Raw genomic sequence first — 91,108 nt, 5'->3', positions numbered from 1 at the left:
ATACTCAGCCACTCCAAGTCTAGAATGATTGCCTTTAAAAAACTGGCTTTATGGTACAACAAGATAGAAGAGGCAGGTTTTAAATCATTTAACACAATAGCAAGGACTATCCAAAATAACTACGAAACGATATTAAATTACTTTGATAATAAATCCACAAACGCATCAGCAGAATCTTTTAATGCTAAAATCAAAGCCTTCAGGTCTCAATTTAGAGGGGTTAGAAACGTAAAATTCTTCCTGTTCAGGCTATCAAAGATATATGGCTAAATCCTCCCCAACTTTTACGCTTGATCCAAAACTATCCTGTATGGTGCCCTATCTGGTGCCCTATTTTAGTTTTTAACTTTAGTGCACCAGTCATACCTGATGAATTTGATCTAAAGTACTGAGGAACAATCTAAAAACAACCAAAATGTTTTATCAAAAGATTGAGAAATGAAAAGTAACCAAACCCTAAAAATCCTATTTTGGCACCGTAAATCTAAGGCAGATTCCAAGGGCTTCGCCCCTATTATCTGTAGGATCTCCATAGATGGAAAAGATGCAGAATTTTCTACCTCACAAAAAGTACATATATCTGAATGGAACATTAATAGTAAAAAAGTTATAGGATCTAGCCATTCAAAAAAAATAAATTCAGCTCTCAATCACATTGAGAGTTCATTGGAAATTAATTTTACGGTACTAAAAACCAGATTCGATAATGTAACACCAATAATGCTGAAAAATGTGTTTCAGAACTTCCCAATGGAAAACGATAAGAACGAATTGGAGCAAGAAACCCCTCAATTATTAGAATTAACTAATATACACATCAACGATTTTGCAGAACTCGTAGAAAAAAAATTACGTTCTAAAGAGACTTTAAAACAATGGAAGGCCACCAAGAAGAAAATAGTTGAGTTTTTAAAATTTGAATTTAAAGCTAATGATATTGAACTAGCAGCTATTGAGTATTCGTTTGCACAGAAATTTTATAAGTTCCTTGCCGTCAAAAGAGTTCCCACGCTAAAAGACCCGGCTGCAATGAAACAGATCAAAAATTTGAAGCAGATATTGAATATAGCAGAGGCTAACCTATGGATTGCAAAGAATCCAATTCAAAAATTCAAATGCGGGTCGGAAGACCCAGAGATAAATCCTCTTGAAATTTTTGAGGTGGAAAGGCTGTGGCGGAAGAACATTAGCGTTGAACGTATAGCTAAAGTCAGGGATGCATTCATATTCCAGTGCTTCACCGGATTTGCTTATCAGGATATCTACAACCTTAGCAAGGATCACATCGTTTATGTTGGGCCGCAAAACGAACCTTGGTTGGTGAAAGAGCGTGGAAAAACCAAGGTCACAGAAATGGTGCCCATACTTCCAATTGTCGCTGAGCTAATTGAGAAATATAAGAATGACAAGTATTGTAAAGTCTACAACAGACTAATCCCTGTCAACAGTAATTTTAGATACAATACCTATCTTAAAGAACTATCCGATATATGTAATATTGGCAAACCGCTAAATAGTCATCTTGCCCGTCACCCATTTGCAGATATGATGCTCAACGTTCTGATTTTTCCGTTAGAGGACGTAAGCAAGATGTTAGGGCATAAGAACATTCGCACTACCCAAAGGTATGCTAGAGTAAAGAAAAGCAGGATTGGCAAAAAGATGAACGAAGCGAGAAGTATATTGTTTGATGATAATGGAGAACTCAAAATGTCTTTAAGATAGACAGGCCATAATCAGAAGAAAAATTGTTCTAATCGTTAAATCTTCTCTTGTTGTTTACGGAGCTTATAATTAATGACTCAATAAAAAAATTGATTAGAAATGAGAGTTGTGTCAAGATGATTTTAGGTCGATCATCTTGACTAAAACTCAATGATTTCTCTATTTGTCAATCTTCAATTTAACCGGCCTTCTCAATTGAGAGAATGTCAAAGATCCCATTTTCCACTTACCATTTTCCTTTATATAAACCTCCGTTACCATAAATGGATTAACTACTTCATTGCCGCCTACAACCGCGACAAGATCTATATCATTTAGAAGAATTGCAGTATTACCAAAAATATTTACTGATGCCGTATATATTTCGGCTTTTTTATACCTGATCGAACCACTTTTTATCACATCTAATTCTCTTTGTTTACCCCAAGTACCGCCCATGTGTACAAAAACCGACCTGTCTACAAATAGGTTGTTCAACGTATCCACTTTTTTATCAGACATCCATAACCACTTGGCTTTAGAAAGATCTAAAACCTCTTGTTCGGCCTTGGTTGGTACTTGTGCTGAAACTGGCGTTTGAGCGGAGCAGAAATTAACTGCGGCAAAAATAAGTGATAAGCTAAAAAATATAGTTTTCATGTTTTTTATGTTTAAGTATTTATGATAGTTATTTAATTCAAGTGACTACATCTTAATATTTATAGAACCCATTTATCCAGAAATCTGTTAAAATCTTCTCGAAACTGTTCACTCACAGTAATCGTTGTCGATCCAATTTGGACACTTGTTTTTGTTGCAGACCTAATAGCTGAAGTTGAAACGATGAAAGAACGGTGCAGTCTTAGAAACTTATCAGTTGGTAATTTTTCCTGGAGCCTTTTTAAGCTAGTTAATGTTAGCAAGGGCTTTTCGGTAGTACTGAGATATACTTTCACATAATCCTTTAATCCTTCAATATATAAAATATCACTCATGTCAACTTTTACCAATTGATGCTCTACTTTGAGATAAATATAAGCGCTTTTGTACTGCAAAGGCATCGTTTCATTGTTAGTAGCCTTCAAGCTAGATTCATACATTGTAAAATAGGATTTTGCCTTCTCTGCCGCCTTAGAAAACGCAACAAAATTAAACGGCTTAACTAGATAATCCAATGCATCAACTTTATATCCTTCTAATGCATATTGGTCATAAGCAGTTGTAAAGATAATCCGCAGATTTTTCTTTCTATCGGACTGTTCTATAATCTTGGCCAATTCTAACCCTGTAAGATCAGCCATATTTATATCTAAAAAAATCAATTGTAATGCAGCGTTTTTGTGAATTTCTTCAAGTGCCGCTAGTGCATTATTAAATCTACCCGCAAGTTGCAGGTAAGGTGTACGCTCTATATAAGATGAGATCATATCAAGCGCAGCCGGCTCATCATCAACAGCAATACAATTAATGTTCATCTATATTTAAAGTTAAGGTTACTACAAATTCTTTGGCAAAATCATCCTTTTCGGTGATTAATTCGTATTTGCCTGGGTACATTAGATCAAGCCTACGTTTGGTATTTAGTATACCTATCCCACTTTCTTCATCAAGCTGTTTAGAAAGACCAACAAAAAGCGAATTACGAACACCAAACACTAATTTTTTATCCTTTTCAAATAGTTCTATATATACATAACTTGGATGAACTGCACTAATGCCATGCTTAAAGGCATTTTCTACAAATGGCAAAAACAGCATTGGGGCAATGGGTAAATCTCTAAATCCGGTTTGCTTCTCAAAAATTACCTGAACATCTGGTGCTATACGAACTTTCATCAATGCAATATAATCTTCTATAAACTCTACTTCTTTTGAAAGCAAGGTCTTTTCGTTTTGGGTCTCATAAAGCACATAGCGCATCATGTGCGATAATGAATAAATAGAGCTTTTAGCAGATGGTATATTGGTATCCATCAACGCATAAATGGTATGTAGCGTATTGAAGAAAAAATGAGGATTAATCTGGGCTTTCAAAAATGCCAATTCCGCACCTACTCTTTCTTTTTCAGAAACTTCAAATGCAAGCTGATTTTTCTGCAGCTTTTTAGCTACTGATGACACATAACTTAACCCTAACATAATAGCCGATAAAACAGTAATCCAAGTTTTGGTCCAATGATTATTAGGTCGGTAAGTAAAGTCAGGTTTAGAAAAATGCTTGATATAGGCTTCATCCAAACCTATTAAATCGCCAAAATATAAATTGATAACAACCGCTAACCACACTATAAACACTAAAACGGCAAGGTAAGCAACGCCCCAATATTTGTTGGCCAGCTTAGGGTAGAAGAACAAAAGATTTGCAAAATAAAGCCCCGCAAAAGTTAAGTTTTCCAAAACTTGCTTCATGTAATATTGAGAAGGCATCCCCCCCTTGCTCAGTTGATAAAATAACCATACTGCAAGTGCTAGCATAGCTACAAAATCAATAGAGAATATTGCCTTAAAAATCCGCATTCTTCTGTCCATTCATTTCACCATTGGTTTTGGTGTTATTGCAAAATAGTTCTTGTAAATGGTAGTAATATTACTAATAGACCAGCTAGCGAAAGTAATAGATGAATTCCTCAATATTATCTATTGAAAGAAAAGGATAAATTCCGTTCATCTGTCGAGTTTTTCCGCCAATCTATCTATTTGTAAATGCATTCAATAAAATAATAAGTAATTTAATTTTTTATTGAATGAACAACTGCCCGTATTATAAAGGTAAAATTGAAATTAATTGCAGGATAATTTGGTATATATATTACTGCTTATCCTACCAATATTACTGACATTACTCGAACAGTAATATTGGTAGGCAATTAAGGGATATAGGTAACAATCCTATTGTTTTGTGGCCTATCTTTGAAAAGTGGAGTTAACTTTTGTTTATCTTAAACAAGCAATCTATAATGAAAGAAATCACCGACATACTCAATGCCTATTATTATGCCCAAAAACAGGGTAAAAAGGCAGCGCTTGCAACTGTGGTTAAAGTAGATGGCTCATCTTACCGCCGACCTGGTGCAAGAATGCTAGTTACCGATGATGGATTACTAACTGGAGCTATAAGTGGTGGTTGTTTAGAAGGCGATGCATTGAAAAAAGCCCTTTCGGCCATACATCAGCAAGAGAATAGACTGGTAATGTACGATACTACAGATGAAGATGATGCGAAATTTGGTGTGCAGTTAGGCTGTAATGGAATTGTGCATATTCTTTTCGAACCGATTGATGGTTTAGATGAAAATAATCCAATCAAAATATTGGAATCAATAAACGGAGAAAGGGAGAATGCGGTAATTGTAACCCTATTTTCTTTACAATCTAAAACCCAACTTGGAACAAGATCTATCATAAAAAGTGAAAATCAATTTGGTAATCTTCCTACATCAATAGCTTTAGAAACTTTAGCTGATGCGCAGCAAGTATTGGCTAATGAGAAATCCGAACTTAAGAACTATAAGATTGAAAACGAGCTGGTCGATGGTTTCATAGAATTTGTTAAACCTCCTATTGCTTTGATTATTGCTGGAGCTGGAAACGATGCACAACCATTGGCAACCATTGCGCATTTATTGGGATGGCAAGTAACCATTGCGGATGGCAGACCAACTCATGCTACGCTTCAAAGGTTTCCAAATGCCAAAATTTTAGTTACAAAACCTGCGCAGATATTACCTCAGCTTAGTATGGATACACAAACAGCGGTAGTTTTGATGACCCATAACTACAACTACGATACCGAACTTTTGGGATTACTCCTGCAAACTGATGTACCATATATTGGCGCTCTGGGGCCGAAAAAAAAGCTAGTAAGAATGTTGGATGAGCTTGAAATGAATACTGAAACTAATCGCTCTCGTGTTTATGGTCCAGTGGGACTGGATATTGGGGCAGAAACGGCAGAAGAAATTGCAATTTCAATTATCGCCGAAATTAAGTCTTCTTTAAGCGGAGCAACAGCATCATCACTAAAAGAGAAAAAACAGGCTATTCATTCCCAAACAAAATCTATATCATGAAAACAGGAATAATGATATTGGCAGCTGGTAATTCTAGCAGATTGGGAAAACCCAAACAACTACTTGTTTTTGAAGGAAATACACTTTTAGAGAAAACCATAGCCGCAGCAGAACAAACTTCATTCACCCCTGTTGTTTTGGTTTTGGGTGCTTACGCTGATGAAATTCTTGCATCAATTAAAGAACTGAACATCAATTATATCATTAACGATAGTTGGCAGGATGGCATGTCAGCTAGTATTAAAGTAGGCCTTAAAAAAATGATTAACCTCGAACCCGAAATAGAAAACGTAATTATAGCTGTTGCTGATCAACCATTTGTTACTGCTGATATTTTTAACTCATTGCATGAGCAGCAGCTTAAAACAGGTAAAAATATCATTGCCAGTAGTTATGCCGAAACCATAGGCACGCCAGCATTGTTCAATACGCAGTATTTTGATGAACTGATTCTCCTAGAAGGTGGTTCTGGTGCGAAACACTTGATGACCAAACATATAAACGATGTAGCAACAATCCAATTTACATTAGGAAACATCGACATTGATACCGAAACAGATTATAAAAACTTAACCGAGCCACAATGATAGCAGATTCTTTTGGACGCGTACATGATTACCTGAGGATATCGCTAACCGATAACTGTAACTTCCGATGCTTTTATTGCATGCCCGAAGAAGACTATGATTTTACCCCAGCCTCTCGTTTAATGCAGCCTGATGAGATTTTAACGCTGGCGAAAATATTTGTTGAACAGGGCGTAAAAAAAATTAGACTTACCGGTGGTGAGCCTCTGGTACGAAAAGATGCAGCAGAAATTATCGCTGAACTTGGTAAATTACCTGTAGAGCTTGTGATTACCACCAATGGAACAAGGATCGCCGAAATGTTGCCAACGTTGATTGCAGCTGGAATAAAGAGCATCAATATTAGCTTGGATACACTGCAGCCAGAAAAGTTCTTTATGATTACCAGACGGGATCTTTTTCATCAGGTGCGTAGCAATATCGAACTCCTGTTACAAAATAAGATCACCGTAAAAATAAACATGGTGGTAATGAAAGGTTTAAATGATAACGAAATTAAAGACTTTATCGAGTGGACTAAACATAATCCCGTACAAATCCGTTTTATTGAGTTTATGCCATTTAGTGGCAACAAATGGACCAGTAACAAATTATTTTCCTTAGATGAGATCTTAGCAACTGTAGAAGAAGATTTTACCGTACTTCCGGTGAAGGCGGCACCTCATGACACTGCCAAAAGTTTCATGATACCAGGCCATGAAGGTTCTTTTGCCATCATCAGTACCATGACTGCCCCATTTTGCAGCACCTGTAACCGAATGCGTCTTACTGCCGATGGTAAATTAAAAAACTGTTTGTTCAGCGACGGCGAAACCGACCTGCTTACGGCCCTGAGAAATAAGGAAGAAATACTTCCCCTCATCAAGGCTTCTATTTGGAGCAAGAAAAAAGAATTGGGCGGTCAGCTGGGTAAACATTTTGAAACTTTGGATGCAGATAGTATTGTTAACAGAAGTATGATTACCATTGGAGGATAAGCGATTTATGATTTCTGTAAATGAAGCAAAAGAATTAATTACCAAACATGTTAGCCCACTTGCTGCAATTAGGGTAAACCTCAATCAAGCTTTTGGTCTTGTTTTGTCAGAAGATATCAATGCCACCTGTGATATTCCAGCTTTTAGGCAATCATCAATGGATGGTTACGCAATAAAATTTGAAGAAGAAATAACTGAATTTACTATCGTTGGGGAAATGGCTGCCGGATCTGCAAATGAAACCGCAATAAACCAAGGCGAAGCTTGCCGCATTTTTACCGGAGCCCCTTTGCCAAAGGGAGCTGATACCGTTGTTATGCAAGAAAAAGTAGCTGTTATCAATGGTAAGCTCATCATCAACGATGCCAATTTAAAAAAAGGATTGAACGCCAGGGAAAAAGGATCAGAAATTAGTTCTGGCAACCTTGCGATGAGCAAAGGCAGCCAACTAACGCCGGCTGCAATTGGTTTTCTTGCAGGCATTGGCATTGATGAAGTAAGTGTAATTCCCCAACCAAAAATAGCTATCATTTTAACGGGCAATGAATTGCAAAAACCCGGTCAGCCATTGGCATTCGGACAGGTTTACGAATCAAATTCCTATGCATTAAAAGCTGCCTTAAAACAGATTGGAATTGAACATATCGAAATTTTTGAAGCTAAGGATGAACTAGAAATCTTAACCGAAACTTTGGAACTTGCGCTACATAAAAGCGATGTGGTATTGTTAACCGGTGGTGTTAGTGTGGGCGATTATGATTTTGTAATTAAAGCTGCTGAAAGATGTGGTGTACAACAAATCTTCCATAAGGTAAAACAGAAGCCTGGAAAGCCCCTGTATTTCGGAAAAAAGGAAAAGCAATTGATTTTTGGCCTGCCGGGAAATCCTTCATCAGTATTGAGCTGTTTTTATAATTATGTATTACTTGCCGTTGCATTTCTTACCAATAATGCAAACAAAGTGCTACAAACCAATGCAATTTTAGAAAGCGATTACCAAAAACCTACAGGCCTTACCCATTTTTTAAAAGGATTATATACAGATGGCTCAGTCAAGCCCTTGGGAGCACAAGAATCCTATAAACTTAGCTCTTTTGCACAGGCAAATTGCCTCATCCTTTTAGAAGAAGATAGATCGGTGTTTAAAAAAGGCGAACAGGTAACCGTACTCATATTACCCTAAAATATGCAGACAGAATTTATACTTTTCTTCTCACTCTTATTCATCGTAGCGTTTCTTTATGCATCGGTGGGTCATGGTGGTGCTAGTGGTTATTTGGCCTTAATGGCAATATTTGCCATCTCACCGTTGGTGATGAAACCAACCGCCCTATTGCTCAATCTGTTTGTTTCTTCGGTATCTTTTGCCCAATTCTACAGGGGTGGACATTTTAAATGGAAAACTTTTTGGCCTTTTGTAGTTACGTCTATTCCTGCATCCTTTTTGGGTGGAACAATGGCTATAGAAAGTAACATTTACAAAAAAATATTAGGTGGGCTATTGATCATTCCTGTGGTACGGTTTTTCTTTTTCCCAAATACAGATCCTAAAGACCAGAAAGCCCCTAACATTCCTCTTTCACTATTGATTGGTGCAATTATTGGCCTGCTTTCCGGAATGATTGGCATAGGTGGAGGCATAATTTTATCGCCCATTCTTATCCTCTTAAAATGGACCGACCAGAAACAAACAGCAGCTATTAGTGCAGCTTTTATATTTGTAAATTCGGTAGCTGGTCTTGCAGGTCAGCTTGTTAAGGGCATCAACTTTACTACCGATATGTTCCTTTATGTAGCTATTGCTTTTGTTGGAGGAATTGCCGGCGCCTATTTTGGTTCGCTAAAATTGCCGCAAAATGCTTTGAAATATGTGTTGGCAACCGTACTTGCCCTTGCCAGTTATAAATTGTTATTTACTACCGCATAATATGAAATTTGATCTTAGATATCTTATGCGTAAATTAAGTTTATGGAAATAGAAATAATAAGTTTTGGCAAGATTGCCGAGTTTCTGCAAAACCAAGAGCTTCAATTGGAAGGAATAGTTGATACAGAACAGTTGCGTGAACACCTTGAAAACAAGTTTCCACGTCTTTCATCAATGAAATACAAGCTTGCCGTGAATAAAAAACTGGTGCAGGTAAATACACTAATTAACAACAACGATTCGGTGGCAATTATGCCGCCATTTTCTGGCGGATAATGATGGAAAACGGAAGATACCACAGACAGATCATCCTTAATGGATTTGGAAAGGCAGCACAAGCGAAGCTTTCTGAAGCCAAAGTGCTCGTTATTGGTGCTGGCGGACTAGGCTGCCCTGCCCTTCAATATCTGGCAGCAGCAGGTATTGGCTATCTCGGCATTATAGACGGCGATCACATTGAATTGTCTAATCTTCACAGACAAATATTATATAGCACAGCTGAAATTGGAATGCAAAAATCGGTGGTTGCCGCAAAAAAGCTAACAGAATTGAACCCAGAGATTGAAATCGTTGCGCATCCATTTGATATAGATAAGCAAAACGTACTGGAAATCATTTCTGACTATGATATCGTATTAGATGGAAGTGATAATTTTAAGACCAGATATTTGGTTAACGATGCAACTGCACAGCTAAAAAAACCGCTCATCTTTGCGGCAGTTTCAGGGTTTGAAGGTCAACTGGCTATTTTTAACTTAGCTGATAATAATGGCACTGCTACCAACTATCGAGACCTCTTCCCTATTCCACCATCAGTAGGCGAAATTCCAAATTGTGAAGAAAATGGTGTTTTGGGTGTACTGCCCGGTATTATTGGGACAATGGCAGCGGCAGAGTGTATCAAATTGGTCACGGGAATAGGCAAACCGCTAACAAACACCCTGCTACACTATAACCTACTAACAAATGAGCAATACGCAATAGAAATTTCGCCCGGAACGGATTATACGTTCGATGATCTGAATACATCCCAGCCAAATTTTATGGAAATTGGTGCAGAAGAATTAGATCAATTCATCGCAAATCCATCAGCAATACTTATTGATGTGAGAGAAGTAAACGAAGTTCCACAGCTCAACTCAAAGTTATATCAAAAAATCCCTATGTCGGGTTTTGATACTTATTTGACCACAGAAATTGAACAAAAAAACATCATATTAATTTGCCAACATGGTATCCGTAGCGTAGCAGCTGCCGAAGCATTATTAGACAAATACGGAAATACAAAGAACATTTACAGCCTTAAAGGTGGAATAGTTAAATGGCGCAATTATTTTACAGCACATGAGTGAGAAAAAGATTAAAAACATATTTGTAAATGGCCCGATATCATCTGCATTTATTGCAGAAAGCATTGCCAAACACAGTACAAAAACAGCAATCGGCGGGCATAGCATATTTATGGGACAGGTACGAGCCGATGAAATTGAGGGAAAAACAGTATCAGCTATTGAGTACACGACTTTTGAGGATGCAGCACTTGAAAAAATGCATGAGATTAGGGAAGAAATATTCGAGAAATATCCCTTAAACTGTATGCATGTTCACCATAGTTTGGGCAACATTAAGAACGGGGAAATATGTCTTTTTGTTTTTACCTCATCTGCCCACAGAAAACCAGCAATCGATGCCTGTACAGAAATAGTAGAACGGTTAAAGGCAGAATTGCCAATATGGGGCAAAGAAATATTTGAAGACAATACCCACCAATGGAAAGAAAATAAATAATATGGTTGATATTACACATAAATCGAGTTCTTTACGCATTGCCATTGCCACAGCAACTGTTAGTGTTTCTAAACCAGAAACCATAGCCGCTATTAAACAACGTAAAATACCAAAGGGAGATGTATTTGAATTTGCCCGTGCCGCAGGTTTATTGGGCGTTAAAAAAACCAGTGACCTTATTCCCGATTGCCACCCCCTTCCAATTGAATATACGGCAATCAGTTACGAGATTGAAAACCTAAACGTTATCATTACTGTTGAGGTGCATACCATTTATAAAACAGGTGTAGAAGTTGAAGCAATGCATGGCGCTTCAATTACCGCATTAACAATGTACGATATGCTCAAACCCATCGACAAGGGAGTTGAAATCAGCAGTATTAAACTGCTTAAAAAATCTGGTGGAAAATCAGATTTAAAAAATCTTAAATTCCCAGAAATTAAAGCGGCAGTTATTGTTTGTTCCGATTCGGTAGCATCGGGCGAAGCCCAAGACAGCTCTGGAAAAAGCATCATCTCCAAGTTAGGAACATTTGGGATAGACACGCTAACCTATGAAATTGTAAAGGATGATCTGGAAACGATTAAAGCAAAGGCACTAGAACTTTGCACTAGCAAACATCAACTGATAATTTTTACTGGGGGTACAGGACTTTCGCCAAGGGATGTTACTCCAGAGGCAATTGCACCTCTAATTGAGCGTAAAATTGATGGAATTATGGAAACAGCAAGAAGCTATGGTCAGGAACGTATGCCCTATGCCATGCTTTCGAGGGGAGTTGCCGGTTTTATTGGAGATACCCTGGCACTTACTTTTCCAGGTTCTAAAAAGGGAGCTGAAGAGTATATGGCTGCACTTTTCCCTCAAATATTACATCTATTTGCAATTAATAAAGGACAAAAACATTAATTGGTTTCAATTCTCCATAGATGATAAAGCGGAATTGGTCTATAACTTTAGCTTAACCATCTATTAATAGCAATCAACAAAAATTAATAAACTATCTTGTAGATAGCAAAAGCATACCTGCAAAGAAAATATTCAATTTATCCGATATGGAAAAGACAAATAACAGTAGACGTACCTTCCTAAAATCTTCAGCCCTGCTTGGAGGTGGGTTAATGATCCATTTTACTGGTTTGGCAAATTTTGACATCTCTGAAAGGACTGGAACGCTTGGCACTCCTGCTGAGCTGATCGAACTAAATGGTTATGTTAAGATCATGCCCGATAATACCATCAAAATTATCTGTCCTAATCCAGAGTTTGGCCAGAATGTGATGACTTCGCTACCGATGATTGTAGCCGAGGAGTTAGATGTAGAATGGCAAAAGGTATTGGTTGAGATGGGACCACATGACAGCGTTAAATTAGGCTCCCAGTTTACGGGAGGTAGTAACTCGGTAAGAATGTACTGGAGAATTCTTCGCGAGGCTGGCGCTACTGCACGTTATATGTTGGTACAGGCGGCTGCCCAGACTTGGGGAGTTCCGGCTGAAGAAATAACCACCAAAGCTGGTATGCTTTACCATGAAAAAACTGGAAAAAAAGGAAAATATGGAGATTTTGCTACAAAAGCCGCTGGTGTTACCGTGGCTAAAGGCGTGGTAAAACCTAAGGACATCAAAAACTTTAATATTGTTAGAACCTCAAAAAAGAATGTAGAGGGTACCAAAATCATATCTGGCAAGCCACTTTTTGGTCTGGATTATAAATATGATGGTATGCTGATCGCTATGATTGAACATCCGCCGGGTTTCGGTATGACTGTGGATTCTTTTGATGCTACTGCTGCACTAAAAATGCCAGGCGTGAAAGAGGTTTTTAGGCAAAAAATTTACGAAGATGGATTTGAACAGGGCGGATTTGACGTACGTACTTTTAATGAAGTAGTGGTTGTTGTAGGCAAAACTACTTGGGAGGTAATGAACGCCCGTAAGAAATTGATAGTAAAATGGAAACCTGCAGGCGATACCAAAGATACCATGGGCGGACGAGGTGGTGCAAGAGAAGTTGTTGTGCCGGGAGAATTGGAAAGTAGTGACGCCCAGTACCAAAAAATGCAAGACTTTGCCAGTAAACCAGCACAGTTGTTGAGAAAAGATGGCGATCCTGAAACTGCATTCAAGAATGCTGCACAGGTTATTGAACGCACTTTTACAGCTCCGTTTCTTGCACATAATTGTATGGAACCCATCAATTTCTTTGCACATGTAACCGCAGATAAAGCTTTGCTGGTTGGACCTTTGCAAGCTCCTGGTTGGACAGAACCAACACTCTCTAAAATTTTAAAACTACCTGCTGATAAAATAGAAATACAAATGACCAGAATGGGGGGCGGATTTGGACGAAGGGCTTATGGACATTATTTGGTTGAAGCGGCATTAATTTCTAAGAAAGTAAATGCTCCTGTTAAGTTGATATATTCTAAGGAAGATGATATGACCTACGGAATTTACCGACCAATGTACACCGCAACTTACCGTGCTGCACTGGATGCAGATAAAAAACTGATTGCTTTTCACGTAAAAGGTGGTGGTATTCCAGAGCATCCAATCCATGCCAATAGATTTCCGGCTGGTGCGGTCGATAATTATCTTGCCGAAGGTTGGCAGATCCCCTCTAACATTACAGTTGGAGCATTTAGGGCACCTCGATCAAACTTTAATGCAGCAGCCGAGCAATCATTCCTCGATGAAGTGGCCGAAGCAATGGGTAAAGACCCGATAGAATTTCGCCTGGAACTTTTAAAAAGAGCAAAGGAAAATCCTGTTGGAAAAAACAACGAATATGATGCCGCCCGATACGCTGGTGTATTAGAATTGGTAAGGGATAAATCTGGTTGGAAAAATTCGGGAACTGAGAAATACAGTCGTGGTGTGGCAGCCTATTTTTGCCATAGCTCTTATGCCGCCCATGTGGTAGATATGGTGATTAGAGATGGCGAGCCGTATGTAAAGCAGGTTTTTAGCGCAATTGATTGTGGTATTGTTGTCAATCCAGATGCTGCTTCGAATATGGTGCAGGGTGCTGTGGTTGATGGTATCGGAAATGCACTTTATGGAGGGCTAACGCATAAAAATGGGGTTTCTGAACAGCGAAACTTCCATAACTACCGGATTATCCGTATGCGTGAAGCACCGAAAAAAGTAGAAGTTTTCTTTGTTAAAAATGACATAGACCCTACCGGATTGGGAGAACCGCCTTTCCCACCAGTTTTTGGTGCGGTTGCGAATGCATTGTACAAAGCTTCAGGTCAGCGTTTTTACAAACAACCTTACTCTTTAAAACCAACCGATAAACCAATAGTTTAATAAAAATCGTTCATTCAGCATATTTTAATTATGGCTACTTTAAATATAAATAAGAAAAATTATAACATAGATGCAGATCCAGATACTCCATTATTATGGGTTCTAAGGGATATTATCGGATTAGTTGGCACCAAATACGGCTGCGGAGTTGCGCAGTGCGGAGCCTGTGTTGTGCATTTGAATGGCGAAGCTGTTCGTTCTTGCGTAACCAAACTAAGTCGTGCCGAAGGTAAAAAGGTAGTCACTATCGAAGGACTATCAGAAACAAATTCGCACCCCTTACAAAAAGCTTGGCTAGAGCTTGATGTTTCTCAATGCGGTTATTGCCAAGCTGGTCAAATCATGTCGGCAGCGGTACTGCTCAAAGAAAATAAAAACCCTACAAACGAAGATATTGATGATGCCATGGCAGGAAATATTTGCCGTTGTGGTACGTACCTACGCATTAGAGAAGCTATTCAATTGGCTGCCAAAGATCAAAAAAAGTGAGCTAAGAAATATAGTCTCCTAAATTAAACTCATTTTATGAAACAGCATTTAAAATCCAATAAACTTTTTTCAAATAAGGCCAGAACAGTTACCGTTCTAACTATCTTATTTTCATTTATTATATTAATGGGTTTCAGTTTTGAAAACCACTCATTGGTTACTGTTGCAAAAACCGAAAAGGCTGTAATTGATAGCGTAACCTCGGTAAAAGCATTCCAGCAGGTGTATCGCGTACTGATGAGTCCGCGTTGTATGAATTGTCATCCTGCTGGTGATGTTCCATTGCAGGGCGATGATAGTCATTTACACGCCATGCTACCCAAAAGAGGACTTGACGGTAAAGGTTTAAATGCGATGAAATGTAATAGCTGTCATCAGCCAACCAATACGCCAGGGCTAAATACTCCTCCGGGAGATCCAAACTGGCATTTGCCTCCAGCAAATATGAAAATGGTTTTCCAAGGTAAAACCCCATCTCAATTGGCAAAACAGTTGGTTAATCCAAAAACTAATGGAAATAAAAACATGAAGCAATTAATTGCCCACGCAGATGATGGTCTTGTTTTAGCAGGATGGAACCCAGGCGAAGGTCGCACGCTCCCACCATTAAGCCATGCAGAATTTAAAAAAGCATGGATAGAATGGATTAAAACTGGAGCTGTTGCCCCAAAAGATAAATAGTTCATAAACCAAAGCAATATGGAACAGAACTTAATTAAAAGCTTGCGTTTTATTATCATTACAACGGTATGTGTAGTTCTAGTTTCATGTAGCAAGAAAAAAGAACCTGAGGTTGAACCGCCAGTAGAAGTACCTACCAATCCTCCTGCTTCGACTGGTTCGGTAGAGACCAATCCGGCTAACAGTAATTATCGCCCTGCGTTTACGGGGCAAACTCGTATTGGTAGGGTTACCACAACTACTGCAATCAGTAGAACTATCGTTACTTCATCATTAACAGCTCCTTGGGGCATAGTGGTTATGCCAGATGGTAGATTTTTGGTGAATGAAAAGGCGGGTAGAATGCGTATTGTTACCGCTACTGGAAATGTCGGTTTACCAATTAACGGACTTCCAACGGTAAATTCATGTGGTCAAGGCGGATTATTGGGTTTATGTTTAGATCCTGATTTTAGCACCAACAGAATGGTGTATTGGTCATATTCCGAACTTGGCACTGGTGGCAATGTTTCTGCTGTAGCTAAAGGCAGACTAGCTAATGATGAGCTTTCATTGGCAGGAGTTACCGTAATTTTTAGGGCAAGTCCGAGATATTCAGGTGTTAACCATTACGGTGGTAGGGTAATATTTGATAGAGCAGGTAATTTATTTGCAAGTATTGGCGAACGGGCAGACAATTCAACCAGAATTCAGGCACAATCGGTTACTGCATCTATTGGCAAAGTGGTAAGAATAACTAAAGATGGGTCGGCAGTAACAGGAAATCCTTATTTAAATCAAGCTGGAGCACTACCAGAACTATATTCAATTGGCCATAGAAATCCGCAGGGCCTTGCTATCCACCCAATTACTGGAGAAATTTGGCAAAGTGAGCATGGGCCACGAGGTGGTGATGAAATCAATCGCATACAAGCAGGTGCAAATTACGGCTGGCCGACTATCACCTACGGTTTAGAATATAGCGGACAACCAGTGCTAACGGGCATACAGCAACAAAGCGGAATGACCCAACCAGTTTATTACTGGGATCCCGTGGTATCTCCAAGTGGAATGACTTTTTATAATGGAAATAGAGTTCCCGAATGGCAGAATAACCTATTTATTGGGGCTTTAAGTGGACAACATATTGTTCGCTTAGTAATAACAGACAATGTAGTCACCGGAGAAGAACGTTTATTGGCTAGCGAAGGTCAACGCTTTAGAGATGTAACCCAAGGTGCTGATGGTGCACTTTATGCAATTACCGATCAAGGAAGATTGTATAAGATAGATCGCCAGTAATTAATATCAGTAACAATCAAATCAATTTTAGATATGAACTCCAAAAAAATAATAGTTAATACTTCGAGTTATCTTACATTGGTTATACTCATCATAGTATCATTTTCATCAATCGTAAATGCACAGGTAATACAGGATAGTGTAGCTACTCAACCTAGAAGACAAAGTGGCGGATTTTTTACTGGCGGCAACGCTGCTGTGAGCTGGATATCATCACCTCCAGAAATAAATAGCGGTGTAGCGAAAGTAAGTTTCCCAGCAGGTGTTAGAACTATTTGGCACGCTCATGCAGGTGGGCAAATCATCGTAGTTGTATCTGGTACAGCGTGGTACCAAGAAAAAGGTAAGGCTAAACAAATTATTCTACAAGGTGAAGCTGTTGTTTGTCCACCAAACGTAATGCACTGGCATGGAGCATCTGCAGATGCTCCAATGGTTCATACCGTTGCTACCCCCAATTTAAATAAGGGCGGTGCAACGAGTGGAGATCCCGTAACCGAACAAGAGTATAGGGCTCCGGTAAATTAATTTTATGTTTTTCTACTCCAAATGGAAACATTTTGAGATTTAATTTTTAAGATATTCCTCATCGCTAACATCTTTAATCCATTCTGTTGGGCCTTTTTCTCTCCCAGTAATGGCCACCTGAATAAAATCTTCAGTAGCACTTGCGCCATGCCAATGGGCAATATTTGATGGGCATTTTACAACATCACCCTTCTTCAAAATTTTCTTGGTACTACCCTCCTCTTGGTAATAACCTTCGCCACTTATGGCCAAAATTATCTGTCCTGCCGGATGGGAATGCCACTTAGTTCTGGCTCCAGCTTTAAATGTTACGCTACCAACACTGTTCTGGTTTACACTATCGCCTTCAACCAATGTTTTCAGCCATACATCGCCAGTAAAATTTGTATTGGTAATTTTTTCACCCTTTGCAAAAACTAAATCTGTCTCCGCATTTGATGCATTGGGTTTAGTACCACAACTTGCTATTAACACAGCTAAGGTTAACATTCCAAGTATCGAATAGCTCTTATTCATTTGTTTCATATTAATTATTCTTTTTGGTATTGTAATTTTTAAGCACGTGATTGAGTACATTTTGTGCAGCTGCGCCATGTTTCTCTCCTAAATTTAACTGGATTAGCTTAACAAACTCTTGAAGTTTGGTTTGGGATAGGCCTAAATTTAAGCAGATATTCATGTGAGAAGTTAACATCGGTTCTGCCTCGCCAATGCCAGCAATTACCGAAATAGTTACCAATTCTCGATCAAGAAAACTCAACAAATCACGATCAAATAAATCTGCAAACAGATGTTCTTTTAAAAAAACTTCAATCTCTGGTGCGAATGCTGCATAACCGGTTTTAGGTCCTTTTTCCTTAACACCAGTTAGTTTTTCTAAGTTTTGTTTGCCGCGTTCATATTTACTGGTAGTATCGGTCAATACCGTTGCAACTGGTCCTTGTAAATCGTTTAAGCCTTTTGTTTTTCTATCGGCCACGACTTTCATTAAAGTCTGTAGACCTCTTAAACTTCTAGGAAATCCGGCATAAGCGTACAAATGCATCATTGCCTCTTTTGCTTCATTAACAGAAAGTTTAGCATCAAGAGCAGCATGCATACTGGTTTCTAAATTCTTAAGATCGCCTTTGGCCGCAAAAGCAGAAATTGTGATTAAGCCTTTTTCTTTTGCTGATAAATTTTCTACTGATACTTGCATTTGCTGACCATTTGCCATAAAGCTAAAGCTGATGATAAACAAAAGCATAGCTGATGTGAATATTTTAAATTTCATATTTTTTATTTTAACTGGCCAATTTTCTTTAACCAAGTGGTAATTTCTGTTTGCGACTGCTTAAGTTTATCTCCCTCCATAACAAAAAGAATTCCATCGCGTTCAATTCCTCCTTTTGTAGAAAAACCTTCTAATATTTTACTTTTTGGAGCTAGTGATTTTATGGTTTCAAATGTACTTCCGATACCATAACCAGCATTCGAATTAAATGGAATTAAAGTCTTTCCGCTTAAATCATTGTTCTTTAAGAAACTTTTCATTGGCGGTGGCAATTGCATACCCCAAGTTGGAAAGCCAAAATAAATAATATCATATTTATTAACATCTACTTTTGTAGCAAGAGCTGGAAGATAGCCACTTTCATTTTCTTGAGCTACCTGAGCTACAATAGCCTGATAGTTTTGAGGATATGGATTTTGCAGTTCTAACGCCACCAAATCGCCACCTACATTTTTATGGATAAATTCTGCCAATGTTTTAGTATTATTTGTCCTGGATAGGTAAAGCACTAGAATTTTACTTGATGTTTGCTCAACTGTTTGAGGCTGTGGCTCAACCTGTGCGTTGCTGCAACCCGTAAAAAAACAAAACATTACCGTGGTTAACAGCATAATATAAACATTTATCCTTCTCATTTTTTGTGGTTTTAAAGGTTTTTACCAAAAAAATCTACCAATTTAGCCACCGCTTTGTTAACGTATTCAGGTTTCCAATAGGTTTCAATGTGCGTGGCTCCATCTATCAAAAACAGCTCTTTAGATTTTGCATTTACAGCTTTAGGGAAAGCTTCATCTGTCATATATTTTGTATCGGCTTTGCTTCCGGCCATCATTAGCAGCGGCTGATCAATTAAATCCATGTTTGTAGCGGCATCCCAAGTCATCAAATCCATTAAACTGCTTTTGGTATATAAAAAAGTAGAATTTGGATGGGCATGGGTTCTGTAGTAATATTGGTACCCTTCGCGATAAAGATCGGTAGTAGTTTTGGAAATTTCCTCGTCTGTAATTGTGGCTACACCTGCAAAGCTTATTTTACCACTGGCAGCTGCTAAAGCTCTTGCTGCTGATGCCTCTTTTAAACGAGTTTGTATAGTACCTAGTTGCGAGTTCTGGAAACCGTTTCTTCTAACCTCACCAGAATTGAACATGCTTAATGTGGCAACAGCTTTTAATCTTTTATCAGATTGACTTGCTTTTAGTGTGTAACCACCCCCGCCACAAATTCCAAATACGCCCAATCGGTTTGCTTCTACCCCTGGAAAGTTGGCTATAAAATCGGCCATGCCACGAATATCTTCAGTACGGTAAAATGGCTTATCGGTATGGCGGGGTTCGCCACCGCTTGCGCCTTGAAATGCAGCATCTGCAGCTATTGTAATGTAACCGGCTTCTGCCAAACGTTGTGCATATAAGCCCGCTGTTTGTTCCTTTATACCTCCGTTTGGATGCGCTACTACAATTGCAGGATACTTTTTACCAGCATCGTAATTTGCAGGAGTGTATACATTTGCCGCTATTTCAATTCCATTTAATTTATAGGTAACGGATTGGATATTTACCTTACCTTTTATATTTTGTGTTATCGCATCACCGTAAACTAAGCCAAAGGGATTTGTAACCTTGTTTTGGGCAGAAGCTGTGAAAGTTACAGCCATCGCTATTGCAGTTATTAATAATCTTGTTCTTTTCATTTTATCTGTATTTTGTTAAAAACTCTTCTGCTTTTTTACTTAACAGGATGAAGTTTTATGTTGCTATACAAATGTCGGTAAGCGTATTGGTGTACAGGGTAAACATATTACAGGTATTGCTACCATTATTACCTATCTAGTTTTTTCTCTATTAACCAATCAGCTAAATGAGCCGCAACTTCCATATTATTTAAATCTGAAAATGGAAAATGGGTATTGCCCATAATGCCAACTTCGGGCAGATGTACTACGGTTGCATTGCCGCCATGTTTATTGATTGTCGCTGCCCAAAGCTTAGCCATTTCTAGTCCGGAACGCCAATGATCTGAGTTCCATATTTTCGTTGGCTCTTTGGCGATGTTATCTCCATAATATACCACGATTGGAATTTTGGTAAGCTTCATGAAATCACTTAACTCAATTTCTGCTCCTTTCAATTCACCAAACAATCCCGATGATTTGATTGGTGCGGGAAGCTCGCCTTTTGGGAATACGAAACCGCTATAAGGCTCATAGGCAACAATAGCTTTTACATTTGCATTTTTTATGGCAGTAGACCAGCCTGGCCCACCACCTTGTGAGTGAGTTACCAAAATTCCCTGCCCAATTTTATCAAACAATTTCGATATGGCATCAGCAATAACATTTTGATCAAACGCACCAGTATTAGGCGTCATTTGTCTGTAGAACTGCTCTAGCGAAGCCGCATCTTTTGGAAACTGTACACCCGGAAAATAGTCTGGATAATTACCCAGCCTAAACTGCGTAAACCAAAATTGTTCATCGTAAGTTGTAGCAAGTTCTGCTCCAACTGTTGCTTTTCCGGCTTCGCCACGTCTCGGTTGGTCTAACAAATAGGTAGCATAACCTTTCCTTAAAAAGATATTCTGAAATCCATCACGTCCATCTGGCGTAGTTTCCCAAGTCTTTTTTGATTGCCCAGCACCATGTAAAAATACAAGTGGATATTTTTTGGCATTAACTGGTACTTGATAAAACGCATAAGCATGATCTCCATGTAAGGTTTGTCCGGCTGGTTCCAATGCCTTTTGAACATCAAAATTTCCGGGTTTAACAAGTTTGGTTCCACCTACGGCAAAACTGCCCTGCGTTATAATTTGCATCGGCTCTTTGCCACTCTGTTGACTTCTAACATCACATGCCGATAAAAGCAGTATAGCAGAACTTAATAGTGAACATATTCTAATCATTGTTATACTCCTTATCTGTTACTTTTTTCAACCAAATCGTTTTTCCTTTTTCTGCCGGAGATGTAGCAACATAGGTTACACCCTTTTCCGGAGTTGCACCATGCCAATGCTCAACTCCAGGCATACATTTAATTACCTCGCCAACCTTCACTTTACGTTTAGGCTGACCTTTTTCTTGGTAATAACCTTCTCCATCAGTAATGATCAATATCTGACCTCCCGGATGAACATGCCAATCTAACCTAGCAGCATGGTTAAATATAGCCACAGAAGTACCATAGCTAAATACACTGTCGGCTGGATTAAGCTCAGTAAGCCAAACGTTTCCTGCGTGATGCACATTTGGTGCTTTTTCTCCTTTAGTAAAAATCGCTTTTTCTTGCATTTCTTCTTTGCATGCCGTTAAGACAGCTAACAGACACAATAGGAACAAAAAATTTCTCATAATTTAACTGTTTAAAATTTTACTCAACTACTTAACGACCTATCATTTTCTGGCTTTGTTGGTTGTATCGGTGCCCTTGTACCTCAATTGTTTTTAAGGCCGTATTAATTTCCTGCAATTCATTGGCCGACAATACAACATTAACCGCTCCAAAGTTTTCTTCCAATCGCTGTAGTTTTGTAGTGCCCGGAATTGGAACAATCCATTCTTGCTGTGCCAGCAACCAAGCGAGGGCAATTTGGGCAGGAGTTGCATTTTTTCCTGCTGCAATACTTGTCAAATGATTTACCAACACCTGATTTGCCTTTCTGTTCTCTTCAGAAAAACGTGGAACAGAATTACGGAAATCATTCTCATTGAAACTGGTTTTTTCATCTATTTTTCCCGTCAAAAAGCCTTTTCCCAGTGGACTGAAAGGAACAAAGCCAATACCAAGTTCGGTTAGGGTGGGCAGTATTTGTTGTTCAGGCTCTCTCCACCACAAAGAATACTCACTTTGTACAGCCGATATTGGCTGTTCTGCGTGTGCGGTACGGATAATGTCTGCTCCAGCTTCGGATAAGCCAAAATATTTAACCTTACCTTCATTTATTAAATCTTTTACCGTACCTGCAACTTCTGCTATCGGAACATTCGGGTCTACCCTATGCTGGTAAAACAAATCAATCGCATCAACTTTAAGTCGAGCTAAAGAAGCTTCTGCAACAGCTCTTATGGTTTGCGGGCGACTATCTAATCCTTCAGCTGTTTTAGCATCCTTAAAGCCAAATTTTGTGGCAATAACCACCTTATTTTTATAGGGCAATAAAGCTTCCCCTACAAGTGTTTCATTTGTATAAGGCCCATAAACCTCGGCAGTATCAAAAAACGAAACGCCCATTTCTACAGCTTTTTGAATTAAAGCAACGGCCTCACTTTTATCTGTAGCTGAGCCATAACCAAAACTCAAGCCCATACAGCCCAACCCCATGGCAGATACTTCTAAACCCTGCGTACCTAATTTTCTATTTTCCATAATTAAAATCTATAATTTCCTTTCGCCTAACCATTTAACCATTGCCGGATCGCGATGATCAAAAAAACTACTTTCTTTAGAATCTAAAGCGGTTATCGCATCCATATCTGCAGTACTTAACTCAAAATCAAAAACATCAAAATTTTCTTTCATGCGTTCTTTACGTACAGATTTTGGAATGGCAACGATGCCTCTTTGCGTTAACCATCTTAAAACTACCTGAGAAATCGTTTTTCCATATTGTAAACCAATATTTCGTAAAAGCTCGTTTTCAAAAAGATTATTTTTTCCCTCGGCAAAAGGTCCCCAAGATTGTATTTGTATGTTGTTTTCTTTCAAGAAATCATGTGCTAGCACTTGTTGATGAAAGGGATGGGTTTCGATTTGGTTAACCGCCGGAATAATGTCGTTATGGGTAATCAAATCCATTAATCGATCAGGCTGAAAATTGCTCACCCCAATAGCTTTGATTCTGCCCTCTTTGTAAAGTTTTTCCATAGCTCTCCACTCGCCATAAACATCCCCATAGGGCTGATGGATCAGGTAAAGGTCAAGATAATCTAACTGCAATTTCGCCATTGAGCTTTCAAACGCCTCAATGGTTCCCTCATAACCCTGAGATTGGATCCAAAGTTTTGTAGTGATAAAAAGATCTTCCCGAGCTACGCCACTTTTTTTAATGGCGTTACCAACGGCTTCTTCATTGCCATAAGCTGCAGCGGTGTCAATTAATCTGTAACCAACATCAATAGCATCTAGTACACTTCTTTCACATTCTTGCAGATCAGGCACCTGAAATACGCCAAATCCTAATATTGGCATTTCCAGCCCGTTATTTAATTTAATTTTTTCCATTTTACTTTAAATATTTATGATTACAAAGATCGGCTTGATGTTGAGTGCATTATTATACATATTACCGCTTTTGCTACCAATATTACCTTTGCCGCAATTTTGAGTTACAGATTATGTAGCTTTACCTTAGTAAACAACAAAAGGCATGGAAAAAGTTTTCAATTTTAATACAGTTAGCGAATACAACACCTTCAACAACCACGAAACATTGCACCCGTTGGCCAGTGTAATAGATTTTTCTAAGGCTGAGCCAAGAACCGGTTCTAAAATGAACTTCGAACTTTTTTGTATCTTCTTAAAGGATGTAAAATGTGGTGACCTGAAATATGGCCGTCAGAATTACGATTATCAAGCAGGTACTTTGGTATTTGTCTCTCCTGGGCAAACTATAGATGTAGAGAATAAAGTTGATGTTTACCAACCTGTAGGACATGGCGTTGTTTTCCACCCCGATCTTTTGCGTGGAACCTCTCTTTCTGCAAGCATGGCTGATTATAATTTCTTTAGCTATCATACCAATGAAGCCTTGCATCTTTCGGCAAAAGAAAGGCAACTGGTTTTAGATCTGTTTGATAAAATAAATGCAGAGCTGTACCAATCTGTTGATAAACACAGTAAAAAATTAGTAGCTTCTACCATTGAATTATTGCTTAATCACTGCGAAAGATTTTACGACCGCCAATTCATTACCAGAGATATTGTAAATAAAGGTATACTTGAGCGTTTTGAAGATTTGTTGAACGGTTATTTCAAATCTGAAAAACCTTATTCGATAGGTGCACCAACTGTAGCATATTGTGCCGAAGAACTCCATTTCTCTGCCAATTATTTTGGCGACATGATTAAAAAGGAAACCGGGAAATCTGCACAGGAATTCATCCTGAATAAGATTATAGAAGTTGCGAAAGATAGAATATACGAAAGTGACAAAACTATTAATGAAATTGCTTTTGAACTAGGTTTTAAATATCCTCAGCATTTTACAAGATTATTTAAACAGCGGGTTGGAAAAACGCCTAATGAGTATAGGAGTTTGAATTGACAGTTTCCGCATTATAAAAAATTCACTTTTAAAAACTTATAAAGCACTTAAGGCGCCGACAAAAAATGCCCTCTTCATTAATAAATGGAGTGGGCATTTCTTTTGTCGTTACAGCTTAATTTAAAGCTTCTACACCATTTTGAGCGAAACTAGTGCATAAATCAAATGCGGTTTGACTTTTTTGTAAACCAGTTCCGTACATAATGGTGGGGGTTATCCTAAAAGTGGCCACTTCTTTTTATCCAAAGTAGCCACATATTAAGCTCCAAAGTGGTCAGCTCATTTCGGTCAAAAGTAACCACTCGGCACCAGTCATACCTGATGAATTTGATCTCTCAAATGATTTCTTCACGACTCATTTATTTACTAGTTAATTCACGAGCTAACTCCAAAAGATTAGGATTATCTAATTCAGGTGTAGGTGCAAGTGGAAATAACTGTTGCCCCTTACGGCTGATAAATGCTGCTCTCCAACCAGCCCATAAAGCTCCTGCAATATCCCACCCGTGAGCAGCAATAAGCATACAGTTTTGATTTTCCGTTTTCATCTTTCTTGCTGCCCAATGATATACATCTAAATCAGGCTTGAACTTGCCAAAATCTTCAATACTCACCTGCTCATCAAAAAAGGAGTCTATCTTGGCGTTCTTTAACTGCTGTTGTACTGCATACTTCGATGAATTGGTAAATGAAACCAATTTGTATCCATCATTTTTTAGCAAACTAAGGGATTGCTCTACCTCTGGGTGAGGTTTTAAAGATAAGATAGGTTGGACTGCTTTTTTAGCTTGTTCTTCCGTAAGTATAATATCATTGCTCTTGGCAACCATTAAAAGTGTTGCCACCCCAATAGCGCCAAAATCTCGATATTGATTTGAAACAGAAGTAACCATTGAATACTGAAGCATAGTTGTAAACCACAACGTTGCTAATTCACGCTTACCGCCAAGGATTTCTGCAATTGACAATTTTAGCGGTTCTAAATCCAATAGCGTTTCATTGATATCAAAGAACAATATTTCAGGTTTCACTATTGTTTTTACAGGATTACTTAACGTAGCAAAAGCTAAGTTTGGCAATACCGCACCGGTAGCACCAATTGTGCAAGCATTTCTCAAAAAATTTCTTCTATCTGTTTTCATTAAAGTTTATTTTAAAATATTCTGTGAAGAATGTTTTTGTTTTTAAAGATCTATTTTAAAAAGTTGATGTATTCTGTCAAGGCAAATACATATTCATTAAAAATCTGATCATCATTGTACAACTTGCGTATACCGCGAACACCCTCAAAAGCACAATCAGGTAACTGCGACCGATATTGAAATCACATTTTTCCGAATTCCTCCTGCTCTTTTACCCTTCTCTATCAAAGCCATTAATGCCGCCTTCCATTCTTCAATAATTCTCCGTAATGCAATCTGATAGGCTTTTTGAAAAGTCCAGTTAGCTTGGTGCATTTTATTGATTTTAAGTCCTGGGGTACATAAGTTCCTTTTCTTTAAATTAAAAGAACTTATTTGCCATTAGCAATGATAGCTCTTACCCTGCTTAATGATTCTGCGGTTATGCTTAAATAAGATGCGATATACAAAAGCGGAATTCTTTTGGCAATGCTTGGTTGGGCAGCAATCAGCTCCAGATATCGATCTTTTGCAGGTTTACTTTCTCTAAGGGCAACCCTACGCTGCGATGAAACAATATGAATTTCACGATTATACGTTTCCTGCGCAATAACTCATATTATGCACTTGCAAACAAAAAATCAATACCTTAAATTAGTATTCAATAAATAACCGTTCTTTTAAATATCGCTTGGGCAGGGATAGCCCTATTGTGTTTCATTGATGATCATTCATAGATGAAGTATAGATCAAGTAGGGATCAAGTATAGATGAAGTACTGTAATAGTACTAATCTTGCAAATCACTTCATTGGTCAAAATAGAGCTATGGCACCTCCAAATCTGTTGCGGGCACAAAAAACCTAAAACATGAAAAGAGTATGCATTTATCCGAAAGATGTTAGCTTATTAACAGGGAAAAGTCTAAGGCACGCACAAAAAATATTGCAAGATTTAAAGGTGGCACTTAAAAAATCAAAAAATCAGTTCATAACCATCGAAGAATTTGCAATCTACTCCGGCATCGATAAAGCCACTGTAGAAAAATCTTGTGCATAACACCCTAAAACTTTATCCACAACAAAACCCGCCCTCATCCCCGGGTTTTGTTTTAAAGGCAATTTTTAGAAAGTAAAGAAGATCAATTGCAGATAAAAAACCTTACTTTGAATATTCAAAGTACAGATTATACTACTAAAGAGAACAGTTTGAAATCTACCAACCAGCAGGAGTACTTAAAACTTTTAAATCACTTTTTGTTAATTACACGACCTATAATTAAGGATTTAGAGAGAATAAGATTATTTTCCATATAAAAGGTGAGTCTGGGGTAAAAAAATTAAGTCAAAAAAGACACTTAACTCATTATAATACAATGTTTTAAATAACTAAACATCTTGATTTTAAAAATTAAGTCTAGAATTAGGCTGCTCGGTGCTACTGCAGGTGGAAAGGTCCTAAAAAGAAAAAACCCTAATCGGGCTGAACAGTTTGAAATGGAACAGGGTGGATACTTCACTGAAATACACAGTCTATATCACAGTCATTCTGTAAAACCACTCATAAAACTGATCTCACAGTAAAAATATGTAATAATTTTAAATAACACCAATTAATAAAATCTTATTTCGTGTACGATAACTTATACATAAATTTACTAAAAACTAGGTAAATATTAAATCTATTGTGGTATAATTGTAATAGTATCCTTAACCAATTATAAACCACATTTCTTTTGATATGAAAAAGGCATCATTTAGTTTCATTTTCAGCCTATTTATCATTTTTTCGGCAACAGCCGAAATTAAACTACCAGCATTAGTTAGCAACGGAATGGTACTACAAAGAGACCAAAATATTAAAATTTGGGGTTGGGCAAATGTTGACGAACAAATTACCGTTACTTTTAAAAATAAGAAATACACTACAAAAGCTAATTCACAAAAAGAATGGAGTGTAAATATAGAGCCTCAAAAAGCAGGTGGTCCGTTTAAAATACTCATCAATACTATTGAAATTAATGACTTACTAATTGGCGATGTTTGGTTGTGCTCTGGCCAGTCTAACATGGAAGCGGTAATGAACAGAGCGAACATTAAAGCGCATTATCCGCAAGTAATTGCAAGCAGTAATTATCCAATGATTAGACAGTTTACGGTAAAAAGAGACATGGCTTTTAATCTATTAGCTGATGTAACGAGCGACAAAGGTTGGGTTGCAGTAAATCCTACTACAATTTTAGATTTTTCGGCAGTTGCTTTCTTTTTTGTTAGAGATTTATACGAAAAGTATAAAATACCTATTGGCATTATCAATTCGAGTGTTGGCGGTACGCCTATACAATCGTGGGTAGATAGAGAAGCGATTAAAAATTTACCAGCTTATTACCAAATTGCTCAAAAGCTAAAAGATACAGCAGAGGTTTCACGAATTTTAAAAGCACATCAATTAAAAACTGAAAGTTGGTATAAATCTATTAAAGAAGATGACTTAGGTGTAAACGAAAAATGGTTTTTACAAACGGATAAAGATGGTGCTAATTGGGAAGAAATTGCAAATTTATCAAAATTAGATAAAGCGATTAAGCTCCCAAAATATGGCTCAATTTGGTTCAAAACAACCATTAATATTCCAAAAGAGTTAGCTCTTAAACCTAGTACGCTTTCTTTAGGGATGATGCATACCGAAGATGAAACTTATGTAAATGGCCAAAAAGTAGGTAGCATAAATAGTGGTTATACTGACCGCAATTACCAGTTAAAGGCTGGTCAATTAAAAGAAGGAAAAAATATTATAACCATCAGATTAACAAGCCCAACTACAGGAATTAGCTTTAATGCAAAAAATAACTATCAACTTAAATTCCAAAACGATTCAATTGCTTTAAACAATGCTTGGAAGTATAAATTTGGTATTGAAAAAGAGCTTTTACCTCGAGGTAATGGCTTATCGCAGCATAGCCCAACGGCTTATTATTATGCAATGATAAAACCTATGGCAAACTATGCTATAAAAGGAGTTACATGGTACCAAGGTGAGAGTAATACGCCAAAACCAGAAGAATATGAAGGTTTACTAACCTCATTAATTAAACTTTGGAGAGCCGATTGGCAGCAAACAAATTTACCATTTTTGTATTTACAACTTGCCAACCATTCGCCAAGTGGCACAGAACCAGCAATAAGTAATTGGGCTTTGTTAAGGGAGGCACAGCAGAAAGCTTTAAAAAATCCAAATTCTGCAATGATAGTTACGCATGATATTGGCGAAAAAGACGATATCCATCCGCGTAATAAATTAGACGTTGGCAAAAGATTAGCATTGGCAGCCAGAAAATTAGCTTACCATGAGCGTATTGTTTATTCCGGTCCAACATACAAGTCGATGCAAATTGCTAACAATCAAATTATTGTTTCTTTTAATCATGTTGGCCGTGGATTAAAGTTTATAGGTGAGCAATTAAATATGTTTACCATTTCTGCAGATGGCAAAAATTTTGTTAAAGCCGAGGCTAAAATAGTAGGCAGTAAAGTGGTAGTATGGAGCAAATCTATTGCCAAACCAATAGCAGTTCGCTATGCATGGGCAAATAGTCCAGATGGAGCTAACCTTTACAATATGAACGGCTTACCTGCAGCAAGTTTTAAAAGTAATTAATCATTTAAAATCTTAAAATTTACGAATGAATATTCTAAAAAAATTACCCCTAATTGTATCATTAAGCTTATCCTTAACTACTTACGCTCAAAATTTTAAGGTTAATCAAGATTTAATCTCCACTCCACTTACTGATAGCACAAATTTTTCTTTATTAAACTCACGCCTGGGTAGCCGCTTTAGTTTCTCTTTACTTAATGAAAAACAAAGTATGCAAACTGGCAGCTTAGGTTTTGATATGGATGAGCAAACTGGTTTGCTAATTGGTGTTTATGTTAATGGTAAATTTTACTGTTTTAGAACAACAAAATTACCTAGAAATGCTACTTATTTAAAAAATCAGCAATTAAAATTTGGCCCAACATCTATGCTAATTAGTGGTGAAACTCCCGAAGGTATTAAAGTTGATTTCACATTGATTTCATCCTTCACTCCTTCTAAAGATTTAGATGATATTGAAAACATTAAAACCCAAATTTTTCCAGGTTTTTATATGCAAGTAAACGTCACTAATCAGAGTGCTAAAAGCTTATCAAACTGTAAGCTTAAAATTGCCTTAGCCAAAACACCTGTAAAAGGCTTCAATTTTATGAGTTTAGAACCTATGAAACCAGATAATACCGAACAAACGGTTTTATTTAGAGATAATGCAAGTTTAAATGGCAAATTGGCTTTAGCTGCAATAAAAAATCCTGCAAAAGGCACATTTAACGAAGAAGGTTTTGGAGGTTTGTTTTACGAGTTTAACCTAGCACAAAATGAACAAAAAGACTTTACTCAAATTTATGCAACTTACCATGCCACTACTGTTATTGAGGATAAAAGAGTAAATCTACCTTTAAAGTTTTACTACACCAGCTATTGGAAAAATATCAATGAGGTTTTACAATATGCCAAAGATAATTTTGAGCAAAATATAAACCTCACTCAAAAATTTGAAGACAACTTAATGAATAGTGCTTTAACTGCGCAAGAAAAATGGGTTTTAGCTTTAACTTTTCATACCGATTTGGCCAATACTTTTTTCTTATTGGACGAAAATAAGTTGACTCGTTTTTATGTTTCTGAAGGTAGATTTAAACACCTAAGTACAGTTGATGTTGCCCATGAAACCGAAGTGAGTGCCATTTTTTGCCCTTGGCGTTTAAAATTACAGTTAAGCCAATGGACAAATTACATTGCCAGAGCAGAACTTACAATAACAGCAAATCCCGTACAAAACAAGCCTGCTTACCAACAAGGAATGACTGCTGCAGAATATGGTCCTTATTTATACCATGATGTTGGCGATTTACCTTTTGTAAGCGAAACGGCAAATTACAACTACGGCCCACACATGGCTGTTGAAGAAAATACATCGTTCGTTTTATTACTTTATTATTATTGGAAAATTAGCCACGACGATGCTTTTGTAAAATCGATGTTGGGCACAGTTGATGTTTTACTGCAATCTGTAGCAAATAGAGACACAAATGGCAATGGCATAGCCGATAAAGCTTATGGCTGGACAACTTATGATGCCAATGAGGCTTTAAAATTATCGCCCGACAATACATTTTTAGGCGCCAAACAATTAAGTGCTTATGCCGTAGCTGCCGAAATGTTTAGAGGATTGACAAATAAAGAACAGGCGAAAACTATTGACGCTACTAAAAAAGGTGTTGTTGATGGTGAAGGCGCTGGTTACAAAAATATCGGCATTGCTGTAAATAACGAGTTTTTAAGAAATAAACAAGCGAGATATTTTGAGAAGGAAGCTAATTTAATTTTGGCTACCTTAAAAAAAGCACAAAAAAAATATGGCTTTATTCCTGTTAGTTTAGATGAAAGTTTCCCAAAATGGAACCAGCGATCGGTAGTAATAGGCGAAGGTTTGTTTTTACCTGGTTTGGTGGGTGTTAAATCGCCAATACTAAATGAACTTGCCACTGTTTTAAAGAAAGATTACATACAAACTTATGAAGAAAGCATTACAGACTACGGTATTAAACTAACAACTCAAGAAGGAACAACTTGGTTTAGTAAAACTATAGTAGCCGATATTGTTGCCCAACAATGGTATGGAATTAAACATTCGTCAGCTCCATACATTTACAAATGGAATAAAAATAGTCCTTATGCTTATAATGATGGTTTACTTAAAAAGGATGATGTTTGGATAGGTTATTGGTACCCAAGAGGAATTTCTATGCTTGGTTATTGGATTTTACAAAACCCTATTAAAAATTAGATATTTCAAACTAGACACACCTCCTTTTTAGAGATGTGTCTAGTTAAATAATTGCCGAATATCTCTTTTCCAACAAATTTTTCATAAACAAATTTACATTCCATAAATCGCTCACATCTTTTTGGCTAAAAGGGAATTGTGGCATGTAAGGATAAGGGCCAAACTCACAAGTAATTGTTAAAGTTGTAGCATTTTCAACCAAATGTCTATTAACAATTACATCCCACCATTGTAAATGAAAATCAAGTGCTTCTTTCCACTCTGGTGCAGTTGGATTATTTACCTGCGGTCCGCCAGGATAACCTACCCTACAATGAAAATGAGCAGTCCTTTCAATAGCTAAATTTAAAATCTCTTGCTGATCTTGCAAATAAGATTCGGCTACGCAACACCAATGAGAAAAATCTGCTGTAAGTTGTAAATCAGGATATTTTTGTAAATAACTAGCTGTTGCAGTTGTACAAAAACTAAATTTACCTCGGTGCGTTTCATGATAAATAGCCACACCTACTTCTTCACTAATTTTTGCGGCCAATTCAATCAACCTACTATTCTGCTCAAAACTAAAATAATCTTTACCTGTTTGCGAATTGATAAACAATGGTTTAGCATTTACTAGCGCTTTTAATCTCACTTCATATTGCTGCAAATGTTCTTCAAAATTTGGTGTAGCTGTTTCAAAATGCTGCCCTATCCAACTCAAATCATTAAGTTGTAATTGCTCAAACATCTCTTCCTGCTCTATTTCATCTACAGGCAAATTAGCTTCAACCCCAGCATAACCAGCCTCTTTAGCCTTTAAAGTAAAATCTGCCCAAGATAAATGCCTGTTTCCCCATCTGGGGATAAAAAATTTAATTTTCATTTGTTAGTTAATTTGAACTATGATATTGTAAACGATAAGCTGTTGGCGTTATACCTTTATTTCGTTTAAACATTCTGTTAAAATATGAAGGTGTATTAAATCCAGATTCAAAAGCTACCTCAGCAATAGTAAAATCACCTTTTAACAATAATCCAGCAGCATGGCCTAACCTAATATCATTCATAAAATCTTTAAAGGTTTTGCCAGTTTTTTTCTTAAAATACCTACAAAATGCAGCGGTATTCATGTTACACTTAAATGCAATATCATCTACACTTAAATCACATTTAAAATTATTTAGCACATACTTATAAACAGTGTCTATCTTCTCTATATCGTTACTTTTGTACTGGTGCGCATAACCAATACTACATAAATAACTATGTGATTTAAGCATGGCAATGTGTAACAATATATCAGTTAAAGCTATAATTCTTTGGCCTTGGTTAAGCGCTAAAAAATTAATTAATTTTTGCTGCAAATCATCATTTGGCGTTCCAATATAAATACCTCTTTTAGCATCATTTAACAAATCGAAAATGGGTTTAAGAGATGGGATTTTAAGAAATTCGCTACCCGCATAAGCTTGATTAAACCTAATAATTATAGCCTCTGCTCCTTTTTGAGCTGAATTTTGATAATAATTACTATGGTTACGCCAATAATGAGGTAAACGAGAACCTAGTAAAATAATTTCTCCTGGCTTAAATTCAGAAATATGATCACCTATAAATTTTGTCCCCTCACTTTGCAGTATAAAAGTAATTTCTAATTCCTCATGAAAATGCCAAGGATTAGCAAAATAACCTACTTGCTCTCTACGTGCATCGATATAAGATTTACCAAAAGCTGGTACTTTAAGGTGAATTGCTTTCATTGCACAAAAATTAACAAAAAAATATCACTTATAAACATAAGAGCAAAATTTGTACTATTAATAGCAAAATTTGCCTTAATAGCTCAATCATTTTTATCATAGCTTCGTTTAAACCAAATATTAATAAACCAAGAATGAGCCTTTTTATTCTTTAACCAAACTGCATGAAAATTTCTTACGCATGGAAAATTTGCATACTTCTATTTTTTAGCACCACTATAAACTACTTAGATAGACATGTATTAAGCATTTTAGCACCAGAAATGCAAAAAGTTTATAATTGGAGCGAAATAGATTACAGTTATATTGTAATGGCTTTTCAGATTTCTTACGGTGCAGGCGTGGTTTTAACTGGCAAATTATTAGATAAATTTGGCACAAAGTGGATATTTGCCATAGGAGTTGCTTTATGGAGTGCAGCCGGAATGGCGCATGCATTTGCAAAAGGAGCAATTGGTTTTGGCGTTGCCCGCTTCGGTTTAGGATTAGGAGAATCGGTAAATTTCCCTGCTAGTGTAAAAACTGTGGCCGAATTATTCCCGCCATCGCAAAAAGCATTTGCAACTGGTTTTTTTAACGCTGGCTCTAACATAGGTGCTATAGTTGCCCCGCTACTTATTCCGTTTATTGCCTATAAATTTGGTTGGCAATGGGCTTTTATATTAACTGGTGCATTGGGTTTTATATGGTTGTTTTTTTGGCTTATCACTTACAAAACGCCTGTAAAAGCTATCCAAACTGAGTTAAAAGTATTATCAACTAAAAGTTGGAAACAAGTAGTACTAAGAAAAGAAGTGCTTACCATTTGTTTAGTTAGGTTTATATCAGACCCTACGTGGTGGTTTTTACTGTATTGGTTACCAAAGTTTTTAAACGAAACAAAAGCAGTTAGTACAGGGTCTTTAGGTTGGCCTTTAGTTACTGTGTATGTGCTAGCAGATATTGGAAGTTTAGCAGGCGGATATTACTCTTCTCACTTAATAAAAAAAGGGAAAGGTATTTATGCTGCAAGAAAACAAGCTTTACTACTATGTGCCATTATTGCCTTGGTACTTTGTGGGGTTGGTTTTACTGATAATTTGTGGAATGCCGTAATTTTAATTGGTTTAGGAGCTGCGGCACATTGTGGCTGGACGGCCAATATTTTTGCCACCATAACAGATATTTTCCCATCAGAAGAAGTAGGTACAGTAATGGGTGTAGCAACGCTATCGGCAGTTAGCGGCGGCATTGTACTTTCACTTTTAACTGGTAGAATTTTAACATTAACAGGCGGATATGGTGGCATTTTTATAATGGTTGGCTGCACCTATCTTATTGGATATTTATTACTTACACGTCTAATACCAGAAATAAAAAAACATAAAAACTCATAAAATGGATTATAAAAAATTAAGCACAGCAGAAAAAGCACTTTTTGATAGAGATGGTTATGTATTAATTAAAGGAATGCTACAACCAGAAGAAGTTAAAAAATTATACACCATTGCCATACAAGACCAAGTAATTAGCAGTAAATCTTTTGATAGAGGCGACGCTAACGGATTAAGAACTAAGCTAGCTTTATGGTATTCTTTAGGTGATGATGCTTATAGTTTATTGGCTCGTTCTAAAAGAATTGTAGATGGTGTAAATTTGCTACTTGATGGAGAACCTGCACATTTTCACTCTAAATTAATGCAAAAAGAGCCTAAAGTTGGTGGTGCATGGGAGTGGCATCAAGATTATGGTTATTGGTACAGAGATGGCTTTTTGTATCCACAGATGATTAGCGTTTTAACTGCATTAAGTCCATCAACTAAAGAAAATGGTTGTTTACAAGTGCTTAAAGGCTCTCACTTAGTTGGCAGAATAGAACATGGTTTTAGTGGCGAACAGGTTGGCGCAAACCAAGAGCGAGTTGATGAATTACTAAAAGAATTAGAACTAGTTTATGTTGAAATGGAAGCTGGAGACACTTTATTTTTCCATAGCAATACTTTGCACCGATCTGATGCTAACCTTAGCGATAAACCACGATGGTCTTTAATATCAGCATATAATTTAATCACCAATAAACCATACAAAGGCAATTATCCATCTGCTACAGAAACCATTAATATTGTAGATGATGAGCTAATAGCTCAATCGGCTAATAAAGGTATACAAGAAGATGCAAATTTTTTGATTAAATAATTGTAAAACGCAGATGTTGCTCATACCAAGTTATAGCTGACTTTAATTGCTTTTCGAAAGAAAATAATTGTTTATTTACTTTTATACCAAATTCATAGCGTAGCTTATCGTTACTATTTTACCTTTTATTTAGCTTTTTTTTTATCAGATTTAGTAATACTTTTACAATAGAATTGGATAAGTACAGATGAAGACAAATTTGCAAACTGGGGTAAAGGAAATAGCGAGAAGAGCGAATGTTTCTATTGGTACGGTTGATAGGGTATTGCACAATAGAACAGGAGTTTCAAAAGTGACCAAAAATAAAATTTTGGACATTATGAAAGAATTAGATTACCAGCCGAACATTTTAGCTAGAAGATTAGCTTCAAAAAAAGTATTGCGTTTTGCTAGTTTAATTCCAGCTGTATCTTCAGAAACTAAATTTTGGGATGCGCCAATTAAAGGAATTGAAATGGCAGAAGCAGAGATTAAACAATTTGGGATAGTAATAGACAAATACTTTTACGACCAAAATGATAAACAATCTTTTGTAAAACAGACTAAAAACATTCTTAAAACAGAAGTTGATGGCATATTGGTTGCTCCAATTTTTATCGAAGAGTCACTAGCCTTTTCTAAACTTTGTAACTTAAAAAAAATACCTCAAGTTTTAATTAACTCTGATATTCCTAATGAAACTAGGCTGAGTTATATTGGTCCAGATTTATTTCAAAGTGGGCATTTAAGTGCGCACATGGTTAATTATTTAATTAAAAAAAACGATAAAATACTCATCGTAAATATTTCTAAAGAAATAGATAGCTATCATCACCTTTTAAGAAAAGAAGAAGGTTTTATTTCTTATTTTAAAAATCATGAGAAGAAACCCACAATTATAAAAACAGACATTACACCAAATACTGATTACAAATCGATAGCTGCAAAACTTACCGAGATACTTGCTGAAAATACTGATGTAAAAGCAATTTTTGTTACCAATTCTAGGGTGTTTTCTGTTGCTCAGTTTTTAGAAAAAACAGGTCTACAACATATTTTTTTAGTTGGCTATGATTTTCTTCCAGAAAGTATAACACATTTAAAAAATGGTGTAATCGATTTTCTGATTTGTCAAAAACCACAAGAACAAGCCTATAAGGGTATTATGGCCTTGTATCAAAATGTAGTTTTAAGCGGCGATGTTGAACCTACTTATTACATGCCAATAGATATTATTACGAAAGAAAATTACAAGTCGTATCGTAATTAAACAGTTAAAAAAAGCAAGCCCATTGAGCTTGCTTTTAAAATCATTACTATTTAGTCAATTTTTTGTACCTCAGCAAAGCTTCTAAATAATAGTAATCTGCATAAACAATTGGTGTATTAATCTCAGAATTACCAGGCTTGTGACCAACCGAGTGCTTTAAAATAAAATTATTATTTTCGTTAACATTAGCTGTATATGCTGGTGAAGCTAAACTAGTTAACATTTGTTCGGCAGTAGTAAAATATAAATCTTTATTCTTTTTACTATAACCACTCAACTCTAAAAATGCTGATGCAAAAATTGCTCCTGCAGAAGCGTCTCTTTCTTCATTTGGAAGATTTGGCGCATCAAAATCCCAATAGGGTATTTTGTCTTTTGGTAAATTTGGATGGTTAATAATAAATTTAGCAATCCCTTCTGCTTGGTTTAAATACTTTTTGTTTTTTGTTTCTCTGTACATCATGGTGTAACCATAAACAGCCCAAGCTTGTCCCCTTGCCCATGCAGAAGAATCTGCAGCACCTTGATGTGTTTTCTTTCTGAAAACCTTGGTACCTGGTAAATAACAAACTACATGATAACTGCTATAATCTTTTCTAAAATGATGTTTTATCGTATTATCAGCGTGTGTAATGGCAATATCATACAATTTTTTATCTTTAGCTTGTTTAGCAGCCCAAAATAAAAACTCTAAATTCATCATGTTATCAATAATTACAGGATACTCGCAATCTGCATGTTTATCCCACGATTTAATTAAACCATATTTAGGATTAAACCTTGTTGCTAGCGAATTAGCACCAGTTAACATTGGCTCTATGTAAGCCGTATTTTGTGTAAGTCTATATCCATTACCGTAAGGACAATAGAGCATAAAACCTAAATCGTGTGTGCGTGTATTATGCTTTTCCTTATCTAATGCTGTTGTCCACTTATCTGCAGCAACTTTCCACTTATCTTCCCCAGTAAACTCATACAAATACCACAATGAACCTCCAAAAAAACCACTACACCACCATTCTGATGTTCTATTATCAATTTCGCCATTCTTTTTAGTAGATTGAGGAAACTTGGTTAAATCTGGATGGGTAGCTAACATATTTGTATATTGTTTAGCTGCACTTTCAAAAGCTTTATCAATGTTTATTACTGACTTTTTTTGCGCAAAAGCTATTGATATGACCAATAATAAGCTAAAAAGTATTGTTATTTTTTTCATGTAATGGTATTTATAATGAATTAAATTTTAAACTAACAGTAGAGCCTTTATAATCGCCTTGCGGCAAACTTACTGACAAAGGATCTGTAGTTTTAATTAAGGTAGAATTAAAGTTAATTGTTAAATCAGTTAATTTTTGAGTAGGATCTGACACACTGAATATGGGATTTTGAGTATTTAAATTTTTAATTAACACTACGCAAGGCTGATTTACAGTAATTACAGCACCATTACTTTTTAAAGTACCAGCTTCATAAAATACAACTTGTAACATATTTAAATCTGAGTGCTCAACTGCTTGTATTAGACGTGTATTTGAAACTATTTTAATATTAGAAATAGGCTTACTCTTCATTTCTACTTGGCTGATACCCGGTTTTACGATGTATGCATAAGACTGATTTACGGGATCTAAACCATGGTTAAACCATAATTTAAATACTTTACCTTTTATTGTTGTTACAGATCTATTTGCATTTATTTTAGCCCAACTGCCCTCCTGCTCATTGGTAGTAAGGTTAATATTGCCTCTATTGGGAAAATAATAGCCAACACTATCGTGCCATAGCCATTCTACATTATCATTTGTAAAGCCATTAGTTGCGCTAATTAATTTATCATTAGCAAAAGCCTTTACCTCTCCTTTTAACCAAGCCTGATTAACTGAAGTTGTAATTGGTTCTTTTGCATAACTGTTGATGTCTGTACCTAAACAAACTATTTCATCATCAAAAAAGAACCATGCCTTTTTAGCAGTAACCTCGTTGTAATTTAACGAGTAAACTGTTGTGCCATAAATACCGTCCGAAGTGCCACCTATAAATTCTCCAACACCCCTTTCGCCCCACTCTAATGTCATTTTTTGGTCTACTGGATAATCTCTAGCTGTTATACCGGGTATTTTATCCCATTCCCAAATGGGCATAATGTTAAAATATTCGCTGCCGCTTCTTTGAATATTTGTTGAACCATCTGGCAAAAATTTACCTAATAAATTCTCTTTATTACCATATTCGGTTCTTATTGTTCGCTTTGAAACTGTTCTAACATTAAAACTATATGCCTCACGGTTATGTAATGTATAATCGCTTTTATAAAAATAAGAGTGAGATGGTTTAATTTTATACGTTGCAGATTGATTTTGGGTAATTCGTTCTTCAGCAGCTATCAAATCGGGTAAATTTTGCGGGCTTGCTTCTTTTGCTAAACTTAACAAACTTTGTGTTTCTACTTTTGAGGTAATATTTAGCTTATCTAAAACATCGTTTCTAGAAATACCCCTACCCTCTGTATTAAAATCAATATATCTGCCTCTAATAGTTTTTAAATAGGTGTTAATTAAATAATGATCTAAAATTTTGAGCTTTTCTGCAGGTAGTGCATATCCAGTACCCACTAACCAAGATGCCACCTTATATTCACCTGTTAAAAAAACCTGTCCGTAACTTGCAATTTGTAATTGCGGCCCATGTTGTCTGTAAGAATAATCAGGCTGTAAACCTTCTTTATTTGTTAAAGTAATAGGCATAAAAGCCTGATTAACTGCAAATTTCATTAAATCTTTATCTCTAACAATACATGCTCTGTAAATAATATGTGTAGCCATATCTAATTTATTTGCGCCAATAGCTTTATTTACATCACCTTGTTTCATACTGGTTAATAGCGAATCTTGTAATGATAACGGCAGTATATTCTTACCTTTTAACAAAACCAAAATCTCGCCAATTGCTGTTGGACTAGCAATTTCATTTTGAAACCAATTTTTACTTGAAGGATTTACCTGTAACCAATAACGTAACCCAGTAATTGTTTTAGCAGACAAATTTTTACTTTCGGCATTAGATTCATTGTTTAAACTAATGTATAATGCAAATTGCTTTAATCTTTTTAAATGTACTAATGGTATCCAGTTGGTTTCTGCTGTAAATTTATAATCAATATCTAACCAACTACCATTATTTTGTATAGTATTTTTGTTTTCCAAAACTTCTTTACTAAGATTTGGAATAGTGATATCAGCTTTTAAATAGGCTGTAATATGATCTTCGATGCGTTGAAATTCATCTTGACTAAACGCTGTATTGGCTATTAAAAAAACCACTACAAGCGTAAAATAAAATTTATATAACAACTTTTTGTGCACAATACAGCTATTTGAATTTTGAGTAATTACTTAACAGTAACGTTAGTAGATTTATAAGTATGTAATAATTTCTTTTGATCAATTTGCTCAAAAGTAACTTTTTTAAGCTCAGCTCCTTGTACATCGTCCATTACAATTGGCAACCTGTAATCTTTCTTATCTGCTTTTAGTTTAATATTAGAAAAATTTATATTTTTTGCATGTCTAACATAAATACCCCATGCAGGCACTTCCTTAAACATAGAAAACTCTGGATAACCATCTGGAACTTCTGGTATGCTATCTAACTTATCTAAAGCTACATAAGCTAAAAATTTATTACCTGCTCCAGGGTAAGTAACCTCGAAATTACTAAAAGTTACATTGTTTATATATTGGCCTGGTAAACCAGCTATAATAATTGGAGAAATATTTCTTGGCATATCTTCTATAGGCCCTTCATAATCATAACCTGCATCTGCTTTGCCAAAAGGCACATCTGCAACCACATTTTTAATCGATATTCTATCCATTGTAGATTTTTTACCTACAACTCTTTCTCCTAACCTCAAAAAGATAACATTACCAGTATTTGTACTTTTTAAGCCATCTACAACAATATCTTCTAAAAAGCCACCATCTACACTTTGCAAAGCAATTGCAGAGCGATAAGTATTGTAAACAGTATTATTAATGATTTTTATGTTTCTGAAACCACCTTTGCCAGCAGTACCTAATTTTATACCGTTTGCACTGGTACGTACAATGTTATTTTCAATTAATATGTTGTTACAATAAAATTTCTCGTTGTGAGATTTAAGACAAATCCCATCATCAGCAGCGTCAATGTTGTTGTTGGTTATCACCACGTTATCGCAGTCAACTATATCAATACCATCGCTATTCCAAAAAGCAACGTTGTTAACAGTAATATGATCAATAACCAAGTTTTTGCAACGTTCGTAAGTTTGTAACCAGCAAGCAGAATTTTGAAGAATTACATCCTTTATATTTACATTTGTACAACCAACCCAATAAATTACCATTGGCCTAATTGATTCTCTCGTTCTATCGTATTTCAGGATATCCTCAATTAAACCATCATTTGCATAAGCAATTGAGTTGTTTGCCAAAGCTCTTCCTTGGCCATCAATCATTCCTTTCCCCGTAATCCCTACATTTTCTAAATCTCTAGCATGTATCAATGCTGTGTTTCCAATTCTATCATAGTCAAACGGATTGGTTGAACCCAATAATACAGCTCCTTCCTCTAAATGTAGTGTTACATTAGATTTCATGTGTATTGAACCAGTTAAATATCTACCCACATAAAAAACTAACCTGCCGCCACCATTTTTACTGATATGATCAATAGCGAATTGTATGGAACGGGTATTCATGGTAGCACCATCAGATTTGATATGAAAAAATGAAGCTTTATAATCTTTAGCAAAAACAGCTGTGCTTTGCACTAAAACGAATAGCATCAGCAATATTCTCTTTTTAAATTTCATAATGTATAATTTTAGTTAAAATAAATTTACTGGGCCAACCATACCCAAAGGTTGTAGCGGTTGTTCTTTTCTTTTACTATTATTTGCCCAATATTGTGCAATTGTATTTTCTGTTAAGGATTTCATGTAATTTAACATTACTGTTGTAACCTTAATTTCGATGGCATTATTACCTTTTTTTAGGCTATTACCTAATACAAATGCATTGCGACCATACCATGTAACGCCTATTTGTTTACCATTTACAAAAAGTTCGGCAATGCCAAAAACTTTGCCTAAATCTAAATATTTCAACTTAGCAGGATTTAATACTTGTAAATTATACCTATAGGTAACTGTACCTGCAAAATTGGCAAAATCAGGCATATCTTTTAAATCGCTTAACTGTGTAAATTCTCTATTTTTCACAGTTCCATTCATGTGTTTAAATTCAGTCTTCCATGATAGATTTAGCTTTTGTGCTTGAGGTGTTAACTCTGGTATAGGCTGCCAATCTTGCCCATTTTTTTCGCTATTATATACTATAATTTTCGAATCAGCTGGATACAGTTTAACTTTAAATTGACCGTTTTTTACAGCTAACTTGTATTTTTCTCCAGTTACTGCATCCCAAAGCCAAGCTTGTTTATTAGTGATAATTTCTGGCGAAAATGTAGCATCCAAATCAATACTTTTATGTGCGCTTGAGTTATTAAAAATGAATATTTCTGTATTGTCTGTTTGATATCTTACTTGTGATATAAAAGTATTAGGATTAGCAATTTTAACATAAGGTGTAATGCCGTACTTAGTTTGGATAGCCTGATACCATGCTTTAAAATTAGATTCGGGTTTAGAAATTAGGATAAAGCGCTCAGGATATTGTTTTAATTTACCTATCCATTCATTTACTTCTACATCTTTTTGCTGATGATTAAACCAGCCCAAAGATGTCTCTGGATAGGCCTCAATACAAAAAATACGTCCACCAGCAACTACAAAATCATATAATTTTTTTGCTGTTTGAGGCGAAATACTCTTAACTTCTATTAAAAACAGTGTATGGTATTTCCTTTTTCCATAACTCATCCATCCATTATCAAACGATGCATCGGCTATAACTTGTTCTGAAACATAATCGCAAGCATTTCCATTTTGGTGAATAGATTCCCAAACTAACATTTGGTAAGGTGGCGTAACACGAGAAGGGAATGGTTCCATCTGAGCGCCAAAATCACCCCACATATCGCCAATTGGCGCCATTATAGCAATATCAGCAAAAAAAGTAGCTTGTTGTAGCAAAGCTGATTGTCTGGCTCGGTAAGCTGTATAAAGTTTAAAGTATGGCCAAATAGTATGGTTTTCATTAAAATAACCACCATAAGTTATCCAACCCGGAAAAGCCGCAGCTTTAGGAGAATAATTAAAACCATGAAAAATTGGATGTGTAATACCAGAAATTGTACTTTGATCGCCTGCTATTTTAAATAAAGCTAACGATTCGGCAAAAACCATATCTGTATTGGTTAACTCTTCAGAACTAATTAACTTTTTCCCTTTTAAATGTGCTGCAGATGAGACATATTTGTTAATCATGGTGTTACCTCGGCCCAAATGCCATGGATATTTTGTAAAATCCTTTTCAGAAATTTCTTCTCCAACACCATACTTTAGCCAAGTTTCGCCTTCAGGTATATCCATATCAAAACTTCCCTCCAACGGAAAATGACCTCTTCCATAAGCTTGTGCTCTAGATTTTATTTTGTTATCGCTACACCAATTACTAAAACTAATAGAAAATCTTTCTCTAAAAAGTTCTGCTTTGGTAAGTTCAAAATCGTATCTCATTCTGTTAAGCATCTTTTCCATTTCTGGATTGATTTTAACAGCGTAATTTAAATCGATAGTATTGCCCATCCTACCTGTTCTAAATAATATAAAAGGCAAGTAAGGATAAAGGTCATATCCCCTACGTTTTTTAAACTCAACCATCATATCGCTGGTCCAATTGGCACCTTCCATTTCTAAACTATCAACAAAAAACGAACGAATGTTTGGAGCCAACGGCCCAATTCTGTTTTGAATAGTATCTGTTATTTTGTTGAGGTATTTTTTAACAGCCTTTTCGTTATAATGGTTAAGTACAGGGCCACTACCACCTGTCGTACCCTGAATAACCTTCATAAAACCATCTATTTTTACCAATGCATAAATAGCAAATTTGCCTTGGGGTAATTCAATTTTAACCACACCATCTGCTACTTTATCAGTGATATTTTTAACTTCATCAAAGCTATTTAAAGGATCAGGAACAATGTTTAGTGCTAACATTTCCATTTTACGCCCCATGTATGGACTTAAAGTTGCAGGATCTGCTTCTTTAAAAAGATCAAAAAGTGATATTTCAGTTTTTAATGGCCCTTGTAATTTTTTTACCGCAGTTACCACTACTTGAGCACGTTCATCTCCTTCTAAAAATTCGGCCCCAAAAGGAAATCCTGTACCAGCTAAAAGATCACAAGTTAAGTCTAGTTTTTTTGCTTCATCTAAGGTAAATTTCAATAAATCTATCCATTCATCGCTTAACCACTCAACAGATGGAATACCCATATCATCGGTATCAGAAGGAAAGGAAATCGGATTAATTTCTACTCCACCAATTCCCGCATCCTTTAACAATTTGAGCTCCCTGGCTAATTCAGTTTTTTCTATTTTATTACCATTCCACCACCAACGTACAAAAGGACGATAGTTAGCCGATGGATTTTTAAAATCATCATCAACCAGCTGCATAAAGGTGTTTGCTATAGACTTCGAAAAAGAAGTATTATTTAGCATCATCACGCTTGCAGCTGATAAAATAGTTGTTTTTTGTAAAAAAGATCTTCTTTTCATAAAGCTATTTTAGCAATAACGATTCTGTAATAATTCTTTCATCCATAAATTAATCCTCCATTGTTCGTCACTTAATGAAATATTTCTATTTCCTTTTACCAAATATGGCTCTGGACCAAATTCTGGAGTAATGGTTATTAGCTGTTTATTTTTCTTCATTTGCGCAATCCATTTATCCCAAATTTTTAAGTGAGCCGCAAGAGCATCTGAATAATCATCATTTGCTGGATCCCAAACTTGAGATGACTGTGTACTACCAACTCTAGCATGGATATGTTTTGCATGTGTAATAGCCAGATCTACCGCTTCTTGTTGATCTTCTAAATAACTCTCCGATACGCAAAACCAATGAGAAACATCAAATGTTAATTTTAAATCAGCATGTTTTTTAAGCATTGGTTCAACAGTATGTGCAGCGAAAGTCCATTTATTGCGATGGGTTTCTTGATATATGGGTGTTTGATACTCTAATTCTATTCTATTGCATAGCGATAAGCATGTTTCTATTTTTTTTGTGCTAAAAAACTCTCTTCCTATTTGCGCACTAAAAAACAATGGCGTTTTTACTTCATTTCTAATTTCCATTAGTTGATGTAAATCTAATTCTAGTTGTTTATAGTAAGCTTCGAAACTAACGTATGGCTTAATTACAGCCATAACTATGGAAAAATCTAACTCATATTTAGTTAGTAAATCAAGTACTTCGCTGTAATTACAAGTTTCGCCAAATGGAAACCATTCTATACCAGCGTAACCTGCATCTTTAACCTGCTTTAAATAAACATCCCAAGAAATGGATTCGAAACCCCAACGTGGACACAAAAATTTCATTGAATAATTTAAGATTTATAAATTAGCGGATTTTGTTCATCGTTATTTAGTTCATCGCCAATGGTAAGCGTATTTAAATATTTCTCTGGCAAAATATTTGGCTCCCCATTAAATAAATTCCCATCTGGCATGTAAGCACAAGTCATGGCTCTTCTGTAGCCACTGGTCATGTTTGCACCTGCACCGTGTATAGTTAGCCCATTATGAAAAGAGCAACTTCCTGCTTTCATAGGCGCCGCAACAGAAACTACTTGAGCAAATTGTGGATATGCCTGAAAAATTCCATCCATATTTTTACCAATTCCTTTATTTTCGTAAGTTGTTTCTTTAAACGAAGCGGGAATAAAATATAAACATCCGTTTTCTAAAGTTGCATCATCTAAAGCTACCCAAATAGATAATGCTTTTCTATCAGAAAAAGACCAGAAAGGTGTATCTAAATGCCATGATGTTGGGTTTGCCCAAGGACGTTTAAATAAAGCTTGGTCATGCCATATTCTAATTCCACTTGAACCAGAAAGTTGGGCCGCCATTTTACCAATTCTCTCGTCGAGCATAATTTGCTTCACCTTATCATTTGTTTGCCAAAGGTTAAGTAACTGATCAAAAACTTTAGAAAAATATTCTGAATCTTTATTAATTCCATCATCCATACCCATTTTAGCTTCTTTTCCGGGCATTTTTAATCCATTTCTTTCTTTTACCGCTTCTGTAACTGCTTCACGCCATTGTGTTAACTCTTCTGCAGATAAAAAATCTTCGATTACAATAAAGCCGTTAAATTGGTAGAACTCAAGCTGTTCTTTAGTAAGTTCACATTTCATTTCTTAAGGTATATTTGGTTTGTAATTTTTATACTAATTGCTAAGCTGTACACTACTCAAGTTATCTAAAAATAACACAGCATTTTTATGTTTCCTTAACAGAGTTGATGGAAAGTTATCACTAATTTCTTCATTTATGGTTAGATAAACTGCTTGTGCTTTTTTCTCTGTTGGAACTGTACAGAAAGCAAAGGGAGCTTTTAATAGTGCTGGTAAAGTAAGCGTAAGTGCATGAGTTGGTACTTCATTAATCGTTGCGAAACAACCATCATTAACCTGTTGTGTACGACAAGCTTCGTCTAAATCAACTCGTTTTACAAGGAAAGGATCATTTTCATCAGCTACATGCGGATCGTTAAATGCTAAATGCGTGTTTTCTCCAATACCTAAACACACAATGTCCGTTTCAAATTCGTTCAATAATGCGGTATACCTTAAACACTCTGCTTTATAATCTGCAACATTTCCATCTATATAATTTATGGTATTAAAAGGTGCCAAATCGAATAGTCGTTCTTTTAAAAAATTACCAAATCCCTGTGGTGCATCTGCAGCTAAATTTACATACTCATCCATGTGGAAGGCATTAAGCCTTGCCCAATCGATGTCCTTTTTTAGCAGAGATTCGAAAAAATCATTTTGTGATGGAGCAGCACCAAAAATAATATTTACGAAAGGCTGCGTGCTTAATAACTCATTAATTTGATTACTAACCGCACCGGCAACAGCCTCTCCCATTAGTTTCCTATTTTCGAAAATTTTAACGGTTAATTTATCTTTTATAAATTCTCTCATTTAATTTAATTTTAATTCACAAAATCTGGCGAAGTATACACCACATTTCCATTAATCATTGTGATTTTGATATTGATGTTTTCGTCGAAAATTAATATATCAGCATCTTTACCGGCGGCTAAAGTTCCTTTTGTTGCTTCAATACCCATAATTTTAGCAGGAGTTTTAGACATCATTTTAACTGCCTCTATTAATGAAACATCTGCTATTTGCACCATGGTTCTAACTAGTCTATCTGTTGTAGCCACACTGCCTGCAAAAGAAGATCTATCGGCCATTATGGCCACGCCATTTTCTACAATTACTTTTAAGCCAGTATCTTTATTACCAAGCACACTCTCTCCTTCTGGCATTCCAGCCCCACGCATAGCATCGGTAATTAAAGCTGTTCTTTCAGCACCTTTAATTTTGTAAACTAACTTTAACAATGGCGCAGGTAAATGAATACCATCGGCTATAATTTCTACATCTATTTCATCCATTAATAAAGCGCTTTCAATTACACCTGCATAGCGATAAGTATTACGCCTTGTAACCCCTGACATGGCCGAATAAAGATGTGTTGCTAAACTATATCCGTTTTCTACCGCAACCACAACTTCTTCGTAAATAGCATCGGTATGCGCTATGGAGGCAATTATTCCATTAGATGTTAAATATTTACCCATTTCTACTGCACCTGGAAGTTCTGGAGCCACACTCCAACGTTTAATCACATCACCATGTGCAATAATTTCTTTATATTCTTCTATATCAGGATTTCTGATGTAACGAGGATCTTGTGCGCCGCTTTGGTTTAATGCAAAATATGGTCCTTCTAAATGCAAACCAATAAATTGTGCACCTTTAGTATTGTTAGCATCTGCACTTTTATATAAATCTACAGCTTTTAATAAATCTTCTTTTGCACTGGTAAGTGTGGTAGGTGCCATTGCTGTGGTACCATAAGTGGCGTGTATTTCAGCAATTTTGAGATAAGCCTCTTCTGTGCCATCCATAAAATCATGTCCACCACCACCATGTATATGAATATCAATAAAGCCCGGAGAAACATAATTTCCCTTTGCATCTATTATTTGGTAATCAGAAGTATCAACATCAACTTCACTTATTAATTCTATCTTATTATCAATAATTAAGAGTGTACCATTTTTTATAATATGTGTGGGTGTAATGATATTTCCGTTAATGATTTTTATTTTCTTCATAGGTGTTTTTGGTATTAAAAAGTATTAATCAAAAGCTAGCTCGCCAAAAAACTGAGGCAAATGAAAATCAATTTTTGTCGATTCGATTTTATTCCAGCTGTAAAAATGTGGTTGCGGCAAATCATCGCCACATTTAAAAAAATTTCCAGCTCCTTTTATTTGATGAAAGCTTTCTAACTTATGCGCTTCAAAAACTTCGATGGGTATAATTGCAGTAATTTCCCACATGTATTTTGTGCTTGTGTTTTTTGGAGCAGTATTAATTTTGATGTAAGTTTTTACTTTAGCGATGAGTTTATCTTCTAATAAAACTCTGTTTAATCTCCCCTCTCCAACACCTACTAAACAAATGCCTGTACAATTTAATTCGATGTTGTAATAATGATTTTGCTCGCCAAAACACACAAAAAACTCTACACAGTTATCTTTATGTACCCTACCATTTGTTTGGTGGGTATTCACTTTTATCACATCTTCTTTTACAAAGAATTTTAGAGCAATGGTATCGCCAGTATGTGCAATTACAAAATGAGTTTCGCAATTACTTTCGAATGTTGCCCATAGTTGATTACTTATTAATGATTGAGGGAGTGTATCTAACAATTGACCTACTTCTTCAATTTCAGTATTTCGACTGATAGATTTTATAAATGGTATTCGCATTTTATTGGCAACGCTTGAATTTTATAAATACAAGAGATTGATACTTACCTACCAACCTCTTGTATTGTATTTATTTATTATAACCTGGGTTCTGAGTTAGAACGGCATCTTTATTCAAATCAATTTCACTTTGTGGTAAAGGCCAAAGCTGATGGAAAGCTTGAACCGTTGAAGCTTGAATGAAGTTTAACCTCTTAGCTCTGTCTAGAAGTGTTCCAGTACGTACTAAAGTCATTCTTCGGTTTTCTTCTCCAATTAACTCTCTAACACGTTCATCCAATATAAAATCTAATGTAATATCTGATGCCGAAACTTGAGCTGCATTGGCCCTTGTTCTTAAAACATTAACAGAGGTAGCTGCCTCAGCTAGTTTAGATTGTTTAAACTGTGCTTCAGCTAATAACAGGTAAGTTTCTCCAAAACGCATCATGGTAAGATCTTTATAAGAACTATTTCCAACTGGATCTGCAGCAACATAATGGTTCCATTTAGTAGTGTAAGGAACAATCTTAAATAAGGTATCTGCTGGTGCTGGTACTACTCTTTTTCCTACAGTAGCAGGAAAAGCAGGGTCATTATAGAAAAAATCGCGACGTATATTGTACTTAGAGTTACGCATATCGTTAGTTGAGTATAACTTATTGATTACCCACCAGCTTAAGCGAAGACGTCCAATTCCACGTCCTCCTAAAGAATCAGTAATCAAAAGGTTTCCAACTCTAGGTGAACCTACAGTAGCAGAATAATGAGGTACCCAAACTCTTCTATGTTGATCAAAATTAGGAGTACCACCACCTGGCGTAAGGTATTCCATTTCTTCAACCCAAATAGATTCTGTGTTACCTGATGAGCGACGTTGATTACCTGTTATAAACATATCCGAAAATGGATCACCAGGTAAATTTTTATTAACGCCAAATCTTGTTTTAACCAAAACTAATTTCTGACTATTAATTACAGCCATACATTGTGCCTCTGCAAGGTCATTCTTACCTTGCCTTAAATAAGCTTCTGCTAATAATTGGTTAGCTGCCTGTTTATTTATTCTACTTGACTGTGATACTGCATCAATATTAGGAAGGTTAGCCGCAGCAAAAATTAGGTCATCGTTGATTAAGGTATTTAAACTTTCCAACGTAGCCCTCGTATAGTCTGTTTTTGCTGAATTTACGGGTTTGTCTATCAATGGAACAGCACCATACAAAGTAACTAAGAAATTATAAGCATAAGCTCTATAAAATTTAGCCTCAGCTGTATACAAGTTTCTTTCAGCAGTAGTTAATACAGCACTTTCATCGGCTGCTCCTACTATAATTGCATTAGCATTTGCGATTACTTTATAAGCCCATGTCCAATAGTAAGAAACGGCTAGCGCTTGAGGATTAAGTAATGTATAATTTTCAAAAGGAACTGATTCTGGTCCATTTTGTCCATTTATAGCTACATCTGTACCTACTTGCATCACATTCAATAATGACTGCCCCGGGTTCTGCGTTGTATACTGCTCACGAACAGCTAACATTAGTCCTGCAATTCCGGCCTCTAAACCCGCTTTATTTTTATAACTATTAATAGGCGAAAATGCTGAATCAGAATTTTCGTCTAAGAAAGATTTCTTACATGAAAGAAAACATAATAAAATTGGAGAAATGAGTAATAATAAAATTAATTTTTTCATAATATCTTATTCTAGATTTTAACGTAGTGTAACATTTAAACCAAATACAAAAGTTGAAACCAACGGATATATACCGTAGCTAAGAGGTGAATTTGCCAAACCTGATTGCGTATTACTTACACTTAATTCAGGGTCAAGACCAACCCAATCAGTAAAAGTTGCAATGTTTCTACCACTTACAAAGGCAGTTAAACTACCTAATTTTACTTTATCTAATGCTTTTTGAGTTAAACTATAGCTGAGCGTAATATCCTTTATTCTAGTATAATTTTGATCTACAGGATAAGCATATTGCTTAGGATTAGTATAAGTTAAAGATGGCTGCGTATTATTCATATTAGCTGCAGTCCAGTACCCTACTTCTTGCGGAAAACTAACACGACCTCCGTAATTTTGTAAGTTCAATAAAGGGTTGTTTATTTTTGCTCCTTGCGCAGTTTGCACCAAAATACTTAAGCCAAATTCTTTGTACTTGAAGTTATTTATCATACCACCAGTCCATTTTGGCAAACTACTACCTTGATAAACTCTATCAGCTTCGGTGATTTTTTTATCACCATTTATATCTACAAACTTTAAACTTCCTGGTGTAGCCCCTGGATCCACTTGTGATGCGTCTTCACCTACTTGCCAAACTCCAGCTAGTTGATAATCGTAAATGGCATATAGTGGTTTACCAATAAACCATTTGTTTCCAATATCATCCTTCCCATCTCCGTAAAGCGAAACGATCTCATTACGGTTAGATGAGAAGTTGATAGTTGATGACCAAGTAAAATCCTTTTTCTTTATGTTAACCGTGTTTAAGGTAAATTCAATACCCCTATTTTTAACACTACCTAAATTATCAAAAATGCTTCCGAAGCCAGTAATTGTGGGTAACTGGCGCCTTAATAATACATCGTTGGTTTTAGTAAAATAAGTTTCAACTGTACCGCTTATTCTATTGTTTAAAATAGAGAAGTCAATGGCGAAGTTACTTCCAGTTGTACTTTCCCAATTTAGTTCTGCATTACCTAATACACCACTTGTTAATAAAGAACTTGAAACTAAACCAGTTGCAGTAATTCCGTTAAAAATATATTTTGTAACACCTTGCGTACTAATTGTTTGATACACGCCTACCGCTTGGTTACCAGAAGTACCGTAAGAAGCTCTTAACTTGATGTTATCAATTTGTTTAACATTCTTTAAAAAGTTCTCATTAGAAATATTCCAACCCAAAGCTACAGAAGGGAAAGTTCCGTATTTATTCGTTGCAGAACCAAAGGCAGAATAACCATCACGTCTTGCCGTTACGGTAAATAAGTATTTACTATCATAAGAGTAGTTAAAACGAGCCATTTGAGAAACCAAAGCTTCTCTACTGAAAAAAGAACTTGCCGTTACAACAGCTGCTGCACCTATATTATTATATGATACTTCATCATTAATGAAGGTTTTTCCAGTTGTGCTGCTTATAAAATATTTTTTTTCTTGACCACTATATAATGCAGTAACATCTAAATGATGTTTTCCCCAGTTTTTATCGTAGGTTAATATGTTTTCAACTATCCAACTATTGGTTTCAGAATTGCTGATTGCAGCAGTACCTTGATCAGTATCCCCAGTATTAGCACCTCTATACGATGCACCACGAGACGGCAAGAATGAGTAATTAGCATTTAATCTATATTTTAAACCAGGTATAAATTTTGGTTTAATTTCTGCATAAAATATACCGTTAAGATTTTTTTGTCTATTTAAAACATCTGCATTTAAACCCAGAAGTGGGTTTCTCGTATATGTTTCAGAAAGCATTGGAAAAATTGTATAATCGCCATTTGGATCACGTAAACGGCCATAAGGACTCATTTGCATAGCCGATGAATAACTTACTGTTCCTCCGTCTGTATTATTATCTGCAAAAAACAAAGATGTTCCGGCAGTCAACCAATCTGTTATGGTGGCATCTAAGTTTGATCTAAAAGATGCTCTGCCAAACTGGTAACCTTTTAATACCCCTTTTTGCTTTTGATAAGCGCCAGAAACAAAGTATTTGATTTTATCACCACCTCCTGAAATACTTAAGTTATGATCTTGAATAAATCCTTGTTGTGAAATTTCATCTAACCAATTTGTAGTTCTACCAGCAGTATAATTTTCTTGCTCGTAGGCATTAGGAACTGGAATAGCACCAGGTTTTTGGTTCCTCTGTGCTAAAAAATCAGTATACTGCTGCACATATTGTTCTGGACTTAAAGGTGTTAAAGTCTTATTCTGATACTCTGGGCCAGCAAAAGTACTATATCTAATAGTTGGCTTACCTGTTTTACCTCTTTTAGTGGTAATTAAAATTACACCACTCGATCCTCTAGTTCCATATACTGCAACTGCAGATGCGTCTTTAAGTATTTCTATAGATTCTATATCGTTTGGATTGATATCATTTATAGAACCACCAAGATTACTAAAAGGAACGCCATCAATTACCGTTAATGGTGCAGTACTTGCATTAATAGAGTTAACACCTCTAACTTGAACACCAGCAGAACTACCGGGCACAGAAGAAGATTGACTAATTCTCACACCTGCAACAGCCCCTTCCATTGCATGTAACACGTTAGTAACTGGCAATTGAGATAATCTTTCTTTAGGCACAGAAGTTACTGAACCTGTAATATCAGATCTTTTTTGCGTACCGTAGCCTACGATAACAACTTCATTCATTTGATATTTTCGATCATCAACCAGCATGGTTACATTAATTAATGTTTTATTTCCCACACTAATTTCTTGCGAAACATAACCCATGTAAGTAAAAACTAATGTTCCGCCATCTGGACTTGTAATTTGGAATTCGCCATCAGCAGTTGTAGCTACCCGAACATTGGAACCTTTTACACTTACACTTGCACCTGCAAGTGGTTCGCCTAAATCATTCTTAACGGTTCCTTTAACTACCACATCCTTTAAAAAAGAAGCTGTTGTTAATTTGATTGCTTTTATTTCATTAACCATAGACTTCGTAGCAGCATTTAAACTAGAAGCACATATTAATAGCGAAGCACACAAAAAAGCTGGCTTCAACATAAAAATTTTGTAGAGGTTAAGAAATGAAGAATTGGTTAATAGTTGTTTTGTTTTCATTCTTTGGTTAATTTTTTTTAATGATTTGCAGGATTAAAAATCCTGATGTAACATTTGGAGGTTGAATACCACGCCCTAGGCCTGCTTCAACTTTGTTTAGTTTTTTTAACATTCATTCATTTTTGTAGTTTGGTTTATATTTTACTTGGTTAGTTTTTCTATTATTCTTTATTTCTTTTTAAAATTTGGAAGCCACCTTTGGATTAAATGCCCATAGCAAGCATAAAAAACCAAATACAGGTAACACGGAAATAATATCCAGTAAGCAGTTCTTACATTGCTCATATCTGCTACATAGCCATAAATAAGTGGAAAAATAGCACTGCCACACAGTGCCATAATTAATGCAGAGGCACCAACTTTGGTAAAACGACCTAAGTTTTTTAAAGCCACAGGCCATATCCCAGCCCAAACCAATGAATTGGCCAGTCCTAACAACACAATAAACCAAATAGAAATATCAGTAGTGTGCCCTAAAAAGGTATAACTACCACTGCTATAAATAATTAAAAGTGTTAAAGCTGCGCCAAGGATTGTACAAATACGCAACATATTTACTTGAGAAATATATTTAGGAATAAGGATAATCCCTAAACCATAACCAAGTATGGTAGTGAATAAAGTGTAAGAAGGAAAAACTTTAGCTTCCATAATAGGCATGCCCATAGAATTTGCATAAGCAATTATGGTATCAATAGCTATAACTTGGGTACCAACGTGAAAAAATATGGCTAAAACACCTAATATTAAATAAGGAAAATCAAACAGGCTTTTTTTGTCTGCGTTTAGAGATGATAATTCATCATCTTCTTGCTCAGTATCAATTTCGGGTAATGGAGAAAAACGGATTAATATACCTAATAACGTTAGCAACATACCTAAAATGCTATAAGGTAAAATAACACGCCTAATTAATTCATCTAATGCTAATTGCCTTTCTAAATGATTCATCAAAGGGAGTTGTTTTAGCATTTCGTTATCAGCAACCTTAAATATTACCGATGCAAATATTAAAGGTGCTAAAATACCAGCACCCTTATTACATATACCCATGAAACTAATACGTTTGGCTGCTTTCTCGCTAGGGCCCAAAATTGTAATGTATGGGTTGGCGGCTGTTTGTAAAATAGCCAAGCCAGATCCGATGGTAAACAACCCAATCAGAAAAATCTCATAGGTTCTATTTAATGCAGCAGGAATGAATATAAATACCCCAATAGCCATAATCCATAATCCATACATGATACCTTTTTTAAACCCTACCCTTTTCAGCAGATAAGATGATGGTAAAGACATAACGAAATAGGATATATAGAAAGCAAAAGCAACGAGATAAGATTGAAAATTACTTAGCTCACATGCTATTTTAAAATATGGAATTAAAATAGCATTAATCCAGGTAATAAAACCAAATACAAAGAATAATCCTCCTAAAATAAACATGGATATCAATGTTTGTTTAGCAGTAAGTGATTTTACTTGTACAGCTCTATTTGGTGTAGAACTACCTATTTTCTCCATAATTAAAGAGTTAAAAACAATGTAATTTTATTAACGTTTACGTACCCGCAATAAGTATCAAAAAAATGGAGCTTACAATACTCCTCAACAATAAATCATTTATTCTTTAGAAAATAGTTAACGTAGACCGTTCATACATTATTTACGTTAACGTACACGAATATATAAATTTTATTTTCAAATTAACTAATGTTTCTCAAAAAATAATTTAATAATTAGTAATAAAATCCTATTTCTTCATTGAATATAGGATTTAAAACAAGTTAAAGGAACGTCGGTCCTACACTCAAAAAAGTGGTCGAACAACAATTTAACTTAACAGCTCACATTTGTTAAAACAACGCCTGCTTGTTGTTATTAGAGTTATCTGATCCATTGCTACCTTACTGTTAGGGAACTTGCGTTTAAACTCAACTTATCCGAACCCACCATTTAATGCGCTTTTTAAAGAATAGTCATGAACCCCAAGGATATGGCAATTACCTAGGTAAGTAATACTTCTAAAATGTCGATCAACGGATATGTGTTGGCTAACTTGTCTGCTTCGATAGAAAATGGATACTTGGCCCCTATACAGTTGACCTCATTCGAGGTATTGTTATACAGTGGTGAAGTCCATCTGCACAATTACCAGGCTGCTGTTATTTCTCCGAGCATTCAATAGCGGCATACTAGTGCCATTCAGAATGTGTATAGGTCTTTTGTTGAATATGAGCTGAGTGTAAAGAAATTTAAAAGGTGAGTAGAAATCTTTTAAAGCTTAATCGAGCTAGTGATTTTATACAAAGTGTATCGTTTCTAATATTTTACCGACAATCTTCAGGCATTTGAACAGACAAAAAAAAATGCATAACACAAAGAGCGGAACTACTGTTTAAACTATATCCTGATTTGCACAGGGATTACGATAAATTACTTAAAAGCTAAAAAGCCCCTAAATTTGATAATTTAGAGGCTTTTGTATCCAGATGAACTGGAAGTTGTCGGGATGGCAGGATTCGAACCTACGACCTCCTGCTCCCAAAGCAGGCGCGATACCGGGCTACGCTACATCCCGAACTTGGTATCACCTTTATTTATGACCCTTATTTAAAAGTGGAATCAAACTTTTGTCGGGATGGCAGGATTCGAACCTACGACCTCCTGCTCCCAAAGCAGGCGCGATACCGGGCTACGCTACATCCCGAACTTGGTATCACCTTTACCCTTTTTCAAAGGGATTGCAAAGAAACGATTTTTTATTGTAAAAACCACTTAATCGCAATTTAAATTTCAGCGGAGGAAGAGGGATTCGAACCCTCGGTACCGTTGCCAGTACGACAGTTTAGCAAACTGTTCCTTTCGGCCACTCAGGCATCCCTCCGATTTATCAAAAACATCCGTTTTGAGGTTGCAAATATAGCAATTCAACTATGTTTTCAAAAAAAAATTACACAGTTTGTAAATAATCTATTCTTACATGATAGATACTCATCAGCATCGTCTTGAATATCAGCTTTATAGTTTCTAAATCTTTTAACGTCAAATCGCAGTCATCTAATTGATTTTGCTCCAATTTATAGTTAATTATCCTTTCTACCAGATCATCTATGCTTTGAGCATCCGGATTTTTTAGACTTCTTGATGCTGCTTCTACCGAATCTGCCAGCATTAAAACGCCGGTTTCTTTACTAAATGGTATAGGTCCCGGATACCTGAAAATATTCTCATCCACAAATTTTTCGGGCGAATTTTTTAAAAATGACTGATAAAAATAATCTACTCTTGTGTTGCCATGGTGAGTTCTGATAAAATCGATTACCGTTTCTGGTAGTTTATTTTTACGGGTAATCTCTATACCCTTATGAACATGTTTGATAATGATTTGTGCACTTTGCTCATAAGGTAATTTATCATGCGGACTAACGGCTGTATTCTGGTTCTCGATAAAGTATTGTGGATTTTCCATTTTACCGATATCGTGATACAACGCTCCCGCCCTAACCAATAACGAATTTCCGCCAATTTTAAAAATAGCAGCCTCTGCAAGGTTTGCTACTTGTAACGAATGCTGAAACGTTCCTGGCGCCTTAAAAGCTAATTCACGCAGCAATTTGTTGTTGGTATTGGTTAACTCAATTAATGCCACATCAGAGGTTATTCCAAAAACTCTTTCAAAGGCATAAATTAACGGATAGGCCAATAAAGACAATAGCACACTAAAGATAAAAGGCACAAATAACGACCAGTCAATTTGTTTAAAATCTCCTTCTCTCAAGAGCGCTATCCCTACAAAGGAAACAAAATAAGCTGCTAAAATAAATGATGCAGAAATTAAGAGTTGTTCTCTTTTTAAAAGATTTTTAATGCTATAAATGGCCACCATACCTGCCGTAGTTTGATAAAAAACAAACTCAAAACTGTTAGGAACAAAAAATCCAGCAATTAATATCACTAACAAATGCAAATTTAAAGCCAGTCGAGTATCAAATAGTATTCTGATAATAATTGGTACAATACAAAAAGGAATGTAATAAAGACTATTTAAATTCAGTTTTAACGCCCAAGTTAAAGCCAATAGCATTGATGTGATTACAATCAACAATAAAGAGAGCTGTCTGTTATCGGCAAAAATATCCTTCCTAAACAAATACAGAAAAACCATAAGTAAGGTAATAATAAACCCAACCAATAACACCTGCCCGATATAAACTAACTTATTGTCGCCAATATTTTTGGTTTGTGCTTCATAGGCTTCTTTAAACGAAACCAATTTTTGGTAAATCTCATCGTCTACAAAATTACCTTTAGCAACTATAAGTTCGCCTTTTTGCACCATGCCTTTTGTAGTAGAAATGCTATTTACGGTGCTGTTTTTTACTGTTTCTGTTAAAGCTTCATCAAATATTAAATTTGGCTTTAAATGACTTTCTACCAATTCAATTAAAACATCTTTAAACCTTACATCAACAGACTTGAAATTAGTCTTAAAATAATCCAAGGCCTGTGCAGAGGTAAATACGTCTTGCGAATTTGTCCTTGACGAAACATTATCATCTACTAACGAAAAATCATAAAATTTACCATCTTTTTGATGTTTAGCAGTTAAACCAATAATCCCTTTATTATAAATCAACTGAAGCATTTTCACCGCTTCTTTTTTATTCACCTCTTTCTGTGCTTCAGCAAAATTATTCGTCTTCCACCTTACATCCAATTCATTTAAAAAAGCATCAATCTGACCTTGCTTAACATCTTTATTCAATTGGTAAATTGGTAAAACATTATTTAATGCATCAGTTTGATCATTTTTTACCTGCGGGTTGGTTTTTAAAATCGCAAAGCTAAATGGCGAAATCAAGTCTCTGCTTTGCCAAGTCTTACCCTTTTCTATTTCGTACCTAAACCTTGGTTGTTTTGGTAAATAAAGGGTAATCACCAAAACACAAAATACCATCATCACATATTTAATGTTTGAAGAATATTTTCGGTAAAGGACTTTATGTGAATTCTTTTTGATTTTAGCCAAAATAGTACAATTAGATTAACTCAAAATTAAGATTATTTTTCTAACTGTGTAAATTTTGTTTTATACCCAATCTTACATCAAATTCCTTAAGCAAAAATTAAATAGATAGGGGTAATACTTAATAACAGTTTTAATCACCTCAATATTTTCTTATAAAAACTTGATAATCTAAAATATTATTTGTCAATTTATGATATCAAATTAATATCATTATGCAAACAGAAAAAATTATCAAACCACCTTCGGGCTATTTAACGCTATTGGTATCATTAGCTTTATTAGCTGGCGGAATTTACGCTTTAATTAACCAGTATTTTTGGTTAGGCGGCATTACTTTACTTTTAGATTTTGTGCTGGTAATGCCAGGCTTGATTATTGTAAATCCTAATGAATCAAAAGTACTTACACTGTTCGGTAAATACGTTGGTACAGTTAAGTCTGATGGATTTTTCTGGGTTAATCCACTAACTACCAAAAGTAAATTATCGCTGAGAGCTCGTAACCTAAATGGCCAGCAACTAAAAGTAAATGATAAAATGGGTAATCCGATAGAAATTGCTGCTGTAATTGTTTGGCAGGTTAATGAAACAGCTAAAGCCTCTTTTGCCGTAGAAAACTATCTTCAATACGTGAACATACAAAGCGAAGCCGCCGTTAGGCATTTGGCAAACAGTTTCTCTTATGATAATATGGAAGATGAAAGTGCTGAAATTACATTAAAAGATGGTGCAGAAAAAGTGAGTGTACTTTTAGAGCAAGAACTAACCGAGCGTTTATCTAGAGCCGGAGTAGAAGTAATTGAAGCTCGTATTTCTCACTTGGCTTATGCACAAGAAATTGCAAGCGCCATGTTACAACGCCAACAAGCCTCTGCAGTAATTTCTGCCCGCAAATTAATTGTAGAAGGTGCAGTAGGAATGGTAGAAATGGCTTTAGCCAGATTATCTGAAAAAGGAATTGTTGATTTAGATGAAGAACGTAAAGCGGCTATGGTAAGCAATTTACTAGTTGTACTTTGCGGAGATAGAAATGTACAACCAGTAGTAAACACAGGCACCTTATATAATTAATGGAATTTATTGAAAAACAACAACTTAAACTCTGGTGGTTATATATCCTTTTAGGTATAGAAACCATCATTGTTTGTAGCATCATGTTTTTAAGTAAAGATAAACTGACTTGGCAGGAAATAAGAACTGCACATTATTTACCAATTTTTGCCATTTTACTCCCTTACCTCATCGTTTATGTGGTTACCAAAAACTCTTTTACCATTAAAATTGATGTAAATGGCATCAATTACCGCTATTGGCCATTTGCCAGAAATAAATTTTTAGCATGGCAACAAATTGAAAAACTATACATCAGAAAGTTTGATGCATTAGGAGAATATGGCGGTTGGGGATATAGATATAAACTTTGGTTTAAATTCAACGATAAAGCATATATTTTTAATGATGCTAATTTAGGTTTACAAATCGAGCTAAAAGAAAATAGAAAAATATTATTCAGCACATCAAAATTAGCCGAGTTAAAACTTTTTTTGATCAATATGAAGAACACACAAAATATAGGAGCAATAGAATTAGATGTCAGAGAAAGATAAAAAAGCTTTTGTATTAAGGATTAATCCAACTTTGTTAAAAGAATTGGAAGAATTGGCCGCTAATGAATTTAGAAGCACAAATGGCCAGATTGAATATTTACTAAACGAAGCAATTAAGAGTAAAAAAAAGAAAAAAGCCAAAACAGACGAGTAATTTATTATACAAATTATTAGAAAAACAAGGTTCAGTCTTCCATCGCAAAATCAGCCCTGCCCTTTGCTTTTCCCATTCCCTACACCATACCCGTCTGATGGAAATCGCTGTCGGTCAGGTTTATATCACAAAGCAACTGCAAAAAGTCAATTAACTTACATTTGTGCGGTAATTTATGGTCAAATGCCTAAATTGCGCCAACCAAATAGTATAAAAAATATCATATGAGAGATGTAGTAATTGTTGCTGCTGTTAGAACGCCTGTTGGCAGCTTCGGCGGTACTTTATCAGGATTTTCGGCAACACAATTAGGTGGTTTTGCAATTAAAGCCGCTGTAGAAAAAGCCGGAATTGAACCAGAACAAATTCAAGAAGTGTACATGGGCAACGTATTGTCGGCAAACTTAGGGCAAGCGCCCGCCACCCAAGCCGCTAAATTTGCTGGTTTACCAGATGTGCCTTCAACAACAATCAATAAAGTATGTGCATCGGGCACAAAAGCAATTATGTTAGCAGCCCAAAGCATCGCCCTTGGCCAAAATGAAATTGTGGTAGCAGGTGGTATGGAAAGCATGAGTAATGTACCTTACTATTTAGATAAAGCTCGTAACGGATATCGCCTTGGCCACGGACAAATCACCGATGGTTTAGTAAAAGATGGCTTATGGGACGTTTACAACGATTACCACATGGGTTCGGCGGCAGAATTGTGTGCATCAACTTGTAACATTACTCGCGAAGATCAAGATAATTTCGCAGTACAATCCTATCAAAGAGCGCAAGCTGCTCAAACCTCAGGAAAATTTACTGAAGAAATTGTAGCAGTTGAAATTAAAGATCGTAAAGGTGAGATTACGTTGTTTAATCAAGATGAAGAACCGAACGCTGTTAAATTTGACAAAATTCCTGGTTTAAAACCTGTATTTAAAAAAGATGGAACTGTTACGGCTGCAAATGCATCAACCTTAAATGATGGCGCAGCAGCTTTAGTTTTAATGAGTGCAGAAAAAGCAGCTGAATTGGGTATTAAACCATTGGCTAAAATTTTAGCTTACGCTGATGCACAACAAGCGCCAGAATGGTTTACAACTACTCCATCTAAAGCTATTCCGTTAGCATTAAGTAAGGCCAATCTCAAAACTACTGACGTAGATTTCTTTGAAATTAACGAAGCTTTCTCTGTGGTTTCTTTAGCCAACAATCAAGAATTAGGTTTAGATGGTGATAAAGTAAATGTGAACGGCGGCGCTGTGGCAATTGGTCACCCGCTTGGTGCGTCTGGCGCTAGAATTGTAGTTACCTTATTAAGTGTATTAGCTCAAAACAATGGCAAAATTGGCGTGGCTGGTATTTGCAATGGTGGCGGTGGTGCAAGTGCAATAGTTATCGAAAATTTGCGTTAACAAATCACAAATAAAATTTGATGTTTAAGGATTTTAAAACTCATTTATTAATAGGCTTTTTTTTATGCTGTGCGTTTAATAAACTTAACGCACAGCATACCATAAAGTTAGATAACAAACCTGCTTTAGATCTTTACCAAGATTCGCTCAAGGTTTTAAGCGAAGCAACTTTTGCCGCAACAGAAGATAATGATCGGGTGGAGAAAAATGCGCTATTTATCAAAAAATTCATCAATGCTTTAAAAATAAACGGGTCGTTTAATTACGGTTTCGATTCGCTTAAACGAATTTCCATTATCAAATCAACCGATAATGCCTTTCGGATCATCACCTGGTTTTTACCAAACAATGATGGCACTTACCGTTATTATGGCACCATACAAATGGGCATAGCAAATGGAGGTCTAAAACTCTTCCCTTTAACTGATCATACAAATTTTGAAGACCAAAATGCAATAACCACAAATAAAAGCTGGTTTGGTTCTAGATATTACGAAATGATTCCTGTTTTGGTAAATGGCAAACAACCTTATTATATCCTTTTAGGATGGAAAGGAAATACGGCTAAAACTACCAAAAAAGTAATTGATGTTTTATCTTTTGAAAAAGGCGAACCCATTTTTGGTAAAAACATTTTTGAGACTCAAAAGAATGCAGCTTTAAAAAACAGAGTGGTATTTGAATACAATAAACAAAACACCATGACTTTAAAAGTTGATCAAAATGTGAACATGATTGTTTTTGATCACCTTGCTCCTTACGACCCGAAAATGGTGGGTAATTTTGAATACTATGGCTCTGATTTGAGTTTTGATGGCTACCGCTTAACTTGGGGCAAATTAGCTCTTGTAGAAGATGTTGAACTCAAAAATGATCCTTCACCTAACGATGAATTTTATGGTAAACCCGTAAAAGCATCAACAGTTGTTACAAAATCTTATCATTAAGCTATAAATTTTTATTTGTTACTTTCACAACAGGTATATATATTGCGAGTTGAAACTAACACACAGATTATAAACTGAAACTAACTAATGTTTTATGCAAACATCTATTGACACTAGCAACGACTTTTTTAAAGATAAAGTCTTAGGCCATCCTGCAGGCTTATTTGTGCTATTTTTCACAGAAATGTGGGAAAGATTTTCTTATTATGGTATGCGGGCGCTTTTGGTGCTTTTTTTAACCTCTTCTATAATTGGTGATAACCCAGGTTGGGGTTGGCCTAGAGAGCACGCTTTAGCAATTTACGGTTCATATACCGGATTAGCTTATTTAACCCCTATTTTAGGTGGGTACATTGCCGATAGATTTATAGGTTTTAGGTGGGCCGTTATTGTAGGTGCTTTTTTAATGACACTAGGCCACTTATCTATGGCAATGGAGTTTAATCCAGTTTTTATGTACATCGGATTAGGTTTATTGGTTGTAGGTATAGGTTTTTTCAAGCCAAACATGAACTCAATAGTGTCTAAAATGTACGAAAAACATCCAGAGAAAAAAGATGGGGCTTTTACCATTTTTTACATGGGTGTAAACTCTGGAGCTTTTTTAGGAATGTTACTTTGTGGATACATTGGTGAAAGTGAAAATTGGGGATGGAGTTATGGATTTGGTTTGGCAGGTATTTTTATGTTTGTTGGCATGCTTCAATTCTATTTTACTAGAAACATTTTTGGCAACATTGGCCTAAAACCAGAAGCTGGAGGTAATCAAAAAGATGAAAATGAAAGTGTAGATGAAGCAACCAGAAATCCATTTTCAAAGTTTGATATTGCTATTATTGCCATTATCTCTATTATCGGATTAGTTTGGATCATTAACGATCCGCTTTCTAAAATTACCTCAATAAACGTTTTCGACTTTAAAGTAGGAAATTGGGATGGTAGTAATGTGATGATTTTATCAGCTTTAGTCTTATTTATCTTTCTTTTAGTTAAACGAACATCTCAGTATACGCCAGTATTACGAGGAAGGATGATTTCGGTAATTATTTTAGCATTTATAACTATTTTCTTTTGGGCCTCGTTTGAGCAAGCTGGTGGGTCGATGACAATTTTTGCAAAAGATTATACCTTACGAATATTAGAGGGCAATGCAAAAGTGGCTTTTAACATTGGCAACACCTTAATTACGGTTATTCCAATGGTAATTATTACTTATGTATTAATTATGCTTTTTAGACAAACATTTAAAAAGTACGCTTTAGGGAATGTTATTTTAGCAATTGGCTTTGTAATTATTTGGGTTATTGTAATTTATATGCTTAAAAATCAGTATGCTGATGATAAAGCAGAAGTGCCAGCTACTTGGTTTGGCGTACTCAACTCACTATTTATAATATCATGTGCGCCATTGGTTTCAAAAATTTGGGAGAGTAAATATAACCCTTCTGCAACAATGAAAAATGGCTTCGGAATGATTTTACTAGGAATCGGCTTTGCTGCATTAGCTTATGGCTCAAGCGATATCCCTTCGGGTGCTAAGGTTGCCTCTGTAAGCATGATTTGGTTAATTATAGCTTACTTATTTCACACCTTGGGTGAGTTATTCATCTCTCCTGTTGGACTTTCTTATGTTAGTAAATTGGTTCCTGCACGTATGATCGGTATCATGTTTGGCATTTGGTATTTATCAATTGCAATTGGTAATAAAATAGCCGGCACAATGGGAGGTGTAATTGATCAAATTACTGCAGAATACTCGATGACGACTTTCTTCTTAATTTTCACGCTAATTCCAATTGGCTTAGGTTTATTAGTGATGCTGCTAACACCATTAGTTAAAAAATTAATGCACGGCGTTCATTAAAACATATTTTAACAACATTTAACCAAAAGCCCGTAAAGAAATTTTCGGGCTTTTGGTTTTTAATCCCTAATTTTGTTCAATCTAAAATCTAAAATCGTAATTCAAATTGTCAGATAGCTTAGTCATTATCCCAACCTACAACGAAAAAGAAAACATCGAAAAAATAATTCGTAAAGTATTTTCTTTGTCGTACTCATTTGATGTATTAATTATTGATGATGGTTCTCCAGATGGTACTGCAGCAATTGTAAAAAAACTGCAAGTAGAATTTCCTTTTCAGTTACATTTAGAAGAACGCAAAGGAAAATTGGGTTTGGGAACAGCTTACATTCACGGATTTAAATGGGCCTTGGAGCGAGATTTTGAATATATTTTTGAAATGGATGCCGATTTTTCTCACAATCCTGATGATTTAATTAGACTGAGAGGAGCTTGTGTACCAGAGAGTGAATTTGTAAATGGCGGTGCCGATGTTTCCATTGGCTCACGCTATGTTAAAGGTGTAAACGTTGTTAACTGGCCAATGGGTCGAGTTTTAATGTCTTATTTCGCTTCTATGTATGTTCGTTTAATTACTAGAATAAACATTCAAGACGCAACTGCTGGCTTTAAATGTTACCGCAGAAAAGTGTTGGAAACCATACCTATGGAGAAGATTAGATTTGTGGGTTATGCTTTCCAAATAGAAATGAAATTTACGGCAATTAAATACGGTTTTAATGTGGTAGAAGTCCCTATCATTTTTACCGACAGAACAGAAGGAACCTCTAAAATGAGCACCAGAATTTTTAGGGAAGCTTTTTTGGGCGTTATCCAGATGAAAGTAAATAGTTGGTTTAGGAATTATAAAAGATAGGTTTTGCGATTCGTGCTGAATTTATTTCAGCATCTGTTTCCATTTTCTTCATAGATAATCAGACCCTAATCTGTAGCTAAGCGGGAAGCTAAGCAGTAAAATAAATTTAGGGTTACGGTAAAAAAAATGGAATGGTTTCTTTGGTTTTCAGCATTAGTCTTTTTGTCTGTTAGATCGTATCATCAATCCAAAATCTTGTTTTAATGCCATTGCATTTACCAACATCACCAATCTTTTAGTAAGTGTTGGTTCGGTTTTAGCCGTATTTAACCAATTGATAAAATAATTTTGATGTGATTTAGGGAGCGATAAAAAATATTCCAATAAGCCTTCTTCTTGTGCCAAACACACTTCCAAAACTTCAGGCATTTCTATTTTAAAATCAGCATCAAATTCCAACTGAAGTTCAATTACAGCTCCTTCTTCCTTTTTCAAGGCTTTACGTATATTTTTATTCAAAGGAATGATAAATCCATCTTCTTTAATTGGCGTGGCACTAAGTCCGTTAATTGCTAACTCATCAATAAAACCTTTTACGCGAAAACCCCTTCTTGAATTTGGTTTAATTTGATCGGCTATTTCTTGTGAAATATGCACATAACTCCAACCAGTTTTTTCACCGTTAGACTCATATTTTTCTATTTCTGTTTTGAGATAAATCATTTTTTAAATTAGAAAAAAGGATGGAAACATTAAGGCATGAAGAAGGTTGAGTTATTTCCTTAATAATCTTAATTTCTTAATGTTTAAAATTAAAACTCCCCCTCTACCCCCAACCCAAACAAAGCAAAATCATATTTAACAGGATCATTTGCATCAAATTCCATTAAATTTTCAGTTAGTTCTACTGCAGTTAACCAATCGGTTTGTTTACGCTTTATTAAACCTAATAATCTTCCTACCCTATCTACATGCACATCGCAAGGGCAAATTAATGCAGAAGTAGGTATCGTATTCCAAATTCCAAAATCAACACCACAATTATCTTTTCTAACCATCCACCTTAAAAACATATTTAAACGTTTACAAGTAGATTTTTGCAAAGGCGATGAAATATGTTTAAATGTCCTCCTCGGAAAATCCGGTAAGCTAAAAAAGTAACTTCTAAAATGGTTTAAAGCCTTTTCTGCCGTAAAATCATCAGGCTTAAAATCGGTTAAAGCGCAGGGCGATGAACTGACTTCAACATAACTTTCATCATTATATTTTTCAGGTAAATAAGCTGAATTAAATATTTGCTGTTGAGGTAAAAAAGCGGTTTCTAAAGTATCAGATTGGAGATAATGATGTTTAAAGAATGAAACGAAATAAAACAAATCAGTATCGTTAAAAGTACGATGTTTGAAACCTAATAGACCTTTTAAATCATCATCGCTGTGGTTAAGCATAAAGTCATAAGGCTGATTATCCATCCTTAAAAACAACTCATTACATTTATTGATGATGGTTTTACGTTGCCCCCAAGCTAAAATTGCCGCAAAAAATGCAGCAATTTCAATGTCTTGTTTTAATTTGTATTGATGTGGGATACAAATCGGATCATTCGGAATAAAATTAGGCCGATTGTATTGCTCAACTTTAAAATCTAAAAAATCTTTTAATTGATTAAAATCATTTGTGATCCCATTCTCAAATCTCATATCTTACATCTCAATACTAAGAAAGCGCCTGTTCCAAATCTGCTAGCAAATCTTCGATATCCTCAACTCCAACACTTAAACGTAATAAATTATCGGTTACACCTACTTTTTCGCGTTCTTCTTTTGGTATCGAACCATGTGTCATGGTAGTTGGGTGGTTAATTAAAGACTCTACACCTCCTAAAGATTCTGCCAAAGAAAAAACTTTGAAACGAGAGGCAATTCTGAAAGTTTCTTGTAAATCAGCATCCTTTAAAGTGATCGAAACCATCCCACCGAAACCACGCATTTGCTTTTTAGCTATATCATGGTTAGGATGATCTTCAAATCCTGGCCAGTAAATTTTATCGATTTTTGGATGTGTTTTTAAATAATGGGCTACTTTTTCACCATTTTCGCAATGCGCTTTCATTCGCAAATGCAAGGTCTTGATTCCTCTTAAAACCAAAAATGAATCTTGCGGTCCAGGAGTTGCACCACAGGCATTGTAAATGAAGAATAAATCTTTGTACAATTGCTCATCGTTAACTAACAATGCTCCCATAACTACATCAGAGTGACCACCAATATATTTTGTAACCGAATGCATTACAATATCAGCGCCTAAATCTGCAGGGTTTTGTAAATATGGTGAAGCAAAAGTATTATCAACCGCTAAAAGAATTTTGTTCTCTTTCGTTATTTTTGCTACACCTTCAATATCAATAATCCGCATGGTTGGGTTAGTTGGCGTCTCTATCCACACTAATTTGGTATTTTCATTAAGGTAAGGAATGATGTTTTCAGGCTTAGACAAATCTAAGAAATGAAATTTGATGCCATATTTTTGATAAACCTTAGTAAAAATACGATACGAACCTCCATACAAATCGTTACCAGTTATCACTTCATCACCAGGCTTTAATAATCTTAAAACGCAATCTGTTGCCCCCATTCCACTACTAAAAGCCAAGCCGAATTTGCAATTTTCTAATGCTGCCAAACAGTCTTCTAAAGCTTTACGAGTTGGATTTGTACCGCGAGAATATTCATAACCTTTATGCTCTCCCGGCGATTTTTGCCAGTATGTTGAGGTCTGATAAATTGGAGTCATAACAGCTCCTGTTGTTGGATCTGGCTCTTGACCAGCGTGAATTGCTTTTGTTGCGAATTTCATTTTTTAAAAGATTTGAGATGTGAGATTTGAGATATGAGAAGCTAGATGTAAGATAAATTTTATCAACCTTTATTGGTCTCAAATCTCACATCTCACATCTAGTTTAGTTTAATAAGCTCTAGCAAATAATACTCTTTGTGTAGAAGGTTTCCCTGTTACGATACAGGTTCCCTCTTCTTGTTTATTGTTCAAAGGAATACATCTGATTGTTGCCTTAGTTTCTTCTTTAATCCTTTTCTCAGTATCTGCATTACCATCCCAATGAGCTGAAATAAAACCAGTTTTTTGATCCAATAAAGTTTTAAACTCATCGTATGAATTAGCTTCGGTAATGTGGTCTTCTCTAAACTGATGTGCTTTTTTATAGATATTTTCTTGAATTTCGTTTAATAAGTTAGCTACATAAATATCCAAGCCTTCTTGTTGAACGGTAAATTTTTCTCTGGTATCTCTTCTTGCTAACTCAACAGTTCCATTTTCCATATCTCTGCCTCCAATAGCTAAACGAATTGGCACGCCTTTAAGTTCATATTCGGCAAATTTAAATCCTGGTCTTTGACTATCTCTGCTGTCGTATTTTACAGAAATACCCATGCCTTTAAGTTTAAAACTTAACTCATCAACAAATTTGGTAATTTTAGCTAAATCTTCTTCGCCCTTATAAATAGGAACAATAACCACTTGTATTGGCGCCAATTTTGGAGGCAAAACCAAGCCTGCATCATCACTATGCGCCATAATTAAAGCTCCAATTAAACGTGTAGATACGCCCCATGAGGTTGCCCAAACATGTTCTTGTTTACCTTCTTTGCTAGTAAACTTTACATCAAAAGCTTTAGCAAAATTCTGACCTAAAAAATGAGAGGTTCCTGCCTGTAAAGCTTTTCCATCTTGCATTAAAGCCTCAATACAATAGGTATCTAGTGCCCCTGCAAAGCGTTCTGTTGGTGTTTTTTTACCTTTAACAACTGGTACGGCCATCCAATTCTCTGCAAAATCTGCATACACATCTAGCATTCTCTCTGTTTCTTCAATTGCTTCTTGAGCAGTGGCATGGGCGGTATGTCCTTCTTGCCACAAAAATTCGGTCGTACGTAAAAATAGACGTGTTCTCATCTCCCAACGCACCACATTTGCCCACTGGTTAATTAATAGAGGTAAATCACGGTAAGATTCAATCCACCCTCTGTACGTATTCCAAATGATAGTTTCTGATGTTGGTCTAACGATTAATTCTTCGTCTAATTTTGCCGTTTCGTCTACTATAATATTCCCATTTCCATCATTTTTAAGACGATAATGTGTCACTACAGCACATTCGGTGGCAAAACCTTCTACATGAGCAGCTTCTTTAGAAAAATATGACTTTGGAATGAACAAAGGAAAATAGGCATTACTATGACCTGTATCTTTAAATTTTTGATCTAAAACCGCTTGTATCTTCTCCCAAATCGAATATCCATAGGGTTTTATCACCATACAACCTTTTACAGAAGAGTGCTCTGCTAAGTCGGCTTTTATAACAATATCGTTATACCAAGCTGAATAATCATCATTTTTACTTGTAATACCTTTGCTCATAACTATTTGGAACGTTTTTTGTGTTAAATTTCTTGTATTGTAGATTACAAATCTATAAATTTATAGCTACAATTTTTGTTCAACACACAAACAAAACACATATAAAAATGAAACCTAACCAATTATTCACCAGTATGCTTGCGGTAACAGCCTTGTTTGTTGCTTCATGCTCAGCACCAAGAGTGGCTCAAAACACTGCCATTCAGGATGATGTTTACAACACAACTGCTCAGGCTAAAGAATATAAACCAGCCGTTTCTGTTCAAGCTCCACAAGTAGAAAATACAACTGCAGATGGAGAAGTAGATGATTATTACGGTAAATCTGACCCATATTATGATATGGATTATTCTTCGAGAATAGACAGGTTTTACTATGGTAACATGAACAGAGGGTATTTCGACCCATTTTATAATTATTATGGCTACAATTCATTTTATGATCCATTCTGGGGTGGTGGATTTGGCTTAGGCTTTAATCGTTGGGGTTTTAATAATTGGGGCTTTAACAACTTCGGTTTTAACAATTTTGGTTTTTATGGTGGTTGGGGTTATGATCCTTTTTGGGGTTTTAACTCAAACTTTAACAGATTTGGTACTGGCTATTGGGGCGGAGGCTTCGGTGGTTGGGGCGGTGGTTTCGGTGGCGGATTTTACGGCGGTGGAAACAACGTAAATGCTAACTATAGACCAAGACCAGATAGAGGTGGAGAAAACGGTTATAACAGACCTAGACCAGGTAGCGTAAATGGTGTTCCTACAAGATCAAATACTTACGGCAATAACGGTGTAACCAGAAGCAGAGCTGAAAGTTATAATCCTGGTACTAATGGTGGAACAGTTGCAAGACCTAATACAACTGGTAGTAGACCAACTAGAGGTGAAGCTACTGCTAGACCGACTAGAAGTGAAGCTCCTCCAAGACAAGCTCCTTCTTATGCTCCTCAAAGACAAAGCTCTCCTCCTCCAGCTTCATCAGGTGGTGGTGGTGGCTCTAGCAGAGGCGGTGGCGGTAGCTCAGGTGGCGGCGGTGGTGGTGGAAGACCAGGTAGAGGATAATTTCTAAATTAACACACAAACACACATGAAAAAAATTATATCGATGTTAGTGGTAGCTATAGTAGCTACCACAGGCACCACTTACGCTCAATACGCAAATGATGCACTTAGATTTTCGCAAACCAATTATGGTAGCACGGCTCGCTTTAAAGCGATGGGTAATGCTCAAATTGGTGTTGGTGGTGATATGAGTTCACTTGGTGGCAACCCTGCTGGACTTGGCTTATTCACGAAATCAGAATTTAGTTTAACACCAGAATTTAATCAAAGTAGCATCAATGCAAACTATCTAGGTCAAAACTCTACTACAAATAAAAGTCAACTTAACATTAACCAATTAGGTGCGGTTTTTTATACGCCAATGTACAAGCAACGTGGTCAGGATACCAAGAAAGGATTAATTAGTGCAGTTTTTGGAATTGGCTACAATAGAAATAACGATTACCATACCGAGATAAACTACGGTGGAAATAATAATAGCACTTCAATTGCAGATTATTTTGCTGAGATAGCAGGCTCTACCACTCCTAATAATTTAACAGGTGGAAGCTTAGAAAGAATGGCTTATGATAATTATCTAATCAGTTTTGATAATGTGGCTGGTAATTATTTCCCAGAAACCTTTGCAGATGCTAATCAAAGTAATGCGCAACGTAAAAATGAAGTAAGGGCTGGTTCTGTATCAGAATTCAATTTTTCTGCCGCTGCAAATATTTCTAATACCGTTTATATTGGCGGTAGCATTGGATTAGTTGATTTAAGGTATACTTCTGATGCCCAATACGAAGAAGCAGGAAGAGCAAGAGAATACGATGCTAATGGTGATCTAACAGGTGCAAATATTAATTATAAATTATTATTTAATCAAAGTCAAGTTACAAAAGGCTCTGGTGTAAACGGTAAACTTGGTGTAATTGTACGTGCAGCAGAAGGCTTAAGAATTGGCGCTACTTTTCAAACCCCAACTTGGTTTGTTATAGACGATAGCTATACAGAAGGATTAGACAATAGTGGAACAATTAGAGGTACAAGTGATAACGAAACTTACGATTTCACCTACAATTTAAGAACCCCATTGAAAGGTTCACTAGGTGCTAGTTATGTAATTGGCAGCCAAGCTATAATTTCTGCTGATGTTGATTTTATTGATTATGCAAGCACAAGATTGTCTACCAATGGTGGTAATTATGACAGCGATTTAATTAGAACTAATAATGCAGATATTAGAAATAACTTTAAAAGCGCAGTAAACTATAGACTTGGTGGCGAGTATAAAATTAACAACCTAAGTTTAAGAGCCGGTTATGGCGTAAATGGTAGTCCATATAAAACAGATGAAAATGGATTTTTTGATACTCAAATGTATAGTGGTGGTTTAGGTTATAGAGTGAATAATTATTCTATTGACTTAGCTTACCAAAGAGTAGAAACTAATAACACATTTAATCCTTATACGCTAAGTTCTGGTAATGGACCAGTTGCAGATGTTAAAAACACTTTAAACAATGTATTCTTAACTTTTGGATTAAGATTTTAATATAACAGTTATTAACAAAAAACCATTCTGACAAATGTTAGAATGGTTTTTTTGTTATATTCCATTTAAGGATGCTCCGTTTTGCCAAAAACGCTCAATATTTTTCTCTACCTCTTCATCTTTTATCAGCTCTGGAGCATGATGAGGCTTTTTACGAGCATCTATAATTAAAGGTCCCTTACATCCCCAATGTTTATTGGCTGTAAAATCATTTATACCATCAATATCAGCCGCTGGATTGCTCCTAGTAAAAGTTACCCAAACCAAATTATTAATAGTAGCTGCAGTAAAATTTGCATCATCGCAAAATACAATAATTTGTAAGCCAGATAAATTTGCTGCTTTTAAATGTTGTTTCAAGCTTTCTATTTCACTTTTAGCATTTGCAGCGTTAGTATAATTAATACCATCAATGGCAAGCACACCTGGCAATGCAATTTTAAAAGTTCCAAATCCATCAGGTAAAGAAAATTCTTTTGGTAAAATAGTCATCAATTCTCTTCTCTTCTCTCCTACTGCTGCAAAAACTACTTTCGAGCCTGTATTTAATCCATCGCCAGAATAATCTAATGTGTCAATGGTGGTATTGGTATGAAAATGCAAATCTTTACTTAAATCAATTCTTTCCAGCATGTGCTGAAGAAATTCTTGAATATTATTTGTGCTCAGTTTTTCATTGTCTTCCCTAGCAGCAATAAATAAATATTTAGCTAAGCTTAATTGATTTTTACCTAAAATATGGTTGGCAATTGTTAAAATTTCTTGTGGTTTTTTTTCTTTCAAAAAAGGCGTGTACCTTTCGCTACCAATTGCAAACAACAATGGATGTACTCCTGCTGCATCAACTGCATTAACTTCTTTTAAACCTGATATTTCTTGCGGAATAGCTGCACCAGTTATTTCGTGAATTAAAGCGCCAAAACTGGTATCCTCTTGTGGCGGTCGGCCAACTACGGTAAACGACCAAATGGCATCTTTTTTATGATAAACATTGTTCACTTTCATTAACGGAAAGAGATGCGTTAAACTGTAGTAGCCCAAATGATCTCCAAAAGGTCCTTCTGGTTTGTTTTCTTGTGGAAATACTGTTCCTGTAATCACAAAATCTGCATCTGCCGAAATCACAAATCCCTCCTCATCTCTAAAATATCTAAACCTTCGGTTGCCTAATGCACCAGCAAAAGTTAGTTCAGATAATCCTTCTGGTAAAGGCATAACTGCAGCAACAGGATGAGATGGCGGTCCGCCTACAAATATACTTACCTTAAGCGGCTGCCCTTTGGCATTGGCTTTAGTTTGGTGTATGCCTATCCCCCGGTGTAATTGGTAATGAAGTCCGATTTCTTTATCCTGTATATAATCATTACCACCTAGCTGAATTCTGTACATCCCTAAATTGCCATTCATCACTCCAGGTTTGTCAATATCTTCTGTAAAAACTTGTGGCATCGTTACAAACGGACCTCCATCCATTGGCCAATTTACAATGGCCGGTATACTGCTAATGGTTGTTTTTTGAAATGTATTTTTAAATAAGGATTGTTTTAATGGCAATGCCGATAAAGCTGTTAATGCAGAGCCAGCATATTTAAATGGGTTTTTTAAAGCTTTAATCGGATCTGAACGCAGTTCTACCAATTGCTCTACTTTGGCTAAACTGTCTCTAAACATAAATCTCGAGCGCTCTAAAGTACCAAACAAATTAGACACCGCAGGAAACATACTGCCTTTAACGTTTTCAAAAAGCAAAGCAGGTCCTTGGCTTTCATATACCCGCAAATGTATGGCTGCCATTTCTAAATAGGGATCAACTTCTTCTTTAATTCTAACTAAATGACCGTGTTTTTCGAGATCAGAAACGCATTCTGCTAAGCTTTTATAACCCATGAATCAAAGATAGATAATTCGCATTTTAGAAATTGAAAAAAAGCCTTACAATGGTACAATTAAAGATTTAGCTGACAATTGAGCCTTATTAAGCTGATTGATATTCATTTAAAAGCAATGCCTCTTCAAAAATTAAAGTTTGCACCTGCTGTCCCTGCCTGCCGGCAGGCAGGCGTTTTATTTCGCTCAAACCTAAAGGTCGGGGCTACATGTCCACTATCATTAGATCTATAAACAAAAAATAATGCGATTATTTACGTTTTAATAGCCAACCCATCATTTACCAAATCACTATCGGCTATTATAGGTTAGCAAACTTTGAGGGGATTTTATGTGCAGAAGCCATTAAACAATAGCCCTAATTGCAGCGGCATGCTTTTTGTCCTGAGCTTGTCGAAGCATAAAAAAAAATATAGCGGAAAGTAGGACGAACATTGATCATTTTACTGAATTTGCGCTTCAAAAAAATAGCCACATCATTTTATTAAATAATGTGGCTAATACTTGGCTTAATTAAAGCCTATTTTTTACCAGCAAATGAGCGTAACATCCAATTGGTTTTTTCTTTAAACTGCATAAAACGGTTAACCATATCATTGGTGCCATCATCACCAGCCGTGTCAGAAGCCTCTAATAAATCTCGTTCTATTTCAATTAATTTTGCCATATCGGCTAAAACCTCATCAACCATTGCCATATCACTCATGCCAATTGTATTAATTTCTTTGATGGTAGATTCTTTGATATAATCCTCAAATCTGCTATGTGGTGGTTTGCCCAAGGTTAATACTCTTTCTGCAATTTCATCAATTGTAAGCTGTGCATTGGTATATAATTCTTCAAACTTAACATGCAATGTAAAAAAGTTTTGCCCTTTAATATTCCAATGGCAACCTCTTAATTTTTGATAATGGATATGATAATTGGCTAAATAGTCATTTAACATATCAACCACAGGTTTAACTTTTTTCTCGCTTAAGCTTATTTCTTTTGCATCCATGATGTTTATTAATTTTAAGGTTGTTCTAATACACATACAACAATTGGTTGTAGGCAAAAGTTTGCATATTTTTTAAAAAACATACAATACATCAATTGTATTAACGTTTTACAATGGCAATGGCGTAAAAATTAATTTTCGTATAATTGTCGTTCCAAATATTAAAAGAATTTGATGCAAAAAACATATATATTATTTCTATCTGCTCTATTTATTAATTTATCTATTTCTAAAGCTAAAAATGCAATAGATTCAGTTGGGGTTGAAAATAGCAACGGTAAAAAACTAATCTTACATAAGGTTGATGCGAAGGAAACTTACTATTCTATAGCTAAAAGATACAGTGTTAATTACAAGGATGTAATGACTTTTAACGATAGTAAGTTGTTGCAGATTGGTATTATTGTAAAAGTACCTACAAATTTAGCTTTTGCAGGAAATCAGGCTGCTGCAGTTGCAAGTAATGCTAAGCAAACTGAATACACCATAAAGGCAAAAGACAATTTAAATATGCTTGCCGAAAGGTTTGGAACTACGGTAGACGAGATTAAAAGATTAAATAATTTAACTTCTATTAATTTACAAATTGGGCAAGTTTTACTTATACCAAATGGAAGCGAAAATATCTCGCAAACAGTTAATCAGCAAACACCCAAGGTTCCTGTTTATAATGCACCTAAAACTGTTCAAACTACACCAGCTGTTGTGCAAAATGAAAATGCAGCAATTATTGAACATACCATAAAGGCAAAGGAAAATTTAAATCTATTAGCTGAGAAATATGGAACTACGGTAGATGAAATTAAAAGATTAAATGGACTGTCGTCTAACAATTTAAGAATTGGACAGGTTTTAAAGATATCAAATACAAATCAGGTTGCGGTTGAAACTACCCAAACTCCAACGCCAACTCCCATTCAAACAACATTACCAGTAGTTACAAAGCCAATAGTTAAACCTATAGCAGAACAACAAACTGTGGTGCAAAACAATAATGTGGTAGGCTATACGCACAATGTATTGGCAGGAGAAACCATTTATTCTATTGCTAAAAAATATGGATTAACAACCTACCAAATTAAAACAGCTAATAATTTAACAAAAGATGAAGTGGTAGTTGGTCAAAAATTGATCATAAAAGATGCTTCGAGATCAGTTGCTGATTATGGTACTGACGAACCAACAGAAGATGAAAACACCATTAAAGATCCTTCTTTAAGACAACCTGCTAGTAAATACGGGATTACCCAAATTGAAGAAAAAGGAACTGCCGTTTGGATAGCAGACCAAGATTTAGACCCTAACAAAATGTTGGTTTTACACCGTACAGCAACTGTAGGAACCATTATTAAAGTTACCAATCCAATGAGCAATCGATCGGCATTTGCAAAGGTTGTTGGTAAATTTACCGAGAATGAATCAACAAAAGATGTTATCATTGTAATGACAAAAGCAGTAGCAGACGCTGTTGGTGCTTTAGATAAAAGATTTTATTGCAATATAAATTACGGTGCTCAAGAGAATGAACAACAATAAACCGCTAATAATTGGTATCGCAGGTGGTAGCGGTTCTGGTAAAACTTTCTTTTTAAACAGTTTTTTACATCATTTTAAAAATGATGAAGTGACACTTTTATCGCAGGATGATTATTACATACCGGCAGGTGAAATGACACAAGAAGAAAACAAATTGTACAACTTTGATCTTCCATCTACCATTGATGATGAACAATTTTTAATTGACATTAAAAAATTAATTAAAGGTGAAGTTGTTTATAAAAAGGAATACAACTTTAACAATCCTTTAGCAGTAGTAAAAATTTTAGAGATTAATCCTGCTCCAATTATTATTGTAGAAGGGTTATTTATTTTACATTTTGAGCAAATTGCCGAACTATTGGATTTGCGTATATTTATAGAAGCAGAGGAAAATGTTGCATTACAACGCCGTATTAAACGTGATGGAATGGATAGAGGCTATCCTGAGGACGATGTGCTGTACAAATGGCACAACCATGTAGTGCCCGCTTACAAAGAATTTCTGTTACCGTATAGAGAGCAATGCAATAAAATTGTGGTAAATAATGATGATACTCCTGACGATATCATTAGAATCACCGAAGAAATTACAGATGAATTAAAAACTAAATACTGCAAGTAAATATTTTAATTTTTTGTAATTGCTCCTTTTCCAGTAATCCTTACTTCGCCACCTTTTTCTCCTTTAACAACTGAAACACTGCTTATTTCATTTGAATTAAGTTGATCTAACTCTTCTTTAGTAACTTTTTTTCCATCTAAATAAAAACTAACATTTTTATCACTGCTAGGCTCAAATTTAGAACTTACTTTATAAGCTCTAATGATTACTTTATTTTCTTTATCTGCAGTTTTATCAGTTTCTAAAGGTAAATTATTTTGCACCAATAAATTCAAAACTTCATTTCTTCTTTCTACGCTAGCTGTAGTTTTTGAGGTATCTGTTTTTAAAAAGATGATACTCTTTTTTACTATCCCATTTAATTGGCCTGAAGCTTCTGATTGATTTTGTTTAAATGAGAATGTAAATTTCTTATGATGATCTTCACCGGTCTTAAAAGTTAAACTATCTAGCGTTGAGAATACAGATTTCACCATCAAATTAATATTTTTCGAGCTTGAAGAATCAGTACTTTGCTTGATGATTTTTTTTGATTTAACTTTAACTACCTCACGTTTTGGAATTGAAGAATTTATGTCTGCTGCAGTAGTTAATGTATCCAATATATTTACACTAGCTAAAACATTTTTTATTGGTTTAAATTGTGCTGTAATTTCTTCCTTTTTTGCCACTGTAAAGGCCAAAGTACTTAACAATAAGATGGGTAAAACAAGTAAATAACGACTTAAACTAAACTTTGAAGATCGTTTAGCATTCATCATTTTAATTCGCTTTTTTAAATCAGAAAGATTAAAATTATTTACAATTTCTATTGCTGGTACAAGATTGCCTACATCTAACAAACTATATTGATAAGCTTTTTTATCCATGCCTCGTTTCAATATTTTTTCATCAGTTATAAATTCCAAGTTTTCTTTAACCGCTCGTTTCATAAGCCAAATACCCGGATTAAACCAATAAAAAACCACACTCAGCTCTGCTAATATAATATCTAAGGTATGCCACTGCTTTACATGAATTTGTTCATGTGTTAAAATGGTATTCAATTCGTTTTCATTGTGTAATGCAGGATTAATATAAACTGTTTGCCAAAAAGAAAAAGGGCCAACGGCTTCATTTAATATCCTTACCTTAAAATTGGAAATGATACCTGGAGATGATTTGCGATGTATTTTAATGAGGGAAAGAAATTGTATAAAAAGTCTAAAAGCCATAAAAGCCACACCAACATAGAACGAAGCTCCAATCCACTGCCAATATTTAATAATTAAATTTGATGGCATTAAAGATTTAACTTGTTGATTAATCTCTGGAACAAATACAGCTGCTTGCTGATTTTGGTAAAAAAAATCAGTTAGATCTATAAATGGATAGATGGTAGAAAATAAAATACCAAAGACCAAAAATAGGCGATTGATTACATAAAACGTTAATTTTCGAAGGATAAAATAATAGGCTGCAGCAAATAAAATAAGCACTAAATTTATCTTAAGCAGGATGATAAAAAAATGCGGCATAAGATTATTTTTTAGGGTTTTCGATCAAATTGATAATCTCCTTCAATTCATCTGCACTTATTTTATTGTCTTTAGCAAAAAAAGCGACCAATTCCTTATATGAATTTTGGAAATAGTTGTTTACAAAACCTTTCATGAAACGTTTTTTGTAAGCTTCTTCTTTCACTTTTGCGCTATACCTATTCGCATTCGCAAATCTTTCACTTTTAAGAAAACCTTTACGCTCTAAATTTTTTACTGTAGATGCAAGTGTAGTATAAGGTGGTTTAGGTTCTGGCATCACATCCATAAAATCTTTTATAAAACCTGCCCCAACTTGCCAAATAGCCAGCATTGCTTCTTCCTCTTGTAAAGTTAACTTTTCCATTAATTACGAATATATCGTAAATGTACGAATTAACTTTTTAAATAGGGCAATACTTTTTGTTAAGAAATGTTAAGGATTAGTGTACCTATCTTCCACTTCATCAATGGTAGATTTGATTGTTTTTTGCAACTGGCTAACACGATCTAAAACCCACATATCCTCGTCGTAATTTGTTAAAAAAACGATTTTTTTAACTTTAGTTTCATAGTTAAAAATGATTTCGTAGCGTAATGTTTGATCTGTTTTTAAGTTGGCATTTTTATTAGCAATCACATTCGGCAAAGTCCATAAATCTAGTTCATTTGCCTTGCTGTGTATAAAAATGATGTTATTTGCTCTAAGCTTTAATTTTTTTGTAATCAACGAATCTCTATTATCTAAATATTGATAATTGCCTGATGCAGAATTATAAGCATTAACCAAACTATCTCCTAAGCCCCATTTGTACTCAATAGAAACCAATTCTGATGCAGAGAAAGGTCCTTTTTGTTTGTTAATTACAAAATATCCAGCAATGCTGATGATGATAATAACAACTACGGTAGCAATAAAAGAAATATTTTTTTTAATTCGGGATAACATTTGCGATACCTAAGTTGGATTTATTTTAAGTGATGTAGCTTATTTATTCTCTTTTGAACGCTCCTCTAAGTCAACCAATTTTTGCTCAATAACTTTTTGCATTTGAGCAGCAGCACCACGCATTCGTGGGTTACCACTAAAATCAGACAAATAAGTTACTTCTTTAGATTTGGTCTCATAATTAAACTTCATGAAATACCTTAACGCTTTAGATTGCTGAACATCTGCTTCGGTATTGGCTACAATATCAGGTAAATTCCAAAATCCCTGTTCATCAGCATTACTATCTAAAAACTTTTTATCACGCTCGTTTAACATCAGTTTAGTAACAATTAATGAATCGTTTCTATTGTAGTATTTATACTCGCCTGTGGCAGAATTATAAGAGTTTTCTAAATTGCTACCTATGCCCCATTTATATTCTAGCGAGACAAATTCTTTTGCTTTAAAAGGTGCATTACGAATAATTGGCGCATAATAAACGATGGCGTAAATTAAAAATGGAATAATAATGGTTGATGCTAAAAATATTTTTTTTCCTCTACTTGACATGTTAATCTTCTACAAAATTTTGTGCTGCATTATTATCAAATTCTTTCTCCCATTTAGCAATTACAACTGTTGCTAAACAATTACCAATTACATTTACCGATGTTCTGGCCATATCCATTAACTCATCAATACCTAAAATAGCTGCAATGATAAATACTGGCAAACCAAACTGCTCTGCTGTTGCAATTAATACAATTAATGAAGCTCTTGGCACAGCTGCCACACCTTTACTGGTAATCATCAACGTAAAAGCAATAGCCAATTGCTGACCAATACTTAAATCCATACCTGCAGCTTGTGCTACAAAAATAGATGCTAGCGAAAGATATAATGATGTTCCATCTAAATTAAAGCTGTAACCCGTCGGAATTACAAAAGATACAATTTTACGTGGCACACCAAATTTCTCCATGTTGCTCATTGCCTTAGGCAATGCTGCATCAGAACTGGTTGTTGCAAATGCGATAGAAACAGGCTCTTTAACAGCCTTAATGAAGTTTTTAATTGGAATTTTTAAGAAAAGCATAATGGGCACAAATACCAACATTACGAATATGATTAATGCAATGTAAAGCGAACCCAACAACATGAATAGGTTTTTTAAGATATCTATCCCTAAATGCCCAACCGTATAAGCCATTGCAGCACCTACACCAATTGGTGCGAAATACATAATGATATTGGTAAACTTAAACATTACCTCCGACAAACTTTCGGCAAAATCTACGAGTGGCTTTCGCTTCTTTTCCTCAACCATTGCTAAACCAATACCAAAAAGCACAGAAAATACAACGATTTGCAAAACCTTATTTTCGTACATTGATTTAATTACGTTTTCTGGAAACAGTTCGTAAATAAAATTAGTGAACTTATAAATTCCATGTACATTTTCTGGTAGTTTTTCTAAACTAGTATCAACGATTTTTGCTGTAGGCAATTCTTCTTTAGGCATTTGCGTAATATCTACACCAACACCTGCATGAGTAATATTTATTACGGCTAAACCAATAAAAATAGCACAAGATGTTGCACAAAAGAAATAAAGCATAGATTTCCATGCCATTCTGCCCACTTGTTTTAAATCTGAATGACCAGCAATACCATAAACCAAGGTTCCGAAAAGTATTGGACCAACAATGGTTTTTACCAATTTAATAAAACCTTTACTTAGTGGATGTAAAGCAGCAGCCACATTTGGAAAATCTAGCCCAACAAATACACCTAAAATCATACAAATTAATATCCAGGTAGTAAGATTTTTCTTAACCGTAGCATATATGATTAAAACCAAAGCTAATGTCCAGCGCATTGGCATTAAAAAAAGTTCTGAAAGATGAACGATATTAAATTGGTTTAAAACCGTTAATAAGATGGCAATAGTGATGAAAATTAAGGTGATCAGCCCAATTTTGTTTTTTCTCATTTATTTTTTTTTAAGGTATTGAGCTCAAATTAAAAGTTTTTGATGATGCTTTAATGCTAACACATCTTTTAAATTGATAGTGTAAATTTATATTTGGCTTAAATTAAATTTTATAATTTGGAATTTATAAAGCTGAAAAAACAATTTACACACAAAATAAACCATGCGATTTTAAAGTATTTCCCTCTGTTTGACAAAATTAAAGTTTTGAGCGTATCAAGCAAACTTTTATTAATTTTGGTTAACATTTACATGTAACAAATTAACACTATTTTTATCTAATATTTATAAAAACATCATTTAATGGATCTGAAGGATCAACTTTTTAAGGAAATATTTGATAAAAATTCTAAAAAGATTTTCCATTTGTGCTATGGTTACACTGGCGATAAAGATTCTGCTAATGACCTGCTACAAGAAACTTTTTTAAAGGTTTGGCAAAATCTGGATAAGTTTAGAAACAAATCACTCATATCTACTTGGATTTATCGCATTGCTGTAAACACCTGTCTCACTTATTTGCGCTCTGAAAAAAGGCAGGCAAAAGATGAATTAACGGAGAATATTATCGAGAATAAGATTGAAGAATTTTCTGAAAAGAACGAACAAGTAGCACTACTTTACAAATCGATCTCTTTGTTAGAAGAAAATGATCGTTTAATTATAACCATGGTATTAGATGAACTTCCATACAACGAAATAGCAGATATTTCTGGTATTAGCGAAGGAAACTTAAGAGTAAAAATTCATCGTATTAAACAAAAACTGACTGAAATATACAATCAACATGCAAGAATTTGATCAAATAGAAGCACTTTGGGCTAAGCATACGGTTGATGTAAAAATTTCTGCCGATGAAATGCTTAAGCAAGTAAAAAAGGATGTAAATGGTATGCGTACAAGATCTCTTTTAAACCTTGCTGGTATGGCGCTATCAATTGTAGCTATGGCTATGTTATGGATATTTTATGATGTACAAAGTTGGACAACCCATGCTGGTATCAGCATTATCATCGTTTCCATAGCTGTTTACACCATCATTCTTTATAATCAACATCGTCTTATTGCCAAAAACGATTTTACAGCAAATCCGAATGAATTTATTGCAAGCCTAAAACAATATCAATTAAATCGTTTTGCATTATACAATAGGCTTTATTGGTTTTATGCGATTGCACTTTCTTTAGGAATGATATTCTATTTTGTAGAAATTTTGGCTCATTTAGAATTTTGGATGCAAGTATTAGCTATCGTAGTAAGTTTTGGTTGGATGATTTTCTGTTCTACATTAGTAAGAAAAGCAGTAATTAAACGAGACAAAGAGCGAATTGCTTTGCTAATTGAAAAATTTGAACGCATAGGCGGACAGTTGAAATAAAATACAATTATTTGGCACGGCTTTCGTTCTATAAAATTGAATGAAAAACGTTAAGACCTCTACATTAAGCTATTTATTTATACTCGTTAGCTCATTGCTGTTTTCTTTTAAAACACAGCAAGACATAGTTCCTGAACAAGTAGATTGGGAAACTCATTTTTTGGCTAAGCCAGATAGAAGATCTGCTTATGCAGCATTAACGGTAACTAATTGGCATTACAGCTACAATTCCAAAATAAGTGGAAACAATTTGCATATAGATTTTAAGTTTACTGGCGGAGTTGTTCCGGATCAATCTTGGGTTAAACCCGAAAGAATTGCAAATAGAAAAATTAGCAGGCAGCTTTTAAATCACGAGCAAGGTCATGTAAATATCAATTACCTACTTTTAAAAGAAGGAGAAAACCAAGTACGTTTTCAGAGATATACCATTTCAAATTACAAAAGATTAATACAGGCAAATGCTAACAGAGTAAGTAAATATTACAGCGAAATGCAAAGCAGATATGATGTTGAAACCAAACATGGATCTGATTTAGAAGCGCAAGCACGTTGGGATAATTACATACAAGATCAATTAAATAAGTATCAGTAAACAGTTGGTAGTTTAAAATTTTAAGTTATGGTTTAATAAAATTAATTGTTTTTTCAGTTCATGGCTTTACTATATTTAACTCCATCTGCCGAAAATAATAGATAGGAAGTGATTACTGTAAACCACAAATTGTTAACAGACAACTGAAAACTGAAAACTGCTTTATTCTTTATACTTAACCTCGCTTGCCGCAAAACTATTTCCTCTTAAGCTATATTGTAATGTTTTAACCAAAGTGGTTGTTTTTCCACTATCAATTGTTACAATAGGTACTGTACGAAATAAATCGCCATTTTTAATATAAAATTGATCATCTCCTTTATAGCCTTTCTTATTTTCGCTACTTAAACCAGGGAAGCTAATTTTATTAAATCCATTATTTGCGTACTCGTAAACATTGAGGTCATTTGTATTTTTTCTGATTAAGTATTGGATATAAATTTCAGGATTACCATCATTGTCTAAATCCATATTCCAAGCTTCCGAAATAACACCTTCACGCTCAACCGAAATTGATTTGTAATTGTTTTTTAAAGAATCAGACATTAGAATTAAATAGCCCCCTAGAGTGTCAATTCCTTTGCCCCAGCTCACCACTTCAAAATTAAAACCAGGCTTTATCTCAATGCTTTTATAAAAAGGAAAAGGATTTTTTGATACTGGTGCAACTTCTGTTTTAGCTGTTGTTACAGGCTTTTCATCACTTGTACAAGCGAATAAAAAGCTAATTGCTACCAATCCTAAATAAAGAGATTTAAAGGCATTATTTAATTTCATTTGATGTCATCAATTTTATTTATCCAATTTATAGCTTTTAACCCTTTTTAACAAAATTTATTTTGTTTTTACGTCTGTCGCTCCATTGTTTAAAATGGTTTCGCTAACTACACTTCTTTTTCCGCTAGGTGTTACCACGATAGTTTTAAGTATCTTTTTCTGTCCTTGAGGTACAGTTACTTTAATTGCATTTGTATAAGCTGTAGCATTTTCTGATGGACGATAATTATCTAATGTATAATAAATTTTAGCACCAGCAATAGGAGCTTTCAAATCTATCGTAAAGCTATCTCCATTTAATACCTTTTCTGGCTGCCCAATTGGTACGGGAACCCAGTAATTAGTATTCGTTTGGTCTAATTTTGCCAAGTGCATTGGCACTCTTTCTTCCGTAAAATTCTTGAGGTCTTTTTTCTCCACTGGTGTCCATGCTATTTCGGCAAGCGAATAAATTTTCGGAAAAATCATGTACTCAACCTTACTAGGCGTTTCCATATATTCTGTCCATACGTTTGCTTGTACACCAACAATATATTTTTTCTGTTCAGCCGTTAAAACCGCAGGAACAGGATCGTAATTATAAACTTTATGAAAATTAGAAAAACCAGTACCCAAACCACTAATAGTTAAAGGCTCATCTGGCGAGGCCGATGCTTTATGATCAAAATATAACCCTGCAGATCCCGGCGTCATAATTACATCGTGATTTTGTTTGGCTGCTTCTATTCCACCTGCTTCTCCTCTCCAACTCATTACCGTTGCGTTTGGCGCCAAACCACCTTCTAAAATCTCATCCCATCCAATTATTGATCTGCCTTTGGCATTCACATGTTTTTCTATTCTTTGGATAAAATAACTTTGTAAGCCGTGTTCATCTTTTAAATTATTATCCTTAATAAACTTTTGGCAAAACTCAGATTGTTTCCAATATTCTTTCGGACATTCATCTCCACCAATGTGGATATATTTTGATGGAAATAAAGCGATCACTTCGTCTAAAACATTCTCTAAAAACTTAAACGTATTGTCTGTAGGTACAAAAACATCATCAAAAACACCCCAGGTTTGCTGTACTTGTTTGCCCTTTCTATCACCACTCCAAGGCGCTTTTTCACCAACCCAAGTATCTCTTTCAGGAAAAGCACTCAATTCTGGATAGGCCGCAATTGCAGCAGAAGCATGACCAGGCATTTCTATTTCTGGAACCACATTAATGTATTTAGATGCAGCATAAGCAATTACCTGCTTTGCTTCTTCTTGTGTATAAAAACCATCGTGAGGAATATTATCTGTCCCGCCAGTACCTGGATAATTTCCAACAATTGTTCCGCTTCTTTTGGCACCAACCGATGTTAATTTAGGATATTGTTTAATTTCAATTCTCCAACCCTGATCATCAGTTAAATGCCAATGAAAAGTATTGATTTTATACATCGCTAAAATATCTATATATTTTTTGATGAACGATAACGGAAAGTAATGACGAGAAACATCTAAATGCATTCCACGATATTTAAAACGAGGATAATCTGTAATTTCTGCCGTTTGAATTGTTATTTTATCATCCTTTTTATCTGGCATCAATTGCATTAAAGATTGTACTGCATAAAACAAACCGGCATCTTTACCAACAACTTTAATTTGGTCTTTTGTGATTTGAATCTTATAACCTTCAGTTGGAAGCTTATCGGCACCTACCGACGTTAACACAATTGCTTTTTGACCATTTGTAGTCGACTTGGCTTCTATTAATGCAAATCCACCTTTTTTAACTATAAATGCATTTAATAAATCTGCAGTTTTGGCATTTGCTGTTTCATTACTAATTAATGCTACAGTTTTATCTAATAAAAAGATCCCGTTATTTTTTTTAATCGAAACAGGTGCGGGTATAATGCCCATATTTATATCAGTTTGGGCAAATGAGGTTAACGCAAAGAAAGTGATTAGAAGTAAAAGGGAGATTTTTTTCATGATGATAACAATTTGGTTCGCACAAGATAGAAAATTTAGGCTAAATCTAGTTAGTTGTAATTATGTAAATAATCGGTTATGTGATTTATAAATATATCTAAAATTTAGAAAAGGATTTTCAGCATTCCATGGGTTAGTTCAGTCCCGTTTTCCGTTTCAATTCCCGATTGTTCCGATAAAAATCGGATCGGGAGATTTCCACTTCAACCGGGTTTAAAAACAAAATGTTTTGCTACTATTTTATTCCTTGGCTGGTGTCCTCACCAGTCCATAAGATGTAGATAATTGAGTCAGTTGGCTGGTGGGGACACCAGCCATGGAGTAGAGATAATTGAAATATACTATTTTTCCTTGGCTGGTGTCCTCACCAGTCCATAAGATATAACTTTATATAGAGATAATTGAAATATATTAAATTGACTTGATACAATAACAAACTAGCTATGGAATCAATTGGCTGGTGGAGACACCAGCCATGGAGTATGTGTTTAATTTTTAATCTTCCGCCGTACCTCCTCGAAAAGACAGCAAAACGCAAAAAAAGCTTCCTGAAATTAATCAGAAAGCTTCTCGAATATCAAGTTCCCTTTAGGGGATCTAGGGTTTAATCGTAAGTTGAAGCCAACACATTTGGAGTAGCATCGCCTTTGGCAGCTAAATAACGTTCTGCATCTAAAGCAGCCATACAGCCAGAACCCGCAGCGGTTACAGCTTGACGGTAATAATGATCTTGTACATCACCAGATGCAAAAACACCTTCAACATTGGTTTTGGTAGTACCTGGAATAGTTTTTAAATAACCAGTTTCATCCATCTCTAACCAACCTTTAAAAATATCAGTATTTGGTTTATGCCCTATAGCCACAAAGAAACCCTCAACATCTAACTTAGATTTTTCGTTGGTTTGGTTATTGATAATTTCTAATCCGGTAACATTTTTGCCGTTACCTAAAATCTCAACCGCTTCTGAGTTATAAATCACTTCGATATTTGGCGTAGTTAAAACACGATGAACCATCGCTTTTGATGCTCTAAACTCATCTCTACGTACCAACATGTAAACTTTTTTACACAATTTTGCTAAATACGTTGCTTCTTCGGCAGCAGTATCTCCAGCGCCAACTATGGCCACATCTTGTCCTTTAAAGAAAAAACCATCGCAAACTGCACAGGCAGAAACACCAAAACCATTGTATTTTTGCTCGCTTGGTAAACCTAACCATTTGGCGGTTGCACCAGTGGCAATAATTACGGTATCTGCAGTTATGGTTTTAATTTCATCAACCACAACTTTACGAGGAAAAGAAGAAAAATCTACCGAACTTACATAACCAAAACGAATTTGTGTACCAAAACGTTCCGCTTGTTTTCTAAAATCTTCCATCATTGCTGGGCCCATGATGCCATCTGGATAACCAGGAAAGTTATCTACATCGGTAGTTTGGGTCAATTGTCCGCCCATTTCCAAACCAGTGTACATAACTGGTTTTAAATCTGCACGAGCTGCATAAATTGCAGCAGTATAGCCAGCCGGCCCCGACCCTATAATTAAGCACTTTACGTGTTCTATTTCTTGTTCTTGAGACATGATTATTTTATTGTGATACAAATTTACGCTTAAACTTTAAAACCGCAAAGGTTGTGGAGAAAGATGAAATTGTGAAGATAATTCAGTTAGCAGTTCACAATTATCAGTTCGCAGTTTTCAATTTTCAGTTGGCAATTAACTAATTCTACAAATGAACCGATGAACTATTTCCCCCTATTAGCTTTTAACACTCTTAAAAAATTTCCACCTAATATTTTATTGATATCAGCAGTTTTATAGCCTCTGTTAATTAGTGCGGCGGTTACTTTTGGATAATCGGCAACACTATTCATTCCAGCTGGAAAAGCCTCTGCACCATCAAAATCTGCACCCAAACCTACATGATCTACACCTATCATTTTCACAATATAATCTATATGATCTACCACAAGTTCTATTGATGGTTTGGTAGCTTCTGCCTCTGTAGGGTGTTTAGCAATTAAAGTATCAATTGCATTGCTCCTGCCATATTTAGCACTTAACACTTTTAATTCTTCACTATGTTTAGCTAAAAATATTTTCTGTTTTGCGCTGTAGGTAGAATCTAAAAAACCTGCATAAAAGTTCAAGGAAATTAATCCTCCGTTTTTACCAACTGCTTTTATTTGCTCATCATTTAAGTTTCTAGGTACCGGATTTAGCTTATAAACACAACTGTGTGATACCAGAATTGGTTTTTTACTTTCGTTAATGGCATCGAAAAATGTTTTAACACCAACGTGCGAAAGATCAACCATTACCCCTAAATCATTTAACTTATGGATTACTTGTTTTCCAAAATCATTCAACCCAGCTTTTTCAGGTTTTACTTTACCAGAAGTTTCTTCGGCAGCAGAGCTAGACCATGGCGTGCTGTTATTCCATGTTAAAGTGAGGTAAATCATCCCTCTTTTGGCTAAATCAGCTAGCTTTTCTAAGCTATTTTCGATCATGTGCCCACCTTCTACGCCTATCATGGCTGCCATTTTATTTGCTGCAACCGCTTTCTGTAATTCATCCGCATTGCGAACCAAACTAATTTTAGAAGGATATCTTTTAATTAAACTGTTTAGCGAATCAATCTGTCTATTAGCTACATCAAAGCCTCCATTTTCATCACTCCAAATAGAAAAAACCTGTACGTCTAATCCACCTTTTTTAGCTCTTACTAAATCAAAATTGCCAGTGCTTTGCAGTTTACCAATGTCAATACCCGATTTAATTTGGTTAAATAAAATATCACCATGGGTATCTACTAAAATTGCGTTTTGATGGATTTTTGCAGGTGTTTGAGCAAATAAAGCACTAAATGCAGTGGATAATATTAAACTACAAATAATTTTTTTCATCAATTGTTTTTGCTTTGAATTGTTCCTTTAATTTGTTTACTCTTTTTTATTTTTTCTCTTGACACTAACACCCCCTTATTCCAAATTTCTCTAATTTTTTCTTTCTCAAATAACCATTCGCCATCTTTTTCTCCTAAAGCGTAATTTCCAGAAACGATGGATTTCCCATACCTATCGAAAGTTAAAAATTTACCATCCAATTTGCCGTCTATAAATTCCTGACTATTAAAAATATTACCATCTGGAAAATAAAGTAACCATTTCCCTTGTTCCACGCCATTAACAAAATTTCCCTCTTGAGAAACAAACCTTGTTTTACCCCTAATTGTAAAGCTTTGTTTATACAATAAGTTAAACTCGTTAACATCACTATAAAAAGTAAACTTACCATGAGGAACAGCTAATAATTCATCGGAAAAAGAACCTGTTTGCAATAAATTATCATACAAATCGAACCTTTTAAATGTATAAATATCGCCCGTGCTTAATTTACCATAAACTGCGTAAGAAGTTGCTTTATCTTTATCTTGCGTTACTTGGTTGCCGTAAAAGTAAATTGGGGCTACCTGAGCATTTGCAACACAATAAAAGAATATACCAAAAAGTAAGACAGAAATTTTTTTCATTTAATTTTAGGTTTGTATAATACCCACATTAAAAGCTTTTTTAATTGGCGATTGATTTGCTGCTTCAATCCCCATAGAAATTACCTTTCTTGTTTCCAATGGGTCTATTACTCCATCAACCCACAAACGTGATGCCGCATAATAAGGAGTAGTCTGATTATTGTAGCGATCTGTTATCGTTTTTAACAAATCTGCCTCTTTCTCTGGCGTAATGGTCTCGCCCTTAGCTTTTAAAGAAGCTTCTTCCATTTGTAAAATTACCTTTGCAGCTTGAGCTCCACCCATAACCGCAATTTTTGCAGTTGGCCAAGCATAAATTAATCGCGGATCGTATGCTTTACCACACATGGCATAATTACCAGCTCCATAAGAATTGCCGATTACAATAGTAAACTTTGGCACAACAGAATTAGCAACTGCATTAACCATTTTAGCGCCATCTTTAATAATGCCACCTTGCTCTGATCTGCTACCAACCATAAAGCCTGTTACATCTTGTAAAAATACCAAAGGGATTTTCTTTTGGTTGCAATTCATGATAAAACGGCTTGCCTTATCTGCGCTATCTGAATAAATTACACCACCAAATTGCATTTCGCCTTTTTTAG

81 protein-coding genes and 3 tRNA genes (1 of these 84 running past the window's edge) are annotated in these 91,108 nt (G+C 35.4%); 37 read left to right on the top strand and 47 right to left on the bottom strand.

Features of this window, described 5'->3' with window-relative positions:
* Positions 1–270: transposase (locus FA045_RS10060; protein WP_136873148.1), on the top strand; the 270-nt coding region annotated here is incomplete at its 5' end.
* 168 nt (positions 271–438) lie between these two features.
* Positions 439–1,725: a site-specific integrase gene (locus FA045_RS10055; protein WP_136876931.1), complete on the top strand. Its 1,287-nt coding sequence runs from the start codon at positions 439–441 to the stop codon at positions 1,723–1,725.
* Between the two features lie 159 nt (positions 1,726–1,884).
* On the opposite strand, the gene FA045_RS10050 is transcribed toward FA045_RS10055, so the two are convergent.
* Genes FA045_RS10050 through FA045_RS10040 form a run of 3 tightly spaced genes read right to left on the bottom strand, consistent with a single transcriptional unit; the run spans position 1,885 to position 4,233 of the window.
* Positions 1,885–2,364 carry a nuclear transport factor 2 family protein gene (locus FA045_RS10050; RefSeq protein WP_136876930.1) on the bottom strand — a complete coding sequence of 160 codons (480 nt, stop codon included), beginning with the start codon at positions 2,362–2,364 and terminating at the stop codon, positions 1,885–1,887.
* A gap of 59 nt (positions 2,365–2,423) precedes the next feature.
* Positions 2,424–3,179, bottom strand: a complete 756-nt coding sequence (locus tag FA045_RS10045) for a LytR/AlgR family response regulator transcription factor (RefSeq protein ID WP_136876929.1) — start codon at positions 3,177–3,179, stop codon at positions 2,424–2,426.
* The gene (locus FA045_RS10040) at positions 3,169–4,233 is read right to left on the bottom strand and encodes a sensor histidine kinase (RefSeq protein WP_136876928.1); all 1,065 of its coding nucleotides are present in this window, start codon (positions 4,231–4,233) and stop codon (positions 3,169–3,171) included. Before FA045_RS10040 ends, FA045_RS10045 begins: the two co-directional genes overlap by 11 nt.
* A gap of 428 nt (positions 4,234–4,661) precedes the next feature.
* Between FA045_RS10040 and FA045_RS10035 the strand changes: the two genes are divergently transcribed.
* From FA045_RS10035 to FA045_RS09970, 14 genes are all read left to right on the top strand, one after another.
* On the top strand, positions 4,662–5,774 hold the full coding sequence (locus FA045_RS10035) for an XdhC family protein (RefSeq protein ID WP_136876927.1): 1,113 nt from the start codon (positions 4,662–4,664) through the stop codon (positions 5,772–5,774).
* Positions 5,771–6,361, top strand: a complete 591-nt coding sequence (locus FA045_RS10030) for a nucleotidyltransferase family protein (RefSeq protein ID WP_136876926.1) — start codon at positions 5,771–5,773, stop codon at positions 6,359–6,361. Before FA045_RS10035 ends, FA045_RS10030 begins: the two co-directional genes overlap by 4 nt.
* Positions 6,358–7,338, top strand: coding sequence for a GTP 3',8-cyclase MoaA (gene moaA, locus FA045_RS10025; RefSeq protein WP_136876925.1), 981 nt, complete (start codon positions 6,358–6,360; stop codon positions 7,336–7,338). Before FA045_RS10030 ends, moaA begins: the two co-directional genes overlap by 4 nt.
* Positions 7,339–7,345: 7 nt before the next feature.
* A complete protein-coding gene (locus tag FA045_RS10020) occupies positions 7,346–8,521 on the top strand; it encodes a molybdopterin molybdotransferase MoeA (RefSeq protein ID WP_136876924.1) in 1,176 nt (391 codons plus the stop codon).
* 3 nt (positions 8,522–8,524) lie between these two features.
* Positions 8,525–9,265 (top strand): sulfite exporter TauE/SafE family protein, encoded by a 741-nt coding sequence (locus tag FA045_RS10015; RefSeq protein WP_136876923.1) that lies wholly within the window; start codon positions 8,525–8,527, stop codon positions 9,263–9,265.
* A gap of 42 nt (positions 9,266–9,307) precedes the next feature.
* The gene (locus FA045_RS10010) at positions 9,308–9,541 is read left to right on the top strand and encodes a MoaD/ThiS family protein (RefSeq protein ID WP_136876922.1); all 234 of its coding nucleotides are present in this window, start codon (positions 9,308–9,310) and stop codon (positions 9,539–9,541) included.
* Positions 9,541–10,617 (top strand): HesA/MoeB/ThiF family protein, encoded by a 1,077-nt coding sequence (locus tag FA045_RS10005; RefSeq protein WP_225871314.1) that lies wholly within the window; start codon positions 9,541–9,543, stop codon positions 10,615–10,617. The genes FA045_RS10010 and FA045_RS10005 overlap by 1 nt, the downstream gene beginning before the upstream one ends.
* Positions 10,610–11,053 (top strand): molybdenum cofactor biosynthesis protein MoaE, encoded by a 444-nt coding sequence (locus FA045_RS10000; RefSeq protein WP_136876921.1) that lies wholly within the window; start codon positions 10,610–10,612, stop codon positions 11,051–11,053. The genes FA045_RS10005 and FA045_RS10000 overlap by 8 nt, the downstream gene beginning before the upstream one ends.
* Position 11,054: 1 nt before the next feature.
* Complete coding sequence (gene moaCB / locus FA045_RS09995; protein WP_136876920.1) at positions 11,055–11,963, top strand: bifunctional molybdenum cofactor biosynthesis protein MoaC/MoaB; 909 nt, start codon at positions 11,055–11,057, stop codon at positions 11,961–11,963.
* Positions 11,964–12,109: 146 nt separating this feature from the next.
* Positions 12,110–14,368 carry a xanthine dehydrogenase family protein molybdopterin-binding subunit gene (locus FA045_RS09990; protein ID WP_136876919.1) on the top strand — a complete coding sequence of 753 codons (2,259 nt, stop codon included), beginning with the start codon at positions 12,110–12,112 and terminating at the stop codon, positions 14,366–14,368.
* Positions 14,369–14,398: 30 nt separating this feature from the next.
* Entirely contained in the window at positions 14,399–14,857 is a 459-nt protein-coding gene (locus tag FA045_RS09985) for a (2Fe-2S)-binding protein (protein WP_136876918.1), read from the top strand.
* Positions 14,858–14,893: 36 nt separating this feature from the next.
* On the top strand, positions 14,894–15,538 hold the full coding sequence (locus FA045_RS09980; protein WP_136876917.1) for a hypothetical protein: 645 nt from the start codon (positions 14,894–14,896) through the stop codon (positions 15,536–15,538).
* 18 nt (positions 15,539–15,556) lie between these two features.
* On the top strand, positions 15,557–16,819 hold the full coding sequence (locus FA045_RS09975) for a PQQ-dependent sugar dehydrogenase (protein ID WP_136876916.1): 1,263 nt from the start codon (positions 15,557–15,559) through the stop codon (positions 16,817–16,819).
* A 33-nt stretch (positions 16,820–16,852) separates the two neighbouring features.
* Positions 16,853–17,347 carry a cupin domain-containing protein gene (locus tag FA045_RS09970; RefSeq protein ID WP_136876915.1) on the top strand — a complete coding sequence of 165 codons (495 nt, stop codon included), beginning with the start codon at positions 16,853–16,855 and terminating at the stop codon, positions 17,345–17,347.
* Between the two features lie 39 nt (positions 17,348–17,386).
* Here FA045_RS09970 and FA045_RS09965 read toward each other — a convergent pair whose 3' ends face one another.
* The 8 genes from FA045_RS09965 to FA045_RS09930 all read right to left on the bottom strand — a co-directional run bounded on the left by FA045_RS09965 (position 17,387) and on the right by FA045_RS09930 (position 23,839).
* Positions 17,387–17,863, bottom strand: coding sequence for a cupin domain-containing protein (locus FA045_RS09965; protein WP_205943132.1), 477 nt, complete (start codon positions 17,861–17,863; stop codon positions 17,387–17,389).
* Positions 17,864–17,873: 10 nt separating this feature from the next.
* Positions 17,874–18,620, bottom strand: coding sequence for a carboxymuconolactone decarboxylase family protein (locus FA045_RS09960; protein WP_136876913.1), 747 nt, complete (start codon positions 18,618–18,620; stop codon positions 17,874–17,876).
* A gap of 5 nt (positions 18,621–18,625) precedes the next feature.
* Positions 18,626–19,255 (bottom strand): flavodoxin family protein, encoded by a 630-nt coding sequence (locus tag FA045_RS09955; RefSeq protein ID WP_136876912.1) that lies wholly within the window; start codon positions 19,253–19,255, stop codon positions 18,626–18,628.
* Positions 19,256–19,266: 11 nt separating this feature from the next.
* Positions 19,267–20,313 carry an alpha/beta hydrolase gene (locus tag FA045_RS09950; RefSeq protein WP_136876911.1) on the bottom strand — a complete coding sequence of 349 codons (1,047 nt, stop codon included), beginning with the start codon at positions 20,311–20,313 and terminating at the stop codon, positions 19,267–19,269.
* A gap of 128 nt (positions 20,314–20,441) precedes the next feature.
* Positions 20,442–21,524 carry an alpha/beta hydrolase gene (locus tag FA045_RS09945; RefSeq protein ID WP_136876910.1) on the bottom strand — a complete coding sequence of 361 codons (1,083 nt, stop codon included), beginning with the start codon at positions 21,522–21,524 and terminating at the stop codon, positions 20,442–20,444.
* On the bottom strand, positions 21,517–21,969 hold the full coding sequence (locus FA045_RS09940; protein ID WP_136876909.1) for a cupin domain-containing protein: 453 nt from the start codon (positions 21,967–21,969) through the stop codon (positions 21,517–21,519). The genes FA045_RS09945 and FA045_RS09940 overlap by 8 nt, the downstream gene beginning before the upstream one ends.
* Positions 21,970–22,000: 31 nt before the next feature.
* On the bottom strand, positions 22,001–22,984 hold the full coding sequence (locus FA045_RS09935; protein ID WP_136876908.1) for an aldo/keto reductase: 984 nt from the start codon (positions 22,982–22,984) through the stop codon (positions 22,001–22,003).
* Between the two features lie 9 nt (positions 22,985–22,993).
* Positions 22,994–23,839, bottom strand: a complete 846-nt coding sequence (locus FA045_RS09930) for an aldo/keto reductase (protein WP_136876907.1) — start codon at positions 23,837–23,839, stop codon at positions 22,994–22,996.
* Between the two features lie 145 nt (positions 23,840–23,984).
* Between FA045_RS09930 and FA045_RS09925 the strand changes: the two genes are divergently transcribed.
* Positions 23,985–24,881 carry a helix-turn-helix domain-containing protein gene (locus FA045_RS09925; protein ID WP_136876906.1) on the top strand — a complete coding sequence of 299 codons (897 nt, stop codon included), beginning with the start codon at positions 23,985–23,987 and terminating at the stop codon, positions 24,879–24,881.
* Between the two features lie 359 nt (positions 24,882–25,240).
* Here FA045_RS09925 and FA045_RS09920 read toward each other — a convergent pair whose 3' ends face one another.
* A complete protein-coding gene (locus FA045_RS09920; RefSeq protein ID WP_136876905.1) occupies positions 25,241–26,023 on the bottom strand; it encodes a haloacid dehalogenase type II in 783 nt (260 codons plus the stop codon).
* Positions 26,024–26,871: 848 nt separating this feature from the next.
* On the opposite strand from FA045_RS09920, the gene FA045_RS09915 reads away from it, so the two are divergent.
* From FA045_RS09915 to FA045_RS09905, 3 genes are all read left to right on the top strand, one after another.
* Entirely contained in the window at positions 26,872–27,060 is a 189-nt protein-coding gene (locus FA045_RS09915; protein ID WP_136876904.1) for a hypothetical protein, read from the top strand.
* Positions 27,061–27,741: 681 nt separating this feature from the next.
* Positions 27,742–29,658 (top strand): sialate O-acetylesterase, encoded by a 1,917-nt coding sequence (locus FA045_RS09910; RefSeq protein WP_136876903.1) that lies wholly within the window; start codon positions 27,742–27,744, stop codon positions 29,656–29,658.
* Positions 29,659–29,683: 25 nt separating this feature from the next.
* Positions 29,684–31,888 carry a glycoside hydrolase family 52 protein gene (locus tag FA045_RS09905; RefSeq protein WP_136876902.1) on the top strand — a complete coding sequence of 735 codons (2,205 nt, stop codon included), beginning with the start codon at positions 29,684–29,686 and terminating at the stop codon, positions 31,886–31,888.
* Positions 31,889–31,931: 43 nt separating this feature from the next.
* Here FA045_RS09905 and FA045_RS09900 read toward each other — a convergent pair whose 3' ends face one another.
* Together FA045_RS09900 and FA045_RS09895 are read right to left on the bottom strand one after the other, a co-directional pair.
* Entirely contained in the window at positions 31,932–32,753 is an 822-nt protein-coding gene (locus FA045_RS09900; RefSeq protein ID WP_136876901.1) for a sugar phosphate isomerase/epimerase, read from the bottom strand.
* A gap of 7 nt (positions 32,754–32,760) precedes the next feature.
* Positions 32,761–33,630 (bottom strand): AraC family transcriptional regulator, encoded by an 870-nt coding sequence (locus tag FA045_RS09895; RefSeq protein WP_136876900.1) that lies wholly within the window; start codon positions 33,628–33,630, stop codon positions 32,761–32,763.
* A 164-nt stretch (positions 33,631–33,794) separates the two neighbouring features.
* Between FA045_RS09895 and FA045_RS09890 the strand changes: the two genes are divergently transcribed.
* The 3 genes from FA045_RS09890 to FA045_RS09880 all read left to right on the top strand — a co-directional run bounded on the left by FA045_RS09890 (position 33,795) and on the right by FA045_RS09880 (position 37,054).
* Positions 33,795–35,006 (top strand): MFS transporter, encoded by a 1,212-nt coding sequence (locus FA045_RS09890; RefSeq protein ID WP_136876899.1) that lies wholly within the window; start codon positions 33,795–33,797, stop codon positions 35,004–35,006.
* 1 nt (position 35,007) lies between these two features.
* Positions 35,008–35,805 (top strand): phytanoyl-CoA dioxygenase family protein, encoded by a 798-nt coding sequence (locus FA045_RS09885; protein ID WP_136876898.1) that lies wholly within the window; start codon positions 35,008–35,010, stop codon positions 35,803–35,805.
* A 187-nt stretch (positions 35,806–35,992) separates the two neighbouring features.
* Positions 35,993–37,054, top strand: coding sequence for a LacI family DNA-binding transcriptional regulator (locus tag FA045_RS09880; protein ID WP_136876897.1), 1,062 nt, complete (start codon positions 35,993–35,995; stop codon positions 37,052–37,054).
* 46 nt (positions 37,055–37,100) lie between these two features.
* On the opposite strand, the gene FA045_RS09875 is transcribed toward FA045_RS09880, so the two are convergent.
* From FA045_RS09875 to FA045_RS09800, 16 genes are all read right to left on the bottom strand, one after another.
* Entirely contained in the window at positions 37,101–38,273 is a 1,173-nt protein-coding gene (locus tag FA045_RS09875) for a glycoside hydrolase family 88 protein (protein WP_136876896.1), read from the bottom strand.
* Between the two features lie 10 nt (positions 38,274–38,283).
* On the bottom strand, positions 38,284–40,407 hold the full coding sequence (locus FA045_RS09870; protein WP_169305041.1) for a polysaccharide lyase family 8 super-sandwich domain-containing protein: 2,124 nt from the start codon (positions 40,405–40,407) through the stop codon (positions 38,284–38,286).
* 38 nt (positions 40,408–40,445) lie between these two features.
* The gene (locus FA045_RS09865; RefSeq protein WP_136876894.1) at positions 40,446–41,912 is read right to left on the bottom strand and encodes a glycoside hydrolase family 28 protein; all 1,467 of its coding nucleotides are present in this window, start codon (positions 41,910–41,912) and stop codon (positions 40,446–40,448) included.
* Between the two features lie 15 nt (positions 41,913–41,927).
* On the bottom strand, positions 41,928–44,786 hold the full coding sequence (locus FA045_RS09860) for a glycosyl hydrolase (RefSeq protein ID WP_136876893.1): 2,859 nt from the start codon (positions 44,784–44,786) through the stop codon (positions 41,928–41,930).
* 9 nt (positions 44,787–44,795) lie between these two features.
* Complete coding sequence (locus tag FA045_RS09855) at positions 44,796–45,617, bottom strand: sugar phosphate isomerase/epimerase family protein (protein ID WP_136876892.1); 822 nt, start codon at positions 45,615–45,617, stop codon at positions 44,796–44,798.
* An 8-nt stretch (positions 45,618–45,625) separates the two neighbouring features.
* Complete coding sequence (locus FA045_RS09850; protein WP_136876891.1) at positions 45,626–46,441, bottom strand: phytanoyl-CoA dioxygenase family protein; 816 nt, start codon at positions 46,439–46,441, stop codon at positions 45,626–45,628.
* A gap of 33 nt (positions 46,442–46,474) precedes the next feature.
* Positions 46,475–47,236 carry a 6-phosphogluconolactonase gene (locus FA045_RS09845; RefSeq protein ID WP_136876890.1) on the bottom strand — a complete coding sequence of 254 codons (762 nt, stop codon included), beginning with the start codon at positions 47,234–47,236 and terminating at the stop codon, positions 46,475–46,477.
* Between the two features lie 11 nt (positions 47,237–47,247).
* On the bottom strand, positions 47,248–48,444 hold the full coding sequence (gene nagA, locus FA045_RS09840; protein ID WP_136876889.1) for an N-acetylglucosamine-6-phosphate deacetylase: 1,197 nt from the start codon (positions 48,442–48,444) through the stop codon (positions 47,248–47,250).
* Between the two features lie 24 nt (positions 48,445–48,468).
* The gene (locus FA045_RS09835; protein ID WP_136876888.1) at positions 48,469–49,107 is read right to left on the bottom strand and encodes a carbohydrate-binding family 9-like protein; all 639 of its coding nucleotides are present in this window, start codon (positions 49,105–49,107) and stop codon (positions 48,469–48,471) included.
* Between the two features lie 70 nt (positions 49,108–49,177).
* Positions 49,178–50,785 (bottom strand): RagB/SusD family nutrient uptake outer membrane protein, encoded by a 1,608-nt coding sequence (locus FA045_RS09830; protein WP_136876887.1) that lies wholly within the window; start codon positions 50,783–50,785, stop codon positions 49,178–49,180.
* A gap of 18 nt (positions 50,786–50,803) precedes the next feature.
* Positions 50,804–53,914, bottom strand: coding sequence for a SusC/RagA family TonB-linked outer membrane protein (locus FA045_RS09825; protein ID WP_205943131.1), 3,111 nt, complete (start codon positions 53,912–53,914; stop codon positions 50,804–50,806).
* Between the two features lie 168 nt (positions 53,915–54,082).
* The gene (locus tag FA045_RS09820) at positions 54,083–55,435 is read right to left on the bottom strand and encodes a sugar MFS transporter (protein ID WP_136876886.1); all 1,353 of its coding nucleotides are present in this window, start codon (positions 55,433–55,435) and stop codon (positions 54,083–54,085) included.
* Between the two features lie 983 nt (positions 55,436–56,418).
* A tRNA-Pro gene (locus FA045_RS09815) sits at positions 56,419–56,492 on the bottom strand.
* A 55-nt stretch (positions 56,493–56,547) separates the two neighbouring features.
* Positions 56,548–56,621 (bottom strand) — tRNA-Pro (locus FA045_RS09810).
* 90 nt (positions 56,622–56,711) lie between these two features.
* A tRNA-Ser gene (locus FA045_RS09805) sits at positions 56,712–56,798 on the bottom strand.
* A gap of 66 nt (positions 56,799–56,864) precedes the next feature.
* Positions 56,865–58,871, bottom strand: a complete 2,007-nt coding sequence (locus FA045_RS09800) for an HD family phosphohydrolase (protein ID WP_136876946.1) — start codon at positions 58,869–58,871, stop codon at positions 56,865–56,867.
* Positions 58,872–59,155: 284 nt separating this feature from the next.
* Here FA045_RS09800 and FA045_RS09795 point away from each other — a divergent pair, with 284 nt between their 5' ends.
* The 7 genes from FA045_RS09795 to FA045_RS09765 all read left to right on the top strand — a co-directional run bounded on the left by FA045_RS09795 (position 59,156) and on the right by FA045_RS09765 (position 65,773).
* Positions 59,156–60,013 (top strand): SPFH domain-containing protein, encoded by an 858-nt coding sequence (locus tag FA045_RS09795; RefSeq protein WP_136876885.1) that lies wholly within the window; start codon positions 59,156–59,158, stop codon positions 60,011–60,013.
* Positions 60,013–60,549, top strand: a complete 537-nt coding sequence (locus FA045_RS09790; protein ID WP_136876884.1) for a hypothetical protein — start codon at positions 60,013–60,015, stop codon at positions 60,547–60,549. Before FA045_RS09795 ends, FA045_RS09790 begins: the two co-directional genes overlap by 1 nt.
* Positions 60,533–60,703, top strand: a complete 171-nt coding sequence (locus FA045_RS09785; protein WP_136876883.1) for an Arc family DNA binding domain-containing protein — start codon at positions 60,533–60,535, stop codon at positions 60,701–60,703. The genes FA045_RS09790 and FA045_RS09785 overlap by 17 nt, the downstream gene beginning before the upstream one ends.
* 224 nt (positions 60,704–60,927) lie before the next feature.
* The gene (locus tag FA045_RS09780) at positions 60,928–62,106 is read left to right on the top strand and encodes an acetyl-CoA C-acyltransferase (protein WP_136876882.1); all 1,179 of its coding nucleotides are present in this window, start codon (positions 60,928–60,930) and stop codon (positions 62,104–62,106) included.
* A 20-nt stretch (positions 62,107–62,126) separates the two neighbouring features.
* A complete protein-coding gene (locus FA045_RS09775) occupies positions 62,127–63,053 on the top strand; it encodes a hypothetical protein (RefSeq protein ID WP_136876881.1) in 927 nt (308 codons plus the stop codon).
* Between the two features lie 94 nt (positions 63,054–63,147).
* Positions 63,148–64,917 (top strand): peptide MFS transporter, encoded by a 1,770-nt coding sequence (locus FA045_RS09770; RefSeq protein WP_136876880.1) that lies wholly within the window; start codon positions 63,148–63,150, stop codon positions 64,915–64,917.
* A gap of 106 nt (positions 64,918–65,023) precedes the next feature.
* Positions 65,024–65,773 carry a polyprenol monophosphomannose synthase gene (locus FA045_RS09765; protein WP_136876879.1) on the top strand — a complete coding sequence of 250 codons (750 nt, stop codon included), beginning with the start codon at positions 65,024–65,026 and terminating at the stop codon, positions 65,771–65,773.
* Positions 65,774–65,926: 153 nt separating this feature from the next.
* Here FA045_RS09765 and FA045_RS09760 read toward each other — a convergent pair whose 3' ends face one another.
* From FA045_RS09760 to proS, 4 genes are all read right to left on the bottom strand, one after another.
* Complete coding sequence (locus FA045_RS09760; protein ID WP_136876878.1) at positions 65,927–66,436, bottom strand: YdeI/OmpD-associated family protein; 510 nt, start codon at positions 66,434–66,436, stop codon at positions 65,927–65,929.
* Between the two features lie 89 nt (positions 66,437–66,525).
* A complete protein-coding gene (locus FA045_RS09755; RefSeq protein WP_136876877.1) occupies positions 66,526–67,413 on the bottom strand; it encodes a TIGR02757 family protein in 888 nt (295 codons plus the stop codon).
* Between the two features lie 16 nt (positions 67,414–67,429).
* The gene (locus tag FA045_RS09750) at positions 67,430–68,569 is read right to left on the bottom strand and encodes a cystathionine gamma-synthase (RefSeq protein ID WP_136876876.1); all 1,140 of its coding nucleotides are present in this window, start codon (positions 68,567–68,569) and stop codon (positions 67,430–67,432) included.
* Positions 68,570–68,677: 108 nt separating this feature from the next.
* Entirely contained in the window at positions 68,678–70,150 is a 1,473-nt protein-coding gene (gene proS / locus FA045_RS09745) for a proline--tRNA ligase (protein WP_136876875.1), read from the bottom strand.
* 107 nt (positions 70,151–70,257) lie between these two features.
* Between proS and FA045_RS09740 the strand changes: the two genes are divergently transcribed.
* Positions 70,258–71,208 (top strand): hypothetical protein, encoded by a 951-nt coding sequence (locus FA045_RS09740; RefSeq protein WP_136876874.1) that lies wholly within the window; start codon positions 70,258–70,260, stop codon positions 71,206–71,208.
* A gap of 25 nt (positions 71,209–71,233) precedes the next feature.
* Positions 71,234–72,745 carry an OmpP1/FadL family transporter gene (locus FA045_RS09735; RefSeq protein ID WP_136876873.1) on the top strand — a complete coding sequence of 504 codons (1,512 nt, stop codon included), beginning with the start codon at positions 71,234–71,236 and terminating at the stop codon, positions 72,743–72,745.
* A gap of 54 nt (positions 72,746–72,799) precedes the next feature.
* Here FA045_RS09735 and FA045_RS09730 read toward each other — a convergent pair whose 3' ends face one another.
* Positions 72,800–74,632 carry a UbiD family decarboxylase gene (locus tag FA045_RS09730; RefSeq protein WP_136876872.1) on the bottom strand — a complete coding sequence of 611 codons (1,833 nt, stop codon included), beginning with the start codon at positions 74,630–74,632 and terminating at the stop codon, positions 72,800–72,802.
* Between the two features lie 520 nt (positions 74,633–75,152).
* Positions 75,153–75,632: a Dps family protein gene (locus tag FA045_RS09725; protein WP_136876871.1), complete on the bottom strand. Its 480-nt coding sequence runs from the start codon at positions 75,630–75,632 to the stop codon at positions 75,153–75,155.
* A 174-nt stretch (positions 75,633–75,806) separates the two neighbouring features.
* Here FA045_RS09725 and FA045_RS09720 point away from each other — a divergent pair, with 174 nt between their 5' ends.
* Both FA045_RS09720 and FA045_RS09715 read left to right on the top strand, forming a co-directional pair.
* Entirely contained in the window at positions 75,807–77,168 is a 1,362-nt protein-coding gene (locus tag FA045_RS09720; RefSeq protein ID WP_136876870.1) for a LysM peptidoglycan-binding domain-containing protein, read from the top strand.
* Entirely contained in the window at positions 77,155–77,793 is a 639-nt protein-coding gene (locus FA045_RS09715) for a uridine kinase family protein (RefSeq protein WP_136876869.1), read from the top strand. Before FA045_RS09720 ends, FA045_RS09715 begins: the two co-directional genes overlap by 14 nt.
* 5 nt (positions 77,794–77,798) lie before the next feature.
* Here the strand turns inward: FA045_RS09715 and FA045_RS09710 are convergent, their stop codons facing one another.
* From FA045_RS09710 to FA045_RS09690, 5 genes are all read right to left on the bottom strand, one after another.
* A complete protein-coding gene (locus FA045_RS09710) occupies positions 77,799–79,310 on the bottom strand; it encodes a M56 family metallopeptidase (RefSeq protein ID WP_136876868.1) in 1,512 nt (503 codons plus the stop codon).
* Positions 79,311–79,314: 4 nt separating this feature from the next.
* On the bottom strand, positions 79,315–79,677 hold the full coding sequence (locus tag FA045_RS09705; protein ID WP_136876867.1) for a BlaI/MecI/CopY family transcriptional regulator: 363 nt from the start codon (positions 79,675–79,677) through the stop codon (positions 79,315–79,317).
* Between the two features lie 69 nt (positions 79,678–79,746).
* Positions 79,747–80,259, bottom strand: a complete 513-nt coding sequence (locus FA045_RS09700; RefSeq protein ID WP_136876866.1) for a hypothetical protein — start codon at positions 80,257–80,259, stop codon at positions 79,747–79,749.
* Between the two features lie 39 nt (positions 80,260–80,298).
* Positions 80,299–80,811, bottom strand: coding sequence for a hypothetical protein (locus tag FA045_RS09695; protein ID WP_136876865.1), 513 nt, complete (start codon positions 80,809–80,811; stop codon positions 80,299–80,301).
* Position 80,812: 1 nt separating this feature from the next.
* Positions 80,813–82,234, bottom strand: a complete 1,422-nt coding sequence (locus FA045_RS09690) for a dicarboxylate/amino acid:cation symporter (protein ID WP_136876864.1) — start codon at positions 82,232–82,234, stop codon at positions 80,813–80,815.
* A 303-nt stretch (positions 82,235–82,537) separates the two neighbouring features.
* On the opposite strand from FA045_RS09690, the gene FA045_RS09685 reads away from it, so the two are divergent.
* Genes FA045_RS09685 through FA045_RS09675 form a run of 3 tightly spaced genes read left to right on the top strand, consistent with a single transcriptional unit; the run spans position 82,538 to position 84,207 of the window.
* Positions 82,538–83,035, top strand: coding sequence for an RNA polymerase sigma factor (locus FA045_RS09685; protein WP_136876863.1), 498 nt, complete (start codon positions 82,538–82,540; stop codon positions 83,033–83,035).
* Positions 83,022–83,612 (top strand): hypothetical protein, encoded by a 591-nt coding sequence (locus FA045_RS09680; protein ID WP_136876862.1) that lies wholly within the window; start codon positions 83,022–83,024, stop codon positions 83,610–83,612. The genes FA045_RS09685 and FA045_RS09680 overlap by 14 nt, the downstream gene beginning before the upstream one ends.
* A gap of 40 nt (positions 83,613–83,652) precedes the next feature.
* Positions 83,653–84,207, top strand: coding sequence for a DUF922 domain-containing protein (locus FA045_RS09675; RefSeq protein ID WP_136876861.1), 555 nt, complete (start codon positions 83,653–83,655; stop codon positions 84,205–84,207).
* 162 nt (positions 84,208–84,369) lie between these two features.
* Here the strand turns inward: FA045_RS09675 and FA045_RS09670 are convergent, their stop codons facing one another.
* From FA045_RS09670 to FA045_RS09645, 6 genes are all read right to left on the bottom strand, one after another.
* Positions 84,370–84,984, bottom strand: coding sequence for a hypothetical protein (locus FA045_RS09670; protein WP_136876860.1), 615 nt, complete (start codon positions 84,982–84,984; stop codon positions 84,370–84,372).
* 57 nt (positions 84,985–85,041) lie between these two features.
* On the bottom strand, positions 85,042–86,958 hold the full coding sequence (locus FA045_RS09665; RefSeq protein WP_136876859.1) for a beta-N-acetylhexosaminidase: 1,917 nt from the start codon (positions 86,956–86,958) through the stop codon (positions 85,042–85,044).
* 604 nt (positions 86,959–87,562) lie between these two features.
* Positions 87,563–88,546, bottom strand: coding sequence for a thioredoxin-disulfide reductase (gene trxB / locus FA045_RS09660; RefSeq protein ID WP_136876858.1), 984 nt, complete (start codon positions 88,544–88,546; stop codon positions 87,563–87,565).
* 164 nt (positions 88,547–88,710) lie between these two features.
* Complete coding sequence (locus FA045_RS09655) at positions 88,711–89,874, bottom strand: dipeptidase (RefSeq protein WP_136876857.1); 1,164 nt, start codon at positions 89,872–89,874, stop codon at positions 88,711–88,713.
* Entirely contained in the window at positions 89,874–90,500 is a 627-nt protein-coding gene (locus tag FA045_RS09650; protein ID WP_136876856.1) for a toxin-antitoxin system YwqK family antitoxin, read from the bottom strand. Before FA045_RS09650 ends, FA045_RS09655 begins: the two co-directional genes overlap by 1 nt.
* 6 nt (positions 90,501–90,506) lie before the next feature.
* Positions 90,507–91,108: the end of an acyl-CoA carboxylase subunit beta gene (locus FA045_RS09645; RefSeq protein ID WP_136876855.1), read on the bottom strand. 1,027 nt of this gene lie beyond the right edge of the window; 602 of the gene's 1,629 nt are visible here — the last part of the coding sequence; the start codon falls outside the window, past its right edge — the gene reads right to left on this strand; it ends in the stop codon at positions 90,507–90,509.

It is taken from the genome of Pedobacter cryotolerans (assembly GCF_005116475.1).
Taxonomy (GTDB): Bacteria; Bacteroidota; Bacteroidia; order Sphingobacteriales; family Sphingobacteriaceae; genus Pedobacter; species Pedobacter cryotolerans.
The sequence above is the reverse complement of the archived record's forward strand: the minus strand, read 5'-3'. Positions and strand labels throughout refer to the sequence as shown.

Coding starts and splice junctions, on each gene's coding strand:
- FA045_RS09825 (WP_205943131.1), bottom strand. CDS start 53,914: ATGAAAACAAAACAACTATTAACCAATTCTTCATTTCTTAACCTCTAC.
- FA045_RS09670 (WP_136876860.1), bottom strand. CDS start 84,984: ATGAAATTAAATAATGCCTTTAAATCTCTTTATTTAGGATTGGTAGCA.
- FA045_RS09945 (WP_136876910.1), bottom strand. CDS start 21,524: ATGATTAGAATATGTTCACTATTAAGTTCTGCTATACTGCTTTTATCG.
- FA045_RS09675 (WP_136876861.1), top strand. CDS start 83,653: ATGAAAAACGTTAAGACCTCTACATTAAGCTATTTATTTATACTCGTT.
- FA045_RS09875 (WP_136876896.1), bottom strand. CDS start 38,273: ATGAAAAAAATAACAATACTTTTTAGCTTATTATTGGTCATATCAATA.
- FA045_RS09705 (WP_136876867.1), bottom strand. CDS start 79,677: ATGGAAAAGTTAACTTTACAAGAGGAAGAAGCAATGCTGGCTATTTGG.
- FA045_RS09940 (WP_136876909.1), bottom strand. CDS start 21,969: ATGAGAAATTTTTTGTTCCTATTGTGTCTGTTAGCTGTCTTAACGGCA.
- nagA (WP_136876889.1), bottom strand. CDS start 48,444: ATGAAGAAAATAAAAATCATTAACGGAAATATCATTACACCCACACAT.
- FA045_RS09900 (WP_136876901.1), bottom strand. CDS start 32,753: ATGAAAATTAAATTTTTTATCCCCAGATGGGGAAACAGGCATTTATCT.
- FA045_RS09695 (WP_136876865.1), bottom strand. CDS start 80,811: ATGTCAAGTAGAGGAAAAAAAATATTTTTAGCATCAACCATTATTATT.
- FA045_RS09795 (WP_136876885.1), top strand. CDS start 59,156: ATGCAAACAGAAAAAATTATCAAACCACCTTCGGGCTATTTAACGCTA.
- FA045_RS10020 (WP_136876924.1), top strand. CDS start 7,346: ATGATTTCTGTAAATGAAGCAAAAGAATTAATTACCAAACATGTTAGC.
- FA045_RS10055 (WP_136876931.1), top strand. CDS start 439: ATGAAAAGTAACCAAACCCTAAAAATCCTATTTTGGCACCGTAAATCT.
- FA045_RS09725 (WP_136876871.1), bottom strand. CDS start 75,632: ATGGATGCAAAAGAAATAAGCTTAAGCGAGAAAAAAGTTAAACCTGTG.
- FA045_RS09885 (WP_136876898.1), top strand. CDS start 35,008: ATGGATTATAAAAAATTAAGCACAGCAGAAAAAGCACTTTTTGATAGA.
- FA045_RS09905 (WP_136876902.1), top strand. CDS start 29,684: ATGAATATTCTAAAAAAATTACCCCTAATTGTATCATTAAGCTTATCC.
- FA045_RS09980 (WP_136876917.1), top strand. CDS start 14,894: ATGAAACAGCATTTAAAATCCAATAAACTTTTTTCAAATAAGGCCAGA.
- FA045_RS10035 (WP_136876927.1), top strand. CDS start 4,662: ATGAAAGAAATCACCGACATACTCAATGCCTATTATTATGCCCAAAAA.
- FA045_RS09650 (WP_136876856.1), bottom strand. CDS start 90,500: ATGAAAAAAATTTCTGTCTTACTTTTTGGTATATTCTTTTATTGTGTT.
- FA045_RS09750 (WP_136876876.1), bottom strand. CDS start 68,569: ATGAAATTCGCAACAAAAGCAATTCACGCTGGTCAAGAGCCAGATCCA.
- FA045_RS09735 (WP_136876873.1), top strand. CDS start 71,234: ATGAAAAAAATTATATCGATGTTAGTGGTAGCTATAGTAGCTACCACA.
- FA045_RS09700 (WP_136876866.1), bottom strand. CDS start 80,259: ATGTTATCCCGAATTAAAAAAAATATTTCTTTTATTGCTACCGTAGTT.
- trxB (WP_136876858.1), bottom strand. CDS start 88,546: ATGTCTCAAGAACAAGAAATAGAACACGTAAAGTGCTTAATTATAGGG.
- FA045_RS09960 (WP_136876913.1), bottom strand. CDS start 18,620: ATGAAATTTAAAATATTCACATCAGCTATGCTTTTGTTTATCATCAGC.
- FA045_RS09985 (WP_136876918.1), top strand. CDS start 14,399: ATGGCTACTTTAAATATAAATAAGAAAAATTATAACATAGATGCAGAT.
- FA045_RS09710 (WP_136876868.1), bottom strand. CDS start 79,310: ATGCCGCATTTTTTTATCATCCTGCTTAAGATAAATTTAGTGCTTATT.
- FA045_RS09845 (WP_136876890.1), bottom strand. CDS start 47,236: ATGAGAGAATTTATAAAAGATAAATTAACCGTTAAAATTTTCGAAAAT.
- FA045_RS10015 (WP_136876923.1), top strand. CDS start 8,525: ATGCAGACAGAATTTATACTTTTCTTCTCACTCTTATTCATCGTAGCG.
- FA045_RS09785 (WP_136876883.1), top strand. CDS start 60,533: ATGTCAGAGAAAGATAAAAAAGCTTTTGTATTAAGGATTAATCCAACT.
- FA045_RS09715 (WP_136876869.1), top strand. CDS start 77,155: ATGAACAACAATAAACCGCTAATAATTGGTATCGCAGGTGGTAGCGGT.
- FA045_RS10000 (WP_136876921.1), top strand. CDS start 10,610: ATGAGTGAGAAAAAGATTAAAAACATATTTGTAAATGGCCCGATATCA.
- FA045_RS09820 (WP_136876886.1), bottom strand. CDS start 55,435: ATGGAGAAAATAGGTAGTTCTACACCAAATAGAGCTGTACAAGTAAAA.
- FA045_RS09780 (WP_136876882.1), top strand. CDS start 60,928: ATGAGAGATGTAGTAATTGTTGCTGCTGTTAGAACGCCTGTTGGCAGC.
- moaCB (WP_136876920.1), top strand. CDS start 11,055: ATGGTTGATATTACACATAAATCGAGTTCTTTACGCATTGCCATTGCC.
- FA045_RS09835 (WP_136876888.1), bottom strand. CDS start 49,107: ATGCGAATACCATTTATAAAATCTATCAGTCGAAATACTGAAATTGAA.
- FA045_RS10050 (WP_136876930.1), bottom strand. CDS start 2,364: ATGAAAACTATATTTTTTAGCTTATCACTTATTTTTGCCGCAGTTAAT.
- FA045_RS09770 (WP_136876880.1), top strand. CDS start 63,148: ATGCAAACATCTATTGACACTAGCAACGACTTTTTTAAAGATAAAGTC.
- FA045_RS09690 (WP_136876864.1), bottom strand. CDS start 82,234: ATGAGAAAAAACAAAATTGGGCTGATCACCTTAATTTTCATCACTATT.
- FA045_RS10005 (WP_225871314.1), top strand. CDS start 9,541: ATGATGGAAAACGGAAGATACCACAGACAGATCATCCTTAATGGATTT.
- moaA (WP_136876925.1), top strand. CDS start 6,358: ATGATAGCAGATTCTTTTGGACGCGTACATGATTACCTGAGGATATCG.
- FA045_RS09655 (WP_136876857.1), bottom strand. CDS start 89,874: ATGAAAAAAATTATTTGTAGTTTAATATTATCCACTGCATTTAGTGCT.
- FA045_RS09925 (WP_136876906.1), top strand. CDS start 23,985: ATGGAAAAAGTTTTCAATTTTAATACAGTTAGCGAATACAACACCTTC.
- proS (WP_136876875.1), bottom strand. CDS start 70,150: ATGAGCAAAGGTATTACAAGTAAAAATGATGATTATTCAGCTTGGTAT.
- FA045_RS09955 (WP_136876912.1), bottom strand. CDS start 19,255: ATGAGAAGGATAAATGTTTATATTATGCTGTTAACCACGGTAATGTTT.
- FA045_RS09865 (WP_136876894.1), bottom strand. CDS start 41,912: ATGAAATTTAAAAAGAGAATATTGCTGATGCTATTCGTTTTAGTGCAA.
- FA045_RS09720 (WP_136876870.1), top strand. CDS start 75,807: ATGCAAAAAACATATATATTATTTCTATCTGCTCTATTTATTAATTTA.
- FA045_RS09775 (WP_136876881.1), top strand. CDS start 62,127: ATGTTTAAGGATTTTAAAACTCATTTATTAATAGGCTTTTTTTTATGC.
- FA045_RS09685 (WP_136876863.1), top strand. CDS start 82,538: ATGGATCTGAAGGATCAACTTTTTAAGGAAATATTTGATAAAAATTCT.
- FA045_RS09830 (WP_136876887.1), bottom strand. CDS start 50,785: ATGAAAAAATTAATTTTATTATTACTCATTTCTCCAATTTTATTATGT.
- FA045_RS09975 (WP_136876916.1), top strand. CDS start 15,557: ATGGAACAGAACTTAATTAAAAGCTTGCGTTTTATTATCATTACAACG.
- FA045_RS09860 (WP_136876893.1), bottom strand. CDS start 44,786: ATGAAAAGAAGATCTTTTTTACAAAAAACAACTATTTTATCAGCTGCA.
- FA045_RS09850 (WP_136876891.1), bottom strand. CDS start 46,441: ATGAAATGTGAACTTACTAAAGAACAGCTTGAGTTCTACCAATTTAAC.
- FA045_RS09915 (WP_136876904.1), top strand. CDS start 26,872: ATGAAAAGAGTATGCATTTATCCGAAAGATGTTAGCTTATTAACAGGG.
- FA045_RS09930 (WP_136876907.1), bottom strand. CDS start 23,839: ATGGAAAAAATTAAATTAAATAACGGGCTGGAAATGCCAATATTAGGA.
- FA045_RS09965 (WP_205943132.1), bottom strand. CDS start 17,863: ATGAATAAGAGCTATTCGATACTTGGAATGTTAACCTTAGCTGTGTTA.
- FA045_RS09755 (WP_136876877.1), bottom strand. CDS start 67,413: ATGAGATTTGAGAATGGGATCACAAATGATTTTAATCAATTAAAAGAT.
- FA045_RS09730 (WP_136876872.1), bottom strand. CDS start 74,632: ATGGGTTATAAAAGCTTAGCAGAATGCGTTTCTGATCTCGAAAAACAC.
- FA045_RS09880 (WP_136876897.1), top strand. CDS start 35,993: ATGAAGACAAATTTGCAAACTGGGGTAAAGGAAATAGCGAGAAGAGCG.
- FA045_RS09740 (WP_136876874.1), top strand. CDS start 70,258: ATGAAACCTAACCAATTATTCACCAGTATGCTTGCGGTAACAGCCTTG.
- FA045_RS09970 (WP_136876915.1), top strand. CDS start 16,853: ATGAACTCCAAAAAAATAATAGTTAATACTTCGAGTTATCTTACATTG.
- FA045_RS09950 (WP_136876911.1), bottom strand. CDS start 20,313: ATGAAAAGAACAAGATTATTAATAACTGCAATAGCGATGGCTGTAACT.
- FA045_RS10040 (WP_136876928.1), bottom strand. CDS start 4,233: ATGGACAGAAGAATGCGGATTTTTAAGGCAATATTCTCTATTGATTTT.
- FA045_RS09680 (WP_136876862.1), top strand. CDS start 83,022: ATGCAAGAATTTGATCAAATAGAAGCACTTTGGGCTAAGCATACGGTT.
- FA045_RS09790 (WP_136876884.1), top strand. CDS start 60,013: ATGGAATTTATTGAAAAACAACAACTTAAACTCTGGTGGTTATATATC.
- FA045_RS09895 (WP_136876900.1), bottom strand. CDS start 33,630: ATGAAAGCAATTCACCTTAAAGTACCAGCTTTTGGTAAATCTTATATC.
- FA045_RS09920 (WP_136876905.1), bottom strand. CDS start 26,023: ATGAAAACAGATAGAAGAAATTTTTTGAGAAATGCTTGCACAATTGGT.
- FA045_RS10010 (WP_136876922.1), top strand. CDS start 9,308: ATGGAAATAGAAATAATAAGTTTTGGCAAGATTGCCGAGTTTCTGCAA.
- FA045_RS09990 (WP_136876919.1), top strand. CDS start 12,110: ATGGAAAAGACAAATAACAGTAGACGTACCTTCCTAAAATCTTCAGCC.
- FA045_RS09800 (WP_136876946.1), bottom strand. CDS start 58,871: ATGGTATTTTGTGTTTTGGTGATTACCCTTTATTTACCAAAACAACCA.
- FA045_RS09910 (WP_136876903.1), top strand. CDS start 27,742: ATGAAAAAGGCATCATTTAGTTTCATTTTCAGCCTATTTATCATTTTT.
- FA045_RS09760 (WP_136876878.1), bottom strand. CDS start 66,436: ATGATTTATCTCAAAACAGAAATAGAAAAATATGAGTCTAACGGTGAA.
- FA045_RS09855 (WP_136876892.1), bottom strand. CDS start 45,617: ATGAAATTTTTGTGTCCACGTTGGGGTTTCGAATCCATTTCTTGGGAT.
- FA045_RS10030 (WP_136876926.1), top strand. CDS start 5,771: ATGAAAACAGGAATAATGATATTGGCAGCTGGTAATTCTAGCAGATTG.
- FA045_RS09665 (WP_136876859.1), bottom strand. CDS start 86,958: ATGAAAAAAATCTCCCTTTTACTTCTAATCACTTTCTTTGCGTTAACC.
- FA045_RS10045 (WP_136876929.1), bottom strand. CDS start 3,179: ATGAACATTAATTGTATTGCTGTTGATGATGAGCCGGCTGCGCTTGAT.
- FA045_RS09935 (WP_136876908.1), bottom strand. CDS start 22,984: ATGGAAAATAGAAAATTAGGTACGCAGGGTTTAGAAGTATCTGCCATG.
- FA045_RS09890 (WP_136876899.1), top strand. CDS start 33,795: ATGAAAATTTCTTACGCATGGAAAATTTGCATACTTCTATTTTTTAGC.